A 112,984-nucleotide genomic window follows, 5' to 3' on the forward strand; every position below is an offset into this window, starting at 1 on the left:
TTCAATCGCGCTGTGCAGGCGAAGCGCCAGCCGGGTTCGACGTTCAAGCTGTTCGTCTATCTCGCGGCATTTCGCGCAGGCATGACGCCCGACGATTTCATCGAGGACACGCCGATCACCACCGGCACCTATCGCCCGGCCAATCATGGCGGCAAATATCGCGGCCGGATCACGCTGCGTCAGGCCTTTGCCGCGTCGAGCAACGTCGCGGCGGTGCGGCTGACGCAGAAGATCGGCGTCGACAATGTCATCAAGGTGGCGCGCGATCTGGGCGTCACCGCGCCGCTGACCGAGGACTTAAGCCTGGCGCTCGGCACCTCGGAAATCCCGCTGGTGGAACTGACCGAGGCCTATGCGGCGGTGGCGGCGGGCGCCTATCCGGTGCTGGCCCATGGCCTGCCGCCCGAGGAACAGGGCTGGTTCGACCGGCTGCTGAGCCGCCGAAAAGCTTTCAGCGACGATCAGTTGGAGATGATCCGCGACCTGCTGTCCTCCGCCGCCAATCGCGGAACCGGAAGCGCGGCGGCGTTGCGGACCAGCACCTTCGGCAAGACCGGCACGACGCAGGACAGCCGGGACGCGATCTTCGTCGGCTATGCGGGCGGGCTGGTGACGGCGGTATGGATCGGCAATGACGACAACACCCCCCTGCCCGGCGGCGCGGCGGGTGGCGGCGTGCCTGCGCGGATCTGGCGCAATTTCATGGCGGGCGCGATCAACGAGCCGGTCGAGGATGCGCCGGAGGAGACGAAAGACAGCGATCTGGTCAACGCCATCGCCAATGTCGCGACGGAGGCGGGCCTGGGCAATATGAGCGTTGGCCTGGATACGCAGGGCGTGACGGTGAATATCGGCAACGGACAGCTTCGTTTGCCGATCGACCAGCCGCCCGAACCTCCGCCGGGCGCGCCCGGACCGCAGCCCGGCACGCCACCGCCGCGCATCGTCGTCCCGACCGATCCGGCCGCGAGCGATCAAAGGCCTTGAGATGAGAGCGGCGCGGCTGCAACAAAACATGGGGTTGCGCCCTTTCTCCCCGGCGCATCCTGCCCTACATGGGTGGGGATGAGCGCCCCCCTCTACAATAAGGACATTTTGCGGCTGGCCGCGAACATTCCCCATCACAAGCGGCTGCCCGATCCGCAGGCGAGCGTGGAGAAACGCTCGCCCACCTGCGGGTCGCGGGTGACGGCAGATGTCAGGATGGAAGCGGGAAGGCTTGCCGATTTGGGACTGGACGTGAAGGCCTGCGCCCTGGGGCAGGCTTCGGCGGCGCTGATGGCGGCGCAGGCGATCGGCCTCACCGCCGATGAGCTGGCCGATGCGCGGGACCGGCTGACCGCCTATCTGGCCGGGGAAAGCGACGATCTGGATTTCTGGCCAGGGCTGGCGGTGCTGGCGCCTGCCCGGGGCTATCCGGCGCGCCATGCCTCCATCCGGCTGGGCTTCGAAGCCATTGCCGAAGCCGCGCGCATGGCCGACGCCTGATGCAGGGACAGGTTGCGCAGGTCGCCGCTTCGCCGGTTTCCGCCACCGACATATTGCTCTCCGAAGGGGTGGTGCTGCTTGGCGCGGCGGTGCTGTTCGTCATGGTTTTCCGCCGCCTGGGACTGGGCGCCGTGCTCGGCTATCTGGTTGCCGGCGCACTGGTCGGGCCGCAGGGGCTGAGGCTGGTCGGCGGGGCGGAATCGAAGCTTGCCATTGCAGAGATCGGCATCGTTCTGCTGCTCTTCCTGGTCGGGCTGGAACTGCATCCGGCGCGCTTGTGGCGGCTGAAACGGGATATTTTCGCTCTGGGCACGGCGCAGGTGGTGCTGTGCGGATGCGCGCTGACGGCGATCATCTTCTACACCACGGGCTTCACCTGGGGGGCAGCGATCGCACTGGGGTTGCCGCTCGCGCTTTCCTCCACCGCGCAGGTTCTTCCCGGCCTCAAGAGCAGCGGCCGCATCAATTCGCCCTTTGGCGAGAAGGTGTTTTCGATCCTGCTGTTCCAGGATCTGTCGATCGTTCCGCTGATCACCATCGTCGCGGCCCTGTCGCGCAATCCCGAAGATGTCGGCGGGCCGCCGGGATGGATGATGGCGGGCTATACGGTCGCGGCGATTGCCGGGCTGGTGCTGGCGGGCCGGTTCATCCTGCGCCCGCTGCTGCAACTGGTCGGGCGGCTGGGCGAGCGGGAGCTGTTCGTCACGGTCGGGCTGTTCACGGTGCTGGCGGCGGCGGCGTTGATGCATAGCCTGCACCTCTCGACCGCGCTGGGCGCCTTTATCGCAGGCGTGATGCTGGCCGATTCGCCCTATCGGCACGAGATAGAGGCGGATGTCGAACCCTTCCGCTCGATCCTGCTTGGCCTATTCTTCCTGGCGGTCGGCATGGTGCTCGACCTGCATGTGGTGGCGGCCAATCCCTTCTTCGTCATCGGCATGGCGGCGATATTGGTGCTGACCAAGGCGGGGCTGATCACCGGCCTCGCCCGGCTGTTCGGCATGGAGTGGAATCAGGCCATCGGCGCGGGGCTGCTGCTGAGCCAGGGCGGCGAATTCGGCTTCGTCCTGTTCGCGCAGGCGCAGAACGCCCTGCTGATCGCGCCCCAGGCGGCCAGCCTGTTCAGCGCCATCGTCACCTTCTCCATGGCGACGACGCCCTTCCTGATGCTGTTCGCCCGCAGGCTGGAATTCGCCAAGCCCAAAGCTAGGCCGGACCTGCCCAAGCCCGAGGATGCGCCGCGCGGCACCGCCATCATCGTCGGCTATGGCCGTTTCGGGCAAACCGTTGCGCAAATGCTGATGGGCCATGGCTTCGGCGTGGTGCCGATCGACAAGAAGCCATCCCAGATCGAAGTGTCCAGCCGCTTCAACATGAACGTCTATTATGGCGACGGCACGCGGATCGACCTGCTGCGCCGATCGGGCGCGGAAGAGGCGCGGCTGATCGCCTTCTGCATCGACGATCCCTCGCTCGATGCGCGGGCGCTGGAACCGATTGCGGAGGCTTTCCCGCAGGCTGCGCTGGTGGTGCGCGCCTTTGACCGGCGGCAGTTGCTGGCTCTCAAGGACATGGATCTGGCAGGCATCGTGCGCGAAGTGTTCGAATCCGCGATTCTCATGGGCGTGCAGGCGATGCAGGCGCTGGGCGTGCCGCCCGAGGAGGTCGAGGAGGTCGAGCGCCAATATCGCCGGAATGATGAGCAGCGCATGGCGTTGCAGATCGAGCATGGCAATTTGCTGGCGGCCAAGGATTTGATGTACCGGCCCGGCAGGCGGATGCGTCTGCTGGCGCGCGGCGAAGGGGAGGAAGAAGCATGATTGCGGTTCTGGCGGCGCTATCGGCGGCTTTGGCGATTGCGGCGGGAGCCTTTGGCGCGCATGGCGCGGCCAGCCCGCAGGCCGCGGAATGGCTGCGCACTGGCGGCCTCTATCAGCTCATCCATGCCGTGGCCGCACTCGCCATCATGGGGGTGGCGCGGGGTCCGGCGGCGCTGCAATTGGGCGGAGCGGCGATTTTCGCTTTCACCCTCTATGCCATGGCGTTCGGAGCGCCCAAATGGCTGGGCGCGGTGACGCCGATCGGCGGAACCCTGATGATCGCCGGGTGGATATGGGCGGCCTGGATATATTGGCGCGGATGATGGCGCGCCTCCAACGCCCACCACTTGCCCCCATCCCCGCCCACGCTTAGATTGAACTTATGGCCGATCACCACCAACACGACCATCATGAACCGGCAGGCGCCAGTCTGGCCGATGCCGCACGCGCCACGCTGGAGGCGAGCCAGGAACAATGGACGCCGATGCGCGCTGCCATTTTCGACGCTCTGGCAGCGGAGGAGACCCCGGCCTCAGCCTATGACATAGCCGATACCGTGTCCAAGGTGCGCGGAAAGCGCGTGGCGCCCAACAGCGTTTACCGCATCCTCGACCTGTTCGTGAGCAACAATATCGCGATGCGGGTGGAAAGCGCCAATGCCTATATCGCCAATGTGCATCCGGGCTGTCATCACGACTGCATCTTCCTGGTGTGCAAGAACTGCAAGCAGGCCACGCATGTCGACGACGACAAGGTGACGGACAAGGTCCGCGCCGTCGCCAGGGCGGAGGGGTTTCAGCCGGAACGCCCGGTCATCGAGATATTGGGCACCTGCGCCAAGTGCGCGGCGTGATGGAGACATTGCGCTTCGGCCCGGAACGGCCTAGCGCGGTCAGGAGTCTATGTCTTTCATGAACGATCGCCCCTCCACCCCGCTGCTCGACCAGGTCGCCTGGCCTGCGGAGCTGCGTAAGCTGCAACCCGATCAGCTTCGGCAACTGGCCGATGAGCTGCGGCAGGAAGTGATTTCCGCCGTGGGCGTGACGGGCGGTCATCTGGGATCCGGGCTGGGCGTGGTGGAGCTGACCGCCGCCATTCATTATGTGTTCGACACGCCGAACGACAAGCTGGTGTGGGACGTGGGGCATCAATGCTATCCGCACAAGATCCTGACCGGGCGGCGCGACCGTATCCGCACCTTGCGTCAAGGCGGCGGGCTCAGCGGTTTCACCAAGCGGGCCGAGAGCGACTATGATCCCTTCGGCGCGGCGCATAGCTCGACATCGATCAGCGCGGCCTTGGGCTTTGCCGTGGCGAACAAGATGCAGGGCAAAGCCGGCAAGGCCATCGCGGTCATCGGTGACGGCTCCATGTCGGCGGGCATGGCCTATGAGGCGATGAACAATGCGCGGGAAGCGGGCAACCGGCTGATCGTCATATTGAACGACAATGACATGTCGATCGCTCCGCCGGTCGGCGGGCTGTCGGCCTATCTGGCGCGGCTGGTGTCGAGCCGGGAGTTCCTTGGCCTGCGCGACCTTGCCAAGCGGCTGGCGCGCAGACTGCCCCGCCCGCTCCATAATGCGGCGCGCAAGACCGACGAGTTCGCGCGCGGCATGGCGATGGGTGGGACATTGTTCGAGGAATTGGGCTTCTATTATGTCGGCCCGATCGACGGGCATAATCTGGACCAGTTGATCCCGGTGCTGGAAAATGTGCGCGATGCGGCGGAAGGGCCATGCCTCGTCCATGTCGTGACGCAGAAGGGCAAGGGCTATGCCCCGGCCGAGGCGGCGGCGGACAAATATCATGGTGTGCAGAAGTTCGACATCATCACCGGCGCGCAGGCCAAGGCGCCTCCGGGACCGCCCAGCTATACCGGCGTCTTCGCCAAGGCGCTGATCGCGGAGGCTGAGCGCGATCCCGCCGTGTGCGCGATCACCGCCGCCATGCCTTCGGGCACGGGACTGGACAAATTCGCCGCCGCCTTTCCCGACCGGACTTTCGACGTCGGCATTGCGGAGCAACATGCCGTGACATTCGCGGCGGGCCTCGCCGCGCAGGGAATGCGGCCCTTCTGCGCGATCTATTCGACCTTCCTGCAGCGGGCCTATGATCAGGTCGTGCATGACGTGGCGATCCAAAATCTGCCGGTGCGCTTCGCCATCGACCGGGCGGGTCTGGTGGGCGCGGACGGTTCGACCCATGCGGGCAGCTTCGACGTGACCTACCTCGCCAGCCTGCCCAATTTCGTTGTCATGGCAGCCGCCGACGAAGCGGAACTGGTCCATATGGTCCATACCTGCGCCGTGCATGACGACGGGCCCATTGCAGTGCGCTATCCGCGCGGCAATGGCACGGGGATCGCCCTGCCCGAAACACCGGAAAGGCTGGAGATCGGCAAGGGCCGGATCGTGCGGGAGGGGCGCCAGGTCGCGATTCTGTCACTTGGCACCCGGCTAGAGGAAGCGATGAAGGCGGCAGAAGCGCTGGAAGCCAGGGGTCTGTCCACCACCGTGGCCGATCTTCGCTTTGCCAAGCCGTTGGATGAAGCCCTGATTCGCAAGCTGCTGACGACCCATGAAGTCGCGGTCACGATCGAGGAAGGCTCGATCGGCGGCCTTGGCGCGCATGTGCTGACATTGGCGAGCGACCAGGGACTGATCGACAATGGCCTGAAGCTGCGGACCATGCGCTTGCCCGACATCTTCCAGGATCAGGACAAGCCCGAAAAGCAATATGCCGATGCGCGGTTGGATGCGGAAGCGATCGTGGACACGGTGCTGACGGCGCTACGCCACAACAGCGCGGGCATCGGGACAGAGGTGCGGGCCTGATTGGCAACCAAAAGGTTGCATGAATTCCAAACGCGTGCATATTGGCAACCAGGAGGTTGCCGACATGACCGATTCCATCATCAAGACCATCGAGATTGCCGCCCCCATCGCGAAGGTTTGGGACGCGCTGATCGATCATGAGAAGTTCGGAGCCTGGTTCCGGGTCGCGCTGGATCAGCCTTTTGCCGTGGGTCAGGCTTCGACCGGGCATATGACCTATCCCGGCTATGAGGATTATCGCTGGGAAGCGCGGGTCTTGGCGATCGAGCCGATGACGCGCTTTGCCTATGAGTGGCCGGCGACCGGAGGCGACAAGGCGCTGATGGAGAGTGGCATGGCCGTGCCGGAATGGACGCTGGTGGAGTTCGTGCTGGAGCCGTTAGAGAATGGCACGCGGCTGACTGTGACCGAGAGCGGGTTCGACAAGGTGCCGGAGCCGCGGCGGAGCAATGTCATGCGGTCCAATGACGGCGGCTGGGCGGAGCAGGTGAAGAATATCCGCGACTATGTTGAGGGTTGAGAAGACCCCTCCCCCCGATCCGGCGCGGCTGTTTGCGGCTTTGGGTGACGCGACGCGGCTGGGGCTGATCGGGAGGCTTTCCGATGGTGGAGAGCGGTCCATCGTTCAACTGGGCGATGGATTGCCGATCAGCCGTCAGGCGGTGGCCAAGCATCTGGATGTGCTGCTGGGCGCGGGGCTGGTGCGGCGGACCAGGAGCGGGCGGGAGGTGCTGTTCACCTTGCAGCCGGAGGTCTTCGCGAAGGCCCGGAACTGGCTCGACCAAGTGGGGAGCCAGTGGGACGGGACTTTGGGCCGGTTCAAGGATTTTATCGAGAACCAGCCCTAAGTTTCTGCTTTTACTGCTGCGGGGTGGAAGCGCGAGCGTCCTGGCCGTCACCTTCCGGGGCAGCGATGATGTCGCGAGTTGTGGCGCCCTTGTCCACGACTTCGGTCGCCGGATCGCCAGCCGAGGAGCGGATGCCAGCGGCGGCATTGGCACGGCCGGCGGCGTTCAGCGTGGCGCTTTCGCCGGGGCTGCGGGCGGCGGGGCCGCCGAACATGGCTTCCATGGCGGCCTTGCTCGAATCGATGGACGCAGCCGCCGGGGTGCCCGGTGCGGGCGGGACCAGCGCGAAGTCGGGCGGGATCACCAGCGGAGCCTGACGCGCCACGGCGAACTCGTCGGGGCGGGCACGGCCGAAGAGGCCGCCGCCGCCGCCGCAAGCGGACAGCATCGAAATCAGGCCAGCGGCGAGGATCAGTTTACGCATTAGTTCAATGACTCCGTCTTTGCGCCCTTCTCGCGCAGCAGAAGCGCCCGCGCAAGCAGGATCAGCACGCCGAAAGTGATGGCCGCATCGGCCAGGTTGAAAATCAGGAAAGGCCGCCATTCGCCAAAATGCAGGTCGGCATAATCGACGACATAGCCAAGGCGCACGCGGTCGACGATATTGCCGATCGCGCCGCCAAGGACGAGGCCGAGCGCCGCAACATCCTGCCGCGCCTTTTCGCGCCACATCCACACGCCGACGAAGCCCGCGATCAGCATGGTCATGCCAACCAGAATCCAGCGCATCATGTCGCTGTCGGCGTGGAAGAAACCCATGGAAACGCCGCGATTTTCCAGCCAGCGCAAGCGGAAGATCGGCAGGATTTCGATGCCGTCATCCATCCGGCTTTTCAGCGCCAGCGGATAGGTGACGGTATATTTGACGAGTTGGTCGAGCGCGAGCGTGACGATCGCGACGATCAAGCCAAGCGGGCGGTGGTTGACGGGATTTGGCATCAATAAGTGCTCAACCTGAAATTCGAGCGCCCCGTGCTCCTGCGAAAGCACTCGAGTAAGACGAGTGGTTCGCGAGAGCCCAGTTCGGACCTCTAGACTGGGCTCCTGCCTTCGCAGGAGCACGAAGCACTGGCAAGCGCTTCATATCAAACCGACAGCACTTCGTCGCAGCGGTTGCAGAGTGCGCCGTCTTCCTCCACTTCCGGCAGCAGGCGCCAGCAGCGGCCGCATTTGTGCCAGTCGCTGGGCTTGACGACGATGCCATCGCCCTTGCCCATTTCGATGCGGGCGACGATGGCGATTTCGGCGAAGTTCACACCGTCACTGGGGACCAGCTGACCCATGGTGACGTCGGCCTCCAAGCTGGAGCGGACGATCTTTTCGCGGCGGAGCGGCTCGATGGCTTCGTTTACCTGATCGCGCTGGTCGCGCAGCTCGGTCCACTTGGCGTCGAGCGCTTCATTCGCCCAAGCCGCGTCGACTTCCGGCCATTCGAGGAAATGGACGCTTTCTTCGGGGTTTGTGAAGCGGCTTTGCCAGACCTCCTCAGCGGTGAAGGGGATGATCGGCGCAGCATAGCGGACCAGCGCGTGGAACAGCGTGTCCAGCACGGTGCGATAGGCGCGGCGCTTGGGATCGCTCTTCGCGTCGCAATAGAGGCAGTCCTTGCGAATGTCGAAGAAGAATGCCGACAGGTCGCTATTGGCGAAGTCGAACAGGGCGCGGGTATAGCGGCTGAATTCGAGCCAATTCTCGCTGCCGGCCGCCTTGTCCACCACCGCCTTGAGGTCCGCGTCGAGGCTGGCAAGCCGGTGGAGCATATAGCGCTCCAGCTCCGGCATTTCCGAAACGGGCAGCTTTTCCTCTTCCGAAAAATCGGAAAGAGCGCCCAGCAAGTAACGGAAAGTGTTGCGAAGTTTGCGATAGGCGTCGGACGAACCGGCCAGCACTTCCTTGCCGATGCGGACATCGTCGAAATAGTCGGTGCTGGCGACCCAGACGCGCAATATGTCGGAGCCGCTCTCCGCGATGACCTTCAGCGGATCGACCACATTGCCCAGGCTCTTCGACATTTTGCGGCCCTGCCCGTCCAGCGCGAAGCCGTGGGTAAGGACGGCGTCATAGGGCGCGCGGCCGCGGGTGCCGCTGCTTTCGAGCAGCGAGGACTGGAACCAGCCGCGATGCTGGTCGGAGCCTTCCAGATAAAGGTCGGCGCGGGCATCGGGGCCGTAGCGGCCCTCGACCACGAAGCTGTGAGTCGAGCCGCTGTCGAACCAGACGTCGAGAATGTCGTTGACCACCTCATAGTCATTGAGGTCGTAATCCGGGCCGAGCAGCGCCTGATGGTCGGCGCCGAACCAGGCGTCGGCGCCTGCGCCCTTGAATGCTTCGACGATGCGGGCATTTACTGCCTTATCAACGAGATATTCGCCAGTCTTGCGATGAACATAGAGGGCGATGGGTACGCCCCAGGCGCGCTGGCGGCTGATCACCCAGTCGGGGCGGCCCTCCACCATCGAGCGGATGCGGTTGATCGAGCGTTCCGGCACCCAGCGGGTGTTTTCGATCGAGTTGAGGGCGAGGTCGCGCAGGGTGGCGCCATTGCCCTTAAGCCCCTCCCCTTCATGGGAGGGGTTGAGGTGGGAGATCAACCCAAGCCCCGAACTATCTGGAGAGCCCCCACCCCCGGCCCCTCCCCTGAAGGGGAGGGGTGAAGTCTGGTCCATCGGGATGAACCATTGGGGGGTGCAGCGGAAGATGATCTTCGCCTTGGAGCGCCAGCTATGGGGATAGCTGTGCTTGAAGTCGTCGGAGGCAGCCAGAAGCCCGCCCACTTCGCGCAGGTCGGTGCAGATCGGGCCGTCCTTGCTGACGAATTTCGGGTTGATAACCGATCCTTGGCCGCCGAGCCAGAGCCAGTCCTCGCGATATTTGCCGTCATTTTCGACGGCGAAGACCGGGTTGATGCCGTTCGCCTTGCAGAGCGCGAAGTCGTCCTCGCCATGGTCGGGCGCCATGTGGACAAGGCCGGTGCCCGCGTCGGTGGTGACGAAATCGCCTGCGAGGAACGGGCGCGGCCTGGCGAAGAAGCCGCCGAGGGCGTGCATCGGGTGGCGGGCGATGGCTCCGGCGAGTTGGGAACCTTTGAGCGAAGCCACCTTCTTCATGACTTGGCCACCCAAAGGCGAGTTCTCGGGAGAGCCAGTGATGCGCGCCCTTACAGACTCCGCCAATGGTTCAGCCAACAGGTAACGGAACTCCGCGACACTTTCGGTCGTCAGAACGCCTTCCGGCCTGACATTGTCAGTGGTATCAAACGGCCACTCAAAAACATAAACGCCGTACTCAACCTCCGGCCCATAAGCCAGCGCCTGATTGACCGGGATCGTCCAAGGCGTCGTGGTCCAGATCACCGCATGAGCGCCGACCAGTTCCGGCGCGTTCGGCGCTTCAACAATCTCGAACGCCACGTCGATCTGGGTCGAGACGATGTCCTCATATTCCACTTCCGCCTCGGCCAACGCGGTCTTTTCGACCGGGGACCACATGACGGGCTTGGCGCCGCGATAGAGCTGGCCGCTTTCCGCGAATTTCAGCAGTTCCCCGACGATGGTGGCTTCGGCGTCGAACTTCATGGTGAGATAGGGATCGTCCCAATCGCCCATCACGCCAAGGCGCTTGAACTGCTCCTTCTGCACGCCGACCCATTTGTCCGCATAGGCGCGGCATTCGGCGCGGAACTCCTGCGCGGGAACCTCGTCCTTGTTCTGTTTCTTCTTGCGATATTCCTCCTCGATCTTCCATTCGATCGGAAGGCCGTGGCAATCCCAGCCGGGGACATAGGGCGCATCTTTACCCAGCAATGACTGGCTGCGGACGATGATGTCCTTGAGCACCTTGTTCATCGCGTGGCCCATATGGATGTCGCCATTAGCATAGGGCGGGCCGTCGTGGAGGATGAAGCGTTCGCGGCCCTTCCGCCGCTCGCGCAGCTTGCCATAGAGGTCCATTTCCTCCCAGCGCGCGAGGATCGCCGGTTCCTTCTGCGCGAGGCCCGCCTTCATCGGGAAGTCGGTGACGGGCAGGAATACGGTGCTCTTATAGTCTGGCTGGTCGGTCATGAAGGTCCGCGCGTGTTAATCTGATCGCGCGGCATTAGGCGAGGTACGGCGTTCCCGCAAGGATTTGCCGCGCATCGTCGCAGTCCTTCGCGATCGCCGCCATTAGCGGGTCGAGACCGTCATATTTCGCTTCCGGGCGGAGGAAGTGGATGAGTTGGACCTCTATCACCTGATCGTAGAGGCTTTCGGCGAAATCGAAGAAATGCGGCTCCAGCAGTTCCTTGGGCGGATCGAAGCTGGGGCGGATGCCGAGATTGGCGGCGCCGTCCAGCACACGGCCGTCGGCAAGCAGGCCGCGCACGGCGTAAATGCCATAGGCCGGGCGCAGATAATGGCCAAGGTCGACATTGGCGGTCGGAAAACCGATGGTGCGGCCAAGCTTGTCGCCATGCTGAACCATGCCTTCGATGGTGAAGGGGCGGGTCAGCAGGCGGGTCGCGGTGGCGCAGTCGCCCGATTTGAGCGCCTGACGGATGTGGGTGGAGGAGATGATTTCTCCGCCTGCTCCGGTAACCGGCGCGACGGCTTGCGCGCTAAGGCCCATGGCGCCGCCCAATTGCGCGAGGGTTTCGGTGGTGCCTGCGCGGTCCTTGCCGAAGGTAAAATCCTCGCCGGTGACGACTCCCGCGACGCCCCAGCCGGTCAGCAGGCGGACGAAGGCTTGCGGGTCGAGGGCCGCGAGTTCGCGGGTGAAGTCGAACACCAGCATGGCATCGGCGCCGGCTTTGGTGAACAGGCGTTCGCGCTGGTCGAGCGTGGTCAGGCGGAACCAGGGCGTTTCGGGTCGAAAGAGCCGCATGGGATGCGGGTCGAATGTGGCGATGATCGCGGGGCGGCCTTCGGCCCGGGCAAGCTCTATGGCGCGGCGGGCGACAGCCTGATGCCCGGCATGAAATCCGTCGAAATTTCCCAGCGCCATGATGCTGCCGCGCAGATGGGCAGGCATCGGGTCGCTGCTGTGCAGCCGCTCCATGAGGGGCGCTATAGGGATGCGTCCGGCCGCTGGCAATGCGCGGCGGTGCGGCGGAAGGTGACGAAGCTGTAGGCGGGGCGGCCATCCTGTGCGGGATGGTCTGCGCGGGCGCTTTCTTCCCAGTTCGCGGGGTCGGGATAGGCGATGCGGGTGTCGCCTTCCGCATCGATGTGAACTTCGGTGAGTTCGATCCGGTGCGCGAGGGACAGGAAGAATTGGTAGATTTCGGCTCCGCCTATGATGGCGATCAGGGGGGCGTCGGCTTTGGCGATGGCGTCCTGGGGGCTGTGGGCGGTTTCGGCGCCCTCCCCTGCCCATGTCGGATCGCGGGTCAGGACGATGTGGCGGCGGCCTGGAAGCAGGCCCGGCAGGCTGTCGAAGGTCTTTCGGCCCATGACCATCGGGTAGCCTAGGGTGAGCGCCTTGAAATGCTTGAGGTCGGCAGGCAGGCGCCAAGGCAGATCGCCGTCCTTGCCGATCACGCCATTGTCGGCGCGGGCGAGGATGAGGACGATTTCCGGGGTTTCGATCATAGAGTCAGGCGGGTGACATGACCCATTTTGCGGCCAGGGCGGGCTTCGTGCTTGCCGTAAAGGTGCAGATGGTTGGCCGGGTCGGACAGGATTTTCTGCCAGTCATTGGCTTGCTCACCGATGAGGTTGCGCATCTCGACCTGCACGGCGGCAAGGCCGGTATCGCCCAGCGGCAGGCCGCAGATCGCCCGCACATGATTTTCGAACTGGCTGGTGAGCGCGCCTTCGATGGTCCAGTGGCCGCTATTGTGGACGCGTGGGGCCATTTCATTGAAGACCGGCCCGTCGGCGCTGGCGAAGAACTCCAGCGTGAGGACGCCGATATAATCCAGAGCGTTGGCGACTTTCGTTGCCAGCGCGCGGGCTTCGGGGAGTTGGCCTTCGATGAGCGCGCCAGCCGGGACCGTCGACGTGTCGAGGATGCCGTCCTTATGGACATTGGCCGCGCTGTCCCAGAAGCGGATGTCGCCATTGGCGCCGCGCACGAGGATGACGGAATATTCTTGGCGGAAGGTCACGAAGCCTTCGACTATGGCGCTCTGGCGGCCAATGGCATTCCAGGCGCCGACCGCGTCGCCGGGGTCGGACAGGCGCGCCTGCCCCTTGCCGTCATAGCCCATGCGGTTGGTCTTGAGGATCGCCTTGCTGCCGATCTGGTCGAGCGCTTCTTCGAGATCGTCGAGGCTTTCGACCTGCGCGAAGGGAGCCGTGAGGCCGCCCAGATCGCAGACGAAACGCTTTTCGGCAAGGCGGTCCTGCGCGACGCGCAAGGCCTGCGCGCCGGGGCGGACGAGGCCGTGGGTGGCGAGGACTTCGACGGCGGCGGGGTCGATATTCTCGAACTCGTAGGTGACGACGTCCACGCCGTCCGCGAAAGCCGCGAGGGCTTCGGCGTCTTCATAGGCGCCCTGCGTCCAGCGCGGGGAAACGTCGGCGGCGGGGCCGCTGCTTTCCGGGGCATAGATATGGGTGCGATAGCCAAGCTGCGCGGCGGCGATGGCGGTCATCCGGCCAAGCTGGCCGCCGCCTAATATGCCGATGGTCGAGCCGGGCGGGATGATGGTCATCTTATTCGGGCGTGTCCGCTACGTCGTTGGTCTGCTTGGCGCGCCACGCGTCGAGGCGCTCGGCAAGCGCGGCGTCGGTGGTGGCGAGGATGGAGGCAGCGAAAAGCGCGGCGTTGATCGCGCCGGGCTTGCCGATGGCGAGCGTGCCGACGGGAATGCCGCCGGGCATCTGGACGATGGAGAGCAGGCTGTCCATGCCCTTGAGCGCCTTGGATTCAACCGGAACGCCAAGGACCGGCAGGCGGGTCATGGAGGCGGTCATGCCAGGAAGATGCGCAGCACCCCCGGCTCCGGCGATGATGACTTTGAGGCCGCGGGCTACGGCGCCGGTGGCGTAGTCGTAGAGGCGTTGGGGGGTGCGGTGGGCGGAGACGACCTTGCACTCATGGGCGACGCCGAGCGCTTCGAGAGTCTCGGAGGCGTGGCGCATCGTTTCCCAATCGGAACGGCTGCCCATGATGATGCCGACTTCCACGGCTTCGACTGCCCCGGTCATTTCGCTTGGCACTTTCCCTGATAGTGCGGAAAGCAAAGCCCCTTAGCGGGAGGTTGGCGGAGGGGCAATGCGGGAATTGCTGCTTTCCGTTCCTATTTCGTGCTCCTGCGAAGGCAGGAGCCCAGCTCAGACGGCGGGACTGGGCTCCTGCCTTCGCAGGAGCACATCGGATTTTAACGTTCTGAAAGGTAATAGCGGTCCTTCGCCGTCAGGTCGTCATTCAACTCATAGACGATCGGCTGGCCGGTCGGGATTTCCAGTTCGGTGATCTCGTCATCGGGGATGTTGGACAGGTGCTTCACCAGCGCGCGGAGCGAGTTGCCGTGGGCGGAAATGACGACGCGCTTGCCCGCCTTCAGGTCGGGAGCGATGCGTTCTTCCCAATAGGGCAATACGCGGGCGATGGTGTCTTTCAGCGATTCCGTCGACGGGATCGGGATGCCGGCATAACGGCGGTCCTTCGACAGGTCGAACTCGCTGCCTGCTTCCAGCGGCGGCGGGGGCGTGTCGAAGCTGCGGCGCCAGATCTTCACCTGATCGTCGCCATGCTTGGCCGCCGTCTCCGCCTTGTTGAGGCCGGTGAGGCCGCCATAATGACGCTCATTGAGGCGCCAGTCCTTCTCCACCGGGAGCCAGAGGCGGCCCATTTCCTCCAGCGCGAGGTTCAGCGTCTTGATCGCGCGGGTCTGGACCGAGGTGTAGCACTGGTCGAAATCCAGCCCCTTTTGCGCCATCAGGCGACCGGCGGCGCGGGCTTCCTCGGCGCCCTTTTCGGTCACGTCCACATCCCACCAGCCGGTGAAGCGGTTTTCGAGATTCCAGGCCGACTGGCCGTGACGGATGAGGACGAGCGTGGGCATGAAGCGTGTCTCCTGCAAGAGAAACCATGAGTTGCGGCCTCCCATAACGCCGGAATCATCCGACGCAAGCTTGCGCAAGCCCCGCCTGCCCCCACATTGCAGTCGGTCCGTCGATCGGTTAGCCCACTCAAGAGCTTAAGGAAGGAACCGGCATCTTGGCATTTGTGAAGGGCATGTGGCGCATATTGGTCGCCATCAAGGACGGGCTGGTGCTGCTGTTCCTGCTGATGTTCTTCGGGCTGCTCTATGCCGCCCTGTCCTGGTCGCCCAAGCCCGCGCAGAGCGTGAGCAGCGGCGCGCTGTTGCTGAAGCTGGACGGGAGCATCGTCGAGCAGCCTTCCGAGGTCGATCCGATGGCGTTGCTCACCGGCTCCCGCGACAAGAGCAAGGAATATGGGCTGGCCGATATCGTCGCCGCGCTCGACGCCGCGAGGGACGACAGGCATGTGAAGGCCGTGGTGCTGAACCTGGACGGGTTCGCGGGCGGCGGTCAGGTCGCGCTGGCGCGGGTCGGCAAGGCGCTGGACGCGGTGCGCGCGGCGAAGAAGCCGGTCTTCGCCTATGCCACCATCTATAGCGACGACAGCTATCAACTGGCCGCGCATGCGACCGAAAGCTGGGTCGATCCGCTGGGCGGCGTGGCGATTGTCGGGCGCGGCGGATCGGGGCTTTATTATAAGGGGCTGATCGACAAGCTGGGGGTCAATACCCATGTCTATCGCGTCGGCACCTATAAGAGCTTTGTCGAACCCTTCACCCGCACCGACCAGTCGCCTGAGGCCAAGCAGGCCAATCAGGCGCTTGCCAACGCGCTGTGGGAGGATTGGCAGCAGGAAGTCGCCAAGGCGCGGCCCAAGGCAAGGCTGGCAGCCTATGTGCGCGATCCGGCCGCCTTGGCGGAGGCTGCGGGCGGCAATCTGGCGAAGGCGGCCCTGGGCGCCGGGCTGGTCGACAGGCTGGGCGACGAGGCGGCCTTCGGCGCCCGCGTGGCCGAGGTAGCGGGCGATGCGCCGGACGACAAGGCCGGGGACTTTGCGGCCATCGATCTGAAAAACTACATGAAGGCGCATAAGCCCGCCAATGGCGGCGAGATCGGCGTGCTGACCGTCGCGGGCGATATCGTCGATGGCGAGGCGGGTCCGGGCACTGCTGCGGGCGACACGATTTCGGCGCTGCTGCGCAAGGCACTGGCGGAGAAGGACTTGAAGGCCCTGGTGGTGCGAGTGGATTCGCCGGGCGGGTCGGTGATGGCGTCGGAGAAGATTCGCAGCGCCATCATGGAGGCCAGGTCCGAAGGCCTGCCGGTGGTGGTCTCCATGGGCAATGTGGCGGCGAGCGGCGGCTATTGGGTGTCGACGCCCGCCAATGTGATCTTTGCCGAACCGGACACGATCACCGGCTCGATCGGCGTGTTCGGCATCATTCCGAGCTTCGAGGGCACGCTGGCGAAGATGGGCGTGACCACCGACGGCGTGAAGACGACGCCATTGTCGGGACAGCCGGACATTGCCGGAGGGACGACGCCCGAGTTCGACCGGATCATGCAGATGGGGGTCGAAGATATTTACGGCCGCTTCGTCGGGCTGGTGGCGCAATCCCGGCGCAAGACGCCGCAGCAGATCGACGCGATCGCGCAGGGACGCGTCTGGGACGGGGGCACGGCGCGGCAGATCGGGCTGGTGGATCGCTTCGGCGGGCTGGAGGACGCGATTGCCGAGGCGGCGAAGCTGGCGAAGATCGATCCGGCCAAGGCCAAGCCCTATCGGATCGCAAAGAAACCGGACAAGTTCGCGGAGTTCGTCCAGTCGATCGTGGACCGCGAGGATGAGGATGATGCGGGAGCTCCGGATGGGGCGATGGGGCGCGATCTGCTAGGACGGCAGGCGATGGTGCAGAGGAACTGGGCCTTGCAGGCCGTTGCCGACGTGCGGGCGCTGGTGAGCGGCGCGGGTGTGCGGGCGGATTGTCTGGAGTGCCGGGGCTATGGCGCGCCACGGGTGGCTAAGGCAGCGGATGAGCGGGGGTTGATGGCGGTTTTGCTGGGGCTTTGGCGGTGATGTAAGGGTGGCCGGCGAAACGGGGATGACGGCCGGCAGCAAGACCCTTCGACAAGCTCAGGGCGAACGGGAACTGAAGGTCCGCCTTCCACCCATCCTGTTCACTCCACTCAAAGGCCGCTCCACACGGTCGCCACGATGTCGGGCAGACCTTCCGCCATGGAGTACTGGCGTGACGGGGCCGCTCTCCCTATAGCTGATCCATGGCATCGACCGAAAAGAAGAAGAAATCCGTTCCCTCCCACAGCAAGGTGCGGCCCGCAGGCTTCCCGACACGCGAACAGGTGATGGATTTCATCACCTCCGCCGACCAACCGGCGGGAAAGCGGGAAATCGCGAAAGCGTTCGGCCTCAAGGGGCAAGAGAAGATCGCGCTCAAAGCCCTGCTCAAGGATATGGCGGATGAGGGACTGATCGACATCGGTCCGGCGCGCGCCTTTCACAAGATGGGCGGCGTGCCGAAGGTGACGGTGCTGCGGATCGTCGATGTCGACGATACGACCCTGATCGCCACGCCCGAACGCTGGGAGGCGGAGGGCCAACCTGCGCCCCGGCTGCGCATCGTGGAACGGGGCAAGAGAGGCGCCCTCACCATCGGTGACCGGATATTAGCGCGGACGGAGGAGGCCGGGCGCGGCTGGGTCGCGCATCCGATGAAGAAGCTCGCCAAGGCCAGCGAGGAATTGCTGGGCGTGGTCGAGGAAGGAGATGGCGGCAAGCTGTGGCTGCGCCCCGTCGACAAGCGCATTCGCCGGGACACGCCGATTTCGGATGTGGGGACCGCGAAGAAGGGCGATCTGGTGTTGGCCGAGCCGGTGGGCCGCCCGCCGCGCATCACGGCGCGGGTAACGGATATATTGGGCGATCCCTTCGCGCCGCGCAGTTTCAGCCTCATCGCCATTCACAAACATGGCATTCCCCACGTCTTTTCCGAGCGGGTGGAGGAGGAGGCGGTCACGGCTTCCGACCTGGCTCTGCATGAGGAAAAGCGGGAGGATCTGCGGCATCTGCCCATCGTCGCCATCGATCCGGTCGATGCGCGGGATCATGACGATGCGGTCTGGGCTGCGCCGGATGAAGACCCGGACAATGCCGGCGGTTACAAGGCGATCGTCGCGATCGCGGACGTCAGCTATTATGTGCGGCCGGGCAGCGCGCTCGACCGGGAGGCGCGCAAGCGCGGGAACAGCGTCTATTTCCCTGACCTCGTCGTGCCGATGCTGCCGCATCAGCTATCTTCGGACATGTGTTCGCTGCGGGCGGACGAGGATCGGGCGGCGATGGCCTGTCACCTCGTCCTCGACGCTTCGGGCAAGGTGAAGAGCTGGCGTTTCTCCCGCGCGATTATCAGGGTGGCTGCGGTGCTGGCCTATGAGGACGCGCAGGCGGCCATAGACGGGACGCGGGAGGAGCCGCTGCTGGAGACGGCATTGAAGCCGCTCTGGGCCTGCTGGGCGCTGCTGCGCAAGGCGCGGGACAAGCGGGAGCCGCTGGCGCTGGACCTGCCGGAGCGGCGGGTGGTGCTGGACGAATATGGCAAGATCGTCAGCGTGGCGGTGCGCGAGCGGCTCGACGCGCATATGGTGATCGAGGATTATATGATCGCCGCCAATGTCGCGGCGGCCAAGGCGCTTGAAGCAAAGAAGGCGCCGGTCATGTATCGTGTCCATGAGCCGCCGAGCCGGGACAAGCTGGTGGCGCTGAAGGACTATCTGGCGACTTTCGACATCGAATTCGCGCTGGGACAGGTGGTGAAGCCCGCGACCTTCAACCGCCTCATCGAGCGCGTCGGGGAGGCCGAGGAAAAGCCGCAGATCATGGAGCAGATCCTGCGCAGCCAGACCCAGGCCTATTATGCGCCGTCCAATCTGGGTCATTTCGGGCTGGCTTTGGGTTCCTATGCCCATTTCACCTCACCGATCCGGCGCTATGCGGACCTGCTGGTGCATCGGGCGCTGGTCGGCGCCTATGGACTGGAACTGCCCGCGCCCAAGGGCGGCGTCATTCCCGACCGGTCTTCGCTGAGCGGCGAGGATATGGAGAATATGGGCCGCGTGGGCGAGATGATCAGCCAGCATGAGCGCCGCGCCATGGAGGCGGAGCGGGAGACGATCGACCGCTATGTCGCGGCCTTTCTGGCGGCGCATGTGGGCGATCTGGTGGAGGCGCGGATCACCGGGGTGCAGAGCTTCGGCTTCTTCGCCACGGTCGAGGGGCTGGGCGGCGACGGGCTGGTGCCGGTCTCGACTCTGGGCGACGAGCGTTTCTTCTATGACGAAGCCGGGCGAGCGCTGGAGGGGGTTGAGAGCGGAGATCGCTATACGGTCGGGCAACGCCTGCAATTGCGGCTGGCGGAGGCGGACCCGATCAACGGCGCGCTGCGCTTCGAACTGCCAGATGCCCTGCCCCAACGGCCGAGTTTCCGGAAGGATCGCGCACGTCCGGGCAGCGCCCGGCGCGGACGGCCCACCAATATCCGCCATATCGGGGCGAAGCGGGGCAAGCATCGGCGGTGATGGCCGAACGAAAAAGGGCGGCCCGCGGGACCGCCCTTTTTCGTTCTCAACCCGGCGGCGAAACGTCAGGCCGCCGCGCTCTCCGGCTCGACGGCGAACAGGGTCACGCCCTTATATTTACTGTCGCCCTGATCATACAGGCCGTGCATCGCCTCGAACTTTTCATCGATCAGGCAGACGTCGTTCAATCCCGCCAGCTTGAAGGTGCCCAGTTTCAATTCCCGCGGCGGGCGCCCATCCCGTTCGATCGTCACGGCGTCGATGAACATTTCGTCATGGCGCGTGTAGAGAATGTGCGGGGCCAGCTTCACGACCATCTTGTTATAGGTCGCCGTCAGACATTTCTGGAGCGCGATGGCTTCGAAGAACATGGTAGGAGCGTTCATAGTGCGCTTTTCATGACAAATTTGGCGCCCCGGTTCAATTGCTTTGTGCGTCGCACCATCATCTGATGACGCAACCTGGCGCATTTGCGGAACGAATAAACATCAGATGCTTCGCGCCTGCGGCAACAGGTGCAGCCGCTCGCGCAGCGCCCAGCGCGCCACGAGCGAGATCGCCACGACTCCAAGGCCGCTCGCCAGGCCCAGCCAGATGCCCAGCCCCTTGAGGCCCAGCGGAAAGGCAAGGATGACGCCGATGCCGATGCCGATCACCCAATAGCCGATCAGCGCGACGATCATCGGCACCCTGGTATCCTGTATGCCCCGCAGCACACCCGCGCCGACCGCTTGCGCGGCGTCCACCAATTGGAATAACGCGGCCACGCCGAGAAAGCTGATCGCCAGCGCGGCCGTTCGCTGATTGGCCGGGTCGCGCAGATCCAGAAAGGCCGAGATCAGCGTCCGGGGAAAGAGGATCAGCATCGTCGCAGCCATGAGCGCGAATCCGGTCCCGATCGCCAGCGCCAGCCAACCCGCCCGGCCGACCGCCGCCCGGTCCCGCTTCCCATAGGCGAGGCCCACGCGCACCGTCGCGGCCTGGCCAATGCCCATCGGCACCATGAAGACCAGCGCCGCGATCTGGATCGCCACCGCATGCGCCGCCAGCGAGTCGCGGTCGATCAGCCCCATCAGAAAGGCGGAGGCGTTGAACACGGTCGTTTCCAGCCCCAGGGTGATCGCGATCGGCAGGCCCAGCGCCCAGACCGTGCGGTGCCGTTCCCGGTCCCGCGTCCAGAAACGCCCGAGCAGCCGATAGCGACGGAACCGCCGGTCGATCAGGATGACGGAGAGCAGCCCGAAGAACAGGAAGGAGGAGGACAGGCTGCTGGCGATCCCCGCGCCGAACATCCCCAGCGCGGGAAAGCCCAGATGCCCGAAGATCAGCGCCCACCCCGCCAGCACGTTGATCGGGATGGCGCAGACCATGATGACCAGACCCCAGACAGGACGTTCGAGCGCGGAAATGAAATTGCGCAGGGTGGTAAAGCCCAGGAAGGGCAGCAGCGCCCATTGCAGCCCGCGCATCAATTCGCCTGCTTGGGCCGCAAGGTCGGCTTCCTGCCCCATCAGCAGCAGGATCGCCTCGCTTTCCCATAGCAAGGCCCAGGCGGGCAGCACGAACAGCGCCGCCGCGCGCAGCGTCTGGTGCACCGTCCGCCGGACATCGCGCACCGAATGCCGCCGCCGCCCGCGCTCCGTGGCGATCAGCGGCGCGGCGGCGGTGACCAGCCCCATGCCGAAGATCAGCAGCGCGTTGAACAGGTTGATCGCCAGCGCCCCTGAAGCCACCGCGCTCGCCCCCAACCGGCCGAGCAGCAGCAGATCGGTCGCGGCGATCCCCGCCCAGGCGATATTGCCCGCGATCATCGGCAGCGCGAGCGCCGTCAGCGCCCCGGCCTCCAGGCGCCAGGGTGAAGGCATCAATGCTTCTTGAAGAGGTGCAGCACCGCCACGACGATGCCGCCGATGACCAATCCGACGATGCCCGCGCCCACGGCGTTCACGACCCAGTCGACCACCGGCGCGACGGCGGGCAAGCCATGGGCGGCGCCCTCCGCGACATGATGGATCGCGCCGGGTATCAGATCCCAGTGAAATTCATGCAGCCCGTGGACGATCAGCCCGCCGCCGACCCAGAGCATCGCCGCCGTGCCCACCACGCTCAATATCCGCATCAGTAGCGGCATGGCCTTCACCATCGCCCGGCCCAATGCCCGTGCGCCCACCGAGCGCCGCTCGGCCAGATGCAGGCCGATATCGTCCATCTTCACGATGAAGCCGACGACGCCATAGACGCCCGCCGTGATCAGGAAGGCGACGACCACCAGGATAATCGCCTGTTCCCAGATCGGTTCCGCCGCCACCGTGCCCAGCGCGATCGCCATGATCTCGCCCGACAGGATGAAATCGGTGCGAATCGCGCCGGCTACCTTCTCATCCTCCAGATCCTTCGAACTGTGGGTCTCCAGCGCTTCTTCCGCCAGATCATGGCCGCCCTGAAGCGCTTCGAGCAGCTTTTCGGCCGCTTCGAAACAGAGAAAAGCGCCGCCCAGCATCAGCAAGGGCGGCAGCAGCCAGGGCGCGAAGGCGCTCAGCACCAGCGCCGCGGGCAGCAGGAACAGCAGCTTGTTGCGCAGCGATCCCTTGGCGATCTTCCAGATGATGGGCAGTTCGCGGTCGGGCGTCAGGCCCATGACATAACGCGGCGTGACGGCGGTGTCGTCGATCACGACTCCCGCCGCCTTCGACCCGGCCTTGCCTGCTGCGGCGGCGACATCATCCAGCGAACTGGCGGTAAGCTTGGCAATCCCCGCTACGTCATCGAGCAGCGCGATCAGACCCGAAGGCATTGATAAAATTCCCCTGTTGGTTCCGGCACGAGGCCGGAAGCGGTCTCCATAGAGGCGGGACCGGGGTGGGGCAATGGATTGGAAGAGCCAATTGAACAGACGAACAAAGGCCGCTCATGAAAATATCGTCATGCTGAAACCAGTCCGGCATGACGATGAAGGGCGCAGCTTCGCGCAGGCTCTCAATGCAGCCCGCGATAATTGCCGGGCGGGTCGCTGGCGGGGAAGCTCTCATCATTCTGCTCGTCGACCAGATCCCAGTCGCGCGCATCGATATGCTGCTCGTCCGGCCCGGCATCGCGCACCCGGCCCGAAGTCATGGGGGGCGTCCAATGCTCCTCTGCCTCGCGCTTCGCCTGCCATTCTTTCCACCCCTTCCACGCCGCGGCGCCCAGTCCGGTAAGGAATGCCAGCTTTAAAAAACCCTTCATCTCGGCTTCTCCTGTGCTTCGTGCAAATGGACCCATTCGGCGCGATTGCCGCCGATGCTGTCGGGCGGCAGAGGGATTTCGCCTTCCTCATCGGTGCCGCCGGGCGGCTCGACCGAAGGAGCGGCGGGCGCGATCGCCCATCGCTCACGCAGCGCCGCGTCGATCATCGCCTGCCAGACGCGCTCGTCGCCAGCCTCCCGCATGACGTCATCGGGACTTTTGATGATGGCGAGCAAGCTGGCGGCATCCTCCACCTGATCCTGCCAGCGGTCCGGCCCAAGGTCGGGATTGCCGGCCGCCAGATGGCGCGCCAGCCGTTCGAGAAGAGAGCGCTGCTCCATGCACCTTTGAACGCGGTTCCGGCTGGTCTGTTCCGCAGATCGTAACGCTTGTGCAGCGGTGTGAACGGCCGCGCGCGTCAGTCGTTACATCGGGCAGGAAAGCGGAAGGAGAAGATCATGCCCCAAGGCGACAAGAGCAGCTACACCGACAAGCAGAAGCGCAAGGCCGAGCATATCGAGCAGGGCTATGAGGATCGCGGCGTTTCCCGCCAGGAGGCGGAACGGCGGGCCTGGGCGACGGTGAACAAGGAATCGGGAGGCGGCAACAAATCCGGTTCCGGCCGGGGCAAGCCGGACAGCCATGCCTCGTCGCGCAAGGGCGGCAGGAAGGGCGGCGCCGCATCGGCCCGGCGCCCGGCGGCGGATCGCTCCGCCGCCGCTAAGAAGGGCTGGGAAACCCGCCGAAAAAGGACACATGCCAAAAGCGGTTAGGCGCGGCTATTTCGATCTTCCGGCTGGTAATGCGGCAGACCCAGACCCTTCCATATGGCGATGGCGCGCAGCAGGAAACCGATCAGGGCGGCGATCAGCCCCGCAAAGGGAACATCCAGCCCCATCCAGCGCAGGAACACGAAAAGGCCCGCCGCCAGCGCCGCCGCCGTGACATAGAGTTCGGGCCGCAGCAGGATGGAAGGCTCCCCCGCCAGCAGATCGCGCATGATGCCGCCGACGCAGCCGGTGACGACGCCCATCATCGCCGCCACCAGGGGCGGGACGCCATAGCTCATCGCCTTGGCCGCGCCATAGACGGCAAAGGCGGCAAGGCCCACCGCATCGAGCCAGTCGAGAGCATGATCGCTCCACCAGCGGCGGGGGGTGAACCAGACGAGCAGCGCCGCGATCATGCAGGCGATGGCGGGCACGGCGTCACGGACCCAGAAGACCGGCGCGCCGATCAGCAGGTCGCGCACCGTGCCGCCCCCTACCCCAGTCACCAACGCGAAGAAGGCGAAGGTGACGAGCGTCTGGCGCAGGCGCGCGGCCGCCAGCGCGCCGGACGCCGCGAACACGAAGGTGCCGACGATGCTCAGCGTTTCGAGGACCGGGCCGATCTGCGGCAGCAGCGTCTGGTTCACGGACGGCGCAGCGCTTTATTTCGCCAGTTCAGCCTCTATGGCCGCGATCAGGCCCGCGTCATCGGGCGCTGTCGTGGGCGCGAAGCGGGCAGCGACCGTGCCGTCCTTGGCGATCACGAATTTCTCGAAATTCCAGAGCAGCTCGGGTTCGGGATTGGGCGTGATGCCATAGCCCGCCAGCTTTTCGCGGAAAGCGGCGCCTTCGCCCTTGGCCGTCGGCTGGGCGCTGGTGAGCGCGGCGTAGAGCGGATGCTTTTCCGGGCCGGTGACGACGATCTTCTCGAACATTGGGAAATCGACGCCGAAATTGGTGGTGCAGAAGGTCGCGATCTCGTCATTGCTGCCCGGTTCCTGCGCGCCGAAATCATTGGCGGGGAAGCCGGCGACGACCAGACCCTTGTCCTTATATTCGGCGTAAAGCTTCTCAAGACCCTCATATTGCGGAGTCAGGCCGCATTTGGAGGCGACATTGACCGCCAGCACCACCTTGCCCGCATAGTCGGCCAGGCTGGCGTCGGCGCCCTTGATGGTCTTGAGCGGGATTTGCTGAATATCGGTCATTTTTTCGTCTCCTTGGAAATGGGGATGAACCGGGCCGTCATATGGCCGCGCCGAAAAGCTTGCCGACGCCGGAGGTCGCGAGCATCGCGAACACCCCCCAGAAGACCACGCGGGCGACGGCGCGCACAATCCCGCCGCCGCCGAGCCGCGCCCCGATATAGCCCAGCGCGGCCAGGCAAATCAGGGACGTGACGGCAACGGCGACGATGGCATGGGAAGGGCTGGCGACCGCGGCCAATACAGGCGCGACGGCTCCGACGGAAAAGGTCGCGGCGGATGTCAGCGCGGCCTGAATCGGCCGCGCGGTGCTGATTTCGGAAATGCCCAGCTCGTCGCGCGCATGGGCGGCAAGGGCGTCGACATTCATCAACTGCGTCGCCACCTGACCGGCGAGATCGGGCGTCAGGCCGCGTTCGACATAGATGTCGCGCAATTCCTCCCATTCCGTATGCGGTTGCTGGGCCAGCGCCTTCTTTTCCTTGGCCAGATCGGCGCGCTCGGTATCGGATTGGGCGCTGACGGAAACATATTCGCCCGCCGCCATAGACATGGCGCCAGCGACCAGCGCGGCGATGCCGGAAAGAAGGATGGTATCCCGCGCCGCGCCGGAAGCCGCGATCCCGGTCAGCAGGCTGGCGGTCGAGACGATGCCGTCATTGGCGCCCAGCACGGCGGCGCGGAGCCAGCCGACCCGGTTGACATAATGGACCGCGTGATGGCCGTCGATCACGTCCATGTCCTGTATGGTTGTGGACTGTTCCATGCGCCCTGTCCCCTGACTGCGTCCCGTGAATGCCCGGCATTGGCTAACAGATGAGAGGATCGGCGCAAGGCCTTCTATCCACTGAGCCCCTCGGCCTTTTCCGCCAGTTCCAGCCAGCGCTCCTCCGCCGCGTCCTTTTCGGCGCGGGCCTTTTCGATCGCCTTGGTGAGCGTGTCGAACTTTTTCGGATCGCGGCTGTAGAGACTGGGGTCGGCCAGCGCTTCTTCGTCGCGGGCGATGGCGGCCTCGATCTCCTCGATGCGCCTGGGAATCAGGTCGAAATCGCGCTGATCCTTGTAGCTGAGCTTGGTCGAGGCGCTTTTCTGCGGCGGCGGCGCGGCGGCCTTCTTCTCGGCCTTGGGCGCATTTTTCGGCTGGCGCTTGGCGACCCAGTCGGCATAGCCGCCGACGATCACGTCGATCGTGCCGGAGCCATCCAGCCCCAGCGTCACGGTGACTGTACGATCGAGAAAGTCGCGGTCGTGGCTGACGATCAGGACCGTGCCCTCATAATCGGCAATCACTTCCTGGAGCAGATCGAGCGTTTCGAGGTCGAGATCGTTGGTCGGCTCGTCAAGGATCAGCAGGTTCGATTCGCGGGCGAATTCGCGCGCGAACAAGAGGCGGGAGCGTTCGCCGCCCGAGAGCGTCCCCACCTTCGCCTCAGCCAGCGAGGGGTCGAAGAGGAATTCCTTGAGATAGCCGTGGACATGTTTCCGCACGCCGCGCACGTCGATCCAGTCGCCGCCTTCGGCCAGCACATCCCGGACACGCTTGTCGGGCTGCATCAGGCTGCGCTGCTGGTCGATGAAGATCATGTCGAGCGACTTGGCCTGTTTGACCTGACCAGAGTCGGGCGCGAGTTCGCCGGTCAGCAGCTTCAGGAGCGTGGTCTTGCCCGCGCCATTGCCGCCGACGATGCCGATGCGGTCGCCGCGCTGGATGCGCAAGGAGAAGTCCTTGATGACCGTGCGATCCCCGAAATTTTTCGTGACATGCTCGGCAGTGATGACGCTTTTCGTCTTGTTGTCGTCGCTGGCGACGGCGATCTTCGCGACGCCCTGCGGCCCCACCATAGCGGCGCGTTGGGCGCGCATTTCCCAGAGTTTCGCGAGGCGGCCCTGGTTACGCTTGCGCCGCGCGGTGACGCCGCGCTCCAGCCAGTGCGCCTCAATCTTGAGCTTGGCGTCCAGCTTTTCGGCGGCGCGGGCTTCCTCGGCATAGACCGCTTCCATCCATTCCTCGAAGCCGCCGAAGCCGATTTCATTGCGACGGATGCCGCCCCGGTCGAGCCACAGCGTCTGGCGCGTCAGCCGGGTCAGGAAAGCGCGGTCGTGGCTGATGACGATGAAGGCGCCGTTATAGCGGCTGAGCCAGCCCTCCAGCCAGTCGATCGCGTCGATGTCGAGATGGTTGGTCGGCTCGTCCAGCAGCAGCAGGTCGGGTTTGCTCGCCAAAGCGCGAGCGATCGCGGCGCGGCGACGTTCGCCGCCCGAAGCGGTCGCGGCTTCGCGGTCGAGGTCGGTGCCAAGCTGGCTGGCGATGGCGTCGACTTCATGGGCGGGCGGCGCGAACTGGCCCGCCAGCGCGAAATCGCGCAGCGTGGCGAAGCCGGCGACATCGGGGTCTTGCTCCAGCATGATGACGCGCGCGCCGGGGCGGACGGAACGGTTGCCCTCATCCGGTTCGATCTGGCCGGCGATGAGCTTCAGCAGCGTGGTCTTGCCCGCGCCGTTGCGGCCGATCAGCGCTAGCCTGTCCTTCTCCCCGACGAAAATGTCGAGATTGCGGAAAAGCCAATGGGTGCCTTGCGAGAGGCCGAGATTTTCGAAGGAAAGGATAGGAGCCGCCATGGGCGTGCAGCTAGGCCTTCGGGCGTCCCAGAGCAAGAGGCGTCCCAAAAGGGGAACCGGAAGCTGTCTGACGGCTTTCAACGCGTGTCAGCGTCCGTTCATCGCAACCGTCACAATAGACATGCATCGCTTTTTGAGGAGAAAGCCCCGTGAAATCAAAGGCTATGAAATCAATGTTCGCCCTGATGGCCCTTGGCGCTGCCCTGCCGGTTTCGGCCATGGCGCAGACCAGCGTCACCATCGCTGAAACCGCGCCGATCGTGACGCTGAACGTCACGGAAACCGTGGAAGCCGCGCCCGACATGGCGACAGTGGGCACCGGCGTCCAGACCCGCGCCCAAACCGCCGCCCAGGCGATGCGCGACAATGCGGCGCAGATGGACAAGCTGATCGCCGCGCTGGTGAAGGCGGGAATCCCGAAGAAGGATATTCAAACCAGCGGCATCAATCTTTCCGCGCAATATGATTACAGCAATCGCGACGGGCAGCCGTCGGGGCCGCGCTTCATCGGCTATGAAGCGTCGAACCAGCTTTCGGTGAAGCTGCGCGACATCAAGAAGGTTGGTACGCTGCTCGACACCATGGTGGAGGCCGGGGCGACCAATGTGAACGGGCCGAGCTTCTCAATCAGCGATCCCACGCCGATGCTGGCGCAGGCGCGGGCGGCCGCGCTCAAGACCGCCAGGGCGCAGGCGGATTTCTACGCGCAGGCGGCCGGCTATCGGTCGGCGCGGCTGGTTTCGCTGGCGGAGAGCAATAGCGGTGGCCAGCCGCCCATGCCGATGATGGTGACGGCGCGGTTCAAGGCGGATTCAGCGCCCGCCACGCCGGTCGAGCCGGGGCAGGTCGGGTCTTCGGTGACGCTGACGGTGCAGTACGCGCTGGAGAAGTGAGTGAGCTTGATCCTTCCCATCGACGGATGGGGAGGATCAAGCTTGGCTTTCCCCATTCACCACCTGTTCAATGGTTCCCGGCTATGCCAAGGTCATGCGAATGATGCGGTTCAGACTGATAGCAGGGCTGGGAGCCATGGCGGCACTTTCCGTCACGAATCCCACCGCTTATGCCAGCAGCCAGCGCGACGAGCAGGATGCCGCGCGGCGGGCCATGCTGGACGGACAGGTCATGCCCTTTTCCGTCATCAAGCGCCGGGTCGACGCCGCCATGAACGGCGCCACCTATCTGGGCAGTGAGTTCAACCCCTCCACCAACCGATATCGCCTGAAATATGTGAAGGACGGCAAGGTGCTATGGGTTGATGCGGACGGTCGCACGGGCGATATAATCGGCTGGGCGCGTTAAGTGCGCGCCGCCTGACCTTTGGGCACAACAACAGAAACGGGGCCATATGCGTCTGCTGATCGTCGAAGATGAACCTAGCCTCGGGCAACAGCTCCGCAATACGCTGGAGGGCGCGGGTTACGCCGTGGATCTGGCCGACGATGGCGAGGACGGACATTTTCTGGGCGCGACCGAAAGCTATGACGCGGTGGTGCTGGATCTGGGCCTGCCGACCATCGACGGCCTGACAGTGCTGGACCGCTGGCGCAAGGAAGGCCGCAGTTTTCCGGTGCTGGTGCTGACCGCGCGCGATAGCTGGTCGGACAAGGTGGCGGGGCTGGACGCTGGCGCGGACGACTATCTCGCCAAGCCCTTTCAGAGCGAGGAACTGATCGCCCGCCTGCGCGCGCTCATTCGCCGCGCTTCGGGCAATGCGTCGAGCGAGCTGACCGCCGGTGACGTGCGGCTGGACACGCGATCGGGCAAGGTGACGCTGAAGGGCGAGCCGGTGAAGCTCACCGCGCAGGAATATAAGCTGCTCTCCTACCTGCTCCACCACAAGGGCAAGGTGGTGAGCCGCACCGAGTTGATCGAACATATTTACGACCAGGATTTCGACCGCGATTCCAACACGATCGAAGTGTTCGTGACGCGCATCCGCAAGAAGCTGGGCGCCGACGTCATCACGACGATCCGTGGCCTGGGCTACAGCCTCGACGAACCGGGACGGTAATTGGGGCCGAGGTTCCGGCGCCTGCGATGACCGATCCCCACGCTCCTTCCCAGGTTCTCTCCACCGGCTCGCTGAGCCGCCGCATGATCGGCATTGCCGCGCTGTGGATCAGCCTGCTGCTGCTGGGCGGCGGGCTGGCGCTGGACCGCGTGCTGTCCGACGCGATCACGCGCAATTTCGACGACGGGATGAACTATGTCCTGACCGCCATGATCGCATCGGCGGAAATCGGCCCGGATGGCGAAGTATTGTTCAACCGCGAACCCGCCGACCAGCGGTTCCTGGAGCCCAATAGCGGCATTTACTACCAGATCAGCGGCAAGGGGCACGAGGATTGGCGGTCGCGGTCGCTGTGGGACCGGGCGCTCAAGGTCAATCCCGAGCATCATGACGACGCCCCGCACATTTATGACAGCAACCAGTTTCCTGGCGAAGATCTGCGCGTCATGGAGCGTAGCATCATCCTGCCGGGGTCGGATACGCGCTGGATGTTCATGGTGGCGCAGGCGCGCGAAGGGCTGGACGCGCAGATCAAGACATTGCGGTCGACCCTGTTCGAAAGCTTCGCGCTGCTGGCCCTGGGGCTGATCGTGCTGGCGACGTTGCAGACGCTTTACGGGCTGCGGCCGCTGCGCAAGGTGCGGCATGAGATCGTGCGGATGCGGGCGGGCGAGAAGAATCGCGTGACCGAGCCGATGCCCGCCGAAGTCCTGCCCATGGTCGAGGAACTGAACGCCCTGCTCGCCCATAATGAGCGGCAGGCGGAGGAAGCGCGAACCCATGCGGGCAATCTCGCCCATGCGCTGAAAACGCCGCTGACCGTGATCATGAACGCCGCCACCGCGCAATCGCCCGATCTGGGCGACACGGTGATCCGCGAAGCGACGACGATGCGGCGGCAGGTCGACCACCACCTCGCCCGCGCCCGCGCCGTGGGGCGGCGCGGCGCGGCGCACAGCCGGGCGGAGGTGTGGGCCAGCCTGGATGCGGTCGAGCGCGCGGTACAGCGGCTCTATCCGGATGTGCGGATCGACATGGATGGCGACAAGGAGGCCGCCGTACGTGTCGAGCGGCAGGATCTGGACGAGATGCTGGGCAATCTGGTCGAGAATGCCGCCAAATATGGCGGCGGCAGCGTGTTCGCGACCGTCGGGCGCCGGGGATCGATGATTGAAATCCTGGTCGAGGATGACGGGACGGGCATTGCCAAGGCGGACCGCACGCGCATTTTCGACCGGGGCGTCCGGCTCGATTCGGGAAAGCCGGGCACCGGCCTTGGCCTGGCCATCGTGCGCGATGTCGCGGAAATCTATGGCGGGTCGGTCGCGCTGGAAGAAAGCGAGGATCTGGGCGGCGCGATGGTCCGGCTGCGGCTGCCTGCCGCCTGATGCGGCGGCCTTTCTATCTGGTTGGCGGGTTCCTGTCGCTCGGACTGGGGACGATCGGAGCCTTTCTGCCGCTCCTGCCGACCGTGCCTTTCATGATTTTGGCGGCCTTTTGCTTTGCGCGGTCGAGCCCGGCGCTGGAGGCGCAACTGCTTGAGCATCGCCATTTCGGATCGCATATCCGCCGCTGGCGGGAGAAGGGCGCGATCAGTCGGCGGGGGAAGAAGGCGGCATTGGCGGCCTTTGCGTTCAGCGTGGTGCTCGCGTTGGTATTTTCGCCTTTTCCATGGTTCCTGCTACCGATCGCAGCGGCACTGATCGGCGGAACCTGGATATGGACGCGGCCGGAATAAAAAGCCCGGAAACTTGCGTAACGCCGTGCCGATCAGTTCATCGCCAGGATCATGTTCCGCACCTGCGGATAGACCTGCTTTTCCCATTTGCTGCCGGAAAACACGCCATAATGGCCGACGCCAGGCTGGAGATGATGGCGCTTCAGATGCGGGCGCAGGCCCGTGCAGAGCGCATGGGCGGCCGCCGTCTGGCCCACGGCGCAGACATCGTCCTTTTCGCCCTCGACGGTCAGCAGGGCGGTGTTGCGGATCGCGCCCGGATTGACCTTCCGCCCGCGATAGGTGAGTTCGCCCTTCGCCAGTAAGGTCCGCTGAAACACCTTGTCCACGGTTTCGAGGTAGAATTCCGCCGTCATGTCGAGCACGGCGAAATATTCCTGGTAGAAGGTCTTGATCTTGTCGGCCTCCACCTGCTTGCCGTCGGCCAGCAATTGGTAAAGTTCGCGATGCGCCGCGCCGTGCCGATCCATGTTCATCGACATGAAGGCGGAAAGCTGAAGAAAACCGGGATAGACCCGCCGACCACGCCCCGGATAGCGCATCGGCACCATGCTGATCAGATTTTCCTCGAACCATTCGATCGACTGATCATTGGCGAGTTCGTTGACCACCGTGGGCGCGGCGCGCGTGTCGATCGGCCCGCCCATCAGCGTCATGGAACGCGGGGTTGCGGGATCCTTGTCCTCCGCCATGATCGACACCGCCGCCATTGCCGGAACGCAGGGTTGGCATACCGACACCAGATGCGACCCCGGCCCCAGTTCCTGCATGAAGGTCATGATATAATCGACATAATCGTCGAAACCGAAGCGCCCGGCGCTCAGCGGCACGTCGCGGGCGTTCTTCCAGTCGGTGATGTAGACGTCATGGTCGCGGAGCAGGGTCTGGCAGGTGTTGCGCAGCAAGGTCGCGAAATGGCCGGACATGGGCGCTACCACCAGCACCTTGGGCTGGGCGGTCTCCACATCGTCCTTCGCGAAGTGCAGCAGGTTGCCAAAGGGCAGGTCCAGCGCCACTTCTTCCCGAACGGAGACGACCGCATTGCCGCTGTGCACCTCCGTTATTCCATAGGCCGGGCGGCGATGCGTCAATTTCGCGCCCTGGAAAACATCCATCAGGGCGAACATGCGGCGCGGCACGGGCCAATCCCCGGCGGGACCCATCCTGTCCTTGAACGAAAGAGCGATCTGAGCACCGAATCGCGCGGGGGCCATCATGTCGTTCCAGGCCTGATAACCACTATATAGCATCATCATTTTGCTCAAAATGCGTCCTAAGCTCTTCCGGCACCGATTCGGCCATCTGTACAATCGTTATACAGCTTTTCGATATTGCACCGCATCATGATTGATGGAAACATAGAGACGAAGCGGGAGGATTGCCATGGCCGACGCCGAATTAACCATTTCCAGCAAGACTTATTCATCCTGGTCCCTGCGTGGATGGCTGTTGTGCCGTCTGGCGGGCCTGAAGGTCGTGGAAAAAACGATCGCGCTCGATGATCCTGAAAACAGGGCGGAATTGCTGCTCTTGTCGCCTTCCGTGCTGGTGCCGCGGCTGACCCACGAAGGGGCGAGCGTATGGGATACGCTCGCAATCGCGGAATATCTGCATGAGCTTTATCCGCATGCCGGGCTCTATCCGGCGGATCGGATCGCCCGCGCGCATTGCCGTTCGGTTTCGGGCGAGATTCATTCCGGCTTCATCAACCTGCGGTCCGCCCTGCCCATGAACCTGAAGGTCAGGCATGAGAAATTTCCCGTCTTTTCAGGCGCCAAGCAAGACATTGAGCGGATCGAGGAGATCTGGACCGAATGCCTGAACGCCTATGGCGGTCCCTGGCTGTTCGGGGAACGGCCGACCGTGGCCGATGCGATGTTCGCACCGGTGGCGCAGCGTTTCCTGACCTATGCCGTAGCGCTGTCGTCCAAATCCGCCGCCTATTGCAACTGGAGCAACGACTGGGATCTGATGCGCGAGTGGATCGACGCGGCGCGCAAGGAGAAGGACGAGGTCGAGGAACTGGAAGTCGAGTTTTAGGGCCAATCGACATTCAGCCCTGACGGCCTGCAAATGGCGCTTTTCCGTGCTTCCGGTGCTCACGTACTTTTAGTACGCTGCGCTCCAGGTCACGAAAAACCACCATTTTCGGCACGTCATCATCTGAATGTCGATTGGCCCTAGGCCTAGCTCTCGATCCCGCTCAACCATTCGGCAATCATTGCGCGACCGGCGGCGACGGCGCCGGGGCCATGATCGGCATGGTCCTGCCGCAGGGCGATGCCGCATTGCTTCGCTATGTCGAGATCGGCCCAGAAATGTGTGAGCCAGTCCTCAAAGCGCGGGTCTTCGCCCATTTCCGCGTGGAATTGCAGCGCAAGCAGGTTGCGTCCCCGGCGGAACGCCTGATGCGCGTAATTATCGGTTGAGGCGAGCAGGTCGACACCGGCGGGCAAGTCGAATGTGTCGCTGTGCCAGTGCAGCACCGGCACATCCTCCAGATGACGAAGCGGGGAATCGGCCCCCGCCCCGTTCAACCTGACCGGCGCGAAGCCCAGTTCCATATGACCGCCGGGATAGACGGGGGCGCCCAGAGCCGCGGCGATCATCTGGCTGCCGAGGCAAACGCCGAGCGTCGGCAAATCCTGCTCCAGCCGGGCGGCGAGCTTTTCGATCTGGTGGGGTATCCAGGGGTGAATGTCATGCTCATAGACGCCCATCGGGCCGCCCATCATGATCAGCAGGTCGGGCGTGCACAGGTCGGCATCGAAAAAATCAGGACTGGCGACGTCAATCCGCTCGATCTCAAAGCCTGCGGCCTCGATCGGCTGGAGATACCCCGCCGCTCCTTCGCGCGGCACATGACGGACGATCAGCGCTTTCTTCATCTCTACCGCGTTGGTAGCCAAATGAATCGCCGGCCGCCACCCCAGCCTTTCTTGGCTTTGCGAAATAACTGCTATGGGCGCGCGACCCGACGGATGCGCCAGAGCGCGGCGAAGCCGATGCCGCTCCAGATGATATTGAGCACCATCGAGGGGATGGCGCCATGCCACCAGGTGTTGAGGACGAAGAAGGCCGCGCCGAGCGCGTTCATCCATTGGAAGGCCGGTGATCCGCCGGAAAGGCGGCCGGTCGAGACGAGGATATAAGCGCCCAGGACGAGGATCGCGCCAAGCCAGCCGACGGCTTCCACAAGGATGGTCAAGATCGTGTCCCCAAAAAAGAAAGGGGCCGCCTCCTTTGCGGGAGGCGGCCCTTCTTTCCTTATCTCAGCGCTTCAGCCGATCAAGCGGCGAGCTTGCGCAGCACATATTGGAGGATGCCGCCGTTCAGGAAGTAATCCAGTTCGTTGACGGTATCGATGCGGCACAGCGCGGTGAAGGTGAAGGTCGAGCCGTCGGCGCGCTTCACGATCACGTCCACATCCTGGCGGGGCTTGAGGCCCGCGACATTCTGGATGGTGAAGGTTTCATCGCCCGTCAGGCCCAGCGTGTCCTTGTTCTGACCGTCCTTGAACTGGAGCGGCAGCACGCCCATGCCGACCAGGTTCGAGCGGTGGATACGCTCGAAGCTCTCGACGATGACCGAGCGGACGCCCAGCAGGTTGGTGCCCTTCGCCGCCCAGTCGCGCGACGATCCGGTGCCATATTCCTTGCCGCCGATGACGACCAGCGGCGTGCCGTCGGCCTTGTGCTTCATCGCCGCGTCGTAGATCGGCAGCACTTCGCCGTCATATTTCGTCATGCCGCCTTCGACGCCGTCCAGCATCAGGTTCTTGATGCGGATATTGGCGAAGGTGCCGCGCATCATGACTTCGTGATGGCCACGGCGCGCGCCGTAGCTGTTGAAGTCGGCCTGCGCGACCTGACGCTCCTGTAACCACTTGCCGGCCGGCGAAGTCGCCTTGATCGAGCCTGCGGGCGAGATGTGGTCGGTGGTGATCGAGTCTCCGAAGATCGCAAGCGGCTTGGCTTCGATGATGTCCGTGACCGGCGCCGGGGTCATGCTGAGACCCTCGAAATAAGGCGGGTTGGCGACATAGGTCGAACCGGCGCGCCAGCTATAGGTGTCCGAACCCTTGACGTCGATCGCCTGCCAGTGCGCATCGCCCTTGTAGACATTGGCGTAGCGGGCCTGGAACATCGCACGGTCCATGCAGCCGGCCATGGTCGAGGCGACCTCGTCATTGGTCGGCCAGATGTCCTTCAGGTAAACGTCATTACCCGCCGCGCTGACGCCGATCGGGGTGGTGATGAAGTCCTCGATCACCGTGCCCTTAAGCGCATAGGCGACGACCAGCGGCGGGCTGGCAAGGAAGTTGGCGCGCACGTCGGGCGATACGCGGCCTTCGAAGTTGCGGTTGCCGGAGATCACGGCAGCTGCGACGAGGCCGTTTTCGTTGATCGCCTTGCTGATCGGCTCGGCCAGCGGGCCGGAGTTGCCGATGCAGGTGGTGCAGCCATAGCCGACCAGGTTGAAGCCGACCGCGTCGAGGTGCGACTGAAGGCCGGCCCTTTCCAGATAGTCGGTGACGACCTGCGAACCGGGGGCGAGCGAGGTCTTGACCCAGGGCTTTGGCTTCAGGCCCAGTTCGTTCGCCTTCTTGGCGACGAGGCCAGCGGCGACCAGAACGCCGGGGTTCGACGTGTTGGTGCAGCTGGTGATCGCGGCGATGGTGACGTCGCCGTCGCCAATGTCGAAATCCTTGCCCTCGACCGGAACGCGCTGCTGCGCCTTCTTGTAGACGTTCGCCAGGTCGGCGTTGAACACGTCATCGACTTCCGGCAGCGAAACACGGTCCTGCGGACGCTTGGGACCGGCGAGGCTGGGGACGACGGTGGCGAGGTCCAGTTCCAGCGTATCGGTGAAGACCGGCTCGATGGAGGGATCGATCCAGAAGCCCTGCTCCTTGGCATAGGCTTCGACCAGCGCGATATTCTCTTCGGTGCGGCCGGTCAGACGCATATAATCCAGCGTCTTGTCGTCGATACCGAAGAAGCCGCAGGTCGCGCCATATTCCGGCGCCATGTTGGCGAGCGTCGCGCGGTCGGCCAGCGACAGCGAGGCAAGGCCGGGACCGAAATATTCGACGAAGCGGCCGACCACGCCCTTGGCGCGCAGCATCTGCGTAGCGGTCAGCACCAGGTCGGTGGCGGTCACGCCTTCCTTCAGTTCGCCGGTCAGCTTGAAGCCGACGACTTCGGGGATGAGCATGGAGACGGGCTGGCCCAGCATCGCGGCTTCGGCCTCGATGCCGCCCACGCCCCAGCCCAGAACGCCCAGGCCGTTGATCATCGTGGTGTGGCTGTCGGTGCCGACGCAGGTGTCGGGATAGGCGACGGTGACGCCGTCCGGGCCTTCGCTCGACCATACGGCCTGCGCGATATTTTCCAGGTTCACCTGATGGCAGATGCCGGTGCCCGGCGGCACGGCATAGAAATTGGCAAGGCTCTTGCTGCCCCACTTCAGGAAGTCGTAGCGCTCCATATTGCGCTGATATTCGATTTCCACATTCTGTTCGAACGCCTTGGGCGTGCCGAATTCGTCGACCATGACCGAGTGGTCGATGACGAGGTGGACGGGCACCTGCGGGTTGATCTTGCTGGCGTCGGCGCCCAGCGCGGTCATCGCGTCGCGCATCGCGGCGAGGTCGACGACGCAGGGAACGCCGGTGAAGTCCTGCATCAGCACGCGGGCGGGGCGATACTGGATTTCGCGCTCGGCCTTGCCCTTGTCATTCTGCCAGGCGACGATCGCCTTGATGTCGTCGGTGGTGACAGTGACGCCATCCTCGAAACGGAGCAGGTTTTCCAGCAGCACCTTCATCGAGAAAGGCAGGCGCGAAACGTCTCCAAGCTTCGCAGCGGCCTTTTTCAGCGAATAATAGGCAATGTCCTTGCCGCCGACCTTCAAAATGTCGCGCGTGCCGAGTGTGTCCTGTCCGATGGCGGTCATGAGTCGTGCGTCTCCTCGCAGTGCCCCGACCATGCGAAGGCAGGATGACGCAGTTCCACCAGAGGCTCGCCGGACGGCGGAAAACTACCGAACGGAAAGGTGGCGGGATGCGCCCCAACTCACGGCCGAAGCGGGTATGTCCCGATGCGCGCCGCCATAGCGCCTGCGCGCCTCAAGTCAAATGCGAAGGCGCGAAAATGGGACAGTGGCCGGAATCTTTCTTGTAGACGCGATCATCCGGCGCGGGATACATTGAGTTGCAGCCGCGTTCTGATGCAAGGAGCGGGCTCTGCAGAGATGATAAGGGTCGCTCGCTCTGACGTTCGTCGTTGCATCCAAGCTGATGTAAAGCTCGGGGGTATTTCCGATTTTTGCGTCGATGCCGTGATATGTGTCTGAGGAGGAAGAGACGATGCGCCCAGTGTCCAACCTCGCGACCGGCAAGTCATTTGACCCGGCCTTAAGGGGTTACATCATTCATTATCATCCGGGGGAAGCCAATCATTGCCCCAGTTGCGGCCGCAGCCAGTGGATGGTCGGCCGTCTGATGGCGGAATGCGCCTATTGCGAAACCGCGCTGCCGCTGGAGAATAATCGGGGGTTCGGAGCCTGTGCGCGCTTTGTCAGCACGCATGACGTCATGACGTCCTACGACCCTCGCGACTCGATCAATCCCTGACGGGAAGAAGGCCGCTGGCCGTCAGGCCGCGGCCACCCCTTCCACCTCCACTATGCCATCCCCGGCATAATAGCCCTGCACCCGCACCCGTTTTTCGACATGATCGACGGGGACGCGCAGCAGCACCAGCCGGAAACTGCCGCCCAGATCGCGCTGGAGCAGGAATCCGGCCTCATCGCGTATCAACCGACCGGTTTCGTCCACTCCAGCGCCAATATCAGTCATAGCGCATCAATCTATCGCGTTCTTGATGCCCTTGCCAGCCAATAGGCCAAGGACGAGGAAGATCGCGAACAACGCGATCGCCAGCACGAACAGGAACTTGGCGATGCCGACAAATGTGCCCGCTGCACCGCCAAAGCCCAATATGGCCAGTATGGCGGCGATCACGAGCGAAATGATGGCCAGACGGATCATGCGACACTCCTTCCGTTGAAAGACCTAGGTTTTCCAACGGATGGTGAGGCGGCGGGTTCCGGCGAGCGCCGCTTCTGCGAAGTTGCAATATCAAATCCTGCCCATGCCGGGCATGGGCGGGATTTGGGCCGATGCGCGCTATCATCTATTTGCGTCACTCATTTGAAATATTCTGCTTCCTCATAACTGCAATTCGGCATCAAACGGCTGGCAGCTGCCATAGCCTGCATCTTCAAGAGGACATTTTGACCTATTGGAGGCCTGCCCGATGAAATTCACCCGTCTGATGAGCGTGACCCTGATCGCGGGCGTCGCCGTTGCCGCCGCCGCGCCGCTGAGCGCGCACGGCATCTGGTTCGCGCAGCGCGCCAAGCAGTTGGCGCTGATCTATGGCGTGGGCGCGGACGATCTGGACGCGGTGAAGCGCCTGCCGCTGGTCAAGACCGTGACCGGCTATGACAGCGACTGGGCGCCGGTGAACACCTCGCTGCGGGCGGCGGGCGCGATCCCCGTGGTCGACAGCGACGAGCCGATCGCCGCCGTCGCCGCGATCATGGACTATGGCTATTGGAGCAAGACGCCCGACGGCGAATGGCATAATAAGGGCCGCGACGAAGTGCCCAACGCCACGCTGGCCGAACATAATTTCAAATATGCCGTGCATCTGACCCAGGTGCCGACCAAGCCGGTTCCGCTGTTGGAAGGCCACACGCTCCAACTGGTGCCCGCCGACCTCGCCATCCCGCAGAAGATGGGCGAGCCGATGAAGGTGCGCGTCTATTACAAGGGCAAGCCGATCGCCGGTGCGACCGTCATGCAGGATTATGTGAACGATCCCGACGAAGCCGCGCCCGCCAAGACCGGCCCGGACGGCACCGCGACGATCAAGCTGCGCAACCAGGGCATCAACGTGCTGATGGCGATCTATGTCGGCCAGACTACCGACAAGAAGGTCGATCATGAGGAATATCGCGCCTCGCTGTCCTTCGTGCTGCCGCATCTGCCGGAATAAGCCCCCTTCCCCCTTTCACGGAGACTTCCCATGAAGATCGATCTTTTCCGTAGCTGCATCGCCGCCCTCGCCCTGATCGCCGCCCCGGCGGTCGTCCACGCCCATGGCAGCATGAAGCCGCAGCATGGCGGGATGGTCCAGATGACGGGCGAAACCATGTTCGAGCTGGTCACCGGCCCCAAGGGCGTCGACGTGTATCTCAGCGAAGAGGATGAGCCGATCCCGGCCGCCGGCTACACCGCCAAGCTGACGCAGACCGCGGCGGGCAAGAAGACCGAAGCGGCGCTGAAGGCCGCAGGCGGCAACAAGCTCAGCGCGCCGGGCTTCAAGGCGGCCAAGGGCGCGAAGATCGTCGTCGCGCTGATCGACAAGAACGGCGCCAAGACCTTCGCCACCTTCCAGACGAAGTAAGAACGGCCATGCACAGCGCGACCCTTAACAGGCCGTTGACGAAGTCGGCGGTGGCTGATTCAGTGCGGCAGTGGGATTGTCTGGCGGGTTAGCGGCGATGGCGATGGGGCGTGATAGCGAGGTCCAGTCCGATTTGATCGTGACGTGGGCGGAGATACCGCGTTCACCGGGGCATGTTTTCTACGACAAGCTCCAGAAGCTGCTGGCCGAGGCGGGCTTCGATGGCTTTGTCGAGAAGACGTGCAAGCCCTATTATGCGCCGCGGATGGGAGCCCCGTCGCTGCCGCCGGGCCGCTATTTCCGCATGCTGCTGATCGGCTATTTCGAGGGCATCGACAGCGAACGCGGGATTGTCTGGCGCTGTTCGGATTCGCTGTCGCTGCGGGAGTTCCTGCGACTGTCGAGCCGCGACAAGGTCCCTGATCATAGCTGGTTGTCGAAGACGCGGAGCCGCCTGCCGCACGAGGTACATGACCAGATCTTCGGCTGGGTACTGGCCCTCGTCGCCGGGCACGATCTGGTGAAAGGCGAGCGGATCGGCGTCGATGGCTCGACCATGGAGGCGAACGCCGCGCTGCGTACCATCGTGCGGCGTGACAATGGCGAGACCTACCGCGAGATGCTGGTGCGCATGGCGCAAGAGAGCGGCATCGACACGCCGACGATCGACGACCTTGTCCGGCTCGATCGCAAACGCAAGGGCAAGAAGCTGTCGAATGCGGACTGGGCGAGCAAGACCGATCCCGACGCGAAGGTCGCGCGGATGAAGAACGGCTCGACGCGTCTGGCCTACAAGCCCGAACACGCGGTCGATCTCGACACGGGTGTTATCGTGGCAGCGCCGATCCACCCGGCCGACAAGGGCGACACGACAACGCTCGACGCCACGCTGGAGACGGCAGCACGCAACCTCGCCGACATTGGCCTGGCGCCGACGTCCGGGGATCCCTGCGATCTTGTGACCGATAAAGGCTATCATTCGCGCGAGCTCCTCAAGGGTCTCGACGGCGACATCTGGAAGACGCGCATCGCCGAGCCGGCACCGCCGAATGGATATCTGCGCTGGCACGGCGACGAGGCTGCCCAGAAGGCCGTCTACGCCAATCGGTCTCGCCTGAAATCCGCCGTCGGACGCAAGGCGATGCGCAAGCGTGGTGAGATGGTCGAGCGTAGCTTTGCCCACGTCCTGGATCGCGGCGGCATGCGCCGCGCGTGGCTGCGCGGGCGCGAGAATGTTCACAAGCGTTATTTGATCCACGTCGCCGGGTTCAATCTTGGCATTCTCATGCGCGCCCTGTTCGGTTGCGGCACTCCGAGGGGCGCCAGGGGCGCATCCAAGGCATTCTTGTTCGTAGTTCAGACCGATGTTGCGCTCGTCATCGCCCTCGTCGCCGAGTTCGACGGAGAAAGGGCCATGCTCCTCATCGTTTTTACCCCTGAAGGCGCTGACAGACCCGGCTGAAAACCGACTTCGTCACCGCGCTGTTAACCCGCTTCTCAGTCCCACGATGCGGCGGGTCGCGCTGCTGGCTCTGGGGCTGGTGTTGGCGCTCATGAGTTCCACGCTCTGGGCGCATGGCGTCAACGAAAACGACAAGGCCTTCATCGAAGGCGCCTCGGGCGTCAACATCATTCCCTATATGTATCTCGGTGCCAAGCATATGGTCACCGGATACGACCATCTGCTGTTCCTCGCCGGGGTCATCTTCTTCCTCTACCGGCTGAAGGATGTCGGCGCCTATGTGACTTTGTTCGCCATCGGGCACAGCACGACGCTGCTGCTGGGCGTGATCTTCGACATTCGCGCCAATCCCTTCATCATCGACGCAATCATCGGCCTGTCGGTGGTCTATAAGGCGATCGACAATCTCGACGGCTTCCGTACCTGGCTGGGCTTTTCGCCCAATCCCAAGGCGGCGGTGCTGATCTTCGGCTTCTTCCACGGCTTTGGCCTCGCCACCAAGCTCCAGGAACTGACGCTGGCGAAGGACGGGATGATCCCCAACCTCATCAGCTTCAACATCGGCGTCGAAATGGGCCAGTTCATGGCGCTGACCATCATCCTGCTGCTGATGAACCTCTGGCGCATGAGCGACAGTTTCCGCCGCAGCGCCATCCTCGCCAATGCCGCGCTGATGACCGCCGGCTTCGTCCTCATCGGCTACCAGCTGGCCGGCTATTTCACCCAAGGGGCCTGACATGAACACGCAGAGTATTTCCGCGCTTCCTGCCCAAATTTCGCCCTCCCCCTCCACGCTCGCCAAGGCGACCGGCGGCGCGGTGATCGCCGCCGCCGCGATCCTGACGCTGTTCGTGCTGCCCGCCGAATATGGCATCGATCCCACCGGCGTCGGCACGGCACTGGGCCTCACCGGCATGGTCGCGGGCAAGGCGCAAGCGGCGCCTGCCGCCCCCGCCCCCGTCACGGCGAGCGATATTCCCACGCCCAGCAAGGCCAGCATCTCCAAGTCCACGCCCTGGCGTCAGGATGAAATGACCATCAGCCTGCCCCCGCACAGCGGTCAGGAGGTGAAGGCGCATATGGAAAAGGGGGACAGCTTCATCTTCACATGGAAGTCGAGCGGCCCGATCAAGGCGGAGATGCATGGCGAGGAGCTGAACGCCGCCAACGACGCCTTCACCGATTATTGGAAGGAGCTGGAGATCAGCGGCGGTCAGGGCGACTTCACCGCCCCCTTCGGCGGCATCCACGGCTGGTATTTCCGCAACAAGGGCGAAACGCCCGTGACCGTCACCGTCAAGACGGTCGGCTTCTACAAGGATCTCTATCAGCCCAAGGCTGAGTGAGCGTATAAGGAATAAGAGGACAGGTGCCATGAGCAGTATCGCGGGCCAAGCGCCCCCCATAAGCCTTCGGGCTTCCGCCTCCCCCATGGACGCCGCCAAGGCGCGCACGCGACTGATCGCCATCGATGCGCTGCGGGGTCTCGTCATGCTGTTCATGCTGGTCGACCATGTGCGTGAAACCTGGTTCCTGCACTTGCAGGTCACGGACCCGGTGAACGCCAACACGACCGATCCGGGGCTGTTCTTCACCCGCCTGCTCTCGACCTTCTGCGCGCCGACCTTCGTGGCGCTGACCGGGCTTTCCGCCTGGCTCTACGGTCAGTCGCACAGCAAGGGGCAGGTATCGGAATTCCTGTTCAAGCGCGGCCTGTTCCTGATTTTCCTGGAGTTTACGGTCGTCGGCTATGCCTGGCCGACGCAGGCGCCCGCTTTCCCGCCGACGGCAATCTGGTTGCAGGTGATCTGGGCGATCGGCCTCAGCATGATCGCGCTGGCCGCGCTGCTCCATCTGCCGCGACCGGCACAATTTGCCGTGGGCCTGGCCATCGTCTGCCTGCACAATCTGCTCGACCCCATCAGGCTGACGGCGGACTCCCCCTATTTCATCCCCTGGGCGCTGCTGCACCAGCGCGACAAGTTCGAAATCGCCGGCACCCTGTTCAAGACGACCTATCCGGTCCTGCCGTGGATCGGCGTGATCCTGCTCGGCTATGCCTGCGGGCCGTGGTTCGCCAAGGGCAGCGATCCGGAAAAGCGCATCAAGCGGCTGGTCATGCTGGGCCTCGGCCTCCTCATCGGTTTCGTCCTGATCCGCACCCTGAACGTCTACGGCGACAAGCCATGGTTCATCGCGGAAACGCCGCTGCGCACGGTGATGAGCTTCCTGGCGCTCACCAAATATCCGCCCTCGCTGCTGTTCCTGATGCCGACGATCGGCACAGGCTGCCTGCTGCTGGCGGCGTTCGAAGCCTGGCAGGACAGCAAGGCGATGCCGCACCTCGCTCTGCTGGGCGGCGCGCCGATGTTCTATTACGTCCTGCACCTCTACACGCTGAAGGTCATCTACAATGTCGCGCTGGTCCTTTACGGCCCGACCAAGGACACGGTGTTCGGCGTCGATCATCTGCGCTGGGTGTGGATCTGGGTCTTCATCCTGATCCCGGTGCTTTACTTCCCCACGCGCTGGTTCGCGCAGCTCAAGCAGCGGCGCAAGGACATCTGGTGGCTTAAATATCTCTGATCCCGAGTGCCTGCGGGTTCCCTGGCCGCCTTCCACCCGGAAGGCGGCCTTTTTCTTGGGATTTCGGGGGTGCGAAGACGCTGGAAAACAGCCCGGTGAATCCTGCCGTCCAAGACCCCTTTTCCCTATTTTTCACTGTGGGGAGTGCCAAGTTTGACGTAATATTTCTGCAATGCAGACATAGCCTGCATTCAACAAGAGGTGAAAAAACACCCCGTGACCGGCCCCGGAGAAAAGGACCCAAAAGATGTCCGACTGGAGAGAAAGAAAAGATAAGGCCGGCTCACCCCGTTTCGCAGGACATATGGGAACAGCGATTTTAATAGGGGTAAGCATTATGCGCAAAAATTCGGCTTTTCGTCTGGCCTTGACTGCCAGCGCCGCCGCCATCGCCTTCGCACCGGGCGTTCAGGCCCAGACGGCAGCAACAACAGAAATCGTCGTCACCGCCATGAAGCGCCAATATTTTGGCGACACGCCGGTCAAGGAAATCCCGCAGGCGGTGCAGTTCCTGGAAGGCAAGCTGCTCGACGATCTCAACATCACCCGCCTCGACACCGCGCTGGAACTGGCGAGCGGCGTGTCGAAGCAGAATAATTTCGGCGGCCTGTGGGACAGCTTCGCCATTCGCGGCTTTGCCGGGGACGAGAATTTCCCGAGCGGCTTCCTGGTGAACGGCTTCAACGGCGGCCGTGGCTATGGCGGCCCGCGTGACGCTTCGAATGTCGAGCGGATCGAAGTGCTCAAGGGTCCGAACTCGGCGCTGTTCGGGCGCGGCGAGCCGGGCGGCACGATCAACATCGTCACCAAGAAGCCGGTGCTGGAAAAGACCTTCGGCAGCTTCGGCATCGCGGGCGGCAGCTGGAACAATTATCGGGTCGAGGGCGATTTCAACCTGCCGATCAACGATATGTTCGCGGTGCGCCTGAACGGCGCGGCAGAAGATGCCGACAGCTTCCGCGACACGGTCCACACCCGCAAATATGTGCTGACGCCGTCCTTCCTTGCAAAATTCTCGGACAAGGATCTGTTCACCTATGAAATGGAATATGTGAACCAGGAAGTGCCGTTCGAGCGTGGTGTGGTCGCAATCCCGACCGTGCAGAGCAATGGCAGCATCTCCTATAATCTGGGCGCCATCCCCAATTCGCGTTTCCTGGGCAACCCCAATGACGGCCCGACCAAGGTCAAGGTGCTGGGCCATCAGGCGCAATATCAGCATGACTTCAGCGACGACTGGACGCTGATGCTGGGTGCAGGCTACAAAGATACGATCTTCCGGGGCTTTTCCAGCGATCCGGAACTGGTCCTCAGCCGCCAGCGGCTCGACAATGATGGCATGACCCTGTCCCGTCAGCGCCGCTATCGCGACTACAGCACCAGCCATATGGTGTTCCGTGGTGAAATCAGCGGCAAGATCGAAACGGGATCGATCGTCCACAATATCCGCATCGGCGGCGATTGGGACCGGTTCAAGATCGACACCTATCAGACCCGCTATCGGCCGAGCGCTGCGGATCAGTCCTATTCGATCAATATCTTCAATCCGAACTATAACATCCCTGCACCGACCCCGACTACGGTGATCCAGAATTCGACCGAGATCCAGAAGGCCTGGGGCATCTATGCCCAGGACCAGGTCGAGATCACCGAACAGTTCAAGGTTCGCTTCGGCGGTCGCTATGACGATTTCGCGCAGGATATCGATCTGCGGGTGAACAACACCAATCCGAAGAAGTCCTACACCAAGTTCAGCCCAATGGCCGGTCTGGTGTTCGAGCCGACGAGCAGCATTTCGCTCTATGCCAGCTATGGCAAGGGTTTCCGCCCGAACAGCGGCGTCGGTTTCGACGGCAACCCCTTCGACCCGGAAATCAGCAAGTCCTATGAAGTCGGCGGCAAGTTCGTGACGCCCGACGGCAAGATCACCAGCACGATTTCGCTCTACAAGATGAAGAAGAGCAACGTGCTGACCACTGATCCGGTCAATGCGGGCTTCTCCAAGCCGGTCGGTTCGGCCGAGAGCAAGGGCGTCGAATTCGACCTCAATGCCAAGCTGCCCGCCGGGTTCGAGCTGTTCCTGACCTATGCCTATACCGATGCGGGCTGGGCGACCAACGCGCTCGACCCCAACTTCTCGCAGCCGATCCGCAAGGGCGATCCGCTGATCAACATTCCCAAGCATCAGGCCAATGCCCTGTTGTTCAAGAATTTCTCGATCGGCAATCATGAAGCGATGCTGGGCGCGGGCGTGAATTATGTCGGGCGGCGGCTGGGCGAGACGGCGACGACCTTCTTCCTGCCCAGCTATACGCTGGTGAAGGTCATAGGTTCGTTCAACATCACCGACCAGATCAAGCTGTCAGCCGACGTCAACAACCTGTTCGACAAGAAATATTACGCCAGCTCCTATGCGGCGCTGTGGGTCCAGCCGGGTGCGCCGCGCTCCTTCACGGTCCGCGCGACGTTCGATTTCTGATCTGCTGACATTCGGAACCTTTGGTTCCGATTGGCCGCCGGCGACCTGCCCTCCAAGCCTGAAGGGTCGCCGGCGGTCTTTCCATGTTAGGAAAAGACCATGAACCGGGCGCGATGGCTTCGCCTTCACAAATATATCGGCCTTGCCATGGCCGCGTTCCTGCTTGTGCAGGCGACGACCGGAATGCTGCTGCTCTATCGCGGGCCGGTGGCGCGCTGGATCGATCCGGCGGGGCTGGTCAGCCATGGCACGGCGCCCGATATTTCGGCCGGGACAGCGGTGGCCAGGGCGGAGCGGGCATTGCCCGGCTTTGCCGTCGCGCGCCTCTTCGCGCCCGATGTCGAGGGAGCGACTTACCTTGCGGAACTGACCGATGCACGCGGAGCGACGCGCTATGCGTCGGTCGATCCGGCGGGCGGCGGCGTACTGCGCAAGGGGTCAGTCTGGGCCTTTCCGGTCGAAGCCGCGCTTCAACTCCATTACCGGCTGATGGCGGGCAAGGCCGGAATGGCGGTCGTGCTGCTCAATGCGCTGGCCCTGTTGGCGATGGCGGGGACAGGCCTGGCCTATTGGTGGCCCAAAAAGGGGCCTATCTCGAAGCAGCTCTCGGTCCGCTGGAATATGGCCTTCCGGCTGGTGCTGCGGCAGTTGCATCGGACGGTAGGGGTGCTGATGTCCGTCCTGCTGGGCTTCATGGCGGTGACGGGCTTGTTGCTGGTGGTGCCGGAACTGATCGGCGCGGACGCCCCCGCCCTTCAGCGGCCCGCTGCGAGCGCCCCCGCGATCGACCGGGCGTTGACGCTGGCGCAGAGCGCTTTTCCCGACAGTGCCTTGCGCGATTTCCGCCTGACCGATGAGCGGCTGGTCGCCAATTTCCACGCGCCCGAGCGCAACCCCCGCGCCGTGCATCGCGCCATCGTGACGCTGACCGATCCGCATATCGTCAGCGCGACGCGGGCGGAGAAGAATGGTGCGCTCTGGATGACGGTGCTGCCGCTGCACACGGGCAACAGTCTCGGCATGACCGGCCCGATGGTGTTGATGCTGGTCGCGCTGGCGCTGCTCACCCTTACCCTTTCCGGACCGCTGATGTGGTGGCAGGCTCAGGCCATGCGCCGCCGGTCCGCCGCAAGAAAGCAGATGGCATGACCTTGCTCTATACATCCGATCCCGAACGCGGGCGCATCTGGCGGGAAATCTTCGCTGCCGAAGCGCCGGACATCGCCTTTGTGACGCCGGAAGAAATGAACGATCCTGCGGCGATCCGCTATCTTGCGGCCTGGGATCCGTCGCGTGAATTGCTGGAGCGGTTGACGAGCCTGCAAGCGCTGTTCTCGGTCGGCGCCGGGATCGACCAGTTCGACATGAGCAAGCTGCCGCCCTATGTCCGGCTGGTGCGGATGATCGAGCCGGGGATCGTTGAGGGCATGGTCGAATATGCCTGCGGGGCAGTGCTGACATTGCATCGGGGCTTCATCGACTATGGCCTGGCGCAAAGGGAGCATCGCTGGGCGCCGGTCAAGCTGGTGCCTGCCGCCGAGCGGCGGGTGGGCGTGATGGGGCTGGGGCAATTGGGCCAGGCGGTGCTGAAGGCGGTGCGCCCCTTCGGCTTCGCGCTTTCGGGCTGGAGCCGGACTCGGCATGAGATTGAGGGCGTCGCGTGCCATGCGGGCGAGGCGGAGTTGGACACGTTTCTGGCGCACTGCGACATCCTTATCTGCCTGGTGCCGCTGACGGCGGAGACGCGCGGCATTTTGTGCCGGAAGACTCTATCGAAACTGCCGCGCGGCGCCGTGCTTATCAATGTCGGGCGCGGCGGGCATCTGGTGGAGCATGATCTGCTGTCCTTGCTCGATGAGGGTCATCTTTCCGCTGCGATTCTGGATGTGACAGAGCCGGAGCCGCTGCCGCAGGAGCATCCGTTTTGGGATCATCCCCGCATCCTGCTGACGCCCCATATCGCCAGCATGACTCGGGCCGACACTGCCGCACGGGCGCTGATCGCCAATATCCGCAAGTTTGAGGCTGGCCTGCCAATGGACGGCGAAGTCCGCCCAGATCGGGGTTACTAACTCTCTTATCGTCGTTCCCGCCTTCGCGGGAGCGACGAAGGAGGAAGAAGAATGGCGATATTATCTGCTGCTTCCTGATCGTTCACCCCGCTCAAAACCCTCCTTCATCAACCCGATCGCTCTCCCGATTGGCCGACAGCAAACTATGCCGAAAGATCGTGATAAAAGGTCCAAATCTGCGCCCCATCGCAAGCCAATCGGAGACATGTTCCGGACAGCCCATGTCGTAATGGCTTCATCGAAACGGCCCACCGGCCATGCTCAACCAAGGGGAGTTCCACCCATGCCCAACTTCCGTCCCAAATATATCAGCTTCGACTGCTACGGCACGCTGACCCGCTTCCGCATGACCGAGATGGCGACCGCCTTCATGGCCGATCGCGTCGCCGCCGAAGACCTGCCCGCCTTCTGCAAGGACTGGGGCGCCTATCGGCTGGATGAAGTGCTGGGCGCATGGAAGCCCTATCAGGAGGTCATCCGCAACTCCGTTCGCCGCACCTGCAAGAAATGGGGCGTGGAATATCGGGAAGCCGACGCCGACGCAGTCTATAACGCCGTGCCGACCTGGGGTCCGCATGAGGATGTGCCGGGCGGCCTTTCCAAGATCGGGGACAAGATTCCGCTCGTCATCCTGTCCAATGCGATGAACGACCAGATCCATCACAATGTCGCCATGCTGGGCGCGCCCTTCCACGCCGTGTATACCGCGCAGATGGCGCAGGCCTACAAGCCCCGGATGCAGGCGTTCGAATATATGTTCGACCAGCTCGGCGCGAAGCCCGAAGAGATGATGCACGTCTCCTCCAGCTTTCGTTACGACCAGAATACCGCGACCGACTTGCGCTTTGGCTGCCGCGTGTTCGTGGGGCGCGGGCATGAGCCGTCCAACCCCTTCTATCGCGACGTCGAAATCCCGCATATCGGCGCTCTGCCGGCGGTCGTGGGTCTCTGATCCCAGCGATGAGCGCATCCCCCCTCTCCTACTGGCTCGCAAGCGCACCCGCCTTCACCGGCGGGGCGCAAGGGTCCGTCGACGGCAAGGCCGACGTCGCCATTATCGGCGGCGGCTTTACCGGGCTTTCGGCGGCGCTGGCGCTGGCCAAGCGCGGCGCGAGCGTCGTGCTGCTGGAGGCGGGGCGCGTGGTCGGGGAAGCTTCGGGTCGCAACGGGGGCCAGTGCAACAACGGCACGGCCCACGACTATGGCGCTCTCTCCGCCCGTTTCGGCAAGGATGTCGCCAAGGCCTATTATCGCGCCCATTGCGACGCGGTGGATATGGTCGAGCGGATCGTGGCGGAGGAAGGCATTGATTGCGCCTTCAACCGCTGCGGCCGGGTGAAGCTCGCCGCCAAGCAGAAACATTATGAAAAGCTGGTCCGCGCCCATGACCTGCTTGTCCGCGAGGTGGATGAGAATGTCCGCCTCGTGCCGCCGGAGCGCATCCGTGAGGAAGTGGGATCGAACGCCTTTCACGGCGCGCTGATCCAGACGACCAGCGCACAGCTCAACCCGGCGCGCTTTGGTGTCGGCCTCGCGGAAGCGGCAGCGCGGACGGGCGCGAAAATCTATGAAAATGCCGAAGTCACCGGACTGGATCGGCTGGCGAGCGGCTGGCGGGTAACGACGCCCAAAGGGCAGGTCACGGCCTCCCAGGTGCTGGTCGCGACCGGGGGTGCGCCTGCTGCCGCGCCCTTCGGTTTCTTCCGGCGGCGGATCGTGTCGGTGGGAAGCTTCATCATCGCGACCAAACCGCTCGACAATGGGCTGATCGACAGGCTGCTGCCCGGACGGCGCAACTATGTGACCAGCAAGAATATCGGCAATTATTTCCGCCTGACCGCCGACGACCGGCTGATCTTCGGCGGGCGGGCCCGCTTTGCGATCAGCGATCCGCGCTCCGACCTGAAAAGCGGGCACATCCTCGAACAGACGATGGCTGAAATCTTCCCGGCGCTGAAGGGCGTGGGCGTCGATCATGTCTGGGGCGGGATGGTGGACCTGACCGCCGACCGCCTGCCGCGCGCGGGCGAGCAGGACGGGCTTTTCTATTCCATGGGCTATAGCGGCCATGGCGTGCAGATGGCGACCTATATGGGCCAGATGATGGCGCGGGTGATGGGTGGGGAAACCTCCGCCAATCCGTGGGACGGCCTCGCCTGGCCGAGCGTGCCCGGCCATTTCGGCAAGCCCTGGTTCCTGCCGATCGTCGGCCTGTGGTATAAATGGCAGGACGTGATCCATTGATGGACGATTTCTCCTTTTCCCGGCGGAACATGCTGGGCGCGCTGGGGGCAGGATTGCTGCTGCCCGAAACCGCGCTCGCGGCGCCCCGGCCGCGCATCGGCGGGCGCATCCGCGTGGCGAGCCTATCCAGCTCCACCGCCGACACGCTCGATCCGGCCAAGGGCGCGCTGTCGACCGACTATGTGCGGCACTATATGTTCTATAACGGGCTGACCCAGCTCGACCGCAACCTGATCCCCCGCCCCGCTTTGGCCGAGCGGATCGAGAGCAAGGACCAGCAAAACTGGCATGTCCGCCTGCGCCGGGGCGTGACCTTCCATGATGGCGCGACGTTGAGCGCGAAGGATGTGGCCTGGTCGCTCCAGCGGCACAAGGATCCCGCGACCGGCTCCAAAATGGCGACCATTGCCGAGCAGTTCGCGGAAGTGAAAGCAACCGGCCCGCTGGACCTGACGATCCGCCTGACCGGCCCCAATGCCGACTTGCCGACCATCCTCGCCCAGTCGCATTTCCTGATCCTGCGCGCAGGGACGAAGGATTTCCACAGCGCCAACGGCACCGGCCCCTATCGCTGCGCCCAGTTCCGCCCCGGCGTGCGCACGCTCGCCCGGCGCAACCCGAATTACTGGCGCAACGGCAAGCCCTATCTGGAAGAGATCGAACTGATCGGCATCCCCGACGAGGTCAGCCGGGTCAATGCGCTGCTGTCGGGCGACGTGCACCTCATCATCGCGGTCAATCCACGATCGACCAAGCGTGTCCGCGCCTCCAGCCGCCATGCGCTGCTGGAAAGCAAGTCCGGCCTCTACACCAACCTCATCATGCGGCAGGACAGCGCGCCGACGAACAATCCCCATTTCGTCGCGGCGATGAAATATCTGGTCGACCGGCCTCTCATCAAGCGGGCGCTTTATCGCGACTATGCGACCATCGCCAACGACCATCCAATCCCGCCCTTCCATCCCTATTATCGCGCCGACCTGCCGCAGACATCGCTCGATCTCGACAAGGCGAAATGGCACCTTCAGCGCGCCGGGCTCAGCGGCGTGCGGTTGCCCGTCTATGCCTCCCCGGCGGCGGACGGATCGGTCGACATGGCGTCGATCATGCAGGAATATGGCTCGCGCGTCGGGCTGAACCTGGCGGTCAACCGGGTGCCGGCCGACGGATACTGGTCGACCCACTGGATGAAGCACCCGCTGACCTTCGGCAACACCAACCCGCGCCCGACCGCCGACCTCGTCTTCAGCCTCTTCTACAAGTCCGACGCGGACTGGAACGAGTCCGGCTGGAAGAACCCGCATTTCGACAGGCTGCTCATCGAAGCGCGGGGCGAAGCGGATCAGGCCCGCCGCAAGCAGCTTTACGGCGAAATGCAGGGGCTGGTGCATGATCGCTGCGGCGTCGCCATCCCGGTCTTCATCAGTCTGATCGACGGTTACGACCGGCGTTTGAAGGGACTGCAATCCATGTCGACAGGCGGCCTGATGGGCTATCAATTTGCCGAACATGTGTGGTGGGAAGGCTGATGGCGCCCAATTCTTCATCTCCATCCTCCTCTTCCGGCGCGAAGGCGGCGCTTGCGCTGATTGGCAAGCGCTTTGCCTCGTCGCTCCTGACATTGCTCCTGGTGTCGCTGGTGGTCTTCACCATCGCGCAACTCCTCCCCGGCGACGCCGCGCAGGAGGCGCTGGGCCAAAGCGCCACCGCTGAGCAGGTCGCCGCGCTGCGCCATGACATGGGCCTCGATCGGCCCGCGCATGAACGCTATGTAAGCTGGCTAAGCGGCATGGTGAGCGGCGATCCCGGCCAGTCGCTGGTCGCCAATCTGCCCGTATCCGAAGTCATCTCCAGCCGCCTGCCTAACAGCCTGCTGCTGGCGGCGCTCAGCGCCTTGGTCGCGGTGCCGGTGGCGCTTTCCATCGGCATCGGTTCCGCGATGAACCGGGGCGGCAAGCTCGACAGGGCGCTCAATATCTCAACCCTCTCCATGGTCGCGGTGCCGGAATTTCTGGTGGCGACGCTGGCGGTTCTGATCTTCTCGGTGAAGCTGCGCTGGCTGCCCTCCATCGCCCTGGTCGCGGACGATATGAGTTGGGGCGATTATCTGCGCGGCGCGGCGATGCCGATCCTTGCCTTAAGCATCGTCGTCATCGCCCAGATGGCCCGCATGACCCGCGCCGCCGTGATCGACCAGATGGACCGGCCTTACGTCGAAATGGCGGTGCTGAAGGGCGTGGCTCCGGTCCGGGTCGTGCTCAGGCACATCATGCCCAACGCGGTCGCGCCGATCGTCAATGCGATGGCGCTCAGCCTTTCCTACCTGTTGGGCGGCGCGATCATCGTCGAGACCATCTTCAACTATCCCGGCCTCGCAAGCCTGATGGTGAACGCCGTCACCAGCCGCGACATGCCGCTGCTGCAGGCCTGCGCGATGATCTTCTGCGCGGCCTATCTCATCCTCATGCTGATCGCGGACGTCACCGCCATCCTCGCCAACCCCAGGCTGCGAGCCCAATGACCGCTTCCTCCCTCCGCTGGGCCAAAGCCCTTCCGCTGTCCGCCAAGATCGGGCTGATCTTCGTCCTCTTCTGGCTGGCCGTCGCGGTCTTCGGGCCGATTCTCGCGCCCTATCCGGTCGGCGCTTTCGTCGCCTATGACGTGTTCGACGGGATGTCGGCACAGCATTGGCTGGGCAGCGACTATCTCGGCCGCGACGTGCTGAGCCGCCTGCTGTCGGGAGCGCGCTATACGGTGGGCCTTGCCGCCGCCGCCGCGATGCTGGCGAGCGCGACCGGCACGGCGCTGGCCCTCACCGCAGCCGTGGGCGGGCCGAAGGTGGACGAGCCGCTGTCGCGCTTCATGGACACGCTGATCTCGATCCCGTCCAAGATCTTCTCGCTGGTTCTGGTGGCGGCGTTCGGCTCCTCGCTGGGGCTGCTGCTGCTGATCGCGGCTGTGACCTATGTGCCGGGCAATTACCGCATCGCCAGAGCGCTGGCGGTGAACCTCGTGCAGATGGACTATGTGCAGGTCGCCCGCGCCCGAGGCGAAGGGCGCTTTCACCTCGCGTGGAAGGAAATATTGCCGAACATGATCCACCCGCTGCTCGCGGATTTCGGGCTGCGCTTCGTGTTCATCGTGCTGCTGCTATCGGGCCTGTCGTTCCTGGGCCTTGGCGTGCAGCCGCCGGATGCGGACCTGGGTTCGCTGGTGCGTGAGAATATCTCGGGCCTTGGCGAAGGCGCCCCCGCCATATTAGTGCCCGCCATTGCGATCGCGACGCTGACCGTCAGCGTCAACCTGCTGATCGACGGGCTGAAGGGGAAGCGCGCATGACCGCTCATGTCGAAGAAGCCCATGTCGAGGTCAGGAGCCTGCGCGTCACCGCCCGCAATGCGGCGGGCGAAGTCTTCCCCATCGTCAGCGAGATCGACTTTGCCCTGAAGCGGGGCGAAGTGCTGGCGCTGATCGGAGAATCCGGCTCGGGCAAGACGACCATAGCGTTGACCATGCTCGGGCACGCCCGGCCCGGCGCGAAGATCGCTGGCGGCAGCATCCGCGTGGGCGAGTCCGAAATCCTCTCGCTCGACGCCAGAGGCCTTGCCGCCCTGCGCGGCAACCGCATCGCCTATATCGCGCAGTCGGCCGCCTCTGCCTTTAACCCCTCTCGCACGATCATGGATCAGGTGATCGAACCGGCGCTGATCCACAATCTCATGTCGCGCGCGGAGGCTCAGAAGAAGGCGATCGAGCTGTTTCGTGCGTTGGCTTTGCCCTTCCCCGACACCATCGGCTCGCGCTATCCGCACCAGCTTTCGGGCGGGCAATTGCAGCGGCTGATGGCGGCGATGGCGCTCGTCACCGATCCTGAGCTGGTGATCCTCGACGAGCCGACCACCGCGCTCGACGTCACCACCCAGATCGAGGTGCTGCGCGCCTTCAAGGCGGTGGTGCTGGAGCGCGGCGCGACGGCCATCTATGTGTCGCACGATCTGGCTGTGGTCGCGCAGATGGCGGATCAGATAGTGGTGCTGAACCAGGGCCGTATCCGGGAAAAAGGCGCGGCGGATCAGATACTGCACCGTCCCGCCGACGACTATACCAAGACGCTGATGGCCGCAGCCCGGCCCGCCGTGCGCCCGGCGCCCAGCCAAGCCGACCTACCCGCCGCGCCCTTGCTCGAAATCCGTGGGCTGACGGCGGGCTATGGCAAGATCGGCAAGGATGGCCGCCCGCGCATTCCGGTATTGCGCGACATCAACTTGCGCATGGAGCGCGGCGCCACTCTGGGCGTGATCGGAGAATCCGGATCGGGCAAGTCCACCATGGCACGCGTCATCGCGGGCCTGCTGCCCCCCGCGCAGGGCGAGGTTCTGCTGAACGGCGAGCCTTTGCCGCCGGGCCTCAAAGGCCGCAGCCGCGACCAGTTCCGGCGCATCCAGTTGGTGTTCCAGAATGCCGACACCGCGCTCAACCCGGCCCATTCGGTGGGCAATATCCTGTCCCGCCCGCTGACCTTCTATCATGGCCTGAAAGGGAATGCGGCGCGGCTTCGGGTGCTGGAACTGCTCGACCTCATCCGCCTGCCCGCCTCGGTGATCGACCGGCGCTGCGGCGAACTGTCCGGCGGGCAGAAGCAGCGCATCAACCTCGCCCGCGCCTTGGCCGCCGACCCCGAACTGATCCTTTGCGACGAGGTGACGTCGGCGCTCGATACGGTTGTGGGCGCGGCGATCCTCGACCTGATGGCGGAACTGCGCAAGGAACTGGGCGTCGCCTATATGTTCATCAGCCACGACATCTCGACCGTGCGCGCCATATGCGACGACATACTCGTCCTCTATTCGGGCACGATGGTGGACATGGGCAAGCGGGAGGCGTTCCGTGCCGCACCCTTCCACCCCTATACCGACCTGCTGATCGGCTCCGTCCCGGAAATGCGCGCCGGCTGGCTGGAGGAAAGCGGCGCAGGCCGTTCGCTTCCCCCGATCGGCGCATCAGCCGATGAACCTGACCTCTGCCGTTTCCTGCCCCGCTGCCCGGCGCGGATCGACGGGCTGTGCAACGTCACGCCACCGCCGCGCCACAAGCTGTCCAAGGGCAACGGCATCCTATGCCACCATGGAGAAGAAACTTTGACGCAAGTCCAGGGCGTCGCCGCATGAGCGGGCGCTTCGTTCGTCTGGGGGAAACCGATCGTCCTCCGGTCACGCTGCATGTCGACGGCCAGTCGGTGACGGCGCTGGAGGGCGACACGCTGATGGTCGCGCTGCTCAGCAGCGGCGGCACGCTGCGCCAGTCGGAGTTCGGAGATGGCCGCCGCGCAGGCTTCTGCCTGATGGGCGCCTGTCAGGATTGCTGGGTGTGGACGGAGGGCGGTGACCGCCTGCGCGCCTGCTCCACGCTCGCGGCTGCGGGCCAGCGCATCCTCACCAGCCAGCCGGAGGCGACATGGCCGAACCACGCATAATCATCGTCGGCGCAGGGCCATCCGGCGTGCGGGCGGCGGAAGCGGTGGTGAAGGCGGGCCTGCGCCCCATCGTCATCGACGAGGCGCGGCGCGCTGGCGGGCAGATCTACCGCCGTCAGCCGGATAATTTCACGCGGCCCTATGAGAAGCTCTACGGCACCGAGGCCGGGCGGGCGAAGGCGCTGCACGACAGTTTCGATGCGCTGAAGGGGCAGATCGACTATCGGCCGGAAACATTGGTGTGGAACATTGCCGACCGCCAGGTCTGGACGGCTTGCGGCCATGTTCAGGACACGCTGCCCTATGATGCGCTAATCCTTTGCACCGGCGCGACGGATCGGCTGATGCCGGTCAAGGGCTGGAATTTGGCGGGCACCTACAGCCTTGGCGGATCGCAGGTGGCGCTCAAGTCGCAGGCCGTGTCGATCGGGCATGAAGTGGTGTTCATGGGGTCCGGGCCGCTGCTTTATCTCGTCGCCGCGCAATATGTGGAGGCCGGGGCGAAGGTCGCTGCCGTCCTCGACACCTCGCCGGCGGGCGCCCGGATCAAGGCGCTGCCCGACCTTCTCGCCATGCCTTCGGTGCTGTGGAACGGCATCCAGCTCACGCGCAAGCTCGGCAAAGCGGGCGTTCCCGTGCTCCACCAGATCACCCCCGTAGAGATCATGGGCGATGCGGACAGCGGCGTGAACGGCGTCCGCTTCCGCACTGCTTCGGGTGAGGAAAGGACGATTGCCTGCGATGCGGTGGCGGTCGGCTACCACCTCCGTCCCGAAACCCAACTGGCCGATCTGGCGCGCTGCGAATTCGCCTTCGACGCGGGGACGCATCAGTGGCTTCCCAAGCGCGACCAGGATGGGCGAGCCAGCATGGCGGGCGTCTATCTGGCGGGCGACGGCGCGAAAATCCTCGGCGCGCGTTCGGCGGAGGCGAGCGGGAAGCTGGCCGCCCTGGCCGCGCTCTCCGATCTCGGCTTGGCGGTGGACCGCGGCGAGATGACGGCGCTGCGGCGAGATGTGGCGGGCTATGCGAAGTTTGCGCGGGGGCTGGCCAAGGCTTTTCCCTGGCCCGCCAATCAGGCGGCGGCCCTGCCCGACGAGGCGATTGTCTGCCGCTGCGAGGCCGTCAGCGCGGGCGATTTGCGTGCGGTGATGCGCGAAACCGGCGCGATAGAAGCCAATCGCGCCAAAGCCTTCAGCCGCGTGGGCATGGGGCGCTGTCAGGGGCGCTATTGCGGCCTCGCGGCGGCGGAACTCATCGCCGCCGAGGCCAATATCCCGGTCGAGCAGGTCGGCCGTCTGCGCGGGCAAGCGCCGGTCAAACCCCTGCCCATCGCCATCGGAGAAGAATAATGAGCGGGGCAAGCGACGTCATCATCGTGGGCGGCGGCCTCATGGGCAGCTCCGCCGCCCTGTTCCTGCGCGGCCATGGGCTGTCGGTCACGCTGCTGGAAACCGACCTGATCGGGCGGCAGGCGAGCGGCACCAATTTCGGCAATGTTCGGCGGCAGGGGCGTGCGCTGCATCAACTTCCGCTCGCCAATCGCGCCATCGCCATCTGGCGCAAGTCGCGGGAATTGCTGGGCGCGGATGTGGAATATCTCCAGTCGGGGCATATCCGCGTCTGCTATCGCGACCGGCCCGAACTGGTCGGCGCGATGGAGGATTATGCCGACAAGGCGCGGCTTGAGGGGCTGGACCTCGAACTACTGACAGGCAACGCGCTGCGGGCGAAATTTCCCTTTTTCGGGGCCGATGTGCTGGCGGGTTCCTATTCCGCGATGGATGGGCATGCCAACCCCCGCCTCGCCGCGCCTGCCTTTGCGCGGGCGGCACAACGGATGGGTGCTGCGATCCACGAGAATACGAAGATCGTGGACGCGCAGAAGGTGGGTGAGGATTTCCTCGTCAGCGCCGAGGATGGCCGCAAATTCCGCGCACCGATATTGCTGATCACGGCGGGCGCCTGGGGCAATGCGCTGTCCTCGCAATTTGGCGAGCCGGTGCCCATCGTTCCCAAAGGGCCGAATATGAGCGTCACCGAACCGGTGCCCTATGCGATCCACCCCGCTGTCGGCGTCATGACGCCACTGGAGGAGGAAACCGTCTATTTCCGGCAAGTCGCACGCGGCAATATCGTGCTGGGCGGGAGTACGCGGGGACCGTCCTATCCGGACGACTATCGCAGCTATGTTTTGCCGCAGAATACGCTGAGCCAGTTGAAGCAGATCCGACGACTGGCGCCTGCGCTCGGCAAGCTCAACATCATCCGCGTATGGTCGGGGATCGAGGGCTATATGCCCGACAGCCAGCCGGTCATGGGGCCGAGCGCCACGACCAGCGGGCTTTATTATGCCTTCGGCTTTTCGGGTGCAGGCTTCCAGATCGGGCCGGGCGTGGGCGAGACGATGGCGGAAATCATTGCCAAGGGTGGGACGGATATTCCGATGGAGCCGTATCAGATTGGGCGTTTCGCGGAATAAGCCTCTCTAGAGCGCGCTGCGCTAAATCAGACGCAGGGCTCGCGCTCTAGTTCTTTGTTGTCGCATCGTTTTTTGCGCAAAGCCGGTTCCCACTTTTGCGCTCGATGCTTGTCTTATGACATTGTTGTCCGTTTGGGTCAGGATGAGATGCCCGTTCCGGGGTGGCCACCCCGGAACGGGTGGAAGGGGACGGATCGCGCATCGATGCCGGTCGATCAGGGACCGGGTTAGAGTTGGATCGCCCCTTTCTTTTCCTTCAGGCCCGAACGGATACCGGGGCTTTGTGGCCCGGATGACAAGCATGGGACACGGAAAAGATGAGCAATGATCTACCACAAACCCTTGGCATCGACATCTCCAAAGCAACACTCGATTGCCATGCCCACCCTGCCTCAGCTGCCCGGCAGTTCCCCAATACCACCAAGGGCCACAAGGCGCTGATCGCATGGCTCGAACAATGGACAGTCGCGCAAATCGCCTATGAAGCAACGGGAACTTACCATCGTGCAATAGAACAGGCGCTCGCTCACATACCCTGCGTCAGGCTCAATCCCGAACGAGCCAGGCGCTTTGCTCAGGCCACCGGCACCCTCGCCAAGACCGACCGCATCGATGCCGCCCTGCTGGCCCGCATGGCAGCCACCGTGCAACCTCCCATCAGGCCAGCGCCATGTGCAAATCAGGTGCTGCTGGCCGAACTCATCAATGCCCGCGACGGACTAGTTCGGGATCGTACTGCACTCAAGAACCGAGATCAGAAACTCACCATTCCTTTCCTGAAGCGCCAGTGCAGGCAGCGCCTCGACCAGATCGCACGCCATATCGAAGCACTCGATGCTGAAATCGCCCAGATCATCGCTGCTGATCCGGCTCTGGTCCGCCGCCATAACATCCTCACCAGCATCGATGGCCTCGGAACGCTGACCGCCAATCAACTCATCGCCATCATGCCCGAACTCGGCAGCCTTGATAACAAACAGGCCGCATCACTCGCCGGTCTCGCTCCTGTCGCCAGACAGTCCGGCCAGTGGAAAGGCAAGAGCTTCATTCGAGGCGGCCGCGCAAACGTCCGCAAAGCCCTCTATATGCCTGCCCTCGTCGCTGCCCGCTTCAACCCCAATCTCAAGGCAAAATATCGACAACTCATCGCCGGCGGAAAACCACCAAAACTCGCCATCACTGCCGTCATGAGAAAGCTCATCGTCACCGCAAATGCCCTGCTCAAGGCAGATCGCATCTGGCGCAAATCACTCGCTTGACCATCACGGATACTCTAATACTTACTCCGTCATCCCCGCGAAGGCGGGGATCCATCTCTTGACCTCACGTCCAAAGGATAGGCTGGGAGATGGATTCCCGCCTTCGCGGGAATGACGAGGAAAATCAGAACTCGATCAAGGCCGTCTTGGTCTTGAGGTTCGCCATATAGGCTTCCCGCCCCAGATCCTTGCCGATCCCCGACTGCTTATACCCACCAGTCGGCAGGATGAAGTCATTGCTCCGTCCATAGCGGTTGACCCACACCGTCCCGGCCTCCAGCGACCGCGTGGCCCTGAGCGCCCGTGCCACATCGCCGGTATGCACGCCCGCCGCCAGCCCATAATCGCTGTCATTCGCCAGCGCATAAGCCTCTTCCTCATCGGCAAAGGTCTGGACCGTCAGCACCGGCCCGAAAATCTCGCCCTGCACGGCTTCGCTCTTCTGGTCGACACGCCCAAGCAGCGTCGGCGCGAAATAGCTGCCCTCCTGCGGCGCAGTCGCCCGTCCACCACCGACCAGCACTTCGGCCCCCTCGGATATGGCGCGCTTGACGATGCCGTCCATCCGGTCGAGCTGCCCTTCGGAAATGATCGGCCCCAAAGTCGTATCCGTGCGCCAGGTCGGCCCCGCCTTATGTGCGTTGAAGGCAGCGACCACCCGGTCGATCACCTGATCCGCCACCTTTTCCTGCACCAGCAGCCGCGAACCAGCCACGCAGACTTGCCCGGCATTGAGCGTGATCGCCCGCGCCACAATAGCCGCAGCCTTATCCAGCCCGGCATCGGCAAAGACGATCTGCGGGCTTTTCCCGCCCAGTTCCAGCGTGACCGGCTTGGGTCCGGTTTCCGCGCAGGCCGCCATGATCGCAGCCCCCGTCCGGGTGGATCCGGTAAAAGTCACCTTCGCAACTTCCGGCCGCCGCACCAGCGGATCGCCCACCGAGCGCCCATCGCCCTGCACGACATTGAACACGCCTGCGGGCAGACCAGCCTCGATCGCCAGTTCCGCCAGGCGCACGATGCTGAACGGCGTCATCTCCGAAGGCTTCAGGACGACGCTGTTCCCCGCCGCAATGGCCGGCGCGATCTTCCAGCCCGCCATCACCAGCGGCAGGTTCCATGGGCTTATCGCCGCCACCACGCCATAGGGTTCCGTGATGGTCAGCCCCAGCTTGTCCGGCGTCGTAGCCGCCACTTCGCCGCCGACCTTGTCCGTCCATTCCGCGAAGAAACGGATCGTTTCGGCGGTATAGCTCAAGTCCCAGGCGTTGATCTCGTTGATCGTACGGGTCGAACCCAGCGCTTCCAGCGGCGCCAGATTGGCCGCATCCGCCTCGATCAGATCGGCCCAGCACCGCAGCACTTTCATCCGGCCCCGCGGGTCGGTCTGCGCCCAGCCGCTTTTCTTGTAAGCGACCTGCGCATTTTCCACTGCCTCGGCCAACTGCCCTGCGTCCACGCTATCCAGTTCCGCCTGAACCCGCCCATCCGAAGGCCGCCGTACCGTGATCGCCTGGCCCCGCCCTTCGACCCGGCGGCCGCCGATGAAGTTGTTGGCCTTGGCCAGACTGATGAGATCGGGGTTGAAACCGTCCACGGCATAATCTCCTGCTACGCGCCTGCGCAGTAAAATAGGGTAGCGCGGCGGCATTTGTTGCAGTTGCGCCGGAAAGACTGCGCGATATTCTTCCAAAAAAAACGCGAAGGCGGCAGCCAATGCTTGGCAGCGTCCCCTAATGTCCGGATCACTGATTCATGACCAAAGGCGGTTTCCCTTCCCGCCAAGGAGCAAGACGCATGGCGACAGGCATAGAGGCGATGGTGGACCTGCGGCGCATGACCGCAGAGGATCTGGCCGCCGCCCACGACCTTTCCCACGAACAGAAATGGCCGCACCGGATCGAGGATTGGGAGATGCTGTTCCAGCTCGGCTTCGGCTATGTGGCGGAGCGGGACGGCCCGAACAACCAACGGGAAGTGATCGGCACCGCCATGGCCTGGCTCTATGGCGATGACGCCGCGACTCTGGGCATGGTGATCGTCTCGCCCAAGGCGCAAGGCCTGGGGATCGGCCGCCGTCTGATGGATGCGGTGCTGCACGATCTAGGCGATCGCACGGTGATGCTGAACGCCACCGACGAAGGCGCGCCGCTCTACCGCAAGCTCGGTTTCGAACCGGTCGGGCCGGTGTTCCAGCATCAAGGCGCGGCCTTCGCGGTCCCGATGGCCGAACTCATCCCCGACGAGCGCGTCCGTCCACTCGGAAGCAAGGACATGGATGTGCTGCGCGATCTCGCCCGGCAGGCGACCGGCATGAACCGCGACGCGCTGCTGGACGCGCTGGTCCCCGGTGCGCAGGGAGTGGTGCTGACGCGCAGCAATGAGCCGGTCGGCTTCGCCCTTTTCCGCCGCTTCGGGCGGGGCTATGTGGTCGGACCGACCGTCGCGCCCGACACGGGCGGGGCAAAAGCGCTGATCTCGCATTGGCTGGGATCGAACAGCGGCATGTTCTGCCGGCTCGACGTGCCGGAGGAAAGCGGATTGGGCGGCTGGCTCGATGAGCTGGGCCTGCCCTGCGTCGGCCGCGTCATGCGCATGGTGCGCGGCAAGCCCATCGATGCCAACGCCCCGGTCAAGACCTTCTCCCTCACGACACAGGCTCTCGGATGACACTCTCGCTCAACAACCCCTCGCTGCTGATCGAACGCGCCTTCATCGGGGGCGAATGGGTCGGTGCACAGACTGGCGCGACGCTGGATGTCGACAACCCGGCGACGGGCGCGATCATCGGCACAGTTCCCGATTGCGGCGAGGCGGATACGCAGGCTGCCGTCGATGCGGCGCATGCGGCATGGCCTGCGTGGCGCGCGAAAACTGCCGGCGAACGGGCGGCGGTGCTGGAGCGCTGGCATGCGCTGGTGATGGATAATTTGGCCGATCTCGGCCGGATCATGACCGCCGAACAGGGCAAGCCCACGGCCGAGGCGGAGGGCGAAATCCGCTATGCGGCAAGCTTCATCAAATGGTTCGCCGAGGAAGGCCGCCGCATCGATGGCAGCATCATCCCCGCGCCGGAAGCCAATCGCCGCATCCTGGTGATGAAGGAGCCGGTCGGCGTGTCGGCGGCGATCACCCCCTGGAACTTCCCGGCGGCGATGATCACCCGCAAATGCGCACCGGCGTTGGCGGCGGGATGCCCGGTGGTGGTGAAGCCTTCGGAGCTGACGCCCTTCACCGCACTGGCGCTGATCAAGCTGGCCGAGGAAGCGGGATTCCCCAAGGGCGTGATCAACATCGTCACCGGCCAGGCCGCCCCGATCGGCAAGATACTGACCGGCAGCGAGACCGTGCGCAAACTGTCCTTCACCGGATCGACGGCGGTCGGCGCATTGCTGATGCGGCAGAGTGCCGACACCATCAAGCGCCTGAGCCTGGAGCTGGGTGGCAATGCGCCGCTGATCGTGTTCGACGATGCCGACCTTGACCTCGCGGTCGCGGCGACCATGGCGAGCAAGTTCCGCAACGCCGGGCAGACCTGCGTCTGCGCGAACCGCATCCTGGTGCAGGACGGCGTGTACGAAGCTTTTGCCGAAAAGCTCGCCAAGGCCGTCTCCGCGCTGAAGGTTGCGCCGGGCGATCAGGACGGCAGCACCATCGGACCGCTGATCAACCGGGCCGCGGCCGAAAAGGTCGAGGCGCATGTCGAGGATGCACTGGCTCATGGAGCGACGATCTTCGCCCGCGCGCCCCAGGGCGCAAGTGGCGAACGCTTCGCCACGCCCGTCATCCTGACCGGCGCCACCCGCGACATGCGGCTGGCACGCGAGGAAACGTTCGGCCCCGTCGCCCCGCTGTTCCGCTTCGACGACGAGGAAGAGGGCATTGCCCTCGCCAACGACACCAGCTTCGGCCTTGCCAGCTATTTCTACACCGAAAACCTCCACCGCGCCTTCCGCGTGGGCGAACGGCTGGAGGCGGGCATGGTGGTGCTCAACACCGGTGGGATCGCGATGGAAATGGCGCCCTTCGGCGGCATCAAGCAATCGGGTCTGGGCCGCGAAGGCGCGCATGCAGGGATCGAGGAATATCTGGAGACCAAGGCGTTCCATATCGGGGGCCTGAAGCTCTGACACATAGGAGGCGCGAAACCCCAGATCCTGCATGCACGGGTCAGGGTTTCGCCTTCCTGACGCGGTTCATCCGCATTTCTCAGACGCAGGAAAGATCGCCATGACACGCAAATACAGCATCTCCGTCATCCCCGGCGACGGCATCGGCAAGGAAGTCATGCCGGAGGGCATCCGCGTCCTTGAACGCGCAGCCAGCCTCTATGGCTTCACCATCGATCAGAAGTGGCATGATTTCGCCTGCTGCGACTATTACGCCAAGCATGGCCAGATGATGCCGGACGATTGGAAGGCGCAGATCGGCAGTCCCGATGCGATCTTCTTCGGCGCGGTCGGCTGGCCCGATACTGTGCCGGATCATGTCTCGCTCTGGGGATCGCTGCTCCAGTTCCGGCGCGAATATGATCAATATGTGAACCTGCGCCCGGTGCGGCTGATGCCCGGCGTCCCCTGCCCGCTCGTGGGCCGTGAGCCGGGCGATATCGACTTCTGGGTCGTACGCGAGAATACGGAAGGCGAATATAGCTCGGTCGGCGGCAAGATGTTCCCCGGCACGGATCGCGAAGTCGTGATCCAGGAAACGGTGATGACCCGCCACGGCACCGACCGCGTGCTGCGCTACGCCTTCGAACTGGCGGCGACGCGGGAGCGCAAGCATGTCACCTCCGCCACCAAGTCCAACGGCATCGCCATCACCATGCCCTGGTGGGACGAGCGGGTGGAAGAGATGGCGAAAAATTATCCGACCGTCACCCATGACAAATATCATATCGACATATTGACGGCGCAGTTCGTGCTGAACCCGGACCGCTTCGATGTGGTGGTGGCGTCCAACCTGTTCGGGGATATTTTGTCGGACCTTGGCCCGGCCTGCACTGGCACCATTGGGGTTGCGCCTTCGGGCAATATCAACCCGGATCGGACCGCGCCCTCGCTGTTCGAGCCGGTGCACGGTTCCGCGCCGGATATTGCGGGCTTGGGGTTAGCCAATCCGGTCGGCCAGATCTGGTCGGCGGCGATGATGCTGGAGCATCTGGGCGAAGCCGAAGCCGCCGCCGGGATCATGCGCGCGGTGGAGACTGTGCTGGCGGAACCGGGGCTGCGGACCGGCGACCTCAAGGGCAAGGCCAACACCATCGAGTGCGGCAAGGCGATTGCTGACGCCCTTTCCTGAAGCCTTAAAGCGGCGCAGCAGAAAATGCTGCGCCGCTTCCTCAAAAAACCGCGTCCCTCCCATCCACCTCTGCAAATTGGCGCATCCGACCGCGGGCGCGGGATAGTCTGATCCCATAACCAACACCGCGAGTTTCCTGATGACGCTGACTCCCAACCGGTCCCTGATCGACATCGACCGCGATCACCTGATCCACCCCGTCACTTCCTTCCGCGGCCATGAAGCGCGCGGCGCGACACTGCTGCAAAGCGGCAAGGGCATGTGGCTGGCCGACATGGACGGCAATCAGTTGCTCGATGCCTTTGCGGGCCTGTGGTGCGTCAATGTCGGTTATGGCCAGGAAAGCATCGTCGAGGCCGCGGCGGAACAGATGCGCCGTCTGCCCTATGCGACGGGCTATTTCCACTTCGGGTCGGAACCGGCGGTGCGGCTGGCGGAAAAGCTGGTCGACCTCAGCCCGGAGGGGCTTGAGCATGTCTATTTCACCCTGGGCGGGTCCGATGCGGTGGACTCCGCGATCCGTTACATCGTGCATTATTACAACGCGACCGGCCGTCCCAACAAAAAGCAGTTCATCGCGCTGGAGCGCGGCTATCATGGTTCCAGCACAACGGGTTCCGGCCTGACGGCGCTCACGAATTTCCACCGCAATTTCGACCTGCCGCGCCCCTGGCAGCATCATATTCCCTCGCCCTATCCCTATCGCAGCGACCTGACCGACGATGCCGCGACTATTGCCCGCTCCGTCCAGCAACTGAAGGACAAGGTGACGGAACTGGGAGCCGACACTGTCGCCGCCTTCTTCTGCGAACCGATCCAGGGGTCCGGCGGCGTCATCGTGCCGCCCAAGGGCTGGCTCAAGGCGATGCGCGACACCTGCACCGAACTCGACATATTGTTCGTCGTCGATGAAGTCATCACCGGCTTCGGCCGTACCGGGCCGCTGTTCGCCTGCGAGACGGAAGATGTGTCGCCCGATCTCATGACGCTCGCCAAGGGTCTCACCTCCGGTTATGTGCCGATGGGCGCGCTTCTGATGTCGGATAAAATCTATCAGGGCATTGCGGACGGTGCGGCGCCCGAACTCGCCATCGGCCATGGCTTCACCTATTCGGGCCATCCGGTGAGCGCGGCCGTGGGTCTGGAAGTGCTGCGGCTCTATATCGACGGCGGCATCCTTGCCAACGGACAGAATGTGGGCAAACGCTTCGACGCGGGTCTGGCGGGCCTTGCCGACCATCCGATGGTGGGCGACACGCGCGGGCGCGGCCTGCTCGGCGCGATCGAACTGGTGGCGGACAAGGCGACCAAGGAACGCTTCGATCCCTCGCTCAAGATTCCCGACCGGCTGTTCGCGCAAGGCTATAGGAACGGCGTCATTTTCCGGTCTTTCCCCGACAATATCATCGGCCTTGCCCCGGCGCTCTGCGCGTCGGACGGGGAGATGGACGAGATTTTCGCACGCATTCGCAGGACACTGGACGATCTGCTTGAAGAAGCGGATATTCGTGCGGCGGTGGGATAAGAAAACGGGGGAGCAAGGCATATGTTGGGTGGCCCAAGACTGGACCGGATCGACCTCAAGATCCTGACGCAGCTTCAGCAATCCGGCCGCATCACCAATGTCGAGCTGGCCGATGCGGTGGGCCTGTCGCCCAGCCCCTGCCTGACGCGCGTGAAACGGCTGGAGAAGGCGGGCTACATCACCGGCTATGGCGCGCATATCAACCTGCACAAGCTGGGCGAGTTTCTGACCGTCTTCACCGAAGTCACCCTGACCGAGCATCGGGCGGGGGACTTTTCCCGTTTCGAAACCCGCATCCGCAAGCTGGACGAGATCGTCGAATGCCATCTGGTCAGCGGCGGATATGACTATCTGCTGAAATTCGTGACGCGCGGCGTGGCGCATTATCAGTCGATCATCGAGGGGATGCTGGAAAGCGACTATGGGATCGAGAAATATTTCAGCTATGTCGTGATCAAATCGCCGTTCATAAAGCATCATTATCCGATCCAGCATCTGTTCGGTGAGCAAAAATGATCGACGACCTGCTTGAGCCGCTGATTGCCTTTCGCCGCGATATTCACGCGCATCCGGAACTGGGTTTCTGCGAGCATCGGACGGCCGGGCGGATCGCGGAGCAGCTTCGGGCGCTGGGGCTGGAGGTGCATGAGGGGATCGGCGGCACCGGCGTCGTCGCGGTGCTGAAAAACGGTTCGTCAGGCCGCAGCATCGGCCTGCGCGCCGACATGGACGCGCTGCCGATCCATGAGCAGACCAACCTGCCCTATGCCAGCAAGACCGAGGGCAGCTTCCATGGCTGCGGCCATGACGGCCATGTCGCGATGCTGCTCGGCGCGGCGCAGCATCTGACGCGCAGCCGCCATTTCGACGGCACGGTGAATTTCTTCTTCCAGCCCGCCGAAGAGGGTCTCGGCGGCGCCCGCGAAATGGTGAAGGAGGGATTGTTCGACCGTTTCCCCTGCGACCGCGTATTCGGGCTGCACAACTGGCCGGACCTGCCCGCCGGGACCATCGCCACCCGCCCCGGCCCGATCATGGGCGCGGCGGACAAGTTCGAGATCACGCTGGAAGGACGTGGCGGCCATGCGGCGATCCCGCAGGATACGCCGGATGCGATCCTCGCCTCCGCCAGCCTGGTTTCGCAGTTGAACACCATCGTGGCGCGCCGCATTCCCGCGACCTCCTCGGCGGTACTTTCGGTCACGCAGATTCACGGCGGCCATGCGCATAATGTGATCCCGGCGACGGTGAAGGTCGTCGGCACGGTACGCACGTTCGATCCCAAGGTGCAGGACATCGTTGAGGACGCCATCCGCAAGATCACGGCGGGCGTCGCGCTTGCCAACGACGTCATGGCGAGCGTCGATTACGACCGCTATTACCCCGCCACCATCAACGATGAAGAGGCCGCGCAGGAAGCGCTGACCGCCGCCGCGACCGTGGGCAATGCGCAGTTGGCGCCGGAACCCGCCTTCACGTCGGAGGATTTCGCCTTCATGCTTCAGGCCTGCAAGGGCGCCTATATCTGGCTGGGTCAGGCGAAGTCCGAGGGATCAGTGCCGCTGCACAACCCGCATTACGACTTCAACGACGATGTGCTGGGCCTTGGTATCCGCCTGCATGTCGCACTGGTCGAGCAGCATCTCTCCAAGGCTTGAATCGTCATTCCAGCGGAGAAGGCTTAAAGACTGAACCCAAACCCTATCACCGCCACCGTCGACTTCACCGCCTCCCCCTGCGACCGCGCCAGCGCCCGCGTCTCGCCCAGCAGGCTCTCATGCACCACGCCGGCATAAGCGTTGATCTTGTCCGTCAGGCGATAGCGCAGGCGTACCGTCGCCTCCCCTTCGGTGAAGCCCGGCCGCAACGCTTCCGCATCGATGCTCTGCGCCGACCAGCCTGCGGCGATGCGCGGTTCCAGATAAAGCCGCTCCGTGATCGGCAGGGCATAAATGACCTGCGCTTCCCCCGTCAGCCGCCCCTTGTCGGACAGGAAGGCATAGCTTTCCCAGCTAAGCCGCGATCCGATCTGCCCTTGGATGCCGATGACGGCGTGGATATCGCGGGGATGGGGTTTGAAATCCTTGCGCGCGCCCACCAGCAGCACGATATTTTCTCCGATGGTGCGGCCATAGAAGAGCCGCGCCTGCACCTCATCGATCTGCCCGCCCAGCGCGCCGCCGCCCTGGACCACCAGCATCGCCTGATCGGTGGAATCGCCATAGGAGAAGCTGCCGTCCCAGAGGAAGGCGTCGCCCTGATCTCCCGTCCGCATCTCAATGAGGTCGAAGCCGCCGCTGAGGGACGCCGCATCGTCCTGCGCCATCGCAGGTTTGCCCGCCAACAAGGCGCAGGCACAAAAAAGGAAGCCTGATAAGGCGAAGCGCACGTATCTACCCTGAATATTGTGTCATTGTGGGGGGAGATTATGGGACGCCGGACGGCGCATGCGCACGAAGGAGCCTCATCACGCCGTCGATCATGACAAGTTGCTGCCGGATGGCAGCAGATCGTGCCGCAGCCACCCGCAAGCTGCCCCGTTAGGGCTTTTTCTAAGCAAATGCGTAAAATCAAAAAGCTAGAGCAGCCGAGCCGATGCAATCGGATCGGAATCTGCTCTAGAACCAGAAGCGCACGCCCATGACGAAGCTGGTGGCATCTATCCGCTCTCCCCCGGCACGGGCGAAGCGCGCCGTATCACCCAGCTTGCGTTCCCAATTGACGCCGACATAAGGCGCGAACTCGCGCGCGAATTCGTAGCGCAGCCGCAGCCCCAGTTCGACATCCGAAAGGCCCGAGCCGATGCCCAGTTCCGGCACATCCTGCGCGGCGATGTTCACCTCCGCCGCCGGTTGCAGGATCAGGCGCTGGGTGATGCGCTGGTCATAGCTGCCCTCCAGCCGCAGATGCGCGTCACCCTTGTTCGAGAGGAAAGCCTGCGCGCCCAGTTCGAACCAATAGGGCGCGAGTCCCTCGATCCCCACCACCGCATAGGTCCGCTGCGGATCGGGGCGAATGTCGTGGCGCACGCCGGCTTCGAGGTTGAACCAGGGGTCGATCGCCCGGCTGTAGAGCGCCTGCACCTCCGCGCGTTCCAGCGCGCCGCCGACTTCGCCCTCCCCCTCGGTCTTGAAGGCAAAGCGGTTGATGTCGCCGCCGATCCAGCCCTCACCTTCCCAATGATAGCCGTCCGCGCCCTTGCCCATGCGATATTCCAGCCGGTCGAGCATAAGCTGAGAGAAGGTCATGCCGCCGCTTTCCTTGAGCATGGCGGCGCGGGCGCGGTCCATTTCGGCGGGGCTGTAAAAGGCTTCGGCGGCGTGATCGGCAGGAACCGGGGGGGCTGTGCCCTCGGGGATGTCATCATCGGCGGCAGGCTGGCCATGACCGGCATGGGGATCTGCGGCGACCTCCTCGGCGGGCGGCTGATGGGTGGAGTGATCCATGCCCTCCATGGCGCCATGATCCATCTGGCTGTGGTCCATCTGTTCCTGCGCCAAAGCAGGGAGAGCAACAGAGGCCAGCAACAGCGCGGCGGCGGAAACGAGAGTCTTCATGCCGCCTCTCCCCCATGCCGCACGGTTACGACGCGCATCATCCCGGTGTGCATGTGCATCAGCATGTGGCAGTGGAACGCCCAATCCCCCAGCGCATCAGCGGTAAGGTCGAAGCTCACCTTCCCGCCGGGCAGCACATTCACCGTATGCTTGCGCGGATTATGCTCGCCAGCGCCCGTCACCAGCTCGAAGAAATGGCCGTGCAGATGGATCGGATGCGGCATCATCGTGTCGTTGATCAGGTTCACCCGCACCCGCTCCATATGGCGGAAGGGGATGGGCTCGGCTCCGTCGGACAGCTTCACCCCGTCGAAGGACCACATATAGCGTTCCATGTTCGCGGTCAGGTGGATGTCCAACGTTCGCGTCGGCGCGCGCGTGTCGCTGTTGGGCGTAAGCGACTTGAGGTCCGCATAGGTCAGCACCCGATGCTCGACATTCTCCAGCCCCGTAGGCCGGTCGGCGGTCCGGTCGGCGGGCATGGGCGAGAGGGTGGCGACGCCCGGCCCCATCTTCACCTGCGGCGCGACCGACTTGTCGCGCATCTTCATCTTATGGCCGGACATGCTTTCATTGGCCGGTTGGCTGAGGTCGATGACGCCGCCCTGCCCCATGTCCATGCCGGACATGTCCATGCCCATGTCCTTCATGCCCAACAGCGGCCGCTCGCGCACGGCAGGCACCTCCGCCGCCATGCCGACACGCGGTGCCAGCGTAGCCCGCACCAGCCCGGATCGGTCGATCGCCTCCGCGATCAGGCCATAGGGTTTCGCTTCCGCCGGCTGCACCACCACATCATAGGTTTCCGCGATGCCGATCTGGAACTCATCGGTCTCGACCGGCTGCACATGCTGGCCGTCGCACTGCACCACCGTCATCGGCAGTCCCGGCAGGCGCACGTTGAAATTGGTCATGGCCGACGCATTGATGATGCGCAGCCGCACCCGCTCGCCCGGCGTAAAGAGGCCGGTCCAATTCTCCGCCGTGCCATGGCCGTTCACCAGGAAGCTGTAGGTCGACCCGGTGACGTCGGAAATATCGGTCGGGTCCATCCGCATCGCGCCCCATTCCAGGCGATCTTTCGCGCTCTGATCCTTCCCCGCCAGCAACCCGCTCAGCGTCTGCTTGCGCATGTTGAAATAGCCGCCCATCTGCTTGAGGCGCTTCAGCAGCACATGCGGATGAACCGGGCTCCAGTCGGACAATATGATCACATGCTCGCGCGTGGCTTCCACCGGATCGACTCCGGCAGGATCGATCACGATCGGCCCATAATGGCCGACCGCCTCCTGCATCCCCGAATGGCTGTGATACCAGTAAGTCCCCGACTGGCGGATCGGGAATTCATAGGTGAAGGTCTCGCCCGGCCTGATGCCCGGAAAGCTGACCCCCGGCACCCCGTCCATCTGGAAAGGCACGATCAGCCCATGCCAGTGGATCGACGTATCTTCCTTGAGCCGGTTGGTGACGGACAGGCGGACATTCTGCCCTTCCTTCAGGCGGATGAGCGGCGCGGGCAGCGTGCCGTTGATCATCACCGCATGGGCCGAGCGCCCTCCGGTGGAGAAATGACTCTCCCCCACGGTCAGCGCGATCGTCTCGCCGCTCAGCACGCCGGTCGCCGGGGAAAGACCCGCCGTCCCGCTCTGCGCCCAGGAAGGAAAAGCCCGGCTCAGGGCCAGCGCGCCACCAAAGCCGCCCAGCCCCCGAATGAGGCTGCGGCGATCGACGTCAGGAAGGGAAAGGGGCATGGATGGCTCTGTAATAAGGACTGTTTCCCTCTATACGCGCCCCGCCGCGCCATCCCTCAACTGTTCGGCCAATTTGTTGCGCGCGCGATAGAGCCGCGTTTCCACGGCCTTCTCGCTGACTCCCAAAATCTGCGCCGCCTCCGCCTGACTTATGCCTTCGATCCCCCGCAACACCAGCACATCCTTGAGATTGCCCGGCAGTGCCGCAATCGCCGCATGGATCCGGGCCAATTCCGCCTGAGACTGAACCGCCTCCTCCGGCGTCAGCGCAGCGTCCGCCACGACCCCCGCTTCCTCGATCGGCCGGGCGAAGGTGAAGAAACGCCGCACCGCCCGCCGCCGCGCCCAGTCATGGCATTTGTTGATCGCGATCCGCGCTATCCACAGCCGGAAAGGCCGCGCCCCATCATAGCGAGCCAGCGCGGCAAAGGCGGAAATGAATGTCTCCTGCGTGATGTCCAGCGCCTCGGTCGCATCCCCCGCATGGCCCCGCGCCAGCCGGAAAACGCCATCGCGATGCCGCCGCATCAGTTCGCCATAGGCGCTCTGCTGCCCGGCGAGTGCCAGCGCGGCCAGTTCGGCGTCGCTGCGTTCGGTGAGCGAATGGCTCACCGCGCGGGCTGGGTCAGAGCCTTGACGATGGCGGCGTCGAACTGGGCCGCCTGATCCGGCCGCAACACGGCGCGCATCGCGAAGATATGCTTCAGCGTCTCCTTTTGCAGCATCCCCATGACATGATGCGAACGGTCGACAGCTTCCCCGACTTTCGGCCCATAGCCATGCTCCGCCGCGATCGCCTGCGCCAACCGGGCGTTGTCGGCGCGCATTTCCGCCTCCATCGCCTCCCGCCGCTTGGCAAAATTGGTCTCCAAAGCATGGATGCGGGCTTCCTGCGCGGCGTCGAGCTTCAGTTTCTGGTGGATAAGGGCGTGAACCTCGCTCTCGACCCGTGGTTCGGGCGCGATCCACACCCGCGCCACCAGCACCGCGGCCAGCGCCGCCGCAAAAGCGACCAGCGCGACCAGCCCATATCGCGCTGCTCCCTTCATGGCTTACTGCCCCAGCAAGCGCGAAGGCGCGTAATCGGACATGCCGATGATCACCGGCCGCGATGCCGCCTGCGCCGAACTGCCGGGCACCACGCTGCCGACCCCGCCGATGCCGATCGCGACGATTCCCGCCAGCGCCAGGCTGCGCCGGGCCACGGCCCTTTCCCGGCGAGAGGCGAGGCCCGCCATCACCGCCGCTTCCATCGTCTCCAGGCGCGGATCGGCCGGTAGGGCGCGAACATGGCCCAATAGCTGATCGAGGTCGCTCATCACTCACACTCCCATTGCTCACCCGGAGATACGCGTCGTATCGTCCAACCCCTCATGCAAAAATTTATGCACGCTAGTCGAGGGATCGGAAAGTTCGATGCGTAATATCCCTTAACCGCAACCCGTTTCGGAGATTAATTCCATGCGTCGCATCCTCTTCACTGCTGCCATTGCCCTTGCCGCCCTGCCCTCCGTGGCGATGGCGCATCCCAAGCTGCTTTCCTCCACCCCGGCGGCGGGCGCGACGGTCGCCAAGCCGACCAAGCTCACCCTCATCTTCTCCGAAAAGATGCTGGCTCCGCTGAGTGGCGTCGACCTCACCATGACCGGCATGCCGGGCATGGCCAACCACGCGCCGATGCCGATCAAGGGCTTCAAGACCGCGGTCGAGGGCGACGGCAAGACCATGACCGTCACCCTGCCCCGCGCCCTTCCGGCGGGCCATTATGACCTCGACTGGCACCTTGTCGGCGCAGACCAGCACAAGATCGCGGGCAAGGTCAGCTTCTCGGTCAAATAAGGACGATGGACGGGGTTCTCATCGCCGCCCGCTTCGCGCTCTACGCGGATCTCGCCGCGCTCGCCGGCCTGCCCCTCTTTTGGTGGAGCATGGGCGGAAGCGCGCGGCGCGGGGTGATCGGCGCGCTGGCGGTGGGAGGGTTTGCGCTCTCCGCCCTGTGGCTGCTCGCCAGCGCGGCAGGCATGGCGGGAACCCCGCTCTTTTCGCCCGACTGGAGCGTCGTGGAGATATTGCTCAAGGAAACGCCTGTCGGAACGGTTCTGGCGGTGCGGGCGGTGGCGCTGCTTTCGATCCTGCCGCTGCTGTTCCGGCGTGGCGGAGGATGGAATGCCGCCATCGCCCTGCCCGCCGCGATCGCCGCCGCGACACTGGCCTGGTCGGGCCATGCCGCCGCCAGCGAAGGCCTTGCCGGCAGCGCCCATCGCATTGCGGACGCACTGCATGTGCTGGCCGCCGCCGGATGGTTCGGCGCCTTGCTGGCCTTGCTGGGCGGGGTTCTGGCCGGGCGGGAGATCGGGCAAACCGCCGCTATGCTGGAGCGTTTCTCGCTGTTCGGCACGCTGTTCGTCGCCATGCTGATCGTGACCGGCGCGTTCAACGCCGTGATGATCGTAGGCCTCCCCAACCTGCCTGCTCTGCTGCACAGCCGTTATGGCTGGCTGCTGCTCGCCAAGCTGGCGCTGTTCGGGGCCATGCTGCTGCTCGCCGCCGCCAATCGCTGGCGATTGACGCCCAAGCTGGAAGCGGCGCTTGAGGGCGGAAACACTGGCGCGGCGCTTAGCCATTTGCTGCTGTCGCTGCTGATGGAAACCAGCCTCGCCATCATCATCCTGGGACTGGTCGCGGCGCTCGGAACGCTCGATCCGCTGGCCTGAAATGCGCCTGGCTGGTTGAACGGCTGCAATCGGCCAGGTCGGCCATCCCATCCACCACAAACAAAAAAGGGCGCCCCGAGAGGCGCCCTTTTGCTATCGTGCCCTTGAAGGCGCCGATTACTTCTTCAGCGTCAAACCGCCGAAACGCTTGTTGAAGCGCGCCACCTGGCCGCCCTGCTCAAGCTGGCGGGTGCCGCCGGTCCAGGCCGGATGCGACTTGGGATCGATGTCGAGCGCCAGCGTGTCGCCTTCCTTGCCCCAGGTCGAGCGGGTGCGGAAGGTGGTGCCGTCGGTCATCTGGACGGTGATGAAGTGGTAATCGGGATGCGTATCGGCCTTCATGTGTCTGCTCCGTCTATGGGCCGGTTTCCGACCGGCCATGGATGCGAAAAATTGCGAAGGCGCGCGGTTACATGGCTTTCGCCGCGAAAGCAAGGGGGAGAAGCCATCCTCCCCCTTCGCCGTCAATCCTTGGGCGGATCGGCTATCATCGCGACGAAATTGGCTTCGGCATGCAGCTTGCCGTCGATCAACGCCTTGCCGCTGAACTTGCAGACGGCGCCGCGCATCTGCACCACTTCGACATGCAGGTCGAGCAGGCAGCCCGGTTCGACCGGATTGCGGAACTTCACACCGTCTATGCTCATGAAATAGACGAGCTTGCCCGAACCGGCGAGATTGAGCGACTGTACCGTCAGCACCCCCGCCGCCTGCGCCATCGCTTCCACGATCAAGACGCCCGGCATGATCGGGCGGCCCGGGAAGTGCCCCTGGAAGAAGGGTTCGTTGATCGACACGGCCTTGATAGCGTGGATCGACCTGTTGGGCAGGATCGAAACCACGCGGTCAACCAGCAGCATCGGGTAACGGTGCGGCAGCGACGCCATGACCCCACGAATGTCGAGGGGACCGATGGCGTCGGAAACCGTATCAACCTGATCCGTCATCGAGCGATCAGCGCGACGTCGGCTGCTGCGACGGGTTGGCGGGCGCGGCGGCCGGGGCAACGCCCTGGCCCTGACGGCCCGGCTGCCAGCCGGCCGGCGGGGTGATGCCGACGCTGGGCACCAGCGCGTTGAGCTGGGTCACGACCGACTGGGTGATGTCGACGGTCGGCTGATAGGACACGGTCGCGTCGGGCGACAGGATCAGGTCGACCTTCGCCTGGGTCATGGCAGCCTTGAGCGCGTCCGACAGCTTGGCCGAAATCTGTTCTTCGACATAGGCGTTGGCGAGCGCGATCGGCTGGCCCAGGCGCTGCAGTTCGGCCTGACCGTCCTGACCGGCCTTCTGATAGGCCTCATACTGGGTCTGGATCGCCGGGGTCGGCTTGTTGCCGGCCGCCTTCATCGCGGCTTCCAGAGCCGTGCCCTTGGCCTTGAGATCGGCGTCGATGGCGTTCTTGCGCGCGGTGAAGCTGTCGATCTGCGCCTTGTAGGTGGTCTGGATCTGGGTGCGCGCGGTCGAATAGGCAGCGCTGGTGGCGACGGCGCGTTGCAGATCGACGACGGCGATGCCGGTCTTCGACTGGGCAGCGGCCGGAACGCTGGTCAGCGCCATGGCGGTCATCGGCGCCAGAACCAGCGCGGCAGCCTTGAAAATCGTCTTCATCAGAATTGAGTCCCTACGTTGAAGGTGATGAGTTTGGTGTCGTCCCCTGGTTCCTTGAGCAGAGCCTTGGCGATGTCGATGCGGAACGGGCCGAAGGGCGAGTTCCAGTTGACGCCAAAGCCGACGGACACGCGCGGTTTCAGCGTGTCGCCCAGATATTCTTCCTTAAAGCCGCTGCTAACGGTGTCATAGTTGGCGGGGCACAGGGGCGCCGCAACTGTTCCCGTTGCCTTGACCGTGGTCAGCGAAGAGTTCGTGCTCGATGAGCAATAGCCTGGGAAGCCATTGTTGACGCCGCCAGCCTCGCCAATCAATGCGGGATTTTTCAGGCCGCCAACGGCACCTGCATCAACGAACACAGACGGGCGCAGACCCATTTCACGGGCACCCGAACCAAGTGGAATTTCGACCTCCGCACGCGCCATGTAATAGATGCGACCGCCGAGCGCGTCATCCGTCCGGTTGTTGGTGCCAGTCGTCTCCGTGCCGGTAAACGTGCCGTCGCTATTCGTCGTCGTGGTATAATAACGGCGTACCACACGCGGGCCGATGCCGCGGATGTCGAAGCCGCGAATCTGCGGTTCGCCCAGGAAGAAGCGATCAGTCAAACGAACCGGATCGACCAGCGCGCCCGTGGAATCCCGGCGATCGCCTTCAAGGCTGTGGATATAGCCGCCCTCTGCCGAGAGCGAGAAGATGAAGCCCTTGCCCAGCGGCCAATATTTCGAACCGTTAAGCCGCATACGCGCATATTTGACGCTACCCCCAAGACCCGCAAAATCCTGGCTGAGTACGACGTTGTTGCCACGCGTAGGACGAATACGATTGTCTCGGGTATCGTAGATCAGGGAATAGCCGATGGAAGAGGTCGTCCGTTTACCGATGGCATCGCAAAGATAACGACCTGCCAGAATCGGGTCGCACTGCAACACGCCATTCGCATCGGCGGAATAATAAGTACCCTTGTCGAGCGTCACATCGTCCAGATTGAGCGTGTAACGCAGCGCCAACGACATATATTCAGTGATCGGCACGCCCGCCCTGAGCTGGAACCCGGTGGTCGTCTGCTGATAGGTCGTGTCGCGGTCGTTATTGTTCAGATAACGGAAGCTGTTGAGGTCGCGGCGATAGATGTCGCCGCCCAGCGCGATATTCTTGTCCATGAAATAGGGCTCGGTGAAGCCCACTTCCACTGACTTGGAATAAGCCGAATAATTGACGCTGGTGCGCAGTTCCTGGCCCTTGCCGCGGAAGTTGCGCTGGGTGATCGAGGCCGAAACGATGAACCGCTCCAGCGAGGAGAAACCGGCCGAAAGCGACAGCTCGCCGGTCGATTTTTCCTGCACATTGGTTTCCAGCACGATCCGATCAGGTGCCGAACCCGGCTTCTGTTCGATATCCAGCTTTTCCTGGAAGAAGCCGAGCGAATTGATGCGGTCCTTGGACCGCTTGACGAGGAAGCTGTTGAACGCATCGCCTTCAGCCAGACGGAATTCGCGGCGGACCACCTTGTCCTGCGTCAGCGTGTTGCCGTTGATGTCCACCCGCTCGACATAGACGCGCGGCGCATTGGCGATGCGGAAGTCGATCCCCATCGTCAGCGTGTCCTTGTCGCGGTTGAAGTCCGGCGACACGTCGGCAAAGGCATAGCCGAACAGGCCCGCCGTCTCGCTCAGCGTGTCGACGGTATCCTCGACCTGCTTGGCGTTGTACCAGTCGCCCTTCTTCATCGGCAGCATCTTGGTCAGCGAATCGCCCGACAGGTCGCGAATGTCGCTGTTGACCTTCACGTCACCGAATTTGTAGCGCTGCCCTTCCTCGACCACATAGGTGATGATGAAGTCCTGCTTGTCCGGGGTCAGTTCCGCCACCGCCGAGATCACGCGGAAGTCCGCATAGCCTTCGGTCAGGTAGAATTGGCGCAGCTTCTGCTGGTCATAGGCCAGCCGATCGGGATCATAGCTGGTGCCCGAGGAGAAGATGCGGAACCAGCGCGACTGTTTCGTCACCATCTGGCTGCGCAGTTCGCCGTCCTTGAACTTCTCATTGCCGATGATGTTGATCTGGCGGACCTTCGACTTGGGCCCTTCGGAGATTTCGAACACGATGTCGACGCGGTTCTGGTCGAGCTGCACCATCTTCGGCTCGACCGTGGCGGCGAAGCGGCCCTGGCGGCGGTACAGTTCGATGATGCGGGCAACGTCGGCGCGCACTTTGGAGCGCGTATAGATCTGGCGGGGAGCCAGTTTTATTTCAGGACGTATCTTGTCTTCCTTGAGGCGCTTATTACCTTCAAGGACGATGCGGTTGATGACCGGGTTTTCCTTCACCTCGACGGTCAAGGCGCCATTGTCGTTGCGGATCTGGACGTCGGCGAACAGCTCCGTCTCGTAAAGGTCGCGCAGCGCCTGGTCGAGCGATTCCTGGGTGAAGGTCTGACCGATGCGCAGCTTGGTGTAGGACAGCACCGTATCCGGCTCCAGGCGCTGCTGCCCGGTGACGGAAATGCTGCGGATCGTTCCGGCCGCAGGTGTTGCCGCCGGGACGGGCGCTGGGGCAGCCGGTGGGGCGTTCTGGGCCGTCGCCGGAACCGCAGACATGCCCGCGATCATCGTCGTCGCCAACAGGGCCACGACGACCGGGCGCTGCCTGTTGCTGCTCATCATCGCTGTCACCCGCTCCACCTTCTACAAAAAAGCAACATGTCGTTTACGCCGGGCCATTTCCGTTCACATCCGGAAAAGACGGCGCCAAATCGCGTCCTCCTGCCCGATACGGCTCAGCCGATCAAGCCGGACAGACGATCCCAGAGACCGAAAGAGGATAAATCGTTGAATGTTACCAGCACCATCATCGCCAGCAGGACAGCCAGGCCCGAGCGATAGGCCCATTCCTGCACCTGTGGGCTGACGGGCCGCCGCTGTATCGCCTCCACCCCGTAGAACAGCAGATGACCGCCATCCAGCATGGGGATTGGCAAGAGGTTGATGAACCCCAAATTAATCGAGATGAGGGCCATGAAGAAGATGAAGCTCTCAATTCCCAGCGTCGCCGCCTGACCCGAAACCTCCGCGATCTTGAGCGGGCCGCCCAGTTCCTTGACCGACCGGCCGCCGCCGACGATCTGGCCCAGCGTCTCGACCATGGTGCGGATGATCTGACCCGTCCGCTCGATCGCGACGACCGGCGCGCGGAACAGGCTGACCGGCTCGATCACCGGTTCGCCGGGCGCCAGCCCCAAGCGGCCGATGCGGAATTTATTGCCGAAACCGTCATCTTCCTGAACCGCGCCGACCTTGCCCTGCTTTTCGAACAGCTTGCCCTTGCGGTCGATCACGATGGCGACGGGCTCGCCGGGGCGGATCTGCGCGAACAGGCGGATGTCGTCGAAGGTCGCCATTTCCCGCCCGTTGAGCGAGACGATGCGGTCCCCCGCGAGGATGCCGGCCGCAGCGGCCGCGCTGCCCGGCTGCACCTGTCCGGCGACGGCGGGCGTGCGGCTTTCGCCATGGACGAAGGCGAAGGTGGCCAGGATCAGGATGGCGAAGAGGAAATTGATCGCCGGTCCCGCCGCGACGATCGCCGCGCGCTGCCACAGCGGCTTGGCGGGAAAGCTCTGCGCCCGCTCAGCGGCGGGCATTTCCAGCCAGCGCGGATCGGCCTGGCTGGCGGCGTTCATGTCGCCCTTGAAGCGCACATAGCCGCCCAGGGGCAGCGCGCCGATACGCCAGCGGGTGCCGCGCTTGTCGACCCATGCCGCGATTTCCGGACCGAAGCCGATGGAAAACGCCTCCGCCTTCACGCCGCACCAGCGACCCACCAGATAGTGGCCCAGCTCATGCACGAAGACGAGCGGTCCGATGACTGCGACAAAAGCGAATATGGTCAGCAGGAAACCGGGATTCTGGATCAAGCGGTCAATCTTTCCATCACTAGGCCCGCCATATTACGCGCCTGCGCATCCGCCGCCAGCACATCGTCGATCTGGCGGGGCACAGGCGCGCTATAGCGGTTCAGGACATCCTCTACAATCATGGCGATATCAAGGAAGCCGATGGCGCCTTTAAGGAAGGCCGCCACCGCGACCTCATTGGCCGCGTTCAATATGGCGGGGGCCGCGCCGCCCGCCTGCGCCGCCTGTCGGGTCAGGCGCAGCGCGGGGAAGCGCAGCTCATCGGGCGCCTCGAAATCCAGCCGCCCGATCCGCGTCAGGTCCAGCGGCTGGCAGGGCGTGGCGATCCGCTCCGGCCAGGCGAGCGCATGGGCGATCGGAATGCGCATGTCGGGCGACCCGAGTTGCGCCAGGGTGGAGCGGTCGCGAAATTCGACCAGGGAGTGAATGACCGACTGCGGATGGACGAGTATCTCGATCCGGTCGAGCCCGACAGGAAAGAGATGCGCCGCCTCGATCAGTTCCAGCCCCTTGTTCATCATCGTGGCGCTGTCGACGCTGATCTTCGCGCCCATCGACCAATTGGGATGGGCGACCGCCTGCGCCGGGGTGATGCCGCGCATCTCCTCCCGGCTGCGGGTGCGGAAGGGGCCGCCGCTGGCCGTCAATGTGATTTTTGACACATCTTCCCAACGGCTTCCGGCAAGACATTGGAATATCGCATTATGTTCGCTGTCGACCGGAAGCAGCGTCGCGCCCGACGCCGCGACCGCGTCCATCATCAGCGCGCCCGCCGACACCAGCGATTCCTTGTTCGCCAGCGCCACCGTGCCGCCCGCCTTCAGCGCCGCCATGGTCGGGCGCAGGCCCGCGCAGCCGACGATTGCGGCCATGCTCCAGTCCGCGCCCACTTGCGCGGCATCGACCAGCGCGCCCTCTCCCGCCGCCACTTCCACGCCGGAACCGCGCAGCGCGTCCTTCAACGCCTCATAATGGGCGTCATGGCCGATGACGGCGAGTTTGGCATTGCTCTGCCGCGCAGCCGCGGCCAGACCCGCCACGTCGCTATGCGCGGTCAGCGCGACGACCTGATAGGCGTCGGGGTCGCGCTGGACCAGATCCAGCGTCGACATGCCGACCGATCCGGTCGCGCCAAAGATCGAAATCGTCTTCATCAGGGCAGCACCAGCATCATATAGCAGATCGCCGCCAAAGGCGCCGCCGCGACCACGCCGTCCAGCCGGTCCATCACCCCGCCATGGCCGGGAAGCAGCGTACCGCTATCCTTCACCCCTGCGCGGCGCTTCATCCAGCTTTCCAGCAGGTCGCCCAACTGCGCCGCCACCGCCAGCAGGCCGCTGGCCGCCGCGAGCTGCACCGGCAACCCGGCAAAACGATAGAGCAGGAACCCGACGAGCAGCGCCGCCAGCACGCCGCCGCCCAGGCCCGACCAGGTCTTGGACGGGCTGATGCGCGGAGCCAGCTTTGGCCCGCCAATGGACCGGCCCGCGAAATAAGCCCCAATATCGGTCGCCCAGACCAACGCCAGCGCCCAAAGGGTCAGCAGCAGGCCCGAAGGGTTTGGCGGCACCTGAGCGCGGAGATACAGCAAGGCCATCACCGGCACGACGATATAGGGCACGCCTAGCGCCAGCTTCACCGACCGGCCGACCAGCGCGACGAAAAAAAAGGCCGCTGCCATCAGCCCGAAAGCCAACCAGGACACCCCTGCGGCGAGCGGACAGAGAATCGCCAGCGGCACCGATATGGCGAACATGGCGAGCTTGCGGTTTTCCGGCGTGGCGCCCGTCAGATCGCCCCACTCCCCCTGCATCAGCACGCCCGCCACGACCAGCAACAGCCAGAAGAGAAAACCGCCCGAAAACAGCGCGCCCAGCGCCACGAAAATGAGGATGGCGCCGACGATCGCGCGCGTCCGAAGCTCGCTCGACATGCGTGTCACAGCCCGCCGAAACGGCGGTCCCTCAAGCGGAAGGCATCCAGCGCGGCGGCCAAGGCCCGCCCGTCGAAATCCGGCCACAGCATGTCGGTGAAATAAAGCTCCGCATAGGCGGCCTGCCACAACATGAAATTGCTGAGCCGCTGCTCGCCCGAGGTCCGGATCATGAGGTCGAGCGGCGGCAGATCGGCGGTGTAGAGCGCGGCATCGACATCGCCGATGCCGATCTCCTCCGCCGCGATCTCACCAGCGGCCACGCGGCGCGCCAGACTCTGCGCCATCCGCACCAGTTCGTCCTGCGCTCCATAATTGAGCGCAATGGCAATAATCGGGCCACAGTTCCCGGCGGTGCGCGCCACCGCGCTTTCGATCAGGTCGACCAGCGATGGATCGAGCGCCTGATAATTACCGATGATCCGCAGCCGCACGCCATTGGCGTGGAATTCGTCCAGATCGGCCTGGATGAAATGCCGCAGCAGCCCCATCAGGTCCGCCACCTCGCTCGCCGGGCGTTTCCAGTTTTCGGAGGAAAAGGCGTAGAGCGTCAGGCATTCCAGCCCCAACTCCTGAGCCGCGCGGGCGACCCGGCGTACCGCCTCCACCCCGGCGCGATGGCCGGCGACGCGGGGCAGGAAGCGCTTCTTCGCCCAACGGCCATTGCCGTCCATGATGATGGCGACGTGGCGAGGTCCGGGAGAGCCCGCGCGCATGCCATCGACGTGGCGTGCGCCATGGGCTGGCGCGCCGCTGGTCAGATCGGGTTTGGCTTGGCTGGCCATCAGATGGTCGATCGCGCCATGAGGAAGGGCGGAAGATCCCGGCTCACTGACCGAGAATTTCCTTTTCCTTGGCCGCCGTCACCGCATCGATGTCCGCGATCGTGCTGTCGGTTAGCTTCTGGACCTCGGTTTCCAGGCGTTTGCGCTCGTCTTCGCTGATTTCGCCCTTCTTCTCGTCAGCCTTGAGGCTGTCCATGCCGTCGCGGCGTACATTGCGGACGGCGATGCGGGCGCCTTCGGCATATTTGCTGGCGAGCTTGGCCAGTTCCTTGCGGCGTTCCTCGGTCAGGTCCGGGATCGGCAGGCGCAGCGTCTGGCCATCGACGATCGGGTTGAGGCCAAGGCCCGCCGAGCGGATCGCCTTGTCGCAGGGGCCGACATTGGTCTTGTCCCACACCTGCACCGACAGCATGCGCGGTTCGGGCGCGGAAACGGTCGCCACCTGGTTGAGCGGCATGTGCGCGCCATAAACCTCGACCGTCACGGGATCGAGCAACTGGATATTGGCGCGACCGGTGCGCAGACCGGCAAGATCGCCCTTCAGCGATTCGACGGCGCCGTGCATGCGGCGTTCAAGGTCAGCCTTGTCATATTGAGCCATTTTATTTCAGCGCTCCTGATTTTGCACGATCGTCGCCACACCGTCGCCGGCCAGCACCTTGGCCAGATTGCCGGTTTCGCGGATATTGAACACGACGATGGGAATATTGTTTTCGCGGCAGAGCGCAATGGCGCTCGCATCCATGACCTTGAGATTATCGTTCAGCACGCGATCGAAGCTGATCTCTTCATAGCGCGCGGCGTCCGGTACATTTTTCGGATCGGCATTATAGATGCCATCGACGCTGGTGCCCTTGAACAGCGCGTCGCAGTTCATTTCCGCCGCACGCAGCGCCGCCGTGGTGTCGGTGGTGAAATAGGGACTGCCGGTGCCCGCCGCGAAGATGACGATCCGGCCCTTCTCCATATGCCGCACCGCCTTGCGCCGGATATAGGGTTCGCAGACCGAGGCCATCGGAATGGCGGACTGGACGCGGGTGTCATAGCCGATCTTTTCCAGTGCATTCTGCACCGCCAGCGCGTTCATGACGGTGGCAAGCATGCCCATATAGTCCGCGCTCGCCCGGTCGAAGCCCTTGGCCGCCCCCGCCAGACCGCGGAAGATATTGCCACCGCCGACGACCACGCACAGTTCGAAACCGGCATCCTTGGCCGCCGCGATCTCCCGCGCGACCCGATCCACGGTCTCCGGCTCGATGCCGAACTGCCCCTGCCCCATCAGCACTTCGCCCGAGAGTTTCAACAAGATGCGCTTGAAGGCGGGTCGGGTCATGCCGGACAATATTCCATTCATAGTCAGGCCCATTTTACCGGGCAAGGAAATGGCGCGCACCTTAGGCAGTGCGCGCCATGATGTGAAGCAGGCTTTTGGACCGCCTCTCGCTTCCTTAGCGTCCCCTCCGGGCTTGTCGAGAAACCTCAGCCTCTCAACGTCGCCCGGAACGAACGGCTTGTCAGATCAAGCTCAAGAAATCAGGCCCAGGAAATCAGGCGACGCCAGCGGCAGCAGCCACTTCAGCGGCAAAGTCGCTCGTTTCCTTCTCAATGCCTTCACCAAGCTGGAAGCGGACATAGTTCTTCAGCGTGATCGACGCGCCGGCTTCCTTCGCCGCCTTGGCGACGACATCAGCGACCGGGGTCTTGTTGTCCATCACGAAGAGCTGGCTGAGCAGCGCGTTTTCCTTGGCATATTTGGCGACCGCGCCGTCGACCATCTTGGCGACGATTTCGGCAGGCTTGCCCGATTCGGCAGCCTTTTCAGCGGCGATGGCGCGCTCACGCTCCAGCAGGGCCGGATCGATGTCGGCAGCCGACAGCGCCAGCGGGAAGGCCGCGGCGATGTGCATCGCGATCTGCTTGCCCAGCGGCTCCAGAACGTCAGCCGACGCATCGCCTTCCAGCGCGACCAGCACGCCGATCTTGCCCAGGCCCGGAGCAGCCGCGTTGTGGACATAGGGCACGACCACGCCCTGGCTCACTTCGACCTGGCCGATGCGGCGCAGGGTCTGGTTTTCACCGATGGTGGCGATGTTCGCGACCAGCTTTTCCGAGATGGTGCCGCCAGCCGGGTGCGCCTGCGCGCCCAGCGCTTCGGCATCGGCAACGCCGCTGTTCAGCGCGACTTCGGCAGTGGTGCGGACGAAATCCTGGAACTGGTCGTTCTTGGCGACGAAGTCGGTTTCGCTGTTCACTTCGACGGCGACGCCCTTGGTGCCGGCGACGGCAACGCCGACCAGACCTTCGGCGGCGGTGCGGCTCGACTTCTTCTGCGCGGCGGCCAGACCCTTGGCGCGCAGCCAGTCGGTTGCGGCCTCGATGTCGCCATTGGCTTCGGTGAGCGCCTTCTTGCAATCCATCATGCCCGCGCCCGAACGGTCGCGCAGTTCCTTGACGGCGGCAGCGGTAATCTCGGCCATGTTTCGGCTCCTAAAGTTTAATGGTTCAAATAAGCGCTAGGGCGCGTTCCATTCGGAGCGCGCCCTAGCCTGTCAATCTTGCAGTTCGAAGACCGCGTCTCAGGCCTGAGCGACGACCTCTTCGACCTCAGGCTCGTCCAGAGCGCCCAGATCGACGCCCGAAGCCTGCTGCGCACCACGGTTGCCCTTGGTGGCGGCGGTAGCGATGGCGTCGCAATAGAGGCGGATGGCGCGGCTGGCGTCATCGTTCGCCGGAACCGGGAAGGCGATGCCGTCGGGCGAGACGTTCGAATCGAGGATCGCGACGACCGGGATGCCCAGCGTGTTGGCTTCCTTGATCGCCAGTTCTTCCTTGTTGGCGTCGATCACGAACATGACATCAGGGATGCCGTTCATGTCGCGGATGCCGCCCAGCGACAGCTCGAGCTTCTCGCGCTCGCGGGTCATCTGAAGGACTTCCTTCTTGGTGAAGCCGTGGGTGTCGCCCGACAGCTTCTCTTCCAGGGTCTTCAGACGCTTGATCGAACCGGAGATCGTCTTCCAGTTGGTGAGCATGCCGCCCAGCCAGCGGTGGTTGACGAAATGCTGGCCCGACTTGCGGGCGGCTTCAGCGATCGGATCCTGCGCCTGGCGCTTGGTGCCGACGAACAGCACCTTGCCACCCGCGGCGACGGTCGCCGACACGAAGTCCAGCGCGCGGCCGAACAGCGGCACGGTCTGCGACAGGTCAAGGATGTGGATGCCGTTGCGCTCACCGAAGATGTACGGCTTCATGCGCGGGTTCCAGCGGTGGGTCTGGTGGCCGAAATGGGCGCCAGCCTCGATCAATTGGTGCATGGTGACGACAGGGGCCGCCATAATAGTTCTCCTTCCGGTTACACCTCTGGGAATCAGGAACTGAGCGTCACGCCGCAGCACCGGATATGTCGATTCCCATGTGGAATGGGCGCGCCTTTAGCCCCGCAAGAAAGCCAATGCAAGGGGGTTGACTCTCCATTTCGGATGGAACATAAGGAGAACATCGGGAACAAACAGCGGATTTTCGCGGTTTGCGCCGGTATAGTGAACCAAGCCGTGAAAATGGCAAGACAGAAAGTGATCTGCTTATGTTCGCACTGGTCGCAGCACTTGTTTTCATCGGATCGTTCCTGCTCGCCGCAGGCACCATCATCGGCATGTTCCTGGCTTATCACGACAAGATGGTCGCCGCGCTGACCTTCGAGCCAATCCCGCAGGAAGTGCCGGTTTATCGCCTGCGGATCAGCCGCCGCCGCGCCACTCCTTCGACGCGACAGGCAGCCCCGGCCTTCACCGCAGCCGCCTTAGCCGCCTAAAGGCTATTGTCCCTCGCTCAACCGCTGGCTGCGCACCTTGGCATAGGACATCATGCCGAAGGGGATGAGCGAGAGATAGAGGGCGCACAGGACGAGCAGCGTCAGCCAGGGATCAGTGATCAGCAGCGCCGCCAGCAGACCGGCGAGCGCGATCGCCTCCAGCCTGATCCGCTTGCGCAGGCGAAGCGCCGACCAGCTATAGGTCGCGATGTTGGAGATCATCAGGAAAGCGGTGAAAGCGGTCCAGGGCGCCACCACATACCACTCACGGAACAGCGGCTCGCCCGTCACCAGCCAGATATAGAGCGGCACAAAGGCCAACCCCGCCCCCGCCGGAGCCGGAACGCCGGTCAGGAAACCGGCCGATTTATGCGGCTGCACGTCGGCATCGATATTGGCGTTGAAGCGTGCCAGCCGCAGCGCGCAGGAGAGCGCATGGGCGAGCGCGAAGATCCAGCCGAATTTCGGCATGGCATAGAGCGACCAGAGATAGAGGACCAATGCGGGCGCCACGCCGAAAGCGATGGAATCCGACAGCGAGTCCAGCTCCGCGCCAAAACGGCTTTCACCCCGCAACAGCCGGGCGATGCGGCCATCCAGCCCGTCCAATACCCCGGCGATGAGGATCGAGAGTACCGCCCTCTCCCACTCCCCCGAAATGCCGTAGCGCACGCCGGTCAGGCCGAAGCATAGCGCCATCGCCGTCACGGCATTGGGCGCCACCATCCGCAGGGTGATCCCCCGGCGCAGGCCGCGCGGGATGGTTCGGCGCTGTCGCATTATTGTTGAATCCCGGAAATCACGCGCATGTCGCCCATCTGGCCAAGGATCGTCTCGCCCGCCACGGTGCGCTGCCCCAGCACCACGCGCGGCGCGGTTCCGGCGGGCAGATAGACGTCGACCCGGCTACCGAAGCGGATCAGGCCGATGCGCTGTCCGGCGGCGACCATGTCGCCAGGCTTCACGAACGGCACGATCCGCCGCGCCACAAGGCCCGCAATCTGCGTGAAACCGATGCGCACGCCGTCATGCCGCTCGACCAATATATGCTGGCGCTCATTATCCTCGCTCGCCTTGTCAAGATCGGCGTTCAGGAACTTGCCCGAAATATAGACCACGGACTTCACCGTGCCGCCGATCGGCGTGCGGTTGATGTGCACGTCGAACACGCTCATGAAGATCGACACGCGGATCATCGGCTGATCGCCCAGCCCGTCCGGCCCCGCCATCTCGCGCGGAGGCGGCACGCGCTGGATCAGCGTCACCAGCCCATCGGCCGGGGCGACGATGGCGCGCTCGTCCTGCGGCACGGCGCGGACCGGATCGCGGAAAAAGGCCAGCACCCAGATCGTCACCATCACCATCAGCCAGCCGGGAATCTCCCAGCCGACCAGGAACAGCAGCGCCGTGATAGCCGCCGCGATCAGGCCGAATTTGACGCCTTCGGGATGAATCGAGGGAAATCGCCATTTCACATTGCCGCCCAGCGCGACGGTCAGTTCGTCATTTTCCATGGGCACCGTCTTTAGGCACAGTCACTTGCAGTGACAACGTCCGATACCGTCCCAGGACAATGAAATGATCCTGCCTCGCAAACGCCATTGTCCAATGCACTGGACAGTTGAACATTGCCGCCGCTTTCCCTAGGGCGTTTCGCAAATTCCACCCGAACGAAGAAGGCGAACAGGCGCTATGGCAAAGATCAAGGTGAAAAACCCCGTCGTGGAAATCGACGGCGACGAAATGACCCGGATCATCTGGGAATGGATTCGTGAGCGCCTGATCCTCCCCTATCTCGACATCGACCTGAAATATTACGATCTGGGCGTCGAGAAGCGCGACGAAACCAACGACCAGATCACCATCGATTCCGCCAACGCGATCAAGGAACATGGCGTCGGCGTGAAGTGCGCCACCATCACCCCTGACGAAGCCCGTGTCGAAGAATTCGGCCTCAAGGAAATGTGGAAGTCGCCCAACGGCACCATCCGCAACATCCTGGGCGGCGTCGTGTTCCGCGAACCGATCGTCATCCGCAACGTGCCCCGCCTGGTGCCCGGCTGGACCGACCCGATCGTCATCGGCCGCCACGCCTTTGGCGACCAGTATCGCGCCACCGATTTCCTCGTCCCCGGCCCCGGCAAGCTGCGCATGGTGTGGGACGGCGAAAATGGCGAGAAGATCGAGAAGGACGTCTTCAACTTCCCCAGCTCCGGCGTCGCCATGGGCATGTACAATCTGGACGATTCGATCCGCGATTTCGCCCGCGCCAGCATGAACTATGCGCTTGGCCGCGGCTGGCCGCTCTACCTGTCGACCAAGAACACCATCCTCAAGGCCTATGACGGCCGCTTCAAGGATCTGTTCCAGGAAGTGTTCGACAAGGAGTTCGCCGACCAGTTCAAGGCGGTGGGCGCCGTTTACGAACACCGCCTGATCGACGACATGGTCGCCTCCGCCCTCAAGTGGAGCGGCAAGTTCGTCTGGGCGTGCAAGAATTATGACGGCGACGTCCAGTCGGATACCGTGGCGCAGGGCTTCGGTTCGCTCGGCCTCATGACCTCCGTGCTGCTCTCGCCCGACGGCAAGACCGTCGAGGCCGAAGCCGCGCACGGCACCGTCACCCGCCACTATCGCCAGCATCAGCAGGGCAAGGCGACCTCGACCAACCCGATCGCGTCGATCTTCGCCTGGACCCAGGGCTTGGCCTATCGCGGCAAGTTCGACGAGACGCCGGAAGTCACCAAATTTGCCGAAACGCTGGAAAAGGTCTGCATCGAAACCGTCGAAAACGGCGCGATGACCAAGGATCTGGCCCTGCTGATCGGTCCGGAGCAGGCATGGATGACCACCGAGCAGTTCTTCGAGGCGATCCGCGTGAACCTCGAAACCGCCATGGGCCAGTGGAAATAATCTGGCGGAACTGATCCGCCTTTCCGCGGTTCAATACGGTAACGGAACGAGGCGGCGCCGCAGCACGGCGTCGCCTTTTCCATGAGGCCGGGAGATGCTTGATGACGACGACAGCCAAGAAACGACTGGAAGTTCGGGCTGCGGTTCCGGCGGACGTGCGCGGCATCCACCGGCTGATCGCCCGCGTCTATCCGGGCCTCCCCAATTATTCGCTGGCCACCCTGCGCGGCCAGATCAACAATTTCCCGACCGGCTGCTTCGTCGCGCTCTACGACAATAAGGTCGTGGGCTATTGCGCGACCATGCGCGTCAGCAAGGCGATGGCCTTTTCCCCTCATGATTGGGAGGAGATCACCGCCAACGGCTTCGGCACGCGGCACAGCGCGGCGGGCGAGTGGCTCTACGGCTATGAAATGGCCGTTGACCCCAAGCTGCGTGGCCTGCGCATCGGCCAGCGCCTCTATGACGAGCGCAAGGAACTGGCCGAGGAACTGGACCTGCACGGCATCGTCATCGCTGGTCGCATGCCCGGCTATGCCCGCGCGAAACGGCGCGTCCAAGGTCCGGCCGACTATTTCGACAAGGTCGTGCATGGCAAGATCCGCGATCAGGTGATCAGCTTCCAGCTCAAGAACCAGTTCGAACCGCTGGGCGTGCTGGAAAATTATCTGCCGGAGGACAAGCCGTCGGACGGCCATGCCGCCCATCTGGTCTGGCGTAATCCCTATGTCGACCCTGACGAAGCGCCCGAAATGCGGGTGCCGCGCGGCGTCGAAAGCGTCCGCCTCGCCACCTGCCAGTTGCAGGCCCGCGCCGTGAAGGATTTTGACGAGTTCATCCGCAACATCGAATATTTCGTCGACGTCGCGGCGGACTACCACTCCGACTTCATCGTCTTCCCAGAACTGTTCACCCTGCCGCTGCTCTCCTACGAAACGAAAAAGCTCTCTCCCATCGAGGCGATCGACAAGCTCACCAGCTACACCCCGCGCCTGACCAAAGAACTGGAGCGGATGGCGCTGGAATATAATATCAACATCATCGGCGGCTCCCATCCGACGCGCGCCGACGATGGCGACATTCAGAACATCGCCTATGTCGCCCTGCGCGACGGGTCGCTCCATACGCAGGAGAAGATCCACCCTACGCCGAACGAAGCCTTTTGGTGGAACATCAAGGGCGGGGATTCGCTGGACGTGATCCAGACGGACTGCGGGCCGATCGGCGTGCTCATCTGCTATGATAGCGAATTTCCGGAACTGGCGCGGCGGCTGGTGGACCAGGGCGCGCGGATCATCTTCGTGCCCTTCTGCACCGACTCGCGTCTGGGTTACATGCGCGTGCGCTATTGCGCGCAGGCCCGGGCGATCGAGAACCAATGCTATGTCGTCATGTCGGGCAATGTCGGCAATCTGCCCAATGTCGACAATATGGACATCCAATATGCCCAAAGCGCGATCCTGACGCCTTGCGACCTGCCCTTTGCGCGGGACGGGATAGCGGCGGAATCGACCGAGAATGTCGAGACGCTGACCATGGCGGACGTGAATCTGGCCGACCTGAGCTGGGCGCGGGCGGAAGGCACGGTGCGCAACCTGCGCGACCGGCGGTTCGACCTCTATCATATCGACTGGGACAACAATCCCGACCACGCCCATGCGCCGAGCGGCGGGCCGGTGCCGGCAGGCGGCCATAATGCGCCGGGCGGCGGGTGACCTGGACCCGCTTCGGCCGCTTCTATGCGGACGATCTTTCCAACATGACGGCGGTCCGCCCTTTGTACACCGCTTGGCCAAACGGTTCGTAGCCCAGCTTGCCCGCGAGGCTGAGCGAAGGCTGGTTGGCCGGATCGATCAGGCAGACGGTCCGCGCAGCGCCCATGCGCTCGGTGAACCAGTCATGGGCGGCCTGGGCAGCCTCGAGCGCATAGCCGCGTCCATGCACGTCCGATACAAAAATCCATGCGGCTTCACCGGCCCCGTCGAAATCCTCGCCAAGGCCGCGATGAAAATCGGCCAGCCCGGTCTCTCCGATATAGCGGCCGGATGTCTTTTCGATCACCGCGAAAATCCCGTAGCCCAGCAAGGTCCAATGGCCTGCATAACGCAAAAGGCGGTTCCATGCATCTTCCCGCGACAGGGGCTGTCCGCCTATGTGCCGCACATTTTCCGGGTCGGACCACATGGCGAGATAGGGTGTAAAATCAGCGAGCGTGTAGGGGCGCAGGCTCAATCGTTCCGTTTCGATCATTGCGGGAGGATAGGGCAGCCTGTTCCAGCCCGCAACGAGAGGGCAACAGGCTCTCCGGGACGCGACGAGCGGCATTCTCCGGCGGCAGGAAACATCGCGCGCCGCCGCGCATTGATCCGCCATGCCCTCGACCGCCATCGCCCGCTTCGACTATGACGCCGCCCAGCGCCGGCTGGACGTGCAGTTCGTCAGCGGGAGGCGCTACAGCTATCATGACGTGCCGGCGGAGATCGCGGAAGGCATGCGTGCGGCCAGCTCCAAGGGCGGCTATTTCAACCGCCGCATCCGGGACCGCTATCGCTTCACTCGACGGTAACGCTCTTGGCGAGGTTCCTTGGCTGATCGACGTCCGTGCCCTTCGCCACCGCTACATGATAGGCGAGCAACTGCACCGGCACCGCATAAACCATCGGCGCGATCAGCGGATGGACTTTCGGCATGGTGATGGTCGCGATGCAGCCCTCGCCCGCAGCCTGCACCCCGTCATAGTCGGAGATCAGCACCACCTTGCCGCCGCGCGCCTGCACTTCCTGCATGTTGCTGACGGTCTTTTCGAACAAAGGCCCGCTGGGCGCCAGCACGATCACCGGCACCTTGTCGTCGATGAGCGCGATCGGGCCATGCTTCATCTCGCCCGCGGCATAGCCTTCGGCATGGATATAGCTGATTTCCTTGAGCTTGAGCGCGCCCTCCAGCGCCAGCGGATAGTCCGGCCCGCGCCCCAGATAGAGCACGTCGCGCGCGCCAGCGATCAGATGGGCCATCGCTTCGATCGACTCATCATAAGCCAGCGCCCCGTTGAGCGCGGCGGGCGCTTCGGCAAGGTGGCGGACCAGTTCCTTCTCGGCCTTCGCGTCCAGCCGCCCCTTGGCGCGGGCGAGATTGGCGGCGAAGGCGGCCAGCACGGCCAGTTGGCAGGTAAAGGCCTTGGTCGACGCCACGCCGATTTCCGGCCCCGCATGGGTCGGCAGCAGCAGGTCGGCCTCCCGCGCCATGGTGCTGGTCGGCACATTGACGACGGCGGCGATCTTCTGCCCCTCGGCCCGGGCATGGCGCAGCGCCGCCAGCGTATCGGCGGTTTCGCCCGACTGGCTGATGACGATCATCAGTCCCCCATCCTCCATCACTGGCGAGCGGTAACGGAACTCGCTTGCAACATCGATGTCGACAGGCACGCGGGCAAATTGTTCGATCCAATATTTGGCGACCATGCCCGCGTAGAAACTGGTCCCACAGGCGACGATGGTGACGCGGCGGATCGACCCCAGGTCGAAATCCGGGATCGGCAACGACACCCGGTCCTCCATCCGTTGCAAATAGGATCGCAGCGTCTGCGCGACGACCACCGGCTGCTCATAGATCTCCTTGAGCATATAGTGGCGGTGATTGCCCTTGGAGATCAGCTCGCCGGTCACGCCGGAAATGGTGATGGGGCGTTCGACGGGATTGTTGTCCTTGTCGAAAATTTCCGCCCCGTCCCTGGTGATGACGACCCAGTCGCCCTCCTCCAGATAGGCGATGCGCTGCGTCAGCGGGGCCAGCGCCAGCGCATCCGAGCCAAGATAGGTCTCCCCCTCGCCATAACCGACCACCAGCGGCGAACCCAGGCGCGCGCCGATCAGCATGTCAGGATGGCTGCGGAACAGGATCGCCAGCGCGAAGGCGCCATGCAGGCGCGGCAATATCTGCGCCACCGCGTCCTTGGGTGAAGCGCCCTGCTCGACCAGCTCGCTCACCAGATGGGCGACGACCTCCGTATCGGTCTGGCTGTGGAAGGTTCGGCCACGCGCCATCAGCTCCTCGCGCAGCGGCTTGAAATTCTCGATGATGCCATTGTGCACCAGCGCCACTTCCTTCGTGGCGTGGGGATGGGCATTGCTGGTCGTCGGCGCGCCATGGGTCGCCCAGCGGGTATGGGCGATGCCGGTCGTGCCGGGCAAGGGTGCGGCTTCCAGCTCCTTCACCAGATTGGCGAGCTTGCCCTCGGCGCGGCGGCGGTCGATCATCTCGTCATGAACGGTCGCAACGCCCGCGCTGTCATAGCCGCGATATTCGAGGCGCTTCAGTCCTTCGACCAGCCGTTCCGCCACGTCGTCCTTGCCGATGATTCCGATGATACCGCACATGGATAGTCAGTCCCAAAGCCGTGAAAACTATATGCTTGCGCCGCCTATGCCACGTTCGCGCCGCCGGTGACAGGGGCCAGCGTCATCGTGGATGAATTGTAATCAGCCAGACATCCGGGGCGGCAAGCATCCGGATCGGCAGGCCGCTGGTGCCAAGGCCCGCCGAAACGACCATGGTCCGCATACCCTCCCGATAGACGCCGCAGGCATAGCGCAAACCATAGCGCGAGGGCACATAGACGATCCCCGCAAAGGGCAGCGCGACTTGTCCGCAATGGGTATGCCCCACGAGCGTCAGCATCGGCTGGTCGGGCAGCAGCGGAAAGGCGTCCGGCCCATGGGACAGCATAACGGGCGCGCCTCCCACTGCCTGCATCGCGTCCAGCGTCTTGGGGATGTCGGGCCGGCCGGTATAGATGTCGCGCAATCCGCCGATCGCCAGCGGCCCCCGGCGCACCGCCTGATTGTCGAGCAGGCGAATGCCGATCCGGGCGAACAGAACGCCCCACTGGCGGCGGCTGATCAGCGCATGCTTGCGGGCGTCATGATTGCCCAGCACGGCCACCACGCCCAGCGGCGCGCGCAAGGCGGCGAAAGGCGCGATGCTTTGCACGGGACCATAGATGGCCCCACCCTTGGCATCCCCGATATAGTCGCCACCCAACACGATCAGGTCGGGCTTGAGGCCATTCACCTGCGCGACGATCCGCGCCATGCGTTCCGGGCTGTTGTCCGGTCCCGACAAATGGCTGTCGGTCATCAGCGCCACCGTCACCGGGCGCCGCGGCGCGTCCGCCGGAAAGGGCAGCGTAACATCCAGCCGCCGCACGACCGGCATGGCCCGCGCATTGGCGACGAGCCAGAATAGCGTTCCCACCGGCAGCAGCAACAGGAACAGCAGCGCCATAAGCCAGCGCCGCTTTCGAAAAAGCGCCGTCACTTGGAGGCTTTGCGCGCCTGCATCTTCGCCCGGAAGCGCGCCGCCCAGCCCGGCTTCGCTTCCTGCTTGGGCCGGACGAGACAGAGCGCATCGGCATCCACCGCCTGCGTCACGACGCTGCCCGCAGCAACGATCGCGCCGGCCCCGATCTTCACCGGCGCCACCAGCGCGCTGTTGGAACCGATGAAGGCGCCCGCCCCGATCTCCGTCTTATATTTGAAGAAGCCGTCATAGTTGCAGGTGATGGTGCCCGCGCCGATATTGGCGCCCGCCCCCACGCTGGCGTCACCGATATAGGACAGGTGGTTGACCTTCGCGCCCTCGCCCAGTTCGGCCTTCTTCACCTCGACGAAATTGCCGACCTTGGCCTTTATGCCGATCTTCGCGCCCGGACGCAGGCGGGCATAGGGGCCGATTTCCGCGCCCTTCCCGATCGTCGCGCCTTCCAGATGGGAGAAAGCGTGGATCGTGACATCATCCGCCACGCTGACGCCGGGGCCGAAGACGACATTGGGCTCGATCACCACATCGCGGCCCAAAACCGTGTCATGGGCGAAGAACACGGTTTCCGGCGCGATCAGCGTTGCGCCCTCGCGCATCGCCTCGGCACGGCGGCGGTCCTGCCAGACAGCTTCCACCCCCGCCAGTTCGGCGCGGCTGTTGACGCCCGCCACTTCCCAGGCCTCCGCCTCGATCACCGCACTTTGCGCGCCGGGCAACATGACGATGTCGGGCAGATAATATTCGCCCGCCGCATTGTTATTACCAATCTGGTCGAGCAGCACGAACAGATCGGTCGAGCGCACCGCCATCAGCCCCGAATTGCACAGCGTCACCGCCCGCTCCTCCGCGTCGGCGTCTTTAAATTCGACCATCTTCTCGATCACGCCCTGCTCCCGGACGATGATCCGGCCGTAAGCGGCGGCATCTTCCGGACGGAAGCCCAGCACCACGGCGCGCGGCTCATCGCCCCAATTCAAGCGCTCCAGCATGGTCCGCATGGTTTCGGTCCGCACCAACGGCACATCGCCATAGAGGATCAATATGTCGCCCGCGAACCCGGCCAGCGCATCATGCGCCTGCGCCACGGCGTGGCCGGTGCCATGCTGCTGTTCCTGCACGGCGATGACGGCGCCGCTGCCCTCGACCGCCTTTTCCACCTGATCCCGGCCCGCGCCGACCACCACGACCTGCCGTTCGGGCTGCAATTCGGCTATGCTGGCGAGCAGATGCAGCAGCATCGGCCGCCCCGCTATGGGGTGCAGCACCTTATGCTTGGCGGACTTCATGCGTGTGCCCTGCCCGGCGGCAAGGATGATCACGGCGAGGGGGCGGCTGGCAGTCACGAGGGGCATCCTTCACAAAAAGAGGCCAAGAATCTGAGCGCTCTCTGACACGTTTGACTTGCCTTTGCCACCGCTGAGGCGGCATGAGCCGGGCATGGCATCTATCCCCTTCGACATTGTCGGCTTCGACCTCGACGGCACCCTGCTCGATACCAGCGGCGACCTGGCCGCCGCCGTCAACTACGCCATCGCCACCGACGGCCGCCCGCCCTTCCCGGTCGAGGCGATCCACCCCTTCGTCGGCAAGGGCGCGAAGGTGATGCTCCAGCGGGCGCTTGACGCATCGGGCGGCTATGACGAGGCCATGCTGGCGAAGATGCTGCCGATCCTGCTCGATTATTATGAGCAGAATCTGGCCATCCATTCCCTTCCCTATCCCGGCCTGATCGCGGCGATGGACGCGCTGGAGGCGGCGGGCGTGAAGCTCGCCATCTGCACCAACAAGGCGGAGCGCTTCACCATTCCGCTGCTGCACCAGATCGGCCTGTCGGAGCGCTTCGCCAGCGTCGTCGGCGGCGACACGGTCGGCATCGCGAAGCCCGATCCGGCGCCGATCCACGCCATGATCGAGCGTGCAGGCGGCGGGCGGACGATCTTCCTGGGCGACACGATCAACGACATTGCCGGGGCGCGCAATGCGGGCGTCCCCAGCATCGCCGTCAGCTTCGGCTTCCTGGACGGCCCGGTGGAGGATCTGGAGGCGGACGCCATCATCCACCATTATGACGAGTTGCTGCCGCTGCTGGGACGCTGGCCGGCATGACGCGCCCGGGGGGATTGGGGCTGGAGCGCGACGGCGCGATCGCCACGCTGCTGATCGACCGGCCCCGGCAGCATAATGCGATGAACCAGGCGATGTGGGAGCGATTTCCGCAACTGGTGCAGCAGGCGATGGCCGACGACGCGATCCGCGTGCTGATTCTGACATCCGCGGCTCCCGGCCTGTTCTGCGCGGGGGCGGATATTCACGAATTCGCGCTCCATTCAGGCGAGGAAAGCTGGCGCATCGCCAATCAGGCCGCGATCCGCGCCACCCAATATGCCCTGGCCCACGCTGAAAAGCCGGTCATCGCGGCCATAGACGGCGATGCGATCGGCGGCGGGTGCGGGCTTGCCATCGCCTGCGATCTGCGGATCGCCAGCCCCGCCGCGCGTCTGGGCATCACCCCGGCCAAGCTCGGCATCGTCTATTCGCTGTTCGACACGAAGCTGCTGGTCGATCTGGTCGGACCGGCACGGGCCAAGCGCATCCTGTTCACCGCCGCGCTGCACGATGCGCAGGAAGCGCTCGCCATCGGCCTCATTGACCAGATCGCGCCTGCCCCGCTGGAGACGGCGATGGAACTGGCCCGTGTGATGGCGGGCAACGCCCAGCATTCGATCCGCTCGTCCAAGGCGATCATCCGCCGCATCCTGGATGGGCAGGCCGATGACGATGCCGTCACATTGGCCATGTTCCGCGACGCCTTCACCCTCCCCGATTTCAGCGAAGGGGTAACGGCCTTCCGCGAAAAGCGGCGTCCTGATTTCTGACCTAACTACCGCAAATTTCATCCAAATCGGACTAACATCTCATCCGATCCGGAAATATTTGTTAAGGATCAGCTTATACCGCTTGCCCGGCGTGTAAGTCAGGCTGAAGCGCGCACGACCTTCGACGATAAAAGGAACAGGCCCAACAGAGTGGGAGAGAATTTCGCCTTCTTCCTGCCCGTCATGATGGCAAGCTTCGGCGTGGTTTTCGGCTTTGTCTGGAGCCTGCGCGTGCGCGCCGCCGGATATTGGAGCGGCGCCTATATCTGCGTGGCGGGCGGTTTTGCGGTGCCGGCGGGATTCGCGCTGGTTCCCACGCCCGTCTGGGGTTTCGTGGCGGACCTGCTGTTCGCCAGCGGCTTCCTGCTGTTCAGCCAGGCTCTGCTGGAGCGATGGCGGCCGAACTGGCTGCTGCGGGCGCGGATCGCGATCTGGGCTTTGTCGTTGCTGCTCTGTGCGGTCGCTCTTGCGCTGGGCAATCTGCCCCTCGAACTGGTTGCGTCCGATTTCGGCTGCTTCCTGCTGATCGGCCTGCCGCTGGTCGCGGGCAAGGATCATCTCGGCAACTGGTCCGACCGCATCCTGTTCAGCGCGACGGCGCTGGTTGCTCTGGATAATCTGGCGCGGGGCAGCACTGTGCCGCTCACCTTGTCTGGCGGCAGCTTCCAGAGCAGCGACTATGCCTTTCTGATGCAGGCGCTGGCCTGCATTTTCGGCCTTTTCCTCGCTCTGGCCGCGCTCGCGGCGAACATGCTCGATCTGCTCACCCGCTATCAGCGCGACGCGCTGCACGATCCGCTTTCCGGCCTGCTCAACCGGCGGGGTTTTGACGATGCCATCAACCAACGGATACGCAAGCAGCCGACGCAGGGCAGCCTCATCGTCTGCGACATCGATCATTTCAAGACGATCAACGATGCCTATGGCCATGCCCTGGGCGATCGCGTGATCGTCGCGCTGGCCAGGATATTGGCCCGGTTTGCGCCTGTCGGCGCCGTCACGGCCCGCTTCGGCGGCGAGGAATTCGTGCTGTTCCTGCCCGATACCCATGCAGCCCGAGCAGCCGGGATCGCCAACGACATTCGCGAGAGCATCGCGCAAGAAGTCGCTGATCAGTTCGGTCTGTCGCGTCCTCTCACCGCCAGCTTCGGCCTGTCGACCGCCCAGCGCGGGGATGCCTCGATTCATGACGCCATCGCGCGGGCCGACGCGGCGCTCTATCAGGCCAAGACGCGCGGCCGCAACCGGGTTTGCGTACGGCGGGCGCTATCGGCACCGGACACAGCCATGGTCGATCCGCAATCCCGGGCTTGCAACGCTTAAAGCGCTGGCCTCACCTGGCTCCAAAATGAAAAAGGCCGCCCCAAAAGGGCAGCCTCCTCATTCCCGCGCGAAGTAGGCGCCGATCAAATATGGATCGGCTTGCCGGTCACGGCCATGGCCGCTTCCTTGATCGCCTCGCTGTGCGTCGGATGCGCATGGCAGGTATAGGCAATGTCTTCGCTCGACGCGCCGAATTCCATCGCCTGCGCCGCCTGCGCGATCATCGTGCCCGCGACCGAAGCGATGATCCAAACGCCCAACACCTTGTCGGTCTCGGCATCGGCGATGATCTTCACGAAGCCGTCCGGCTCATGATTGGTCTTGGCGCGGCTGTTCGCCATCATCGGGAACTTGCCGACCTTGACCGCGCCCTTTTCCTTGGCGGCTTCTTCGGTGAGGCCCACGCCGGCGATTTCCGGCTTGGTGTAAACCACCGACGGGATCACCTCATGGTTCACGATGCCGGTCAGACCCGCAATATTCTCGGCCACGGCAATGCCTTCATCCTCGGCCTTGTGCGCGAGCATCGGCCCCGGAATGACGTCACCGATCGCCCAGACGCCCGGAACCTTGGTCGCGAACTCATGATCGGTTTCGATCTGACCACGCGCATTGAGTTCCAGACCGATCTTGTCGAGGCCCAGGCCTTCCGTGTTCGGACGGCGACCGATCGACACCAGCACGACATCGGCCTCGATCTTCTCGGCCGCGCCACCTGCAGCGGGTTCGACGGTCAGCGTCACGCCCTTCTTGCCGACCTCAGCGCCCGTGACCTTGGTGCCGAGCTTATACTCGAAGCCCTGCTTCTTGAAGATCTTGTTCGCTTCCTTGCGGACTTCGCCGTCCATGCCGGGCAGGATCTGGTCGAGATATTCGACAACGGTCACCTTCGCGCCGACGCGACGCCACACCGAACCCAGCTCCAGCCCAATGACGCCGCCGCCGACGACGACCAGATGACCCGGAACCTTATCCAGTTCCAGCGCGCCGGTCGAATCGACGATCTTGCCGCCCTTGTTATCGACCGCGACTCCGGCAAGCGGCGTGACCGACGAGCCGGTGGCGATGACGATGTTCTTCGCCGTCACCTTCTTGCCCGCGACTTCCACCGTGTTGGCGCCGGTGAAGGTCGCCAGACCCTTCAGCCAGTCGACCTTGTTCTTCTTGAACAGATATTCGATGCCGCCGGTCAGGCCCTTCACCGCTTCCTTGCGCTGGCCCTGCATGGTGTCGAGGTCCAGGCTCATCTTGTCGATCTTCACGCCCAGCTTGGCGAGCGCGCCGTTCGCGGCTTCCTCGTAGAGTTCCGAAGCGTGCAGCAGCGCCTTGGACGGGATGCAGCCGACATTGAGGCATGTGCCGCCCAGCGTCTCGCGGCTTTCGGCGCAGGCGGTCTTGAGGCCAAGCTGCGCCGCGCGGATTGCGGCGACATAGCCGCCCGGACCCGCGCCGATTATAAGGACGTCATAGTCGAAGTCAGCCATAACAATCTCCGTTCGCCCTTGGACCGAGTCACTTGCCTCGGTCCAACCTGTCAAAGGGCATTACTTCTTTCGTCCCATAAAAAGGACGGGGCTTCGACAGGCGCAGCCCGAACGGGATGAATGGACAAACCTTACAGGTCGATCAACAGGCGGGTCGGATCTTCGATCGCATTCTTCACCGCGACGAGGAAGGTCACCGCTTCGCGACCGTCGATCAGGCGATGATCATAGCTGAGCGCCAGATACATCATCGGACGGATGACGATCTGGCCATCGCGGACGACCGGACGGTCCTCGATGCGGTGGAGGCCCAGCACCGCCGACTGCGGCGGGTTGATGATCGGGCTGGACAGCAGCGAACCGAAGACCCCGCCATTGGAGATGGTGAAGGTGCCGCCCTTCATATCGTCCATGGTGAGCGTGCCATCCTTGGCCTTCTTGCCGAAGCTGCCGATGGTCTTCTCGATCTCGGCAACGCTCAGGCTCTCTGCATTGCGGATCACGGGCACGACCAGACCGTTCGGCGCCGACACCGCCACCGAGATATCGGCAAAGTCGTTATAGACGATCTCGTCGCCCTCGATCTGCGCATTGACGCCAGGGATGTCCCGCAGCGCCATGCAGACGGCCTTGGTGAAGAAGCCCATGAAGCCCAGGCGGACGCCATGCTTCTTCTCGAACAGATCCTTATATTTGGCGCGCGCCTCGATGACGTTGGTCATATCGACGTCGTTGTAGGTGGTGAGCAACGCGGCGTTGTTCTGCGCTTCCTTCAGCCGCTTGGCGACCGTCTGGCGCAGGCGGGTCATCTTGACGCGTTCCTGCGCACGGCTCGGACCGGCGGCGGGAGCGGCGGCGGCAGGCGCTGCGGCAGGGGCCGAAGCGGCAGCCTTGGCGGTGCCCGCAGCGGCAGCAGCGACGACATCGTCCTTGGTCAGGCGGCCATCCTTGCCGGTGCCCTTGATCTTGCTCGGGTCAAGGCCATGTTCCAGCACCAGACGGCGAACCGCCGGCGACAGGGTCAGATTGCCGCCTTCGTCCTCATCGGAAGCGACAGGCGCCGCAACCGAAGCCGCTGGCGCCGTTGCAGCAGCCTCTGCCTTGGCGGCGGGCGCTGCGGCAGGAGCAGCCGCAGCGCCCGCGCCCGCATTCACATAGGCCAGCAGCGCGCCGACCTGAACCGTGTCGCCTTCCTTGGCAACGATGTCGCCCAGCACGCCCGCAACCGGCGCGGGCACGTCGACCGCGACCTTGTCGGTTTCCAGGGACACGATGGGCTCGTCGGCCTTCACGGCCTCACCGGGCTTCTTGAGCCACTGACCAACGGTTGCTTCGGTAACGGATTCGCCCAGCGTGGGGACTTTGACTTCGGTGGCCATGAGCTTGTTCAGCCTTTCTTCTGGCGACGGATTTCTTCACGGACGCTGTGACCCAGCGCATCGGCAACAAGGGCGCCCTGTTCGGCCACATGGCGCTTGGCGAGGCCCGTTGCGGGCGACGCCGAGGCCTTGCGACCGGCATAGCGAGCGCGCATCGGCGCCTTGCCGGCCTGGGCCAGCGCTTCCTCGATATAGGGCTCCACGAAGAACCAGGCGCCGTTGTTGCGCGGTTCCTCCTGACACCAGACGACATGCTCCAGCTTCGTCATGCGCTCGATGCGCTTTGCAAGAGCCTCGGTCGCGAACGGGTAGATCTGTTCGATGCGAACGATCTGCACGTCCGTGTCGCCAGCGGCGTCCCGGGCTTCCATCAGGTCGTAGAAGACCTTGCCGGAACATAGAACCAGCCGCCTGGTATCCTGGTCGGGCGCCGCATTGGGGTCCGACAGGATGCGCTTGAAGTGCGTTTCGCCCAGGAAGTCCTCAGCCTTGCTGACCGCCGACTTGTGACGCAGCAGCGACTTGGGCGCCATAATGATGAGCGGCTTGCGGAAAGGCCGCAGCATCTGACGGCGCAGGACGTGGAAATAATTGGCCGGGGTCGTGATGTTCGCGACCTGGATATTTCCTTCCGCGCAAAGCTGGAGATAACGCTCCAGACGGGCCGAGCTATGTTCCGGACCCTGCCCTTCATAGCCATGCGGCAGCAGGCAGACCAGGCCGTTGGACCGCAGCCACTTGGTCTCCGACGAAGCGATATACTGGTCGAAGATGATCTGCGCGCCGTTGGCGAAATCACCGAACTGCGCTTCCCAAAGCACCAGGCTCTTCGGGTCCGCCAGCGCGAAGCCATATTCGAAGCCGAGCACGCCATATTCGGAGAGCGGCGAGTCCAGCACCTCGAAACGGCCATGCGGCACGGTCGAGAGCGGGATGTACTTGTTCTCCGTATCCTGGTCGGTCCAGACGGCGTGACGCTGGCTGAAAGTGCCGCGCCCGGAGTCCTGACCCGACAGGCGGACGCCATAGCCTTCCGACAGCAGCGAACCGAAAGCCAAGGCCTCGCCGGTCGCCCAGTCGAAATTCTCGCCGGTCTTGAACATCTCCGCCTTGGCGTCGATCACGCGCTTCAACGTCTTGTGGACGTTATGGCCTTCCGGGATCGTCGTCAGCGTCTTGCCCAGGCTGTCGAACAGCTTCTGGCTGATCGCGGACTCGACGCTCTGGCGGGTGGTTTCGGCGTCGGCGGGCTTGTGCAGGCCCGACCAGCGACCGGCGAACCAGTCGGCCTTGTTGGGCTTGTAGCTTTTCGCCGCCTCGAACTCTTCCTCCAGATGGTTGACGAAATCGCCCGTCACCTGGCTGACGAAATCGTCGTCGACCACGCCTTCAGCCTTCAATCGCGCCGAATAGACGTCGCTGACCGGCGGATGCTGGCGGATCTTCGCGTACATCTGCGGCTGGGTGAAGGAAGGCTCGTCGCCCTCATTGTGACCGAAGCGGCGATAGCACCACATGTCGATCACGATGTCGCGGTGGAAGGTCTGGCGATATTCCATCGCCAGCTTGCACGCGAAGGTAACCGCTTCCGGATCGTCGCCATTGATGTGCAGGATCGGCGCCTGAACGCCCTTCGCGACATCGCTGGGATAGGGCGACCCGCGCGAGAATTGCGGCGAGGTCGTGAAACCGATCTGGTTGTTGACGATGAAGTGGATGCAACCGCCGGTATTGTAACCGGAAACGCCCGAGAAGCCGAGGCATTCCCAAACGATGCCCTGGCCGGCAAATGCCGCGTCGCCATGGATCAGCACGGGCAGAACCTGCTCATGCTTGGTCAGGTCGTCGCGGAAAGTCTGCTGCGCGCGGACCTTGCCCAGCACCACCGGATCGACGGTTTCCAGGTGCGAGGGGTTGGGAACCAGCGACATGTGAACCTTGACGCCGTCAAATTCCCGGTCGGTCGAAGTGCCGAGGTGATATTTCACGTCGCCCGAACCGCCGACATCTTCGGGATTGGCGGTACCGCCCGAAAATTCGTGGAAGATGACGCGAAAGCCCTTGGCCATCACATTGGCGAGCACGTTCAGGCGGCCACGATGGGCCATGCCGTAAACGATCTCCCGCACGCCCTGCGCGCCGCCATATTTGATGATGGCTTCCAGCGCCGGGATCATCGATTCGCCGCCGTCCAGGCCGAAGCGCTTGGTGCCGACATATTTGCGGCCCAGGAACTTCTCATATTGTTCGGCGTGGATCACCTTGGACAGGATCGCCTTCTTGCCTTCCGGCGTGAAGTGGATTTCCTTGTCCTTGCCCTCCAGGCGATCCTGCAGGAAGCGACGCTCCTCCACATCAGCGATGTGCATATATTCCAGGCCGACATTGCCGCAATAATTGGTGCGCAGGATCGCCACGATCTCGCGAACGGTCGCATATTGCACGCCCAGCGTACCGCCCAGATAGACCTTCTTATCCAGATCGGTCAGGCCGTGATATTCCGGCGTCAGGTCCGCCGGCAGGTCACGTTGGGTCAGGCCCAGCGGATCGAGATTAGCGGCCAGATGTCCGCGGACGCGATAGGTGCGGATCAGCATCTGCGCGCGGATTGCATCGTCGGCCGCACTGACGGCATCCGTATCCGAAACCGCCTTGCCCGCAGCCTTGGCGGCGGCCTTCACGGCCACCTGCATCTGCGTGGGGTCAAGCGCCCCGGTCAGGTCGTCGGTATCGATCGGCGGCCAGTTGGTGCGCGCCCAGCTTGGCCCGCGCTCGATTTCGAAATCCTGGTTCTCGTAGCCCATTTCTCACGTCCCATGCCGACCGCGTGCAGTCGCGGAGCGGGGTAACAGATGGCCGGGGTGCAGCCCGGCCATCTCACATGGCTTGATCAGCCCTTCAACACTTCCAGCAGGGTCGTGCCGAGTTCCGACGGGCTGGCGGCAACCTTGATGCCGGCCGCTTCCATCGCCGCGATCTTGCTCTCGGCGTCGCCCTTGCCGCCCGACACGATCGCGCCGGCATGGCCCATGCGACGGCCCGGAGGCGCCGTGCGGCCCGCGATGAAGCCAGCCATCGGCTTCTTGCGGCCCTTCTTGGCTTCGTCGATCAGGAACTGGGCAGCCTGTTCTTCCGCGTCGCCGCCGATTTCACCGATCATGATGATCGATTCGGTGGCGTCGTCGGCCAGGAACAGTTCCAGCACGTCGATGAAGTTGGTGCCGTTGACCGGGTCGCCGCCGATGCCGACCGCGGTGGTCTGGCCCAGGCCCGCATTGGTGGTCTGGAACACGGCTTCATAGGTGAGCGTGCCCGAGCGCGACACGACGCCGACCGAACCCTTGGAGAAGATGTTGCCGGGCATGATGCCGATCTTGCATTCGCCGGGCGTCAGCAGGCCGGGGCAGTTCGGGCCGATCAGGCGCGACTTGCTGCCCGACAAGGAGCGCTTCACCTTCACCATGTCCAGCACCGGAATGCCTTCGGTGATGCAGACGATCAGCGGGATTTCGGCGTCGATCGCTTCCAGGATCGAGTCGGCCGCGAACGGCGGCGGAACATAGATGACCGAAGCGTCGGCGCCAGTCTTCGACTTGGCTTCGGCAACGGTGTCAAACATGGGCAGACCGATATGGGTCGTGCCGCCCTTGCCCGGCGTGACGCCGCCGACCATCTGCGTGCCATAGGCAAGCGCGGTTTCAGTGTGAAAGGTACCGGTGGCACCGGTCATACCCTGGGTGATGACCTTGGTGTTCTTGTTCACCAGAATGGACATGTCAGTCCCTTTATCTTCTGTGGACGTGGCACTTTGGGTCTAAAAGCAGCCCGCCCCAGGCTGCGCACTTACCTGGAGCGGGCTGGTGCAGCTCTTAAAAAGGCTCAGGCGAGCGAGGGGTCGATGCCCTTGCAGGCTTCCAGCAGTTCCTTGACGGCGTCGACGGACACCTGAAGGTTCGCCTTGGCCTCGTCGTCCAGCGCGATCTCGACGACCTGCTCGACGCCGTCCTTGCCGATGATCACGGGAACGCCGACATAGAGATCGTTGACGCCATATTGGCCGGTCAGGTTCGCGGCGCAGGGCAGCAGGCGCTTCTTGTCGCCCAGATAGGCTTCAGCCATGGCGATCGCGCTGGTGGCGGGCGCATAGAAGGCCGAGCCGGTCTTGAGCAGCGCGACGATCTCGCCGCCGCCCGAACGGGTGCGCTGAACGATGGCGTCGATACGCTCCTTGGTGGAACGGCCCTGCTTGATGAGGTCGGGAACCGGGATGCCCGCGACGGTCGAATATTCGATCACCGGGACCATCGTGTCGCCGTGACCGCCGAGCACGAAGCTGGTGACGTCCTTGGCCGACACATTGAATTCTTCCGCCAGGAAATGGTTGAAGCGCGACGAGTCGAGCACGCCCGCCATGCCGACGACCTTGTTGTGCGGCAGGCCGGAAAATTCGCGCAGCGCCCACACCATAGCATCGAGCGGGTTGGTGATGCAGATGACGAAAGCGTTGGGCGCGTTGGCGGCGATGCCCTCGCCCACGGCCTTCATGACCTTGAGGTTGATGCCCAGCAGATCGTCGCGGCTCATGCCCGGCTTGCGGGCGACACCGGCGGTGACGATGATGACATCGGCGTCCTTGATGTCGGCATAGTCGTTCGATCCGGTGATCTTGGCGTCGAAGCCTTCGACCGAAGCGCATTGCGACAGATCGAGCGCCTTGCCCTGCGGCACGCCTTCCACGACGTCGAAGAGGACGATGTCACCAAGCCCCTTGAGGGCCGCGAGATGCGCGAGGGTACCACCGATATTACCAGCGCCGATAAGCGCGATCTTCTTACGGGCCATATGTAATCATCCTCCAAGCCATGAAAACCGGAATTGCCGAAGCGCTTAAGCCTATCTGCCCGACGTTTCAACCGCGCAAAAGCGCTGATTCCAAATTATCTTTGCAATTTATTCGCAATTGCATTAGTGGGGCTTTTGCCTCTGTCATCCAAGCGCTCCTACCCTGGCGCATGGCCCTTCCCCACAGCGGCCACCTGCCGCACGCCTCCCTTTAAGGGAGCGTGCGGGCTCTTTTTCCTGATAATAGATTGTTACGAGATGAACGGACGTGCGGCAGGCCGAGATTATTTCTCGCCCTGGCCATTCTCTCCGTGACCCAGGGCCAGATAGTCGTCCGACTGCATTTCCATGAGGCGCGATACGGTGCGCTCAAATTCAAACGCGCCGTCGCCTTCCGGATAAAGCCGCGCAGGCTCCGCATCCGCCGAAGCGAGCAGTTTCACCTTATATTCGTACAGCGCGTCGATCAGCGTCACGAAGCGCGCCGCCTCATTGCGCTTTTCCGGCCCCAGCACCGGGATGCCCACGATGATGACGCTGTGATATTTGCGCGCGATCGCCAGATAATCGGGCGCGCCGCGCGCCTCGGCGCAGAGGCGCTTGAAGGAAAAGACGGCCACGCCCTTCAGGCTCTTGGGCACATGCAGCGTGCGTCCGCCCTGCACCTTTATGTCTTCGGCCGGAACCTTGGCGCGATCCTCGACCGGATAGTCGGTCAGGCGGAAAAAGGCTTCGGACAGCGCCTTGGTCGCCGCCGGACCATTGGGCGCATGCCAAAGCTCGGCATCGCCCAGGCGATCGCGCCGGTAGTCGGTCGGCCCGTTCAGCGTCATGACGTCCAGCTTCAACTTGATCAGATCGATGAAAGGCAGGAAAAGCTGGCGGTTGAGACCGTTTTTGTAGAGTTCGTCCGGCTCGCGGTTGGAGGTGGTGACGATCGTCACCCGCTTTTCCAGCAAACCCGTAAACAGCCGCGACATGATGGCGGCGTCGGCCATATTGTTGACGACCATCTCGTCAAAGCAAAGCAGTCGCGCTTCCTCCGCCAGCGACTCGACCACCGGCGGGATAGGATCGCCCGTCTCCGACTTGCGCGCCTCTGCCAGCCGGGCATGCACGTCGAGCATGAATTCGTGGAAATGCGCGCGCTTCTTGCGCTGGACATGAACCGTGTCGAAGAACAGGTCCATCAGCATCGATTTGCCCCGCCCGACGCCGCCCCACATATAAAGGCCGCGCGGCGGTTCCGGCGCTTTGCGGAGCAGTTTCCACAGCGTCGAACCGCGCGGGGGCGTCGCTTCCAGTTCGTGCTGCAGCCGGTCGAGTCTCTCCGCCGCCGCCCGCTGATCAGGATCGCGCCGCAATTCGCCTGCCGCGACGAGCGCGTCATATCGGGCGATGACGCTGGTCACTTCGCGACAGACGCCTTGCGCACGGTCGCGGTCGATGCCGCGATCAGTTCATCATCCTGTGAAATGGTCAGGCGCAGGAACATCAACCGCCCCGTCTCGCGCAGCAATTCGATTTCCGCGCACAGATGCGGCCCTATCTTGCCTGAACCACAATATTGCATGGAAAGGTCAACGGTCACCGCAGCCGCCTGTTCCGGCCGGCCCATAGCCGCCAGCGCGGCAAAATAGGCATGATCGGCAAAACCGGCGAGAAAGCCGCCGTGCAGCGCGCCCAGCCGGTTGGCGTGCGACGGCCGGCTTTCCAGCATGACCGTCGCCTTGCCCGCCGCATCGCTGCGCGAATAGCTGGTGCCGATGGCCGAGTCGAGGAACGTTCCCGGCACCGTGTCGGTCCAGGACAGCCAGCCAGCCCATGGCCCATCGGCCACGGGGCTCAGATGACCCGCTCCGTCGCTCACCCTATCAGAGCTGCCGCTCGACCATCATCTTCTTGGTTTCCGCGATCGCCTTGGCCGGGCTCAGACCCTTGGGGCAGACATTCGCGCAGTTCATGATGGTGTGGCAGCGATAGAGACGGAAGGGATCTTCCAGCTCATCCAGACGCTCGCCGGTATATTCGTCGCGGCTGTCGGCCAGCCAGCGATAGGCCTGCAACAAGATCGCCGGGCCCAGGAACTTGTCGCTGTTCCACCAGTAGCTGGGACAGCTCGTCGAGCAGCACGCGCACAGAATGCACTCGTAAAGCCCGTCCAGCTTTTCGCGGTCGGCGGGCGACTGGAGCCGCTCCTTGCCGCTCGGCGGCGGGCTGACGGTTTGCAGCCAGGGCTTGATCGAATTGTACTGCGCGTAGAAATGCGTGAAATCGGGCACCAGATCCTTGATCACGTCCATGTGCGGCAGCGGCGTGACGCGCACTTCCTTGCCCGAACATTCCTCGATGGAGGTGGTGCAGGCCAGGCCATTGCGGCCGTTCATGTTCATGGAACAGGAGCCGCAAATGCCCTCCCGGCAGGAGCGGCGGAAGGTCAGCGTCGGATCATATTCATTCTTGATCTTCAGCAGCGCGTCCAGAACCATCGGGCCGCAATTGTCGAGATCGATCTCGAACGTGTCGTAGCGCGGGTTCTGGCCGGAGTCGGGGTCGTAGCGATAGACCTTGAAGCTCTTGACGTTGGTGGCGCCGTCAGGCGCCTTGTGGGTTACGCCCTTGGCGCTGATCTTGCTGTTCTTGGGCAACGCAAATTCGGCCATTGCTCGTCACGCCTCTTCGGATGATCCTTCAGTCGGCGTTGCGCATAACAAAAAATCTGCAAAGGTCCAGCACTGACGCAATGCAAAAACGGGCTTGCTTGATTTGAAGCCGTTTCTGTCGTTACGGCGCAGCACATCCTGGAGAGCCCGCCTTTGCCGACCGACATAGCCTTTCTGGCCATTGCCGAAGCCCATCAAATCTACCACTGGCTGCCGGCAGCCCTTGCGCTGTCGCGCCGGGCGGGGGTCAAGGTGCATGTGCTTTCGCCATCCGCCAGCATTCTCGACCTGGCGGCGAGCTACGATCCTGACGGGGCGCTCCACCTCGTGCGCCTGCGCCGTCCGCCCTTCCCGCCCGACTCGCTGTTCCGGCAGCCTTCGCGGCTTTTGACGCTGGCGCTCAACTATTCGACCATCCGCCGCTATCCCTTGCTGGTCACGACCGAGATATCGAGCGGCTGGTTGCGCAAGGTGCCGGGTTTTTCCTCGCGCATGGCGCTCATCAAGCATGGCGCGGGCGACCGCGAGGGCGGCTACAAGGCGCGCCATGCCGCCTTCGACCTGACCCTGGTGGGTGGAGAAAAGGACCGGCGGCGCATGATCAGCCGGGGTCTTTGCACGCCGGAGAATTGCGCCGTCGGCGGCTATGCCAAGTTCGAGCTGAAGGCGCAGCGACAGCGTTTCTTCGACAATGATCTGCCGGTGCTGCTCTACAATCCCCATTTCGATGCAAAGCTTTCGTCATGGGTGCGGCATGGACAGGAGGTGCTCGCCACGCTGGAGGCGCTGGAGGGCTGGAACGTCATCATCGCCCCGCATACCAAGCTCGCCGCACGCGCCGCTCCCATCCGGACCACAGCCTCGCATATCCGCGTCGACATGGGCAGCCGCCATTCGATCGACATGAGCTACACCATGAGTGCGGATGTCTATCTGGGTGACGTATCGAGCCAGGTCTACGAGTTCCTTCTCGAACCTCGCCCATGCATCTTCCTGAACCTCGAACGGTGCGACTGGCGCGGCGATGAGACCTTCGCGCACTGGCGGCTGGGGCCGGTGATCGAGGATATGGCGGCATTGCCCCAGGCGCTGGAGCGCGCCGCGGGCTTGCAAGCGGCGTTCGTTGATGCTCAGGAAGCGGCCATGTCCGATTCCATCGACCGATCCCCCACCCCCGCCTCGGAGCGGCAGGCCGACCTCATCCTGGATTTTGCCCGGAAATCCGAAAGGACGGCCGCCCTATGACGCAGACGATCACGACCGCTTTGGGGCCGGTGCGGCTGCTGGGCGACAATGCGACCCGCATCTGGGGCATGTCCAATGCCGAACGCTGCCGCCGCATGGCCGAAAGCGCCGCGCAGAACGGCAGCCTGTTGGCGGAGGGCCATGAGCTTCTGTTCAACCTCGGCTATGCCTTCGACCCCATGCTGCTGCGGCTGGTGCTGGAGGAGCCGGGGACGGTCTTCGTCTGGGGCGCCGCGCCGGTCGTCGGACAGGTGCCTGCGGGCAGCGATCCGCTGAAGGCTGCGCATGTCGTAGACCTGTCCGACGGGCGGAAGCTCTACAACCGGCAACTGCGCAAGCTGGAACAGCCCTTCGTCAAGGAACTGACCCCCACGACCCGGCGGGAGATTGAGCGGCGCAGCTATTTCGGCGCCTATAAGGGCGTCACGGACCTCCTCACCAAATATCTCTGGCCCGAACTGGCGCTATGGCTGACGCGGCTGGCGGCTTCGATCGGCATGACGCCCAATATGGTGACGGCAATCGGCGCGACGCTCTGCGTGGCGGCGACCTGGTTCTTCGCGCAGGGGCTTTATTGGACGGGCATGCTTGCCGGGTTCGTCTTCATGGTGCTCGACACGGTGGACGGAAAGCTTGCCCGCTGCACCATCACCTCGTCCAAATGGGGCAATGTGGCTGACCATGGCGTCGACCTCGTCCATCCGCCCTTCTGGTGGTATTTCTGGGGCGTGGGACTGTCGGCCTGGGGGCTGGCGCTGTCGACGCAGAGCTTCGCGCTGGTCATGGCGGCGGTGATCGCGGGCTATGTGCTGCAACGGTTGATCGAGGGCATGTTCATCAAGGATTTCGGGATGGACATTCATGTCTGGGGCCGGTTCGATAGCTGGTTCCGCCTGATCACCGCGCGGCGTAATCCGAATATGGTGATCCTGTTCGTCGCGCTGTTGGCCGGGCGACCGGATATCGGGCTGATCGCGCTCGCCTGGTGGACGATCATCTCGCTGGTCGTCCATGCCGTGCGGCTGATGCAGGCCTATGGCGCGAAGCGCTCCGGGCAGCCCATAGTCAGTTGGATGGAGGCAAGGGCATGAACGCGACCATCGAGAAATTCGGCTTTCCCGCCACCCTGATCGCGGAGTTCGCGCATTGGGTGGTGTTGCTGCGCCCCGCCCAACCGACGCTGGGGTCGCTGGTGCTTGCGGCGAAGTCCGACGCCACCGCCTTTGGCGACCTGCCGCCGGAAGCTCATGCCGAACTGGCAACCGTGACCAAGGCGATCGAAAGCGCGCTCGGACAGGCGGTAGGCTATGCCAGGATCAATTATCTGATGCTGATGATGGTGGACCCACACGTCCATTTCCATGTGCTGCCCCGCCATGAGGGCAGCCGCAATCATGCAGGTCTTGAGATCACCGACGCCGGATGGCCAGGGCAGCCCGACCTCGGCATTGCGGTGAAGCTCAGCGCTGAGCAGATCGCCGCGCTGACCGGCTGGCTCAAGCCTTATTTCGCGTAGCGGTCCTCGGTCAGCCAGCGGGCGGTGAGCGCCTTCGCCGCCTCGACATCCTGCGGGAAGTCGACTTCCTGCCAGTCCAGCCCCTCGATCGAGACGGTGCCGACGCGGTTGCCCTTGGCGATGATGTCGATGGCGCGCAGATACCAGCGCTCCACGCCTTCGGGCGTGCGCATCATCTGGTCGATCTGGTTGCGGAAAATCGCCGGCCCTTCGCCCCGGAAAGCCAGCATGCCGATGGATTCGGCGTTGGTGTCATGTGGCAGCAACCGTTTGCCGATCGCATGCAGGCGGCCCGTCTTGTCCCGGTTCACCTTCATGTCGTCATCGTCATAGTCGCCATGCTTGACGTCCACGGTGACGGTGATGGCGTCTTCAGCCCCATCGATCAGCTTGCCCACAATCTCGTCCGAGACGATGGTGTCGCCGTTCAGGATGATGAAGTCGCGGTCCATCTCCTCCCGCACGATCCAGCAGGTGCCCAGATTGTCGGCCACCTGAAAAAAGGGGTTGAACACGGTGCGGATGCGCGCGCCGGTTTCGCGATAGAGTTGCAGCGCATGGTCCTCCACCCGTTCCGTGCGGAAGCCGGTGACGACGACGATATCGGTCACGCCATTGGCCACCAGCGCGGCGACCTGCCAACTGATGAGGGTGCGGCCGTTGAAGTCGATCATGCATTTGGGCACGTCGCGGGTCAGCGGAAGCAGACGCGAACCCTGGCCTGCGGAAAGGATGATGGCTTTGGAAATCGTCATGGGGCGCCCCCTTAACGCAAATGGAACGCCAGGAACAGCGTGTGTTGCATCGCACCCTGGCCGATCCTAGATAGGCGCGCGCCGGTCGGTCGGCGCGCCAGGGAAAG

General features: G+C 63.9%; 112 protein-coding genes (1 of these 112 only partly in view). 55 read left to right on the forward strand and 57 right to left on the reverse strand.

The window, feature by feature from the left end; genetic code table 11:
- The 8 genes from K426_RS14325 to K426_RS14360 all read left to right on the forward strand — a co-directional run.
- Nucleotides 1-987, forward strand: partial view of a transglycosylase domain-containing protein gene (locus K426_RS14325; RefSeq protein ID WP_066558345.1) — the 3' end only. It extends 1,092 nt beyond the left edge of the window; only the last 987 of its 2,079 coding nucleotides appear in the window; its start codon lies off the left edge, out of view; its stop codon occupies nt 985-987.
- A 78-nt stretch (nt 988-1,065) separates the two neighbouring features.
- Nucleotides 1,066-1,488 (forward strand): iron-sulfur cluster assembly scaffold protein, encoded by a 423-nt coding sequence (locus tag K426_RS14330; protein WP_066558349.1) that lies wholly within the window; start codon nt 1,066-1,068, stop codon nt 1,486-1,488.
- On the forward strand, nt 1,488-3,308 hold the full coding sequence (locus K426_RS14335) for a monovalent cation:proton antiporter-2 (CPA2) family protein (RefSeq protein WP_066558353.1): 1,821 nt from the start codon (nt 1,488-1,490) through the stop codon (nt 3,306-3,308). Before K426_RS14330 ends, K426_RS14335 begins: the two co-directional genes overlap by 1 nt.
- Complete coding sequence (locus K426_RS14340; protein WP_066558356.1) at nt 3,305-3,631, forward strand: DUF423 domain-containing protein; 327 nt, start codon at nt 3,305-3,307, stop codon at nt 3,629-3,631. Before K426_RS14335 ends, K426_RS14340 begins: the two co-directional genes overlap by 4 nt.
- Nucleotides 3,632-3,690: 59 nt before the next feature.
- On the forward strand, nt 3,691-4,161 hold the full coding sequence (locus tag K426_RS14345; RefSeq protein ID WP_066558358.1) for a Fur family transcriptional regulator: 471 nt from the start codon (nt 3,691-3,693) through the stop codon (nt 4,159-4,161).
- Between the two features lie 49 nt (nt 4,162-4,210).
- Nucleotides 4,211-6,145 (forward strand): 1-deoxy-D-xylulose-5-phosphate synthase, encoded by a 1,935-nt coding sequence (gene dxs, locus K426_RS14350; RefSeq protein WP_197672716.1) that lies wholly within the window; start codon nt 4,211-4,213, stop codon nt 6,143-6,145.
- Between the two features lie 64 nt (nt 6,146-6,209).
- Nucleotides 6,210-6,665, forward strand: coding sequence for an SRPBCC family protein (locus tag K426_RS14355; protein ID WP_066561823.1), 456 nt, complete (start codon nt 6,210-6,212; stop codon nt 6,663-6,665).
- Nucleotides 6,652-6,993 carry an ArsR/SmtB family transcription factor gene (locus K426_RS14360; RefSeq protein ID WP_066558359.1) on the forward strand — a complete coding sequence of 114 codons (342 nt, stop codon included), beginning with the start codon at nt 6,652-6,654 and terminating at the stop codon, nt 6,991-6,993. The genes K426_RS14355 and K426_RS14360 overlap by 14 nt, the downstream gene beginning before the upstream one ends.
- A 10-nt stretch (nt 6,994-7,003) precedes the next feature.
- On the opposite strand, the gene K426_RS14365 is transcribed toward K426_RS14360, so the two are convergent.
- From K426_RS14365 to gpmA, 8 genes are all read right to left on the reverse strand, one after another.
- Nucleotides 7,004-7,417: a DUF3035 domain-containing protein gene (locus K426_RS14365; protein WP_066558360.1), complete on the reverse strand. Its 414-nt coding sequence runs from the start codon at nt 7,415-7,417 to the stop codon at nt 7,004-7,006.
- Nucleotides 7,417-7,932, reverse strand: a complete 516-nt coding sequence (gene lspA / locus K426_RS14370) for a signal peptidase II (protein ID WP_066558363.1) — start codon at nt 7,930-7,932, stop codon at nt 7,417-7,419. The genes K426_RS14365 and lspA overlap by 1 nt, the downstream gene beginning before the upstream one ends.
- A 146-nt stretch (nt 7,933-8,078) precedes the next feature.
- The gene (gene ileS, locus K426_RS14375) at nt 8,079-11,054 is read right to left on the reverse strand and encodes an isoleucine--tRNA ligase (protein WP_066558366.1); all 2,976 of its coding nucleotides are present in this window, start codon (nt 11,052-11,054) and stop codon (nt 8,079-8,081) included.
- Nucleotides 11,055-11,088: 34 nt separating this feature from the next.
- A complete protein-coding gene (locus tag K426_RS14380; RefSeq protein WP_066558367.1) occupies nt 11,089-12,027 on the reverse strand; it encodes a bifunctional riboflavin kinase/FAD synthetase in 939 nt (312 codons plus the stop codon).
- A gap of 8 nt (nt 12,028-12,035) precedes the next feature.
- Nucleotides 12,036-12,560 carry a dihydrofolate reductase gene (locus K426_RS14385; protein WP_066558370.1) on the reverse strand — a complete coding sequence of 175 codons (525 nt, stop codon included), beginning with the start codon at nt 12,558-12,560 and terminating at the stop codon, nt 12,036-12,038.
- Entirely contained in the window at nt 12,557-13,627 is a 1,071-nt protein-coding gene (locus tag K426_RS14390; RefSeq protein WP_066558372.1) for a 5-(carboxyamino)imidazole ribonucleotide synthase, read from the reverse strand. Before K426_RS14390 ends, K426_RS14385 begins: the two co-directional genes overlap by 4 nt.
- Before the next feature lies 1 nt (nt 13,628).
- Nucleotides 13,629-14,123 (reverse strand): 5-(carboxyamino)imidazole ribonucleotide mutase, encoded by a 495-nt coding sequence (gene purE / locus K426_RS14395; RefSeq protein WP_066558373.1) that lies wholly within the window; start codon nt 14,121-14,123, stop codon nt 13,629-13,631.
- Between the two features lie 173 nt (nt 14,124-14,296).
- Complete coding sequence (gpmA, locus tag K426_RS14400; RefSeq protein WP_066561825.1) at nt 14,297-14,983, reverse strand: 2,3-diphosphoglycerate-dependent phosphoglycerate mutase; 687 nt, start codon at nt 14,981-14,983, stop codon at nt 14,297-14,299.
- 155 nt (nt 14,984-15,138) lie between these two features.
- Here gpmA and sppA point away from each other — a divergent pair, with 155 nt between their 5' ends.
- Nucleotides 15,139-17,040: a signal peptide peptidase SppA gene (gene sppA, locus K426_RS14405; RefSeq protein ID WP_066558376.1), complete on the forward strand. Its 1,902-nt coding sequence runs from the start codon at nt 15,139-15,141 to the stop codon at nt 17,038-17,040.
- A 203-nt stretch (nt 17,041-17,243) separates the two neighbouring features.
- Complete coding sequence (gene rnr, locus K426_RS14410) at nt 17,244-19,556, forward strand: ribonuclease R (protein ID WP_066558381.1); 2,313 nt, start codon at nt 17,244-17,246, stop codon at nt 19,554-19,556.
- 65 nt (nt 19,557-19,621) lie between these two features.
- On the opposite strand, the gene K426_RS14415 is transcribed toward rnr, so the two are convergent.
- The 5 genes from K426_RS14415 to K426_RS14435 all read right to left on the reverse strand — a co-directional run bounded on the left by K426_RS14415 (nt 19,622) and on the right by K426_RS14435 (nt 23,122).
- Nucleotides 19,622-19,942 (reverse strand): hypothetical protein, encoded by a 321-nt coding sequence (locus tag K426_RS14415; protein WP_066558384.1) that lies wholly within the window; start codon nt 19,940-19,942, stop codon nt 19,622-19,624.
- 102 nt (nt 19,943-20,044) lie between these two features.
- The gene (locus tag K426_RS14420; RefSeq protein ID WP_066558386.1) at nt 20,045-21,421 is read right to left on the reverse strand and encodes an MATE family efflux transporter; all 1,377 of its coding nucleotides are present in this window, start codon (nt 21,419-21,421) and stop codon (nt 20,045-20,047) included.
- Nucleotides 21,421-22,350 (reverse strand): DUF808 domain-containing protein, encoded by a 930-nt coding sequence (locus K426_RS14425; protein WP_066558388.1) that lies wholly within the window; start codon nt 22,348-22,350, stop codon nt 21,421-21,423. Before K426_RS14425 ends, K426_RS14420 begins: the two co-directional genes overlap by 1 nt.
- Nucleotides 22,351-22,532: 182 nt before the next feature.
- Nucleotides 22,533-22,781, reverse strand: coding sequence for a hypothetical protein (locus K426_RS14430; RefSeq protein WP_066558391.1), 249 nt, complete (start codon nt 22,779-22,781; stop codon nt 22,533-22,535).
- A complete protein-coding gene (locus K426_RS14435; protein ID WP_066558395.1) occupies nt 22,778-23,122 on the reverse strand; it encodes a hypothetical protein in 345 nt (114 codons plus the stop codon). The genes K426_RS14430 and K426_RS14435 overlap by 4 nt, the downstream gene beginning before the upstream one ends.
- Before the next feature lie 117 nt (nt 23,123-23,239).
- Between K426_RS14435 and K426_RS14440 the strand changes: the two genes are divergently transcribed.
- Nucleotides 23,240-23,554, forward strand: coding sequence for a plasmid stabilization protein (locus tag K426_RS14440; protein WP_066558397.1), 315 nt, complete (start codon nt 23,240-23,242; stop codon nt 23,552-23,554).
- Here the strand turns inward: K426_RS14440 and K426_RS14445 are convergent.
- The 4 genes from K426_RS14445 to K426_RS14460 all read right to left on the reverse strand — a co-directional run bounded on the left by K426_RS14445 (nt 23,551) and on the right by K426_RS14460 (nt 27,375).
- The gene (locus K426_RS14445; RefSeq protein WP_066558401.1) at nt 23,551-24,198 is read right to left on the reverse strand and encodes a trimeric intracellular cation channel family protein; all 648 of its coding nucleotides are present in this window, start codon (nt 24,196-24,198) and stop codon (nt 23,551-23,553) included. The genes K426_RS14440 and K426_RS14445 overlap by 4 nt on opposite strands.
- A 15-nt stretch (nt 24,199-24,213) precedes the next feature.
- Nucleotides 24,214-24,759: a glutathione peroxidase gene (locus tag K426_RS14450; RefSeq protein WP_066558402.1), complete on the reverse strand. Its 546-nt coding sequence runs from the start codon at nt 24,757-24,759 to the stop codon at nt 24,214-24,216.
- Between the two features lie 37 nt (nt 24,760-24,796).
- Nucleotides 24,797-25,522: a VIT1/CCC1 transporter family protein gene (locus K426_RS14455; RefSeq protein ID WP_066558404.1), complete on the reverse strand. Its 726-nt coding sequence runs from the start codon at nt 25,520-25,522 to the stop codon at nt 24,797-24,799.
- Nucleotides 25,523-25,596: 74 nt separating this feature from the next.
- Nucleotides 25,597-27,375, reverse strand: a complete 1,779-nt coding sequence (locus tag K426_RS14460; protein WP_066558408.1) for an ABC-F family ATP-binding cassette domain-containing protein — start codon at nt 27,373-27,375, stop codon at nt 25,597-25,599.
- Nucleotides 27,376-27,539: 164 nt separating this feature from the next.
- On the opposite strand from K426_RS14460, the gene K426_RS14465 reads away from it, so the two are divergent.
- The 5 genes from K426_RS14465 (at nt 27,540) to K426_RS14485 (ending at nt 31,127) form a co-directional block, all read left to right on the forward strand.
- Nucleotides 27,540-28,268, forward strand: coding sequence for an SIMPL domain-containing protein (locus tag K426_RS14465; protein WP_066558413.1), 729 nt, complete (start codon nt 27,540-27,542; stop codon nt 28,266-28,268).
- Nucleotides 28,269-28,338: 70 nt separating this feature from the next.
- The gene (locus K426_RS14470) at nt 28,339-28,677 is read left to right on the forward strand and encodes a hypothetical protein (RefSeq protein ID WP_066558417.1); all 339 of its coding nucleotides are present in this window, start codon (nt 28,339-28,341) and stop codon (nt 28,675-28,677) included.
- 46 nt (nt 28,678-28,723) lie between these two features.
- Nucleotides 28,724-29,389 (forward strand): response regulator transcription factor, encoded by a 666-nt coding sequence (locus K426_RS14475; protein ID WP_044662519.1) that lies wholly within the window; start codon nt 28,724-28,726, stop codon nt 29,387-29,389.
- 83 nt (nt 29,390-29,472) lie between these two features.
- Complete coding sequence (locus tag K426_RS14480; RefSeq protein ID WP_082748908.1) at nt 29,473-30,777, forward strand: sensor histidine kinase; 1,305 nt, start codon at nt 29,473-29,475, stop codon at nt 30,775-30,777.
- On the forward strand, nt 30,777-31,127 hold the full coding sequence (locus K426_RS14485; protein WP_066558424.1) for a YbaN family protein: 351 nt from the start codon (nt 30,777-30,779) through the stop codon (nt 31,125-31,127). Before K426_RS14480 ends, K426_RS14485 begins: the two co-directional genes overlap by 1 nt.
- Nucleotides 31,128-31,159: 32 nt before the next feature.
- Here the strand turns inward: K426_RS14485 and K426_RS14490 are convergent, their stop codons facing one another.
- The gene (locus K426_RS14490) at nt 31,160-32,383 is read right to left on the reverse strand and encodes a polyhydroxyalkanoate depolymerase (RefSeq protein ID WP_066558426.1); all 1,224 of its coding nucleotides are present in this window, start codon (nt 32,381-32,383) and stop codon (nt 31,160-31,162) included.
- Nucleotides 32,384-32,510: 127 nt separating this feature from the next.
- Between K426_RS14490 and K426_RS14495 the strand changes: the two genes are divergently transcribed.
- A complete protein-coding gene (locus K426_RS14495) occupies nt 32,511-33,167 on the forward strand; it encodes a glutathione S-transferase (protein ID WP_066558429.1) in 657 nt (218 codons plus the stop codon).
- A gap of 146 nt (nt 33,168-33,313) precedes the next feature.
- Here the strand turns inward: K426_RS14495 and K426_RS14500 are convergent, their stop codons facing one another.
- The 3 genes from K426_RS14500 to acnA all read right to left on the reverse strand — a co-directional run bounded on the left by K426_RS14500 (nt 33,314) and on the right by acnA (nt 37,085).
- Nucleotides 33,314-34,015, reverse strand: coding sequence for a glutamine amidotransferase (locus K426_RS14500; protein ID WP_066558431.1), 702 nt, complete (start codon nt 34,013-34,015; stop codon nt 33,314-33,316).
- A 71-nt stretch (nt 34,016-34,086) separates the two neighbouring features.
- A complete protein-coding gene (locus K426_RS14505) occupies nt 34,087-34,335 on the reverse strand; it encodes a CBU_0592 family membrane protein (protein WP_176392495.1) in 249 nt (82 codons plus the stop codon).
- Between the two features lie 80 nt (nt 34,336-34,415).
- Complete coding sequence (acnA, locus tag K426_RS14510) at nt 34,416-37,085, reverse strand: aconitate hydratase AcnA (RefSeq protein ID WP_066558436.1); 2,670 nt, start codon at nt 37,083-37,085, stop codon at nt 34,416-34,418.
- 412 nt (nt 37,086-37,497) lie between these two features.
- On the opposite strand from acnA, the gene K426_RS14515 reads away from it, so the two are divergent.
- The gene (locus K426_RS14515) at nt 37,498-37,764 is read left to right on the forward strand and encodes a hypothetical protein (RefSeq protein ID WP_066558443.1); all 267 of its coding nucleotides are present in this window, start codon (nt 37,498-37,500) and stop codon (nt 37,762-37,764) included.
- 21 nt (nt 37,765-37,785) lie between these two features.
- Here the strand turns inward: K426_RS14515 and K426_RS14520 are convergent, their stop codons facing one another.
- On the reverse strand, nt 37,786-37,989 hold the full coding sequence (locus tag K426_RS14520) for a DUF5818 domain-containing protein (RefSeq protein WP_066558445.1): 204 nt from the start codon (nt 37,987-37,989) through the stop codon (nt 37,786-37,788).
- Between the two features lie 6 nt (nt 37,990-37,995).
- Entirely contained in the window at nt 37,996-38,181 is a 186-nt protein-coding gene (locus K426_RS14525) for a DUF1328 domain-containing protein (RefSeq protein ID WP_066558449.1), read from the reverse strand.
- Nucleotides 38,182-38,449: 268 nt separating this feature from the next.
- Between K426_RS14525 and K426_RS14530 the strand changes: the two genes are divergently transcribed.
- The 19 genes from K426_RS14530 to K426_RS14620 all read left to right on the forward strand — a co-directional run bounded on the left by K426_RS14530 (nt 38,450) and on the right by K426_RS14620 (nt 59,661).
- Complete coding sequence (locus K426_RS14530) at nt 38,450-39,193, forward strand: DUF4198 domain-containing protein (RefSeq protein ID WP_066558451.1); 744 nt, start codon at nt 38,450-38,452, stop codon at nt 39,191-39,193.
- 30 nt (nt 39,194-39,223) lie between these two features.
- Nucleotides 39,224-39,604: a hypothetical protein gene (locus K426_RS14535; RefSeq protein ID WP_066558453.1), complete on the forward strand. Its 381-nt coding sequence runs from the start codon at nt 39,224-39,226 to the stop codon at nt 39,602-39,604.
- Nucleotides 39,605-39,701: 97 nt separating this feature from the next.
- Nucleotides 39,702-41,066, forward strand: coding sequence for a transposase (locus K426_RS14540; RefSeq protein WP_013039168.1), 1,365 nt, complete (start codon nt 39,702-39,704; stop codon nt 41,064-41,066).
- 46 nt (nt 41,067-41,112) lie between these two features.
- Complete coding sequence (locus K426_RS14545) at nt 41,113-41,802, forward strand: HupE/UreJ family protein (protein WP_066558455.1); 690 nt, start codon at nt 41,113-41,115, stop codon at nt 41,800-41,802.
- Nucleotide 41,803: 1 nt separating this feature from the next.
- Complete coding sequence (locus tag K426_RS14550; RefSeq protein WP_066558459.1) at nt 41,804-42,412, forward strand: hypothetical protein; 609 nt, start codon at nt 41,804-41,806, stop codon at nt 42,410-42,412.
- 28 nt (nt 42,413-42,440) lie between these two features.
- Nucleotides 42,441-43,652, forward strand: coding sequence for a DUF1624 domain-containing protein (locus tag K426_RS14555; RefSeq protein ID WP_082748601.1), 1,212 nt, complete (start codon nt 42,441-42,443; stop codon nt 43,650-43,652).
- Between the two features lie 337 nt (nt 43,653-43,989).
- Nucleotides 43,990-46,131 (forward strand): TonB-dependent siderophore receptor, encoded by a 2,142-nt coding sequence (locus K426_RS14560; RefSeq protein ID WP_066558464.1) that lies wholly within the window; start codon nt 43,990-43,992, stop codon nt 46,129-46,131.
- A 99-nt stretch (nt 46,132-46,230) separates the two neighbouring features.
- The gene (locus K426_RS14565; RefSeq protein WP_066558468.1) at nt 46,231-47,280 is read left to right on the forward strand and encodes a PepSY-associated TM helix domain-containing protein; all 1,050 of its coding nucleotides are present in this window, start codon (nt 46,231-46,233) and stop codon (nt 47,278-47,280) included.
- Nucleotides 47,277-48,203: a 2-hydroxyacid dehydrogenase gene (locus tag K426_RS14570; protein WP_066558470.1), complete on the forward strand. Its 927-nt coding sequence runs from the start codon at nt 47,277-47,279 to the stop codon at nt 48,201-48,203. Before K426_RS14565 ends, K426_RS14570 begins: the two co-directional genes overlap by 4 nt.
- 283 nt (nt 48,204-48,486) lie before the next feature.
- A complete protein-coding gene (locus tag K426_RS14575; RefSeq protein ID WP_066558472.1) occupies nt 48,487-49,155 on the forward strand; it encodes a haloacid dehalogenase type II in 669 nt (222 codons plus the stop codon).
- A gap of 8 nt (nt 49,156-49,163) precedes the next feature.
- A complete protein-coding gene (locus K426_RS14580) occupies nt 49,164-50,447 on the forward strand; it encodes an NAD(P)/FAD-dependent oxidoreductase (RefSeq protein ID WP_066558476.1) in 1,284 nt (427 codons plus the stop codon).
- Complete coding sequence (locus tag K426_RS14585) at nt 50,447-51,976, forward strand: ABC transporter substrate-binding protein (protein WP_066558482.1); 1,530 nt, start codon at nt 50,447-50,449, stop codon at nt 51,974-51,976. Before K426_RS14580 ends, K426_RS14585 begins: the two co-directional genes overlap by 1 nt.
- Nucleotides 51,976-52,968 carry an ABC transporter permease gene (locus tag K426_RS14590; RefSeq protein ID WP_066558488.1) on the forward strand — a complete coding sequence of 331 codons (993 nt, stop codon included), beginning with the start codon at nt 51,976-51,978 and terminating at the stop codon, nt 52,966-52,968. Before K426_RS14585 ends, K426_RS14590 begins: the two co-directional genes overlap by 1 nt.
- Entirely contained in the window at nt 52,965-53,786 is an 822-nt protein-coding gene (locus tag K426_RS14595; protein WP_066558490.1) for an ABC transporter permease, read from the forward strand. Before K426_RS14590 ends, K426_RS14595 begins: the two co-directional genes overlap by 4 nt.
- Entirely contained in the window at nt 53,783-55,615 is a 1,833-nt protein-coding gene (locus tag K426_RS14600) for an ABC transporter ATP-binding protein (protein WP_066558492.1), read from the forward strand. Before K426_RS14595 ends, K426_RS14600 begins: the two co-directional genes overlap by 4 nt.
- On the forward strand, nt 55,612-55,920 hold the full coding sequence (locus K426_RS14605) for a (2Fe-2S)-binding protein (RefSeq protein WP_066558500.1): 309 nt from the start codon (nt 55,612-55,614) through the stop codon (nt 55,918-55,920). Before K426_RS14600 ends, K426_RS14605 begins: the two co-directional genes overlap by 4 nt.
- Nucleotides 55,902-57,272 carry an FAD/NAD(P)-dependent oxidoreductase gene (locus tag K426_RS14610; RefSeq protein WP_066558501.1) on the forward strand — a complete coding sequence of 457 codons (1,371 nt, stop codon included), beginning with the start codon at nt 55,902-55,904 and terminating at the stop codon, nt 57,270-57,272. Before K426_RS14605 ends, K426_RS14610 begins: the two co-directional genes overlap by 19 nt.
- Nucleotides 57,272-58,402 carry an NAD(P)/FAD-dependent oxidoreductase gene (locus tag K426_RS14615; RefSeq protein WP_066558505.1) on the forward strand — a complete coding sequence of 377 codons (1,131 nt, stop codon included), beginning with the start codon at nt 57,272-57,274 and terminating at the stop codon, nt 58,400-58,402. Before K426_RS14610 ends, K426_RS14615 begins: the two co-directional genes overlap by 1 nt.
- 317 nt (nt 58,403-58,719) lie before the next feature.
- Nucleotides 58,720-59,661, forward strand: coding sequence for an IS110 family transposase (locus K426_RS14620; RefSeq protein ID WP_066554315.1), 942 nt, complete (start codon nt 58,720-58,722; stop codon nt 59,659-59,661).
- A 124-nt stretch (nt 59,662-59,785) separates the two neighbouring features.
- Here the strand turns inward: K426_RS14620 and K426_RS14625 are convergent, their stop codons facing one another.
- Nucleotides 59,786-61,258 (reverse strand): aldehyde dehydrogenase family protein, encoded by a 1,473-nt coding sequence (locus tag K426_RS14625; protein WP_237229810.1) that lies wholly within the window; start codon nt 61,256-61,258, stop codon nt 59,786-59,788.
- Nucleotides 61,259-61,458: 200 nt separating this feature from the next.
- Here K426_RS14625 and K426_RS14630 point away from each other — a divergent pair, with 200 nt between their 5' ends.
- The 6 genes from K426_RS14630 (at nt 61,459) to K426_RS14655 (ending at nt 68,145) form a co-directional block, all read left to right on the forward strand.
- Complete coding sequence (locus tag K426_RS14630; RefSeq protein WP_066558508.1) at nt 61,459-62,331, forward strand: GNAT family N-acetyltransferase; 873 nt, start codon at nt 61,459-61,461, stop codon at nt 62,329-62,331.
- Entirely contained in the window at nt 62,328-63,791 is a 1,464-nt protein-coding gene (locus K426_RS14635) for an NAD-dependent succinate-semialdehyde dehydrogenase (protein ID WP_066558510.1), read from the forward strand. Before K426_RS14630 ends, K426_RS14635 begins: the two co-directional genes overlap by 4 nt.
- Before the next feature lie 100 nt (nt 63,792-63,891).
- Nucleotides 63,892-64,962, forward strand: coding sequence for a tartrate dehydrogenase (locus tag K426_RS14640; RefSeq protein WP_066558512.1), 1,071 nt, complete (start codon nt 63,892-63,894; stop codon nt 64,960-64,962).
- 139 nt (nt 64,963-65,101) lie between these two features.
- Nucleotides 65,102-66,487 (forward strand): aspartate aminotransferase family protein, encoded by a 1,386-nt coding sequence (locus tag K426_RS14645; protein WP_066558514.1) that lies wholly within the window; start codon nt 65,102-65,104, stop codon nt 66,485-66,487.
- Between the two features lie 21 nt (nt 66,488-66,508).
- Nucleotides 66,509-67,003 (forward strand): Lrp/AsnC family transcriptional regulator, encoded by a 495-nt coding sequence (locus tag K426_RS14650; RefSeq protein ID WP_066524286.1) that lies wholly within the window; start codon nt 66,509-66,511, stop codon nt 67,001-67,003.
- On the forward strand, nt 67,000-68,145 hold the full coding sequence (locus K426_RS14655; RefSeq protein ID WP_066558516.1) for a M20 aminoacylase family protein: 1,146 nt from the start codon (nt 67,000-67,002) through the stop codon (nt 68,143-68,145). The genes K426_RS14650 and K426_RS14655 overlap by 4 nt, the downstream gene beginning before the upstream one ends.
- A 23-nt stretch (nt 68,146-68,168) precedes the next feature.
- Here K426_RS14655 and K426_RS14660 read toward each other — a convergent pair whose 3' ends face one another.
- From K426_RS14660 to K426_RS14685, 6 genes are all read right to left on the reverse strand, one after another.
- Complete coding sequence (locus tag K426_RS14660; RefSeq protein ID WP_145907335.1) at nt 68,169-68,831, reverse strand: copper resistance protein B; 663 nt, start codon at nt 68,829-68,831, stop codon at nt 68,169-68,171.
- Nucleotides 68,832-69,105: 274 nt separating this feature from the next.
- Nucleotides 69,106-70,044 (reverse strand): copper resistance protein B, encoded by a 939-nt coding sequence (locus K426_RS14665; protein ID WP_066558519.1) that lies wholly within the window; start codon nt 70,042-70,044, stop codon nt 69,106-69,108.
- Complete coding sequence (locus K426_RS14670) at nt 70,041-71,795, reverse strand: copper resistance system multicopper oxidase (RefSeq protein ID WP_066558520.1); 1,755 nt, start codon at nt 71,793-71,795, stop codon at nt 70,041-70,043. The genes K426_RS14665 and K426_RS14670 overlap by 4 nt, the downstream gene beginning before the upstream one ends.
- A 30-nt stretch (nt 71,796-71,825) precedes the next feature.
- Entirely contained in the window at nt 71,826-72,407 is a 582-nt protein-coding gene (locus tag K426_RS14675) for an RNA polymerase sigma factor (RefSeq protein WP_066558525.1), read from the reverse strand.
- On the reverse strand, nt 72,404-72,844 hold the full coding sequence (locus K426_RS14680) for a periplasmic heavy metal sensor (RefSeq protein ID WP_066558527.1): 441 nt from the start codon (nt 72,842-72,844) through the stop codon (nt 72,404-72,406). Before K426_RS14680 ends, K426_RS14675 begins: the two co-directional genes overlap by 4 nt.
- Nucleotides 72,845-72,847: 3 nt before the next feature.
- Nucleotides 72,848-73,114 carry a hypothetical protein gene (locus tag K426_RS14685; protein WP_066558529.1) on the reverse strand — a complete coding sequence of 89 codons (267 nt, stop codon included), beginning with the start codon at nt 73,112-73,114 and terminating at the stop codon, nt 72,848-72,850.
- Between the two features lie 142 nt (nt 73,115-73,256).
- Here K426_RS14685 and copC point away from each other — a divergent pair, with 142 nt between their 5' ends.
- Together copC and copD are read left to right on the forward strand one after the other, a co-directional pair.
- Complete coding sequence (copC, locus tag K426_RS14690) at nt 73,257-73,634, forward strand: copper homeostasis periplasmic binding protein CopC (protein ID WP_066558530.1); 378 nt, start codon at nt 73,257-73,259, stop codon at nt 73,632-73,634.
- A gap of 5 nt (nt 73,635-73,639) precedes the next feature.
- A complete protein-coding gene (gene copD / locus K426_RS14695) occupies nt 73,640-74,509 on the forward strand; it encodes a copper homeostasis membrane protein CopD (protein WP_066558534.1) in 870 nt (289 codons plus the stop codon).
- A gap of 117 nt (nt 74,510-74,626) precedes the next feature.
- Here copD and rpmE read toward each other — a convergent pair whose 3' ends face one another.
- The 12 genes from rpmE to rpsB all read right to left on the reverse strand — a co-directional run bounded on the left by rpmE (nt 74,627) and on the right by rpsB (nt 86,086).
- Complete coding sequence (gene rpmE / locus K426_RS14700) at nt 74,627-74,851, reverse strand: 50S ribosomal protein L31 (RefSeq protein ID WP_007687040.1); 225 nt, start codon at nt 74,849-74,851, stop codon at nt 74,627-74,629.
- Between the two features lie 122 nt (nt 74,852-74,973).
- Nucleotides 74,974-75,456 (reverse strand): 3-hydroxyacyl-ACP dehydratase FabZ, encoded by a 483-nt coding sequence (gene fabZ / locus K426_RS14705; protein WP_066558536.1) that lies wholly within the window; start codon nt 75,454-75,456, stop codon nt 74,974-74,976.
- A gap of 7 nt (nt 75,457-75,463) precedes the next feature.
- Entirely contained in the window at nt 75,464-76,120 is a 657-nt protein-coding gene (locus K426_RS14710) for an OmpH family outer membrane protein (protein WP_066558539.1), read from the reverse strand.
- Nucleotides 76,120-78,786: an outer membrane protein assembly factor BamA gene (gene bamA, locus K426_RS14715; RefSeq protein WP_066558541.1), complete on the reverse strand. Its 2,667-nt coding sequence runs from the start codon at nt 78,784-78,786 to the stop codon at nt 76,120-76,122. The genes K426_RS14710 and bamA overlap by 1 nt, the downstream gene beginning before the upstream one ends.
- A 113-nt stretch (nt 78,787-78,899) precedes the next feature.
- On the reverse strand, nt 78,900-80,033 hold the full coding sequence (gene rseP / locus K426_RS14720) for an RIP metalloprotease RseP (RefSeq protein ID WP_066558543.1): 1,134 nt from the start codon (nt 80,031-80,033) through the stop codon (nt 78,900-78,902).
- Nucleotides 80,030-81,187: a 1-deoxy-D-xylulose-5-phosphate reductoisomerase gene (locus K426_RS14725; protein ID WP_066558544.1), complete on the reverse strand. Its 1,158-nt coding sequence runs from the start codon at nt 81,185-81,187 to the stop codon at nt 80,030-80,032. The genes rseP and K426_RS14725 overlap by 4 nt, the downstream gene beginning before the upstream one ends.
- Nucleotides 81,187-81,966 (reverse strand): phosphatidate cytidylyltransferase, encoded by a 780-nt coding sequence (locus K426_RS14730; RefSeq protein WP_066558545.1) that lies wholly within the window; start codon nt 81,964-81,966, stop codon nt 81,187-81,189. Before K426_RS14730 ends, K426_RS14725 begins: the two co-directional genes overlap by 1 nt.
- Nucleotides 81,967-81,971: 5 nt before the next feature.
- On the reverse strand, nt 81,972-82,751 hold the full coding sequence (locus tag K426_RS14735) for an isoprenyl transferase (protein ID WP_066558547.1): 780 nt from the start codon (nt 82,749-82,751) through the stop codon (nt 81,972-81,974).
- Nucleotides 82,752-82,794: 43 nt separating this feature from the next.
- On the reverse strand, nt 82,795-83,352 hold the full coding sequence (gene frr, locus K426_RS14740; RefSeq protein WP_066558549.1) for a ribosome recycling factor: 558 nt from the start codon (nt 83,350-83,352) through the stop codon (nt 82,795-82,797).
- A gap of 6 nt (nt 83,353-83,358) precedes the next feature.
- Nucleotides 83,359-84,084: a UMP kinase gene (pyrH, locus tag K426_RS14745; protein ID WP_066561828.1), complete on the reverse strand. Its 726-nt coding sequence runs from the start codon at nt 84,082-84,084 to the stop codon at nt 83,359-83,361.
- 214 nt (nt 84,085-84,298) lie between these two features.
- Complete coding sequence (tsf, locus tag K426_RS14750; protein WP_066558550.1) at nt 84,299-85,228, reverse strand: translation elongation factor Ts; 930 nt, start codon at nt 85,226-85,228, stop codon at nt 84,299-84,301.
- Nucleotides 85,229-85,327: 99 nt separating this feature from the next.
- A complete protein-coding gene (gene rpsB / locus K426_RS14755) occupies nt 85,328-86,086 on the reverse strand; it encodes a 30S ribosomal protein S2 (RefSeq protein WP_066558552.1) in 759 nt (252 codons plus the stop codon).
- Nucleotides 86,087-86,334: 248 nt separating this feature from the next.
- On the opposite strand from rpsB, the gene K426_RS14760 reads away from it, so the two are divergent.
- Nucleotides 86,335-86,562 carry a hypothetical protein gene (locus K426_RS14760; protein WP_066558554.1) on the forward strand — a complete coding sequence of 76 codons (228 nt, stop codon included), beginning with the start codon at nt 86,335-86,337 and terminating at the stop codon, nt 86,560-86,562.
- A 3-nt stretch (nt 86,563-86,565) separates the two neighbouring features.
- Here the strand turns inward: K426_RS14760 and K426_RS14765 are convergent, their stop codons facing one another.
- Complete coding sequence (locus K426_RS14765; RefSeq protein ID WP_066558557.1) at nt 86,566-87,342, reverse strand: CDP-alcohol phosphatidyltransferase family protein; 777 nt, start codon at nt 87,340-87,342, stop codon at nt 86,566-86,568.
- Complete coding sequence (locus K426_RS14770; protein ID WP_066558558.1) at nt 87,342-88,076, reverse strand: phosphatidylserine decarboxylase; 735 nt, start codon at nt 88,074-88,076, stop codon at nt 87,342-87,344. The genes K426_RS14765 and K426_RS14770 overlap by 1 nt, the downstream gene beginning before the upstream one ends.
- 178 nt (nt 88,077-88,254) lie before the next feature.
- On the opposite strand from K426_RS14770, the gene K426_RS14775 reads away from it, so the two are divergent.
- Nucleotides 88,255-89,475: an NADP-dependent isocitrate dehydrogenase gene (locus K426_RS14775; RefSeq protein ID WP_066558559.1), complete on the forward strand. Its 1,221-nt coding sequence runs from the start codon at nt 88,255-88,257 to the stop codon at nt 89,473-89,475.
- Nucleotides 89,476-89,576: 101 nt separating this feature from the next.
- On the forward strand, nt 89,577-91,190 hold the full coding sequence (locus K426_RS14780; protein WP_066558560.1) for a carbon-nitrogen hydrolase family protein: 1,614 nt from the start codon (nt 89,577-89,579) through the stop codon (nt 91,188-91,190).
- A gap of 22 nt (nt 91,191-91,212) precedes the next feature.
- Here the strand turns inward: K426_RS14780 and K426_RS14785 are convergent, their stop codons facing one another.
- Nucleotides 91,213-91,725, reverse strand: coding sequence for a GNAT family N-acetyltransferase (locus K426_RS14785; protein ID WP_066558562.1), 513 nt, complete (start codon nt 91,723-91,725; stop codon nt 91,213-91,215).
- A 121-nt stretch (nt 91,726-91,846) separates the two neighbouring features.
- Between K426_RS14785 and K426_RS14790 the strand changes: the two genes are divergently transcribed.
- Nucleotides 91,847-92,041: a KTSC domain-containing protein gene (locus K426_RS14790; protein ID WP_066558564.1), complete on the forward strand. Its 195-nt coding sequence runs from the start codon at nt 91,847-91,849 to the stop codon at nt 92,039-92,041.
- On the opposite strand, the gene glmS is transcribed toward K426_RS14790, so the two are convergent.
- From glmS to glmU, 3 genes are all read right to left on the reverse strand, one after another.
- Nucleotides 92,028-93,851 (reverse strand): glutamine--fructose-6-phosphate transaminase (isomerizing), encoded by a 1,824-nt coding sequence (glmS, locus tag K426_RS14795; RefSeq protein ID WP_066558566.1) that lies wholly within the window; start codon nt 93,849-93,851, stop codon nt 92,028-92,030. The two genes, K426_RS14790 and glmS, sit on opposite strands and share 14 nt — an antisense overlap.
- Before the next feature lie 82 nt (nt 93,852-93,933).
- Nucleotides 93,934-94,758: a metallophosphoesterase gene (locus tag K426_RS14800; protein ID WP_066558569.1), complete on the reverse strand. Its 825-nt coding sequence runs from the start codon at nt 94,756-94,758 to the stop codon at nt 93,934-93,936.
- Between the two features lie 29 nt (nt 94,759-94,787).
- The gene (gene glmU, locus K426_RS14805; RefSeq protein ID WP_237230062.1) at nt 94,788-96,080 is read right to left on the reverse strand and encodes a bifunctional UDP-N-acetylglucosamine diphosphorylase/glucosamine-1-phosphate N-acetyltransferase GlmU; all 1,293 of its coding nucleotides are present in this window, start codon (nt 96,078-96,080) and stop codon (nt 94,788-94,790) included.
- Nucleotides 96,081-96,231: 151 nt separating this feature from the next.
- Here glmU and gph point away from each other — a divergent pair, with 151 nt between their 5' ends.
- The 3 genes from gph (at nt 96,232) to K426_RS14820 (ending at nt 98,993) form a co-directional block, all read left to right on the forward strand.
- The gene (gene gph / locus K426_RS14810) at nt 96,232-96,900 is read left to right on the forward strand and encodes a phosphoglycolate phosphatase (protein ID WP_066558575.1); all 669 of its coding nucleotides are present in this window, start codon (nt 96,232-96,234) and stop codon (nt 96,898-96,900) included.
- Entirely contained in the window at nt 96,897-97,670 is a 774-nt protein-coding gene (locus K426_RS14815; RefSeq protein ID WP_066558577.1) for an enoyl-CoA hydratase/isomerase family protein, read from the forward strand. The genes gph and K426_RS14815 overlap by 4 nt, the downstream gene beginning before the upstream one ends.
- Nucleotides 97,671-97,820: 150 nt before the next feature.
- On the forward strand, nt 97,821-98,993 hold the full coding sequence (locus K426_RS14820) for a GGDEF domain-containing protein (protein ID WP_066558579.1): 1,173 nt from the start codon (nt 97,821-97,823) through the stop codon (nt 98,991-98,993).
- Between the two features lie 83 nt (nt 98,994-99,076).
- Here the strand turns inward: K426_RS14820 and lpdA are convergent, their stop codons facing one another.
- The 8 genes from lpdA to K426_RS14860 form a co-directional block, all read right to left on the reverse strand.
- Nucleotides 99,077-100,477, reverse strand: coding sequence for a dihydrolipoyl dehydrogenase (lpdA, locus tag K426_RS14825; protein ID WP_066558582.1), 1,401 nt, complete (start codon nt 100,475-100,477; stop codon nt 99,077-99,079).
- A 131-nt stretch (nt 100,478-100,608) separates the two neighbouring features.
- Nucleotides 100,609-101,856, reverse strand: coding sequence for a 2-oxoglutarate dehydrogenase complex dihydrolipoyllysine-residue succinyltransferase (gene odhB, locus K426_RS14830; protein ID WP_066558585.1), 1,248 nt, complete (start codon nt 101,854-101,856; stop codon nt 100,609-100,611).
- Between the two features lie 8 nt (nt 101,857-101,864).
- Nucleotides 101,865-104,660, reverse strand: a complete 2,796-nt coding sequence (locus K426_RS14835; protein ID WP_066558588.1) for a 2-oxoglutarate dehydrogenase E1 component — start codon at nt 104,658-104,660, stop codon at nt 101,865-101,867.
- 86 nt (nt 104,661-104,746) lie between these two features.
- Nucleotides 104,747-105,631 (reverse strand): succinate--CoA ligase subunit alpha, encoded by an 885-nt coding sequence (gene sucD, locus K426_RS14840; protein WP_046764645.1) that lies wholly within the window; start codon nt 105,629-105,631, stop codon nt 104,747-104,749.
- A gap of 104 nt (nt 105,632-105,735) precedes the next feature.
- Nucleotides 105,736-106,698, reverse strand: a complete 963-nt coding sequence (gene mdh / locus K426_RS14845) for a malate dehydrogenase (RefSeq protein ID WP_066558590.1) — start codon at nt 106,696-106,698, stop codon at nt 105,736-105,738.
- A 284-nt stretch (nt 106,699-106,982) separates the two neighbouring features.
- Nucleotides 106,983-108,110 (reverse strand): cell division protein ZapE, encoded by a 1,128-nt coding sequence (gene zapE, locus K426_RS14850; protein ID WP_066558595.1) that lies wholly within the window; start codon nt 108,108-108,110, stop codon nt 106,983-106,985.
- A complete protein-coding gene (locus K426_RS14855) occupies nt 108,107-108,568 on the reverse strand; it encodes a PaaI family thioesterase (RefSeq protein ID WP_443018192.1) in 462 nt (153 codons plus the stop codon). The genes zapE and K426_RS14855 overlap by 4 nt, the downstream gene beginning before the upstream one ends.
- Nucleotides 108,569-108,572: 4 nt before the next feature.
- A complete protein-coding gene (locus K426_RS14860; RefSeq protein WP_066558598.1) occupies nt 108,573-109,361 on the reverse strand; it encodes a succinate dehydrogenase iron-sulfur subunit in 789 nt (262 codons plus the stop codon).
- Nucleotides 109,362-109,514: 153 nt separating this feature from the next.
- Between K426_RS14860 and K426_RS14865 the strand changes: the two genes are divergently transcribed.
- From K426_RS14865 to K426_RS14875, 3 genes are read left to right on the forward strand one after another with little or no spacing between them, the layout of a single operon-like run.
- Entirely contained in the window at nt 109,515-110,606 is a 1,092-nt protein-coding gene (locus K426_RS14865; protein ID WP_066558600.1) for a glycosyl transferase, read from the forward strand.
- Nucleotides 110,603-111,697, forward strand: coding sequence for a CDP-alcohol phosphatidyltransferase family protein (locus K426_RS14870; protein WP_066558602.1), 1,095 nt, complete (start codon nt 110,603-110,605; stop codon nt 111,695-111,697). Before K426_RS14865 ends, K426_RS14870 begins: the two co-directional genes overlap by 4 nt.
- On the forward strand, nt 111,694-112,122 hold the full coding sequence (locus tag K426_RS14875) for an HIT family protein (protein WP_066558605.1): 429 nt from the start codon (nt 111,694-111,696) through the stop codon (nt 112,120-112,122). The genes K426_RS14870 and K426_RS14875 overlap by 4 nt, the downstream gene beginning before the upstream one ends.
- Here the strand turns inward: K426_RS14875 and K426_RS14880 are convergent.
- Nucleotides 112,110-112,877, reverse strand: coding sequence for a phosphocholine cytidylyltransferase family protein (locus K426_RS14880; protein ID WP_066558608.1), 768 nt, complete (start codon nt 112,875-112,877; stop codon nt 112,110-112,112). The genes K426_RS14875 and K426_RS14880 overlap by 13 nt on opposite strands.
- Between the last annotated feature and the right edge of the window lie 107 nt (nt 112,878-112,984).

It is taken from the genome of Sphingobium sp. TKS, from assembly GCF_001563265.1.
Lineage (GTDB): Bacteria > Pseudomonadota > Alphaproteobacteria > Sphingomonadales > Sphingomonadaceae > Sphingobium.

Bases quoted from the DNA above. Each gene is read 5' to 3' on its own strand.
- K426_RS14670 (WP_066558520.1), bottom strand. From the start codon at position 71,795: ATGCCCCTTTCCCTTCCTGACGTCGATCGCCGCAGCCTCATTCGGGGG.
- K426_RS14595 (WP_066558490.1), top strand. From the start codon at position 52,965: ATGACCGCTTCCTCCCTCCGCTGGGCCAAAGCCCTTCCGCTGTCCGCC.
- K426_RS14860 (WP_066558598.1), bottom strand. From the start codon at position 109,361: ATGGCCGAATTTGCGTTGCCCAAGAACAGCAAGATCAGCGCCAAGGGC.
- K426_RS14650 (WP_066524286.1), top strand. From the start codon at position 66,509: ATGTTGGGTGGCCCAAGACTGGACCGGATCGACCTCAAGATCCTGACG.
- copC (WP_066558530.1), top strand. From the start codon at position 73,257: ATGCGTCGCATCCTCTTCACTGCTGCCATTGCCCTTGCCGCCCTGCCC.
- K426_RS14465 (WP_066558413.1), top strand. From the start codon at position 27,540: ATGAAATCAATGTTCGCCCTGATGGCCCTTGGCGCTGCCCTGCCGGTT.
- K426_RS14880 (WP_066558608.1), bottom strand. From the start codon at position 112,877: ATGACGATTTCCAAAGCCATCATCCTTTCCGCAGGCCAGGGTTCGCGT.
- K426_RS14725 (WP_066558544.1), bottom strand. From the start codon at position 81,187: ATGAAGACGATTTCGATCTTTGGCGCGACCGGATCGGTCGGCATGTCG.
- K426_RS14545 (WP_066558455.1), top strand. From the start codon at position 41,113: ATGCGGCGGGTCGCGCTGCTGGCTCTGGGGCTGGTGTTGGCGCTCATG.
- K426_RS14685 (WP_066558529.1), bottom strand. From the start codon at position 73,114: ATGAGCGACCTCGATCAGCTATTGGGCCATGTTCGCGCCCTACCGGCC.
- K426_RS14455 (WP_066558404.1), bottom strand. From the start codon at position 25,522: ATGGAACAGTCCACAACCATACAGGACATGGACGTGATCGACGGCCAT.
- K426_RS14450 (WP_066558402.1), bottom strand. From the start codon at position 24,759: ATGACCGATATTCAGCAAATCCCGCTCAAGACCATCAAGGGCGCCGAC.
- K426_RS14815 (WP_066558577.1), top strand. From the start codon at position 96,897: ATGACGCGCCCGGGGGGATTGGGGCTGGAGCGCGACGGCGCGATCGCC.
- K426_RS14600 (WP_066558492.1), top strand. From the start codon at position 53,783: ATGACCGCTCATGTCGAAGAAGCCCATGTCGAGGTCAGGAGCCTGCGC.
- K426_RS14775 (WP_066558559.1), top strand. From the start codon at position 88,255: ATGGCAAAGATCAAGGTGAAAAACCCCGTCGTGGAAATCGACGGCGAC.
- rnr (WP_066558381.1), top strand. From the start codon at position 17,244: ATGGCATCGACCGAAAAGAAGAAGAAATCCGTTCCCTCCCACAGCAAG.
- K426_RS14620 (WP_066554315.1), top strand. From the start codon at position 58,720: ATGAGCAATGATCTACCACAAACCCTTGGCATCGACATCTCCAAAGCA.
- K426_RS14870 (WP_066558602.1), top strand. From the start codon at position 110,603: ATGACGCAGACGATCACGACCGCTTTGGGGCCGGTGCGGCTGCTGGGC.
- lspA (WP_066558363.1), bottom strand. From the start codon at position 7,932: ATGCCAAATCCCGTCAACCACCGCCCGCTTGGCTTGATCGTCGCGATC.
- K426_RS14485 (WP_066558424.1), top strand. From the start codon at position 30,777: ATGCGGCGGCCTTTCTATCTGGTTGGCGGGTTCCTGTCGCTCGGACTG.
- K426_RS14735 (WP_066558547.1), bottom strand. From the start codon at position 82,751: ATGGCCAGCCAAGCCAAACCCGATCTGACCAGCGGCGCGCCAGCCCAT.
- glmS (WP_066558566.1), bottom strand. From the start codon at position 93,851: ATGTGCGGTATCATCGGAATCATCGGCAAGGACGACGTGGCGGAACGG.
- K426_RS14610 (WP_066558501.1), top strand. From the start codon at position 55,902: ATGGCCGAACCACGCATAATCATCGTCGGCGCAGGGCCATCCGGCGTG.
- K426_RS14500 (WP_066558431.1), bottom strand. From the start codon at position 34,015: ATGAAGAAAGCGCTGATCGTCCGTCATGTGCCGCGCGAAGGAGCGGCG.
- mdh (WP_066558590.1), bottom strand. From the start codon at position 106,698: ATGGCCCGTAAGAAGATCGCGCTTATCGGCGCTGGTAATATCGGTGGT.
- K426_RS14345 (WP_066558358.1), top strand. From the start codon at position 3,691: ATGGCCGATCACCACCAACACGACCATCATGAACCGGCAGGCGCCAGT.
- purE (WP_066558373.1), bottom strand. From the start codon at position 14,123: ATGACCGGGGCAGTCGAAGCCGTGGAAGTCGGCATCATCATGGGCAGC.
- rpmE (WP_007687040.1), bottom strand. From the start codon at position 74,851: ATGAAGGCCGATACGCATCCCGATTACCACTTCATCACCGTCCAGATG.
- K426_RS14330 (WP_066558349.1), top strand. From the start codon at position 1,066: ATGAGCGCCCCCCTCTACAATAAGGACATTTTGCGGCTGGCCGCGAAC.
- K426_RS14390 (WP_066558372.1), bottom strand. From the start codon at position 13,627: ATGACCATCATCCCGCCCGGCTCGACCATCGGCATATTAGGCGGCGGC.
- K426_RS14520 (WP_066558445.1), bottom strand. From the start codon at position 37,989: ATGACTGATATTGGCGCTGGAGTGGACGAAACCGGTCGGTTGATACGC.
- K426_RS14430 (WP_066558391.1), bottom strand. From the start codon at position 22,781: ATGAAGGGTTTTTTAAAGCTGGCATTCCTTACCGGACTGGGCGCCGCG.
- K426_RS14875 (WP_066558605.1), top strand. From the start codon at position 111,694: ATGAACGCGACCATCGAGAAATTCGGCTTTCCCGCCACCCTGATCGCG.
- gph (WP_066558575.1), top strand. From the start codon at position 96,232: ATGGCATCTATCCCCTTCGACATTGTCGGCTTCGACCTCGACGGCACC.
- tsf (WP_066558550.1), bottom strand. From the start codon at position 85,228: ATGGCCGAGATTACCGCTGCCGCCGTCAAGGAACTGCGCGACCGTTCG.
- K426_RS14655 (WP_066558516.1), top strand. From the start codon at position 67,000: ATGATCGACGACCTGCTTGAGCCGCTGATTGCCTTTCGCCGCGATATT.
- K426_RS14730 (WP_066558545.1), bottom strand. From the start codon at position 81,966: ATGTCGAGCGAGCTTCGGACGCGCGCGATCGTCGGCGCCATCCTCATT.
- lpdA (WP_066558582.1), bottom strand. From the start codon at position 100,477: ATGGCTGACTTCGACTATGACGTCCTTATAATCGGCGCGGGTCCGGGC.
- K426_RS14530 (WP_066558451.1), top strand. From the start codon at position 38,450: ATGAAATTCACCCGTCTGATGAGCGTGACCCTGATCGCGGGCGTCGCC.
- K426_RS14385 (WP_066558370.1), bottom strand. From the start codon at position 12,560: ATGATCGAAACCCCGGAAATCGTCCTCATCCTCGCCCGCGCCGACAAT.
- K426_RS14780 (WP_066558560.1), top strand. From the start codon at position 89,577: ATGACGACGACAGCCAAGAAACGACTGGAAGTTCGGGCTGCGGTTCCG.
- K426_RS14630 (WP_066558508.1), top strand. From the start codon at position 61,459: ATGGCGACAGGCATAGAGGCGATGGTGGACCTGCGGCGCATGACCGCA.
- K426_RS14590 (WP_066558488.1), top strand. From the start codon at position 51,976: ATGGCGCCCAATTCTTCATCTCCATCCTCCTCTTCCGGCGCGAAGGCG.
- K426_RS14415 (WP_066558384.1), bottom strand. From the start codon at position 19,942: ATGAACGCTCCTACCATGTTCTTCGAAGCCATCGCGCTCCAGAAATGT.
- acnA (WP_066558436.1), bottom strand. From the start codon at position 37,085: ATGACCGCCATCGGACAGGACACACTCGGCACGCGCGACATTTTGAAG.
- K426_RS14425 (WP_066558388.1), bottom strand. From the start codon at position 22,350: ATGCCTTCGGGTCTGATCGCGCTGCTCGATGACGTAGCGGGGATTGCC.
- K426_RS14645 (WP_066558514.1), top strand. From the start codon at position 65,102: ATGACGCTGACTCCCAACCGGTCCCTGATCGACATCGACCGCGATCAC.
- K426_RS14800 (WP_066558569.1), bottom strand. From the start codon at position 94,758: ATGGCGCTGCTGTTCCTGTTGCTGCTGCCGGTGGGAACGCTATTCTGG.
- K426_RS14355 (WP_066561823.1), top strand. From the start codon at position 6,210: ATGACCGATTCCATCATCAAGACCATCGAGATTGCCGCCCCCATCGCG.
- K426_RS14555 (WP_082748601.1), top strand. From the start codon at position 42,441: ATGAGCAGTATCGCGGGCCAAGCGCCCCCCATAAGCCTTCGGGCTTCC.
- K426_RS14475 (WP_044662519.1), top strand. From the start codon at position 28,724: ATGCGTCTGCTGATCGTCGAAGATGAACCTAGCCTCGGGCAACAGCTC.
- K426_RS14570 (WP_066558470.1), top strand. From the start codon at position 47,277: ATGACCTTGCTCTATACATCCGATCCCGAACGCGGGCGCATCTGGCGG.
- K426_RS14770 (WP_066558558.1), bottom strand. From the start codon at position 88,076: ATGGAAAATGACGAACTGACCGTCGCGCTGGGCGGCAATGTGAAATGG.
- K426_RS14335 (WP_066558353.1), top strand. From the start codon at position 1,488: ATGCAGGGACAGGTTGCGCAGGTCGCCGCTTCGCCGGTTTCCGCCACC.
- K426_RS14540 (WP_013039168.1), top strand. From the start codon at position 39,702: ATGGCGATGGGGCGTGATAGCGAGGTCCAGTCCGATTTGATCGTGACG.
- K426_RS14615 (WP_066558505.1), top strand. From the start codon at position 57,272: ATGAGCGGGGCAAGCGACGTCATCATCGTGGGCGGCGGCCTCATGGGC.
- K426_RS14420 (WP_066558386.1), bottom strand. From the start codon at position 21,421: ATGCCTTCACCCTGGCGCCTGGAGGCCGGGGCGCTGACGGCGCTCGCG.
- glmU (WP_237230062.1), bottom strand. From the start codon at position 96,080: ATGAAGTCCGCCAAGCATAAGGTGCTGCACCCCATAGCGGGGCGGCCG.
- K426_RS14440 (WP_066558397.1), top strand. From the start codon at position 23,240: ATGCCCCAAGGCGACAAGAGCAGCTACACCGACAAGCAGAAGCGCAAG.
- K426_RS14560 (WP_066558464.1), top strand. From the start codon at position 43,990: ATGCGCAAAAATTCGGCTTTTCGTCTGGCCTTGACTGCCAGCGCCGCC.
- K426_RS14765 (WP_066558557.1), bottom strand. From the start codon at position 87,342: ATGCGACAGCGCCGAACCATCCCGCGCGGCCTGCGCCGGGGGATCACC.
- K426_RS14580 (WP_066558476.1), top strand. From the start codon at position 49,164: ATGAGCGCATCCCCCCTCTCCTACTGGCTCGCAAGCGCACCCGCCTTC.
- K426_RS14605 (WP_066558500.1), top strand. From the start codon at position 55,612: ATGAGCGGGCGCTTCGTTCGTCTGGGGGAAACCGATCGTCCTCCGGTC.
- K426_RS14480 (WP_082748908.1), top strand. From the start codon at position 29,473: ATGATCGGCATTGCCGCGCTGTGGATCAGCCTGCTGCTGCTGGGCGGC.
- sucD (WP_046764645.1), bottom strand. From the start codon at position 105,631: ATGTCCATTCTGGTGAACAAGAACACCAAGGTCATCACCCAGGGTATG.
- bamA (WP_066558541.1), bottom strand. From the start codon at position 78,786: ATGATGAGCAGCAACAGGCAGCGCCCGGTCGTCGTGGCCCTGTTGGCG.
- K426_RS14535 (WP_066558453.1), top strand. From the start codon at position 39,224: ATGAAGATCGATCTTTTCCGTAGCTGCATCGCCGCCCTCGCCCTGATC.
- K426_RS14470 (WP_066558417.1), top strand. From the start codon at position 28,339: ATGGTTCCCGGCTATGCCAAGGTCATGCGAATGATGCGGTTCAGACTG.
- K426_RS14680 (WP_066558527.1), bottom strand. From the start codon at position 72,844: ATGAAGGGAGCAGCGCGATATGGGCTGGTCGCGCTGGTCGCTTTTGCG.
- gpmA (WP_066561825.1), bottom strand. From the start codon at position 14,983: ATGCCCACGCTCGTCCTCATCCGTCACGGCCAGTCGGCCTGGAATCTC.
- K426_RS14525 (WP_066558449.1), bottom strand. From the start codon at position 38,181: ATGATCCGTCTGGCCATCATTTCGCTCGTGATCGCCGCCATACTGGCC.
- K426_RS14760 (WP_066558554.1), top strand. From the start codon at position 86,335: ATGTTCGCACTGGTCGCAGCACTTGTTTTCATCGGATCGTTCCTGCTC.
- dxs (WP_197672716.1), top strand. From the start codon at position 4,211: ATGTCTTTCATGAACGATCGCCCCTCCACCCCGCTGCTCGACCAGGTC.
- K426_RS14640 (WP_066558512.1), top strand. From the start codon at position 63,892: ATGACACGCAAATACAGCATCTCCGTCATCCCCGGCGACGGCATCGGC.
- K426_RS14575 (WP_066558472.1), top strand. From the start codon at position 48,487: ATGCCCAACTTCCGTCCCAAATATATCAGCTTCGACTGCTACGGCACG.
- rpsB (WP_066558552.1), bottom strand. From the start codon at position 86,086: ATGGCGGCCCCTGTCGTCACCATGCACCAATTGATCGAGGCTGGCGCC.
- odhB (WP_066558585.1), bottom strand. From the start codon at position 101,856: ATGGCCACCGAAGTCAAAGTCCCCACGCTGGGCGAATCCGTTACCGAA.
- K426_RS14710 (WP_066558539.1), bottom strand. From the start codon at position 76,120: ATGAAGACGATTTTCAAGGCTGCCGCGCTGGTTCTGGCGCCGATGACC.
- K426_RS14380 (WP_066558367.1), bottom strand. From the start codon at position 12,027: ATGGAGCGGCTGCACAGCAGCGACCCGATGCCTGCCCATCTGCGCGGC.
- K426_RS14495 (WP_066558429.1), top strand. From the start codon at position 32,511: ATGGCCGACGCCGAATTAACCATTTCCAGCAAGACTTATTCATCCTGG.
- K426_RS14665 (WP_066558519.1), bottom strand. From the start codon at position 70,044: ATGAAGACTCTCGTTTCCGCCGCCGCGCTGTTGCTGGCCTCTGTTGCT.
- K426_RS14340 (WP_066558356.1), top strand. From the start codon at position 3,305: ATGATTGCGGTTCTGGCGGCGCTATCGGCGGCTTTGGCGATTGCGGCG.
- K426_RS14635 (WP_066558510.1), top strand. From the start codon at position 62,328: ATGACACTCTCGCTCAACAACCCCTCGCTGCTGATCGAACGCGCCTTC.
- K426_RS14460 (WP_066558408.1), bottom strand. From the start codon at position 27,375: ATGGCGGCTCCTATCCTTTCCTTCGAAAATCTCGGCCTCTCGCAAGGC.
- frr (WP_066558549.1), bottom strand. From the start codon at position 83,352: ATGGCTCAATATGACAAGGCTGACCTTGAACGCCGCATGCACGGCGCC.
- K426_RS14790 (WP_066558564.1), top strand. From the start codon at position 91,847: ATGCCCTCGACCGCCATCGCCCGCTTCGACTATGACGCCGCCCAGCGC.
- K426_RS14365 (WP_066558360.1), bottom strand. From the start codon at position 7,417: ATGCGTAAACTGATCCTCGCCGCTGGCCTGATTTCGATGCTGTCCGCT.
- K426_RS14515 (WP_066558443.1), top strand. From the start codon at position 37,498: ATGCGCCCAGTGTCCAACCTCGCGACCGGCAAGTCATTTGACCCGGCC.
- K426_RS14585 (WP_066558482.1), top strand. From the start codon at position 50,447: ATGGACGATTTCTCCTTTTCCCGGCGGAACATGCTGGGCGCGCTGGGG.
- K426_RS14835 (WP_066558588.1), bottom strand. From the start codon at position 104,660: ATGGGCTACGAGAACCAGGATTTCGAAATCGAGCGCGGGCCAAGCTGG.
- ileS (WP_066558366.1), bottom strand. From the start codon at position 11,054: ATGACCGACCAGCCAGACTATAAGAGCACCGTATTCCTGCCCGTCACC.
- pyrH (WP_066561828.1), bottom strand. From the start codon at position 84,084: ATGACCCGACCCGCCTTCAAGCGCATCTTGTTGAAACTCTCGGGCGAA.
- fabZ (WP_066558536.1), bottom strand. From the start codon at position 75,456: ATGACGGATCAGGTTGATACGGTTTCCGACGCCATCGGTCCCCTCGAC.
- K426_RS14490 (WP_066558426.1), bottom strand. From the start codon at position 32,383: ATGATGATGCTATATAGTGGTTATCAGGCCTGGAACGACATGATGGCC.
- copD (WP_066558534.1), top strand. From the start codon at position 73,640: ATGGACGGGGTTCTCATCGCCGCCCGCTTCGCGCTCTACGCGGATCTC.
- K426_RS14565 (WP_066558468.1), top strand. From the start codon at position 46,231: ATGAACCGGGCGCGATGGCTTCGCCTTCACAAATATATCGGCCTTGCC.
- K426_RS14785 (WP_066558562.1), bottom strand. From the start codon at position 91,725: ATGATCGAAACGGAACGATTGAGCCTGCGCCCCTACACGCTCGCTGAT.
- K426_RS14360 (WP_066558359.1), top strand. From the start codon at position 6,652: ATGTTGAGGGTTGAGAAGACCCCTCCCCCCGATCCGGCGCGGCTGTTT.
- K426_RS14550 (WP_066558459.1), top strand. From the start codon at position 41,804: ATGAACACGCAGAGTATTTCCGCGCTTCCTGCCCAAATTTCGCCCTCC.
- K426_RS14435 (WP_066558395.1), bottom strand. From the start codon at position 23,122: ATGGAGCAGCGCTCTCTTCTCGAACGGCTGGCGCGCCATCTGGCGGCC.